We start from the raw sequence: 115,343 nt of genomic DNA on the forward strand, positions 1-115,343 counted from the left end.
CACCGGCTTCTACAAGGAGGTGCATGTCAAATCTCCGGCAGCGCATGGCGTTCGCAGCGTCATCACCGCACGCAGCCATCTGGTGGAAGCGCGTGCACGCGGCGCCCGTGTGTTCGCAACGGCCCGTGGCAGCGACCTCGACTACGTCCGCATGCTCGGCGCCACACCGATCGACGCAGCGAGGGAGCCTGCGGATTACGTGGCCGAACACACCGACGGGCGTGGCTTCGATCTTGTCTATGATACGCTCGGCGGCCTGGTACTTGATGCCTCGTTCCTGGCCGTAAGGCGCTTTGGGCACGTGGTCAGTTGCCTCGGCTGGGGCAACCACAAGCTGGCCCCGCTCTCGTTCAAGCAAGCGACCTATTCGGGCGTTTTCACTCTGCACACATTGCTGGCGAACGAAGCCCGGGCCCACTTCGGCGACATGCTGCGAGAGGCCAGCGCCCTCGTCGAAGCAGGCAAGCTCGTCCCCCGGCTCGATCCCCGTGTCTACTCCATCGAAGCCGTCGGTTCGGCATACGATGCGGTGCTCGGCCGCAACGGCGTTGCACGGCAGCGGGGCAAGATCGCGATCACGATCGATCCCAACTTGTCTGGGGCACTCTGATCCCTGCGCACACCAGCAACATACATCATCAGGAGCAGTTATGAACACGACCTTCGGACGCCAGTCCACCACCGACGACGTGCTGTCAGGCCTCGACCTGACCGGAAAGAGCATTCTTGTAACCGGCGTTTCAGCAGGATTGGGTGTGGAATCAACTCGCGCCCTGGTCAGCCATGGCGCACAGGTGATCGGCACCGCGAGGGACCTGACCAAGGCGCGAAGAGCGCTGGCTGATGCCGAACTTGCGCGCGCTTCGGTCCAGCTCGTCGAGCTTGATCTGGCCGACCTCGAGAGTGTTCGCCGCGCCGCTGACGAATCGCGCTTCGTGGGCCGACCACTCGATCTCGTGATCGCCAACGCAGGAGTGATGGCCACGCCATTCGGTCTCACCGCCGACGGTTTCGAGACGCAGTTCGGGACCAACCACCTCGGGCACTTCGCCTTCGTGAACAGGATCGCAGGGCTTATGCGCGCCGGCTCCAGGCTGGTGATGCTCGCCTCTTCCGGCCACCGTTTTTCCGATGTGGATCTGGTGGACCCCAATTTCGAGACCACGGCCTACGATCCGTTCATCGCCTATGGGCGCTCCAAGACAGCGAATATCCTGTTCGCTGTCGAATTCGACAGGCGTTATCGCTCGCACGGCCTGCGCGCGACTGCGGTGCATCCAGGCGGCATCAGGACCGAACTCGATCGCCACATGGGCGACGGGCAGCTGCAAGCGCTCGTTAGCCAGATCAATGCCGACATGGCCAAGGAGGGCAAACCGCCGCTTGAGTGGAAATCGCCCCGGCAAGGTGCCGCGACGACGCTCTGGGCCGGCCTTGTCGCAGATGCTGACGCCGTAGGCGGCCGTTGCCGCACGCATCAAGGTCCATGCTGGACCAAGGGCAAAGATTGGCTCGACCAGGCTGACCAAATGCTCTGTAACGAGGTACTCGACGAAGGCTGCCTCCTTCGCCTCTTCCATGGCAAGCTCGCTCTTCGCATGCTCCAATTTTTCGACTGCCTCGGCGACACCTTCCTCTGCAGATGACACAGTCGATCGCGCGCGAACGACTCCCGCGCTGACGCGCTCCAGCCCCCGCTTGATGCCCATCGATCCAACCCTGGGGCTGGTCAGATTGCGCTTGGAGAAGGGAGCTTCACCGCCTTGCAACCACCGTTCCCACAGCAGCGGATTGACCTCGCTGGGAATGATGCCAAGCGTGAAATCGCGGAGCAATTCCTTGCGCCCAATCGGCAAGACGGCCCGGAGCGTTCAGGTGCTTCACTCAATTCGCCAGCCAGCGCCTCTGCATCCAATCAGGCCCGGCTCGCTGAGTTGGCCCGGATCTATCCCGATCCTGCAGATGGCAGGATTGCCCAGACGCGTCACTTCATCAAGCTGCTGCGCGAAGATGCGCCCCCTGAAGAGCTCAGGAAGGCGGCCGAAGCGATCTCGGTTGACCCTGTGGCGCGCGAGGATGTCTATCGCCACCGTGTCGAACTGGGCCTGGTCTACGAGCAGGTCATGGAAGACGACTATATCGTCCACATGGCTGACAGGCAGAAAGGTCTAAGCAGATGAAGATTAATTTTGATAGATGGATAAAGGATGAAATATTTTTGAAGTCTATCAGCTTACATTTCGATTGGAGCATAACATGAATATTGATGTGAATTACAAGGTCCCGGTTCAGTCTGCAATGGCTCTGCAGATCGTGACTGCGTATCTGTCCAATACCAACTGCGCACCGCAACAACTGGCCGAGCTTGCGCACCATTCACTTGCGGCAGCGCGCGTCTTGCTTGGTTCTGTCGCATCCTCGAGTGCGACGGTCCAGCCCGTGGCACCGCCGCCGGGGGGCGGGGAGGGGGGTACCTCGCAGCCGATCCGCAAGAAGACCGCGAAAGTCGTTGATCTTCAGCCGATCCCAACCGAAAGTGATCCAGAAGATCGCGAGACTGGCTACGTGAGGTACGGGCGCCAAACGGTATATGATGATCGCATCATTTGTCTTGATGATGGACGTGAAGTGACGTTTTTGTCACGACACTTGAATAGGATGGGTGTTGACCAGAATGATTATTTGAGAAGGCATAATCTTCCAAAAGATTATCCGTTTACCACCCCAGGCTATGTTGCTCGAAGGAAGGAAGCCGCAAAGATTAGCGGCTTTGGCAAGTTGCTACGACCAAAGCGCGAAAACCGCAAACCGGGCGACGACAATAACTGAAAAACCAGCACGCGGCCGAGAGCTACGCAAGCACTCGGCCGTGTTATGGCAGCCCATGACGGCCCACCAGATCATGGTCTAGTTTGCTTGAGAAGCTGAGATGTGACGCAGCATCAGCGTCTCATTGTGCACACGCGACAACGCCAAAGCCGTTGAACGAAGATCGATCGCATCACATCGACTCATGCAAGACCAACACCGCCATGAATCCCCGCTCCTGAATTGCGGGGACCCGCGTCTTGGCCAGGACTTGTGCGAAGGCTTGCCGCGGTCGAAGCCATTAACTTCATCAGCTGCGTTTAACTGGTCCGGCGGCGGCAAGCTCAATTGTCACTGCCAATCGTCCGAATGCGTGTCCCAAGGAGCAGGTCGCCTAAGCACATCGACGAGCGCTGGAACCGCCTCAGCAGGTTGTTCCAGCAACGCGATGAATTCGGCTAAGCTTTCGCCGCTCATCCGCACAAGCCCCTTGTCCATCAGGACATCTTCGGCGGCCCGCACGGCAGCCTCGCGTACAAACTCGGTCCGGGAACGCCCGAGGGCTCTTGCTGCACGGTCAATCAGAGCATCGTCAGATTCTGGCAGTCGCATCGATGCCGGGCGATCTTTGCGTTCAAGCGGCTTGGCCATATTCCATCTCCGCCAAACACAGTATTCTGTGTATTGTAAAACACAATATGCGCGCCGCGCGCCCCGACACATCCTCGAGAAACTTAGCATTCTTAAAGAATTACGGGATCTCGACATATCGTTGGGCATCGGCGGTCAGGACCGCCAAACCCGAACTGATCAATGCCGCAGGGTTCTCGCTGATGGAGTTGCTGCAGCCGCCAAGATCCATATCGCGGCGACGCAATCGCGCTTGCACGAGATGTGCGCGATCATCAACCAGATCATTGCTCGACCGGGCTGCAGGCCTTGGCTAGAGGACCTGTGCATCGTCGAGAGAGCACCTCGATGCACACTTACATGGACCGGCTCAATGATAGCGGCTCCGCTTGAAAATCGAGCGGTGTGCGTCGTGAGATCACACTCATTCGCCACTGACAAAACCCGCAACCGACGGATGCGGTTTAACATAATCTTTCTTGCCAAACTGCTAGTGTGTAAGTGGGTGGATTCTATCTTGAAGTGCGAATTTTGAGGATTTCCGGGCACTTTGTGCCCCACTCAAGAGGACGCACAATGGCTCGAAACTACCGACATCTCAGTCTTGAAGAGCGTGATACGATCATGCGTATGCGCGATCGTTGCATGCCTGTTGGCCGGATCGCCGCCGAACTCCGGCGGCATCCAGCGACAATCTATCGTGAGCTGCGGCGCAACTTCTTCTATGACGAGGACGCCTGGTTCCGTGGCTATTTCGGTCGTGTCGCACACCGGAAAGCTGCTTCGCGCCGGGTCTGTGGTGGCAAGGTCAACCGTGATCGTGAGCTTGCCGCGCGCATCGTAGAACATCTTCAGCAATGCTGGTCACCAGAGCAAATTGCTGGCCGCCTGAGACTCGATAAGGCCAATCCCATCACTGTTTGTCACGAGACGATCTACCAGTTTGTGTATGGCACGGAGGGTCGCCGGCAAGCGGGTCGAGGTCTGCGAGTATCCCGATGGCAGCCTTGAGATCCGGCACGGCGACCATGTCCTGCCTTACCGGATGCACGACAAGATCAGGCAGGTAAATCAGGCGGCGATCGTCGAGAACAAACACCTCGACGCAGCGCTGGCGATGCCCGCCGCGCCTGATTGACAGGTTAGCGATTAAAAGACTCTCACTGGAGATCAAGACGCGGGCACCTTGGGTAATCAGCGCCTCGGCGATCGCGCGGCCGATGCCCCTCGTCGATCCTGTGACGATTGCGGTCTTCCCGGCAAGGTCAAACAAGCCGGTCACTTGTGCTCGGGCCTGTCCTCGGGCAGCGGTTGCCCATTGTGAAGGTAGGCTGGGGCCTCGATCAGCACGAATGCGATCCGGCAGGGCCTGTCAGTCGTATTGCGCCACATATGATTGGTGCCGCGCTGGATGATAATGCCCCCCTGCCCTATGGTCCGCTTTGCTCCTTCATCTAGTTCAAGCTCCACTTCGCCCTCGAGCACGATCCCGTAGTCGATCGAGTTCGTCCGGTGCATGGGGCTTTCCTTGCCCGGCAACATGTCAACCACACGGATTACCGAACCGCCCTCAAGCGTCAGGCCGGCTTCGCGATGCCGACCGTCGGTTTCATCGTTATTGTCAGCCGGGACCGTCGGCGTGGTCCAGATCAGCAGGAACGAAGCATCACCCGATGGGATCATCCTGGTCGGCGTCACATCCTCGGACTTGAACACGGCGCGGCCATTCTCGTCATGGCCGGTGACGACGCGCTGAACGGGAGGAAGGCCGGAATCAGATAGTTGCATCGCGACAGGCTCCGGTAGAATCAAACGAACCGCAAGGGCTCACACAAGAGAAAAGAGGGTATCAGTGCTCGGTTCGAGCTGCAGGATGCCAGCGGCTGCCACCGTACTCCGCAGCTAAATGCTCTCGTCATGCCCGGCAAAAGCATTCGGTCGATAGCCTTGCATCGATACTATGCGTTGGTCGGCACCCACCACCTTCGGCAATGGCGTGAACACTGCTAATGAACCTGCGGGGAGTACAATGGCCATCTGGCTAAAGCGCGGCGTAGCCGCTGCCACAAAGGCGCAAAGCGATCGTAGCGTCCGTGGCACCGTGGAAAGGGCCCTTGCCGACATCGAACAGCGCGGCGATGATGCCTTGCGCGACATGTCGATCAAGTTCGATGGCTGGGATCGCGAAGACTATCAGCTTTCGCAAGCCGAGATCGATGAGGCGGTCGAAAGCCTGACTCCGCAGGAGCGGAAGGACATCGAGTTCGCGCAGGCGCAAGTGCGCAACTTCGCCCAGATCCAGCGCGCCAGCATCACCGATGTAGAGGTTGAGACGATGCCCGGCGTGGTGCTTGGGCACAAGAACCTGCCAATCCAGAATGCAGGCTGCTACGTTCCCGGCGGCAAGTATCCGTTGCTTGCCTCGGCGCACATGAGCGTGATCACCGCCAAGTTTGCAGGCGTGCCGCGCGTCATCACCTGTGCTCCGCCGTTTCAGGGCAAGCCCGCCCGCGCCATAGTTGCGGCGCAGGCTCTTGCCGGTGCTGACGCGATCTATGCGCTTGGCGGCATCCAGGCGATCGGCGCGATGGCCATCGGCACGCAGAGCATCTCGCCCGTCGACATTCTGGTCGGCCCCGGCAACGCCTTCGTAGCCGAGGCCAAACGCCAGTTGTTCGGCCGCGTCGGCATAGACCTGTTCGCTGGCCCTACCGAGACGCTGATCATTGCCGATGAAGTTGGCTGCGACCCGGAACTGGCCGCCACCGACATCCTCGGTCAGGTCGAGCATGGTCCGGACAGCCCGGGTGTGCTGCTGACCAATTCCGAAAAGTTCGCCCGAGCGACGATGGCCGAAATCGAGCGCCTGCTGGAGATCCTACCAACTGCCGATCACGCCCAAAAAGCGTGGGAGACTTATGGCGAAGTGGTCGTGGCTGAAAGCTACGAGGAAATGGTGCGCATCGCCGATGAGATCGCCAGCGAGCACGTGCAGGTGATGACCGCCGATCCCGATTATTTCCTGCAGAAGATGACCAACTATGGCGCGCTGTTCTTGGGAAGCCGCACCAATGTTTCTTACGGAGACAAGGTGATCGGCACCAATCACACGCTGCCGACGATGAAGGCGGCGCGCTATACCGGTGGGCTGTGGGTGGGCAAGTTCCTCAAGACCTGCACATACCAGAAGGTCATGACCGACGAAGCCTCTACGCTGGTCGGGGAATATTGCAGCCGCCTCTGCGCGCTGGAAGGCTTTGCCGGCCACGGCGAGCAGGCGAACATCCGCGTGCGTCGTTTCGGTGGTCGCAACGTGCCCTATGCCGGACAAGCCGAACCCAGCGAACTGACCAGGGCATGATCGTGTTGCCACGCACGCCTTCTTTCCGGCTCGATGGCAAGCGCGCCATCGTGACCGGCGCGGGGCGCGGCATCGGCCTTGCCGCAGCGGCGGCGTTGGCCGAGGCTCGCGCGGCAGTAACCTTGGTTGCACGCTCCACTGCGGAGGTAGAACAGGCTGCTGATGCCATCGGCAACGGCGCGCAAGCCGCAAAGCTCGATGTTTCCGATACGGCGGCGGTCGCAGCGTTCTTTGCCGATCGCGAACCGTTCCATGTTCTGGTCAACAACGCCGGAACCAACCGACCCAAGGCGATGTGGGAGGTGACCGAGGCCGATTACGATGCCGTGCTCGATCTGAACGTGAAGGCGGCGTTCTTCGTGGCCCAGGCCTGTGTGCGCCGCATGATCGAGACCGGCACTCAAGGCTCGCTCATTCACATGGGCAGCCAGATGGGCCATGTCGGAGGCCTCAACCGCAGCCTCTACTGCGCCAGCAAGTGGGCGCTGGAAGGCATGAACAAGGCCTTCGCGCTCGATCTTGCACGACACGGTATCCGGTCAAACACCATTGCGCCAACGTTCATCGAAACCCCGCTGACCCGGCCAATGTTCGAAGACGCCGCCTTCAAGGCCAGCGTCCTTCAAAAGATCAAGCTTGGCCGCATCGGCACGCCCGAGGATCTGATGGGCACCGTCCTGTTTCTCGCCGGCGATGCCTCCTCCCTCATGACCGGCTCCAGCCTCGTCGTCGACGGTGGCTGGACGGCAGAATAGGAACACTCCATGTTCGAACCCTTTCCCGGGAACTACGTCTGGAACCTCGGCATCAACCTCGCGCTGATCGCGGGTGGAAACCATGGCGAATTGGACGAGGTGTGCCGCCCGGTTCGCGAGGCTGCCAAGGCAGGCGCTGATGCAGGTTCGGCGCAGCTGTTCGACAGCTGGATTGCCGTGGCCGATCAGGTGGTCCGAAACGCCGAACGCGATGAGGCGGAGGGCTTCCTCCTCTCGGCCGGCGCGAAGTACCTGCGTGCCTCCGGCTATTACCTTGGTGCCGAGCGCCTCCAGAGCCGTGATTACGCACCGCCCTGGGTGGCCTACGACCGTGGCCTCGAACTCTATCACAAAGGCAGCGCCCTGCGTGGTCTCCACGTCGAGAAGGTCGAGATTCCGTATCAGGGGTCGAGCTACCCGGCCCTGTTCGTGCATGATGGATCCGGCACGCCGCGCCCCACGCTGGTTTCGGTCAACGGCCTCGATTCCATGAAGGAGCAGGTCGACATGGCCGGGCATGGCGCGGTCAATCTGGAGCGGGGGATGAACACCCTGTTCCTCGACCAGCCCGGCACCGGCGAGGCAATCCGCAAGCGCAATCTTCCAGCCATTTACGATGCCGAACGCTGGGGCAGCCCTGCCTTTGATTACCTGCTGACCCGCAGCGACGTTATCCAATCGAAGATCGGTATCTTCGGATTGTCGTTCGGCGGCTATCACGCGCCACGCATTGCCGCCAACGATCCCCGCTATGCCCTGTGCGCGGTGATGGGCGCCAATCACGTCTGGGGCCAGCGCCAGCGCGAGCGCGTCGCGAACGAGGGCGAGAACCCGGTCCCGCATTACTGGGACCACGTCATGTGGGTCTTCGGAATCGACAGTCACCAGGCGTTCCTCGACTATGCCGACCAGATCACGCTTGATGGACAGGTAGAGAAGATCCGCGTGCCGTTCCTGATCACACATGGCGAAAATGATCGCCAGATCCCGGCTTTCAACGCTCGTAGGAGCTACGAGCAGGCCGTGAACAGCCCCAAGCGTACCCTGCGAATCTTTACGAAGGCGGACTTTGAGGTGGAACATTGCGGGGCCGACAACGGCACCGGAATGCGCGATTACATCGCCGACTGGTGCGCGCAGACGTTTGACGAATTGACAAGGAACGAGGGCTGAGGTGCGTGGCGCACTTCACTTTTCATCACCGCGGGGTGTCGGTCCCTTCGCTTGAAGATGCGATCGAATGGTATGACCGGATACTCGGCTTCAAACTGGAGCGGCGCTTCCACATCACCGCGGCACGAAGCCATACGGCGATGATGCGCAAGGGTTCATTACGCTTCGAACTGTTTGAGGTTGAAGGCGCTGCTCCGCTGCCAGAAGATCGCCGCAATCCTGCTGCCGATATCAAGACCCACGGCAATAAGCACCTGGCTTTCCGAATTGCCGACCTCGAAGCTTTTCTCGCGGAGATGGCGGAGCAGCAGGCCGAGGTAGCTCTCGTGGTCCGCGAAAACTTCGGCAAAGGGTGTTTCATCCGCGACCCAGCGGGCAATCTGATCGAGTTCGTGGAAGAGGCCGACGACTGACCTGCAAGCCGCCTAAGAATAGGCAGAAATCCTTTGGAGCGCCCCCTGCTAGGCATGGCGTATGGAACGCACAGCCCTAGATAGCGTGTTCGTCCTCGGCGGTCAGATTGGCCAGATCGCCCTCGATCGGCTGCTTGCCTGGCTTGGCGCGGCGAAAGGGCGCAAAGCTGTTGCGGTCATGGTCGAAGGCCATGTCCCAAGGGATATCGTCGCCACGGAAGATGGCCGGTGCGTTGGCCGACCACAATAGCGATCCGAACTTGAAATCCCACGCGCGCGGCACCCAGCCATCGTCCAGGTAATCGGTGTCGGCGTGATATTCCGCCTCTCCCGCATGGCCGGGAATTTCGCAGTAATAGTAGATCGCGCTGGAAATGCGGTGACGCGAGATGCCACCGCTGGTATTCATCGTCGTGTTCTTCCAGCCCTTTTTGTCCATGATGTTCGCGCCGAGCATGACCTCGTCGATATCGTCGCAGCCAAATGCAATGTGCATGAACTTGAAGTGATCGGGCGCGATCGGCAGGTCACAGTTCACCCAGAAAATTGAATGGTGCTCGAACGTGCCGCCAGCGCGCGCAAAAATGCCGGTGCCGCGCGAGTGGTCGACATACCGGAAGCCCAAGTGCCGTTCATAGAACTCGAAGCTGCCCACATAATCGGTCGAGAAGAACACCACGTGGTTGATTGTCTTGGGCGTCGCGCGCTTGCGCCAGATGCGATGCTGGTTGAAGCGGGGCCAGTTCGCCGGAGTGTTGACCGGACTGGCCTCGGAAACCACGGGCCGCTTGTCCCACACCCTTAAGGCGATCGGCTGGCCGTCGGGACACATGCAGCGCACTGTGCCATCGGCATCCCGTGTTACATGCACTTCGCTGGCGAGGCTGGCCGCAATCTTTTCCAGGTTCGCGGCGGTGTCGACGCCCCAAACCGTCTCCTTCAGGCCATCACCGACAAAAGGATCGGGTGTAGGCAAGCGCGGATCGCCATGCCGCAGCAGGATCACACTGCTGCCGGATTGCAGGCGGAACACGCTTTCGCTGCCGCTCGCCGATTCCAGTGGCAGGCCGAAATCGGTCCAAAAGCGAGTATGCTCCGCGAGGTCTTCTACCCCGAACAGGACGCTCTCGACGCCAAGCACTGCAGGTGTCAAGTGATGCGGCGTAACAGGGTTTGCCATGTAATCTCCGGGCTTTGTCTCGGGAGACCTTCATGCCTGCCACTTGCCAGGTCCGGAAACCGAACTTTTCGGACCCATGCTATTTAGCGAGCCGATGGCTGCGTTCAATTCCTGCAAGCAAGCAGCAGCAACAGGTAAATGTTGGCGTCGCGCTCGCTCCCGTTATGCTATCACCGCTGCGGGTGGTTCATCCGGTACTCGACCTCGATTTCTCCAAGGTCAAGCGACGGGTTGGCTTCGAGTGTAATGACGTTTGCATCTCGAACCGGGTCGGTCGCAAGCGCCGCGACCTGCATCTTTTCCACTACCCAGCGCAGGGCGCGATCATTGTTGTTGGCAATGTTCCACTGCACACTTTCGCGGATGGGGGGTATGGCAAACGGCACTTCACGCATCACGAGCGGCATCGTCCGCACCACCAATTCGGCCATCCGCCGATGCATCGTGGCTATGCGATTGGTCCCTGCGATCAGGCCGGGAAGCGACAGAAACGTTGGTGCCACAACATCAACCCGGCGCTGCTGCTTCTGGCGGCGCACGAACCAGTCCTCGAAAGCCGAGACGCGAGCCTTGCCAAATCTTGCCGAGACGTGCCCAAGCCGAAAATAGACCTCGCGCGTCATCGGTTCGTGCATCGCCGGATTTTCGCGCGCGCCGACTACGACGTAGTCGTCCTCGAAGAGCAACTGGCTCGGATGCTCCGGTGAGATCGCATAGTCGATCGTCAGCAGCAGATCGACATGGCCCCGGTCGATGGCTTCGATCGGGTTGTCGTTCATCGGCTGGATCTCGACCCGGATGTTGGGAGCTTCGGTTTCCAGCGTCGCCAGAACGCGCGTCAGCAGCACTTCGGTAGAATAATCCGAAGCCATGATCCGCACTTGGCGATCTGCGGTAATCGGATCGAATGGAGGCGCCACCGCAACGGTCGTGCGTATCTGTTCAAGCACGGCGCGGACCGGATCTATCAATTCCTCGGCTCGTGCGGTGAGGATCATGTTTCGCCCCTTCACCACGAGCAGTTCGTCACCGAAATAGTCGCGCAGACGGCCCAGCGCACTCGATGTCGCGGATTGAGAAAGGCACAACCGGTCAGCGGCGATGCTCACGCTGCGCTCTGTAAGCAACGCATCGAGCGCCACGAGCAGATTGAGGTCGAGCCTTCCAAATCGCATCGCCATCTCCGCCGCGCCTCAGATCGTCGCAAGGGCGCTTGAGACAAGTGTAGCAAGGTCGCCGTCATGTGCAAAACCGGCATGTTCGGCAGCGGGTGTGGCGAGCGGGGGCTGCGCGGCGAATGCCGCTTCCAACGCCGCGTCAGGCATATAACTCACCAGATCTGCGGCAACCCCGCATTGGCTGGCGATTTCTGCCGCAAGGTCACCCATGGCAATCCGCAGCGCCGGCAGCGTTACCGCCCGCGTCGGCGGAAGCAGCGATGCATCAAGATCGAGAGCATGCATGAAATTGTGAGCACACTGGCGGACTGACTGCGCCCAGATCCGACCGTGCGCCGAAACCGGGCAGGTGAACGTCTCGCCTGCTTTTAGCGCATGGAACATATCCGACATGAATGCCGACTTCATCCCCGATGGTCCCTTGGGCCGGGCGAGGATGCCGGGCAGGCGCACACTCACCCCGTCGATCGTCCCGCGGTTCGAGAACATGGCGATTACGTCTTCCATCATTGCCTTGTGCCCGCCGTAGATCATCTTGGGCGAAAGCGGGGTGGCATCGTCAACCAGCGGCGGAAGGGGATCGCCGAACACGGCGATGGAACTGGCAAAGACAACGCGAAGTCCGCCGTTTAGCGCAGCAGCTTCAAGCAGCAGATCGTACATTGCCTCGACATTGATCCGGCGAGATGCTGCAGGATCTCCTTCTGCCGCGCCGCCCGGAACTGTTGCGAGGTGGATCAGGGCATCGCAACCTCTGCCCAGCGCCTCGGCCCGAACGGCTCGATCGCCGAGGTCCCCTGTTACAACGCGCGCAACTTGGGGAATGCCGCCCTTCGCGTGATCGATGCCCGTCACCGCATGACCGGCGCCCGCGAGCAGGTTGACAAGCTCTCGTCCGACAAACCCGCCGGCACCTGTTACGACAACATTCACTTCAGCGTATCCTTGGAAATTGCCCGGCTACCCTGCCCGATCTTGACGTCCGTGTTCCCCAGGCTCGCAAATAGGTTGGCGGTCACCTGCCTGAATGCGGCATGGCTGTCAGTCTTGTGCCGATGGCTTCATAGCCCCCACTTCTCCAATAATGCTACAGGGTCCGAATAGGCTTTGCGCGCCCTATTCTCCCGACGTTTGTTTCAATGATTACCTATCGACGCTGCAAATTTTGCCTGAAAGCCTCGGTACATTATCGTGACTTTGCTCGGTGCAGTCGCCACCGCCATCCAGCTGTAGAAGAAGCGAGGGAGGAACCATTGGCCAATCTGCGTGCTGGTGCCACCGCCTGTCAGGATGCAAGCATGACAAATTATTTGATGAACACCTGGTATCAGGCCGGCTTCGCAGATGAGATCGCAGTTGGCGACAAGCTTGCACGGACTATCTGCGAGATCCCATTGCTGTTCTATCGCCGATCAGACGGCTGCCTGACCGCCCTCGTCGATCGCTGCCCTCACCGCTTCGCACCGCTTTCGGCAGGCAAGGTTGATGGTGACACTATCTTCTGCGGCTATCACGGCCTCGGCTTTGGCGCAGATGGCAAGTGCAACCACAATCCCCACGGACCAATCGTCTCGGCCCTCGCCGTGCGATCTTTTCCGGTGGCAGAGCGCCACACCATTATCTGGGTGTGGCTGGGTGATCCCGAAAAAGCTGATGCCGCGCTGATTCCGGATCTTTCCTACATTGATGAGACCCCGCCACAGGCGCGAACCTGCGGCTATATGCCTACCGCCGCCAACTACCAGTTGTTAAGCGACAACATCCTAGATCTGAGCCACGCCGATTATCTCCATCCCGACACGCTGGGCGGCATCAACACCACCGCGAAAAGCAACAGTCGCCTGGAAGGTGACACCGTCGTGGTAGATTGGTTGGCCGAGAATTGCGACCCACCTCAAGCATTTCGCGCAACGATCCACGGCGCGAACCGCGCCGACATCTGGACGCAGGTCGTCTGGCAGGCGCCAGCCTTGATGACGCTGGGCGTTGCGGCGGTCCCCGCCAAGCAACCGCGCAAGTGGGAAGACGAGGGCTATACCTTGCACAACATGGTGCCCGAAACCAGGGCACTCTTGCCTTGGCAAAGAGCTTCGTAGAGGCATTTCGGCCAAGGACTAGGGGGTTTGCCCGGCGAGGTCATAAGGCATGGCTATGACCGTATTGGGTATTGATACTTCTCCCATGTCACTTCCGGCCATAAGCCACTCCCGACAAGAATCGGGAGTAGGAGATGTCCTCAGTGCTCATCCGCAATGTGCGAATTTTCGATGGTGAGACGCTGCTGGCTGGCGAGCGTTGGGTACGAATCGAGGGTGATCGCATCGCGGCCATGGGCGAAGGTGCGCCGACCGCGTCGCATGCCGATAGGGTGATTGACGGCGCCGGCCGCACGCTGATGCCGGGCATGGTCGAGGCGCATGCGCATCTGACGTGGGGTTCTTCGGTAGAGAAGATCTACCACCAGTTCATCCTGCCCGAAGACGAGTTGAAGGTGGCGGCCTGGCGCAATGCGCGGATTCTGCTCGATCATGGCTTTACCAGCGCCTATTCGGCAGGCGCGCTGGTCGATGGTATCGAGGTGGAACTGGCGCGCGCGATTAAAGCAGGCGATACGCCGGGGCCACGGCTTGTGCCGTCAACGCTGGAGCGCAGCCCGGAAGGGGCCGAGGGCGTGGAGACCGGTGACGTGTTCAACGGGCGCGGGGCCGAGGCGATCCGCAAGTTTGTGGCCTATTGCAAGGAGCAGGGCATCGGCTCGCTCAAGCTGGTGGTTTCGGGAGAGGATGCGCTGAAGCCGGGGTCTGCAGGCGACGTGCTCTATACCGAGGAAGAGATGGAAGCCGCAGGCGAAGCGGCGCGTGAAGCAGGGCTATGGATCGCCACGCATGCGTACTACCCCGAGGCTATCGCACTGGCGCTCAAGGCCGGGGCACGTATCATCTACCACGCCTCCTACGCCGACGAGGCCGCCGCCGATGCAATGATCGCGGCGAGGGACACCACGTTCTACGCGCCATCGCCGGGCGTTTCGATCGCCGCGCTGGAAGCCACGCCGCCGCCGCACATCGACATGAGCCACATGAAGAAGAGCGCGGCCGAGCGGATGGAGCTGGAAACCAAGCTGGTGCCCGCGCTCAAGGCCCGCGGCATGCGCATCCTGATCGGCGGTGACTATGGCTTTCCGTTCAATCCCAATGGCCGCAACGCCCGCGACCTGCAGATCTTCGTCGACCACTTCGGCTACACGCCTGCCGAGGCGCTGAAGGCCGCAACCGCGCTGGGCGGGGAACTGATGGACCTCGAGATTGGCCGGGTGAAGCAGGGCTGGCTGGCCGACCTGCTGCTGGTCGATGGCGACCCGACGCAGGATGTCTCGATCCTGCAGGACAAGAACCGCATCGCGATGATCATGAAGGGCGGCGCGCTCTACAAGGCGCCCGCAGAGGTTGCCGTCTAATGTCGCCGATGTTTGACGTTGCCGTGATCGGTTGCGGCCCCGTGGGAGCAATGGCCGCCAACCTGCTGGGAAAGCAGGGTCTTTCGGCGATTGTGCTCGAAAAGGAGACCGATCACTACCCCCTGCCCCGCGCGGTCCACCTCGACCACGAGATGATGCGCCTGTTCCAGAGCGCGGGGGTAATCGACCGGGTCGAGCCAGACATGGTGGCGACTGACGGGCACCTCCACGTCGGTGCCGACCACGGCGTGATCCGCTACATGGGCACGGTCGGCAAGCCGCGTCCGTTCGGGTGGGCCAACGACTATTTCTTTTACCAGCCCGAATTCGAGGCGCACCTGCGCGCGGCCTTTGCCGACAAGGGCCGCATAGGGCTGCTGCCGGGCGCAGAGTTCACCTCCCTGTCGCAGGGTGACGATGGCGTAACAGTTGCTTACGCGCAGGATGGCGCGCAGCGCAGCCTGACCGCGCGCTGGGTGATCGCCGCCGACGGTTCGCGCAGCCCTGTGCGCAAGGCGCTGGGCGTGAAGCTCGACGATCTGGGCTTTGAGGAGCCGTGGCTGGTTGTCGATGCCGAGGTCGAAGGGCCAGTGACTTTCCCCGACTTGACCGGCGTGCCCGAAGGCGCGGACTTGCAGCGCCTGTCGGTGATGATGTGCGATCCCAATCGCCCGGCCACGGTGGTCCCTGGCCGTCGCAACCACCGTCGCTGGGAGTTCATGCTCCTGCCGCATGAAGACGATGCCGAGATGATGCGCGAGGAGAATGTCGCGGCCTTGGTTGGCGCGTGGATGAAGGACGTGCCGCACAAGATCGTGCGTGCCGCCACATATCGCTTCCACGGGCTGGTGGCGGAGCAGTGGCAGGTCGGACGGGTTTTCCTCGCCGGAGACGCCGCACACCAGACGCCGCCGTTCTTCGGCCAGGGCATGTGCCACGGCCTGCGCGATGTGGCGAACCTTGCGTGGAAGATGGCGGCGATCGTCAACGATGGCGCGGACGAAGCCATCCTGACGACGTACCAGCCCGAGCGTGACCCACACGTGCGAGGCGTCATCGGAACGGCCGTGGCCGCCGGGCGCTATATCTGCGAACTCGATCCGGCCAAGGCGGCGGAGCGTGACGCCAGCATCCGCGCGCAATCGGCACAGAAACAGGGCGAGACGGCTGCAGACCTGATCCCGGCCATTTCGGCAGGGTTCGTGGCGCAGGGCACGCCTGCAGCGGGCCAGCGCTTCATCCAGCCAATCCTTGCCGATGGTCGCAAGCTCGATGATCTTGTCGGCCAGGGCTGGCGGCTGTTTGTGCGCGAGGGCGGTGATGGCGACGTGATCGCCGCCAGCGAACTGCCCGACAACGGCGCGGTCACGCACTGGCTCGAGGCGCGCGAGGTTGAAGCCGTGCTGGTCCGCCCCGATCACTACGTGTTTGGCACCGGCGCTGCGACAGACCTCATCGCCCTGCGCGATGCGATGCTGCGCCAGAAGCAGCAGATCACCGCATGAGCCTGACCCTCCACGCCGCCCAGACCATCGTCACCGCAGCGCTGGCCGAGGCGCGGTCGCGCAGTGCGAGGCCGCTTGCGGTGATTGTGCTTGATGCAGGAGGCCTCCCTGTCGCCTTTGCGCGCGAGGACGGGGCAAGCCTGTTCCGCCATGATATCGCCCGCGCCAAGGCGATGGGCGCGCTGGGCATGGGCGATGATACCCGCATCCTGGCCGAACGAGCCAAAGGAAATCCCGCCTTCTTCCAGAGCGTAAGCGTGGCGGTGGGTGGCAATATCGCCTTCTCGCCTGGCGGCGTGCTGATCCGCGCGCGCGGCGCGATCATCGGTGCCGTGGGCATCAGCGGCGATACCGGCGAGTGCGACGAGCTTTGCGCCTTTGCCGGTCTGAAGGCTGCAGGCTTCGATCTGGAGAACAACAAGTGAAGTTGAGAAGCATCGAACTGGCCCTGCCCGATCCCGCTGGCGCGGCCGCGTGGATGGTCGACGTCTGGGGCCTCTATCCCGCCGAGGTGCGCGGGAGCGTGCATTACCTGCGCGGCACCGGCACGATGCCCTACCTTGTTGCGTTCGAGCAATCGGATGCCGAGTTCGTGCGCTCGACCACGTTCACCTGCTCCGACGCGGAACTTGCCGCGATCAAGGCCCGCGTGGCCGACAAGGGCTGGGCGGCAAGACCGGTGACCTCAACCGATCCGGGCGATGGCGCTGGCCTGCTCGTCGAACTACCCGAGGGCACGATCCTGCGGTTCCTGGCCGGATCGAGCGAGGTTGATCCCATCGACGGCTTTTCCAAGGCCAGCAAGCGCGTCTCGCCGGTCAAGCTGACGCACGTGGTGTTCAACTCTACCGATGCCGAACTCCTGGGGCATGCCGTGGAGGACGTGCTCGATTTTCGCGTGTCGGACCGGACGAAGGGCATGGTCTTCGTGCGCTGCAACGACAGCCACCATTCCACCGCCTTTGCCCGCGCCGGGTTCGCCAGCCTCAACCACGTGGCTTTCGAAATGGACGATCTCGACGCGGTGATGCGTGGCATTGGCTGGATGCGCGATAACGGCTTTACGCCCGCGTGGGGCCCGGGCCGCCATGGGCCGGGCGACAATGTCTATGCCTACTACATCGCGCCGTTCGGCCCGGTTATCGAATATTCGACCGCAGTCGAGAAGGTGCCGGCAGACTACCGCACCGGCGAGCCCGACGACTGGACCTGGCCCGACAATCGCATCGACCAGTGGGGCGTCTCGGACAAGGACTTTGCTCGCCTGCGCATTGCTGAAGAGCGCTTCCGTTGCCGTCGGGACTGGGACCCTCAACCACTTTGACTGCACCACTTTGAGAATCGACAGACGAGGTTTCGTCGGCGGCGCGGCCGCCCTTGCGCTGGCAGGATCGGCGGTGCAGGCAAAAGGCGTCCTCAGGGGAGACAAGACCATGGCCCGTTACATCAGCTTCCGCCGCCCCGACGGCACCCCCAGCTTCGGCCGCCTCGATGGCGAAACCGTGCATGACCTCGGCACACAAGGCGCAGCGGCGTGGCTCAAGGACGCCGTGGCCGGTGACCTTTCTGCGCTGGCCATTACGGCAACTTATCCTCGCGCCGACGTGCGCCTGCTGCCGCTGATCCCCAATCCGAACAAGATCCTTTGCGTGGGCCTGAACTATGCCACCCACGTCGCCGAGACGGGGCGCGACCAAAAGGAATACCCCGCGATCTTCACCCGCTGGGCCGACAGCCTGATCGCCGATGGCGAACCGCTGGTGCGCCCGCCCGAGACCACCCGCTTCGACTACGAGGGTGAGCTCGCCGTCGTCATCGGCAAAGGCGGCCGACGCATCTCGCGCGAAAATGCGCTGGAGCATGTCGCCGGGTATTCGGTATTCAACGATGGTTCGGTTCGGGACTGGCAGCGCCACAACATCCAGTTCACGCCCGGCAAGAACTTCCCCGGCACCGGCGGCTTCGGCCCGGCGCTCGTCACGTCTGACGAACTGCCCGATCTTGCCGCACAGCGCGTGCAGACCCGCATCAACGGCCAGCTCGTGCAGGACCAGCCTGTGTCGGACATGATCTGGGACATTGCCTTCGTGATCGAATACTGCTCGACTTTCACCACCTTGGAACCGGGCGACGTCATCGCCACTGGCACCCCCGGCGGCGTGGGAGACAAGCGCAACCCGCCGCTCTATATGAAGGCCGGAGACGTCGCAGAGATCTCGATCGGCAAGGTCGGCACACTGACCAATCCTGTCATCGACGAGGCTTGAGGCGAAATGGCGCTTGAACGCCCCATCCGGCGAGAGACACGCGCCAGCACGGTGATCAATGCGGTGCTGAGCGCCGTTTTCTTCCTCGCAGTATTCGGCACCGAGGCGCGCCTGCTTTCCTTTGGCGCGCCGGATCAACTGGCGCGTGATTTTCTGCCGCAAGGCGGCGTAATCGCGCTGATGGCGACCTTGGTGCCGGCATTTCTGATCCGAAAGGCATTGCGCAGGCAAGGCAATGTCGGGCCAGCGACAGGCGCAATCCTGGGCCAAGCGGCACGATCGGTTGCCGCCGGATTGGCGTTAAGTGCGATGTTGATGGCTGTCTGTTTTTACGGGCCGGTAGCAGATGTCGACTGGGTGCGAGCGTTCGGGGCCAAGGTGATGTTCGGCGGCTTGCTGGGTGCTGCGATAACCAGATGGTCGCTGGGGCGACTGTTCGGACAGGAGCAAGGCTGACATGGACTACGCAAGAGCCATTGCCGCCATGGGGACCACGCTCGGGCCGCGAGTCGTCGAGGCCTGTCGCGACCTGTTCGATGCCGAGCAGCGTGATCTGGCCTCCCGCGTGGCGCCTGTGGCGATTGACTGCGTTTATGGGCCACATGAGCGCCACCGGCTTGATCTTTATCGCGCCAGTGACGAGCGCGATCTGCCGGTCGTGCTGTTCGTGCATGGCGGGGGTTTTCGTCACGGCGACAAGGGCGACAATGGCTCCTGGCAGAACGCAGCGGTAGCCCGCACGATGGCGGAAGCCGGGTTTCTGGGTGTGGCGATGAATTACCGCCTGCTGCCGAATGCGCGCTGGCCGGAAGGTGGCGAGGATGTGATTCAGGCCGTGGAGTGGCTGCGCAGCAATGCCGCTCGCCATGGTGGTAATCCGAACAGGATCGTCATCATTGGCACTTCGGCAGGCGCGGTGCACATCGCGACCGCCCTGAAGCTGAACGCCGACCTGCCGGTCGCAGGCGCGGTGCTGCTCTCAGGGCTTTATGGCTACACGCCGCTCGATGAGAAAGACGAGCCTTACTACGGTCCCAACCACGAATATGCCGGCAAGATGCCGCGCGAGGCCTTGGCTTCGACGAACGTGCCTCTGCTCGTTGCCTGCGCGCAGTTCGATCCGCCACGCTTCCAGGCGGAGTTTCTGGGCCTGATGAGAGAGCGCCTTGACAGGCATGGACACATGCCGCGCGCGGTCACGTTATCGGGACACAACCACTATTCGATGGCGATGCACATTGGCACATCCGATCGCCGACTTGCGGACGAAATAATATCTTTTGTCAGAGGCTTGGAAGGGTGACCTCCCAATTTAGCTGAATTTTCGACAAATGCCGTCGCGCCCATTGCCAACCCTTTTCGGAGGGGCCCGCAGACATTATGTCGGCAGGCATGGTAGCGTCCGAACTCGAAATGCTTCTCGTTTCCCGGCTGGTCCGCGAGATCGGCGGCACAGCGCAGTCCTGGCGCAAGGCTGTAGGGACAGTCATCGTCCGTGACCGGAAGACACACGCGCACTGCAACTGGGAAATTCGCCCTGGCGGTACGCAGGCCCAGCGCGCGGCGATCGAACTGTTGCTCGATGACGTGAGGCTTCGCTATCCACTCGTGGCCGAAGGCTGAGGCGATCAAATCTCGACCTGGCTGCCCAGTTCGATGACGCGATTGGTCGGCAGCTTGAAGAATTCCATCGCGCTCTCGGCGTTGCGCACCATCCATGCAAATAGCTTCTCGCGCCAGATCGCCATGCCGGGACGGCTTGACGGAATGAGCGTCTGGCGGGCCAGAAAATAGCTGGTGTCAGACGGGCGCATCGCCCCGCCGGCACGCGTCTCGAGCGCCATCTCAGCGGGCAGATCTGCCTCGTCCATGAAGCCGAAGCGCAGCAGTATGCGATAGAAGCCGTTACTGAGGTCAATGACCTCGCGGCGGCGCGCAGCGGGAACGTGCGGCACGCCTTCGGTCACGACCGTCAGGATGATCACGCGCTCGTGCAATATCTGGTTGTGTTTCAGATTGTGGAGCAGCGCCGGCGGTACGCCTTCAGCACTCGATGTCAGAAAGATCGCATTTCCTGCCACGCGCTTGACCCGCCCGCTCGACGATTTGAGGAACAGTTCGATGTCCATTGCATCCTCGGCAAGCCTGTCGCGCACGAGGTTGCGGCCCGTCGCCCACGTCGTCAGCAGCGTGAATGCGACCGCCGCAACGAGCAGCGGAAACCAGCCGCCGTCAGGAATTTTCGTGACGTTCGAGGCAAAGTAAAGCCCGTCGATGAGGAGAAATCCGCCAGTTATGGTGATCGACGCCAGCGGCGGCCAACGCCACACCTTCCAGGTCAATATCCCCAACATGCAGGCGGTGATGAACATCGTTCCCGTGACGGCGATGCCATAGGCAGCTGCGAGGTTGCTCGAACTTCCGAAGCCGAGGACGAGCAGTATTACCAGCAGCAGCAGGAGCCAATTGACCACCGGGATATAAATCTGGCCCGCCGCACTGGCGCTGGTGTGCAAGATCTTGAGCCGCGGCAGGAATCCCAGTTGCACGGCCTGTTGCGAGACAGAGAATGCTCCCGAGATGACCGCCTGACTGGCGATGATCGTGGCCATGGTGGCCAGTACGACTAGCGGCAGGCGTGCCCATTCGGGGGCGAGAAGGAAGAACGGGTTCTCCACCGCAGCCGGATTGGCGACGAGCAGTGCCGACTGTCCGAGATAGTTGATAAGAAGGCAAGGAAACGCGATGTAAAGCCATGATATCATGATGGCTTTTCGCCCGAAGTGCCCCATGTCGGCATAGAGCGCTTCAGCGCCCGTTACTGCCAGTACCACCGAGCCTAGCGCGAGGAAGGCAAGCTTTGGATCGATGAGGAAGAATTCCACCGCATAGTGCGGGCTCAACGCCCACAAGACCTCGGGCGCCTGCGCGATGTTCATCAGACCGAGCCCCGCTAGCACGATGAAATAGACAATCATCACGGGGCCAAATAGCCGACCGACGACTGCTGTTCCGCGCGACTGGATTGCGAACAGCGCCACGAGGATGCCGATCGACAAGGGTAGTACCCATGCCGAAAAGGCGGGGTTGACCACACTAAGCCCTTCGACCGCCGACAGCACGGAGATCGCGGGCGTGATGATCGCGTCGCCATAGAACAGGGCCGTCGCGATCACGCCGAGCATCGCAACGGCCGGCGTCCATCGACTTGTGCCGAGCTTTCGCCCGATCAGCGCGAGAAGCGCCAGACTGCCGCCCTCGCCCTTGTTGTCGGCGCGCAGGATCACGAAGACGTACTTGACCGTGACGATCAGCATCATCGTCCAGAATATCAGCGACAGCACGCCGAACACGTGCGGACGATCGACCGCCAAGGGATGGTGACCGATGAAGCTCTCTTTCAGCGCATAGAGTGGCGATGTGCCGATGTCGCCGAAGACAACGCCGATTGCCCCCAGTGCCAGCGCTGACAGCTTTTCACCGTGCTGTGCATGTTCGGACGGCACCTCGTCCAGGATAGCTTCGCTCATGACTTGGCAAATAGGCGCGAGCAGCGCGACTGCCCACGAACTTTACGCAATCTTTACGGGGCAGGCGATGTTCCCCGTGGAATCTTAACGGCAACCAGACGCACATGCCGTTCCGCACAGGAATTGCGGGACGCCCTCAATGCTCGAAAAATTACACTTCGCGAGTGCCGGCACGATAGGCTTGGCCAAGGATATCGGCCTTCGCGCTTTCGGCGCACTCCTGCTTGCTGCAAGCTACGGCATGGCGCTGCTCCTGCACCGCCAGCTCGCGACACCGCATCATGGCCAGGCCACGCTCGCGGATCTTGCCATTGTCGCGTCCGCCTTCGCGGCGCTCGTATCTGGCCTTGCCTTTGCCGTCGAGGGCGCTGGGCTGTTCCGCCTCGTGCCGATGCCCCCGCGCAGCTTTCTAACCTGAGAGGCTTCATAATGTCCGACCTTGCCTGGCTGGCCCTGCTCGGCTGCCTTTTCCTGCTCACGCTTGCCTTCGTTCGTCTTTGCGAAAAGGCCTGAGGACACCGCCATGACCACACCCCTGCTTCTTGCAGCCCTTACCGCTGCGGGCCTGCTTCTCTATCTCCTCGCCGCCTTGCTGCGGCCAGAACGTTTCTGAGGGGGCTGCGATGACTATTGCCGGCTGGAGCCTCATACTCCTGTTCACTGCACTTACGGTGGCGCTCGCCAAACCTATCGGGTCATGGCTCTTTGCGCTTTATGAGGGGCGTAGCACTCCCCTCCATCGCGTGCTCGGCCCTCTCGAGCGCGGGTTCTACCGGCTATCCGGTATCCGGCCTGAGACTGAACAGGGCTGGCGCGCCTACGCGCTGCACATGCTGCTGTTCCAATTGGTGCTGACGGCATTCAGCTACGCGATCCTGCGGCTGCAAGCGATACTTCCGCTCAATCCACGAGGACTGGCCGGCGTTTCACCTGATGGCGCTCTGAATACGGCCGTATCGTTCGCCACAAACACCAATTGGCAGTGGTACTCTGGCGAAGCGACGCTCGGCAACCTGGCGCAGATGCTGGGCCTGACGATCCATAACTTCCTCTCGGCCGCTACTGGCATCGCCATCGCCTTTGCCCTGTTCAGGGGCTTTGCGCGCTCGGAAGCCAGGACTGTCGGCAACTTCTGGGCCGATGTCACCCGCGTTACCCTCTACCTGCTGCTGCCGATTTGCGTGGTCTATGCCCTGTTCCTGGTCGGTTCGGGAGTTCCGCAGACTTTCACGTCAACGTTCGACCTGACAACGCTTGAGGGCGTCAAGCAGACGCTGGTTCTTGGCCCCGTGGCAAGCCAGGAGGCCATAAAGATGCTCGGAACCAACGGTGGCGGCTTCTTCAATGCCAATAGCGCCCATCCGTTCGAGAATCCGACCGCGCTGACCAATCTCGTCCAGATGCTCTCGATCTTCGCCATCGGCTCGGGCTTGACCTATTGCTTCGGCAAGGCCGTCGGCAACACGCGCCAGGGCTGGGCAATCCTCACGGCGATGATGGTGCTGTTCCTCGCCGGCGTCAGCGTCACCTACTGGCAGGAAGCAGTCGGCAATCCCGTGCTGCATCAGCTTGGCGTGGCTGGCGGCAACATGGAGGGCAAGGAAGTCCGCTTCGGGATCGCCGCCAGCGCGCTGTTCTCGGTCGTGACGACGGCGGCCTCGTGCGGCGCGGTCAACGCCATGCATGACAGCTTCACCGCATTGGGTGGCATGATCCCGCTGTTCAACATGCAGCTGGGCGAGATCGTCGTCGGTGGCGTGGGTGCCGGCATCTACGGCTTCCTCCTGTTCGCCCTGCTTGCCGTCTTCATCGCCGGCCTCATGGTTGGACGCACGCCCGAGTATGTCGGCAAGAAGATCGAGGCGCGCGAGGTCAAGCTCGCCGTGCTGGCAATCGCCATGCTGCCGCTGTGCATCCTGGGCTTTACAGCGCTAAGCGCGGTCCTGCCTTTGGGCCTGGCTGGTCCGCTCAACAAGGGGCCGCACGGCTTCAGCGAGATACTCTATGCCTTCACCTCGGGCACGGCAAACAATGGTTCGGCCTTCGCCGGGCTGACCGCCGGGACGCCGTGGTACAATGGCCTGCTCACCATTGCGATGTGGATCGGGCGCTTCTTCATCATCGTGCCAGCCTTGGCCATCGCCGGAAGCCTTGCCGCCAAGAAGCACACGCCCGAGACGGCAGGTTCATTCCCGACGACGGGTCCACTGTGGATCGGCCTGCTGGTTGGCATAATCCTTATCGTCGGCGGGCTCACCTTCCTGCCCAGCCTCGCTCTCGGCCCAGTCGCGGATCACCTCGCGATGGTCTCCGGCCAGCTGTTCTGAGGACAACTCCCAATGACAAATGCATCATCCATGTTTTCGGGCGAGCTGGTCGCGCCCGCCATCGGCGGCGCCTTCCGGAAGCTTGATCCGAGGAAACTCGTGCGCAACCCGGTGCTGTGCACCACGGCTGTCGTCGCCGTTCTGCTCACGCTGCTGCTGGCGATCGGGGCCGAGCCGCTGCCATTCGGCTTTCAGGCACAGCTGATTGCCTGGCTGTGGCTGACCGTGCTGTTCGGCACCTTTGCCGAAGCTTTGGCCGAAGGGCGCGGCCGGGCACAGGCCGCCTCGCTGCGCGCCACCAAAAGCGACCTCACCGCACGCCTGCCCGATGGCCGCACCGTGCCGGCATCGCAATTGAGGCGCGGTGACGAGGTGATTGTAGAAACCGGTGACCTGATCCCGGCCGATGGCGAGGTCATCGCTGGCGTCGCCTCGGTCAATGAAGCGGCAATCACCGGGGAGAGCGCTCCGGTAATCCGCGAGGCCGGCGGCGACCGTTCAGCCGTTACCGCCGGCACGCGCGTCATCTCGGACTCGATCCGCGTGCGCGTGACGCAAGAGCCGGGTCAGGGATTCCTCGACCGCATGATCGCGTTGGTCGAAGGCGCCGAGCGCCAGAAGACGCCCAACGAGATCGCGCTGACGATCCTGCTGGTGGGCCTGACGATCATCTTCCTGATCGCCGTTGCCACGATCCCGGCCTTTGCCACTTACGCTGGTGGCAGCATTCCCGTGGCGATCCTCGCCGCGCTGCTGATCACGCTGATCCCGACGACCATCGCCGCGCTGCTTTCGGCAATCGGCATTGCCGGGATGGACCGCCTTGTCCGCTTCAACGTGCTGGCGAAATCGGGGCGTGCGGTGGAGGCCGCGGGCGACGTCGATGTGCTGCTGCTCGACAAGACCGGCACAATTACCATTGGTGACCGCGCCGCCAGTGAATTGCGTCCGGTCAGCGGCGTGGCCGTGGCGACCCTCGCGCATGCGGCAATGCTCGCCAGCCTCGCAGACGAAACGCCCGAAGGCCGCTCAATCGTGGTGCTGGCGCGCGAAAAGTTCGGCCAGCAAGCGGACAGATTGCCAGTCGAAGCTGAAGTCATCCCCTTCACCGCCCAGACTCGCATCTCGGGCGTGCGCACTTCTGCTGGATTGGTGCAGAAGGGCGCGGTCGACGCGATCCTGCGCGCCAATCCGGAAGCGGCGACAGGCACTGCAGCGGCGGAACTGCGCCGTCTATCAGAAGACATCGCCCGCACGGGGCAGACTCCGCTGGCCGTGGCACAGGACGGACGCCTGCTGGGCGTTATCGCGCTAAAGGACGTGATCAAGCACGGCGTGCGCGAGCGCTTCGGCGAACTTCGCCGCATGGGCATCCGCACGGTGATGATCACCGGCGACAACCCGCTGACCGCTGCCGCCATCGCCGCCGAGGCCGGGGTCGACGATTTCCTTGCCGAAGCCACGCCCGAAGACAAGCTGGCGCTGATCCGCAAGGAACAGCAAGGCGGCAAGCTGGTGGCGATGTGTGGCGATGGCACCAACGATGCGCCCGCGCTTGCCCAGGCCGACGTCGGCGTTGCCATGAACACGGGCACGCAGGCCGCACGCGAGGCCGGAAACATGGTCGATCTCGACAGCGATCCGACCAAGCTCATCGAGATCGTCGGCCTCGGCAAGCAGTTGCTGATGACGCGCGGTGCGCTCACCACCTTCTCGGTCGCCAACGACGTTGCCAAGTACTTTGCCATTATTCCGGCGATGTTTGTCGCGCTCTATCCGGGTCTTGGCGTGCTCAATGTCATGGGACTTGCATCGCCCGAAAGCGCAATCCTTTCAGCGATCATCTTCAATGCGCTGATCATCCCTGCGCTCGTGCCGCTGGCGCTCAGGGGCGTGGCCTACAAGCCCATGGGGGCAGGCCCGCTGCTGGCGCGCAACCTTGCGGTCTATGGCCTTGGCGGCCTGATCGCACCCTTCATTGGCATCAAGGCAATCGATCTTGCCATTGCCGGTCTCCACCTCGTTTGAGGAGCACTTTCCATGCTCAAGGATCTTGCCACCGCCCTGCGCCCTGCGCTGGTCATGACCGGCCTTTTTGCCGCCCTGCTTGGGCTTGCCTATCCGCTGGCCATCACCGGCATTGCCCAGACGCTGTTCCCCGCCGCCGCCAATGGCAGCCTGATCGAGCGCAATCGCGCAGTCGTGGGTTCAACCCTGATCGGCCAGGCGTTCACCGGCACGGGCTACTTCCACCCGCGACCGTCCGCCGCAGGCAATGGCTACGACGCCACAGCCTCTTCCGGCTCCAACCTTGGCCCTGCCAGCAAGGTCCTTGCCGACCGCGTCGCGGCCGACAGCGCCACTCTCAAGACATCACCGGGAGTTTCCGTTCCGCCTGACCTGGTGACCACTTCCGCCTCGGGGCTCGATCCCCATATCAGCCCCGAGGCGGCCTTTTTTCAGGTTCGCCGCGTCGCAGGTGCGCGCGCCATGACGGAAGGAAGAGTACGTGAACTGGTGGAGCGCCATGTTGAAATGCCGCTGGCTGGCTTCATAGGAGAGCCGCGCGTGAACGTGCTCGAACTCAATCTCGCACTCGACACGATGGCCCCATTGCGCGCAAACGGGAGCCGATGACCCCGCCACGCCCCGATCCAGACGCCCTGCTGCGTGCCGCCACGCGTGAGGGAAAGGGCCGCCTCAAGGTTTTCCTTGGGGCGGCGCCCGGCGTCGGCAAGACATTCGAGATGCTGCTCGAAGGTACGGCGCGCAAACGCGCGGGGACGGACGTGGTGATCGGCGTCGTCGAAACCCATGGCCGCCGTGAAACCGCAGAGCACGTCCAGGGCTTCGAGATCATCCCGCGCCGCCGCGTGAACTACCAGGGGCATGTGCTCGAAGAGATGGACATCGACGCCATCATCGCCCGGCGCCCTGCCCTCGTGCTGGTCGACGAACTTGCTCATACTAACGCGCCGGGCTGTCGTCATGACAAGCGCTACCAGGATATCGAGGAACTGCTCGATGCCGGCATCGACGTCTATTCGACGCTGAACATCCAGCACCTCGAAAGCCTCAATGATCTGGTTGCCTCTTTCACCAAGGTCCGGGTGCGCGAGACCTTGCCTGACCGCGTGCTGGACGACGCCGAAATCGAGATCGTCGACATTCCGCCCGACGAGTTGATCGAACGGCTTCGGCAAGGCAAGGTCTACGTTCCCGACGAGGCCGCTCGCGCTCTAAGCAGCTTCTTTTCCAAGTCGAACCTTTCGGCCTTGCGCGAACTTGCCTTGCGCCGGGCAGCGCAGGCGATTGACGCGCAGATGCTCGACTACATGCGCGCCAATGCAGTAGGCGGGGTCTGGGCAGTCAACGATCGGCTTGTCGTTGCAATTAGCGAGCAGGCCGGTGCTGCTGAACTGGTCAGGGCCGCCAAGCGCCTGGCCGATGCCTTGCGCGCCCCATGGACTGCCGTCCATATAGAGACCCCGCGCAGCGCCCGCTTCAGCACGGACGATAACACCCGCCTTGCCGAGACCATGCACCTTGCCGCGCAGCTCGGCGCGCAGGTGGCAACGGTACCTGCGACCAGCGTCATCGAGGGGCTGAAGGCGTTCGCCAACGCCTCGCAAGCTACGCAGCTGATCGTCGGAAAGACTGCCCGCTCGCGGTGGTTCGAACTTCGCCACGGCTCGGTGGTTGACCGACTGGTGCGTGAAGCCCCAGGCCTTGCGGTCCATGTACTACCGCTAGAAGCAGGGCTGGCGAGAGCTGGTCTGCCCCAACAGCGCGCGGCAAGACCATGGGGATCTCCCGCTGGTTATGCCGTCTCCATGTTGCTGGTCCTGCTTGTCAGCCTTGTCGGGGCAGCCGTGTTCGAACGCGGCAATATTGCCAATATCGGCTTTCTCTTCCTGATTCCGGTCATGGTCGCGGCTACGCGCTATGGACTTCGCACCGGCATCGTCACGGGCCTTGCTTCGTCGCTCGCCTACAATTTCTTCTTCATTCCGCCCACCCACACCTTCACGATCGAAGACCCGCAGAACATTCTGACGGTACTCGTCCTTCTTAGCGTTGCCACTGTCAGCAGCCAGTTGGCTTCTCGCGTGCGCGAACAGGCGCTGCTTTCGCAGGCAAGCTCTGAACAGAACAGCGCACTTGCAGGATTTGCCGGAAGACTGACCGGGATCAGCACGACGGACGAACTGGCGCAAGTCGTCTGCACCGAAATTGCCCGCATTCTTGACGGCAATACCATCGTGCTGTTTCCCCAAAGCGAGCGCCTCGAAATTCGCGCGGCATGCCCCGCTGGCGCGAAGCTGGAGACGCTCGATGAAGCGGCAGCGCAATGGGCACGAGACAATATCAAGCCCGCCGGGCGCGGATCGGACACGCTTACCGCGTCGGAATGGTTGTTCATGCCCGTGGGCAAGACCGATCAAGTGATGGCAGTGTTCGGCCTGTCACGCTCGGATGCGCAGGCGCCGGTGCGGGCAGACCAGCTTCCTTTGCTGCTGAGTTTGCTCGATCAGGCCGGCCTTGCTCTTGGTCGTATCGCGCTCGAAGATGAAATGGCGGCGCTGTCGCACGTGCGCGAGCGGGACCGCCTGCGGCACGCCCTGCTCTCCTCCGTCAGCCACGATCTGCGCACGCCCTTGACCACGATCCTGGGATCCTTGGGCGAACTGCGCGCCACCTCCCCTGAACAGGAAGCCATGCTTTCGGCAACACGCGCCGAGGCCGATCGCCTGCACCGCTTCGTCGGCAACCTGCTGGACATGGTGCGGATTGAGGCCGGCTCGCTGCGCCAGACTATCGAACCTGTCGACCTGGCTGATGCAGTCGAGAGTGCGCTTTACGATCTGGCTGCGATCCTGCGCGAGAATGTCGTCGTCCGCGACATCGCTTCGGACCTTCCGTTTGTGCTGGTCGATCCGCAACTGTTCCATCACTGCCTGATCAACCTGATCGAGAATGCGGCGAAGTATGGCGGGCCCGGCAGTTCGCTTCGCCTGTCGGCCAGCAGCGGCGAGGACGGCGTTGTCCTGTCGATAGAGGATGAAGGGCCGGGCATTATTGCGGGACAGGAACAACGTGTGTTCGAGACCTTCACGCGGCTCGAGGGCTCGGATCGGCAAGGCGGGACAGGCCTTGGCCTGGCGATCGTCAAGGGTTTTGCAGACGCAATGGGCCTTGCGGTGCGCGCAGCGAACCGGGAGAAAGGCGCAGGCGCGCGTTTCACGATTTCCTTCCGGCCCGACCAGACCAGGGAGTATGTCGAGGCATGAGTGGCCAGCACGCGGTTCTGGTGGTGGATGACGATGCGGCTATCCGCAGACTGCTTCATGCAGCTCTCAGCCGGGCCGGCCACAAGGTGACCGAGGCGGAGAACGGGCGTGCCGCCTTGAACGCCGTCCAGATCGACAAGCCTGACATTGTCCTGCTTGATCTCGGCCTGCCGGACCGGGATGGGCTGGAACTCATCCAGCTTGTCCGCAGTGCCGGTCCTGCGGTGATCGTGGTGTCCGCTCGGGATGCGACCGACCAGAAGGTTGCAGCGCTCGATCTTGGCGCAGATGACTACGTATCAAAGCCGTTCGACAGCGAGGAAGTGCTGGCCCGCATCCGCACGGCCCTTCGTCATCGACTGTCGCGTCATGCCCAGTCGGCCGTGATTTCCATCGGTGATGTCGAGATCAACCTTGCCGACCGCATGGTGACAAAACTCGGAGAGGAGATCCACCTGACCCCGAAGGAATTCGGGCTCCTCGCCGAACTGGCAAAAGCGCCCGGCAAGGTCATAACGCATGCACAACTGCTGCGTGCGGTCTGGGGACCGGGACACGATACCGATGTCGAATACCTGCGCGTTGCAACGCGCGGCATTCGCCGCAAGCTTGAAAGCGATCCGTCCCAGCCCAGTCTCATCCGCAATGAGCCTGGCGTAGGATACCGGTTGACCAACATTTGATGGCGCGCATCTGACATCTGCCGCGATTTAGCGCACGCGGCTTGCACCGGCTTCCCAAGCTGGCCCCTGCAAACAGCGAACCTCTCCGCTCGCCATAAAATGATTTATGGTCGGTGGTTCTTTTGCTTGGCTTTCCTGATCACCTGCCGGGCCTATCTGTCGTTGCATTCGTAGCGTGCGGCAACGCGCCATCGACGCAGGACCTTATCGGCTTGCGCGCCGTATTGGCATCTGCAGCCGCACACTGAAGTCAGATGTCCGGGCAGCCCCCCGCCCGCCTCTCTTATGCAAGGAACAGTTTCATGACCCGCATTCTCATGATTGCCACTTCGGCCGATCGCATGATCCCCGGTACCGAGCCGACCGGCGTATGGCTCGAGGAACTGACCACCCCATACTACGCCTTTATCGATGCCGGGGCCGACGTCACGCTTGCTTCGATCAAGGGTGGGGCAATCCCGGTCGACGAACGCAGCGTCAATTCCGATGGCGAAAACGACGCCTCTGTCGAACGGTATCTCAAGGACGAGACGCTCAAGAGCGCGGTTGCCGACACGCCGTCTTTCGCCAGCCTGGATACGACCTCGTTCGATGCGGTCTTTTTGCCCGGCGGCCATGGCACGATGTTCGACTATCCCGGCAGTGAAGAACTTGCCCGGCTGGTAGAACGCTTCGATCGCGAAGGCCGCATCGTGGCTGCCGTCTGCCATGGGCCTGCCGGCCTCGTCTCTGCGAAGAAGCCCGATGGCACGCCGTTTGTGGAAGGTCGCCGCGTTGCCGCTTTCACGGACAGTGAAGAACGCGCTGTAGGGCTGGATCAGGCTGTTCCGTTCCTGCTCGAAACCCGCATGAAGGACCTGGGTGCAATCCACGAGGCCGGCCCGGACTTCCAGCCCTTCGCCTTGCGCGACGGCAATCTGGTCACCGGTCAGAACCCGGCCTCGGCCACGCGTACCGCCGAACTCGTCCTCGAAGCTCTCGACGCAAAGGGTGCCTGATCATGCATTATCTGCACACTATGCTCCGAGTGACCGATCCCGAGGCGTCGGTCCGCTTCTTCGAACTGCTGGGTCTCAAGGAGACCCGGCGGCTAGAGAGCGAACGCGGGCGCTACACGCTCATCTTCCTGGCCGCCGACAAGGACTTTTGCGGCCAAGGCCAGCCAGGCAAGGCGGAGGTCGAGCTTACGTGGAACTGGCCGCCGGAAGACGGCAGCGCGCCTGAAAACTACACCGGTGGTCGAAACTTCGGCCACCTCGCTTACCGGGTCGAGGATATCTACGAAACCTGCGCCCGGCTGAAGGCCGGCGGCGTGACGATCAATCGCCCGCCGCGCGATGGCCACATGGCGTTCGTGCGCTCACCCGATGGGATCTCGATCGAACTGCTGCAGATGGGCGAACACAAGGCGCCGCAAGAACCGTGGGCCTCGATGCCGAACGTTGGAGAATGGTAATGGCCAAGCTTTTCGAGCAAATCGATGTTGGCGGCCTGTCGCTCGCCAATCGCATCGTCATCGCACCGATGTGCCAATATTCGGCCGAAGACGGCGCAATGACCGACTGGCATCTCATTCATCTCGGCCAGCTCGCCTTGTCCGGCGCAGCGGCACTGACGATCGAAGCCACCGCCGTAAGTCCGGAAGGGCGGATCAGCTATGGTGACGTCGGGCTTTATGACGATCGTACCGAAGCGGCAATGCAACGCGTCATCGACGGCGTGCGGCGCTGGTCGGACATGCCGCTCATCATTCAGCTCGCCCATGCCGGTCGCAAGGCCAGTACGGCCAAGCCGTGGCATGGCGGCGCACAGATCGCTCCCACTGCACCCAATGGGTGGCAAACGGTCGCGCCCAGTGCCCTGCCATTTGAATCCCACGAAAACGCGCCGATCGCGCTGGACCGAGCCGGCCTTGATGACATCCGCAAGGCTTTCGTCGACGCCGCCCGCCGCGCTGATCGGGTCGGGCTAGACGCCATCCAGATTCACGCAGCGCACGGCTATCTTCTTCACGAATTTCTTTCGCCTCTCTCCAACCGGCGCGAGGACGAATACGGGGGCAGCCTTGAAAATCGCATGCGCTTCCCGCTTGAGGTGTTCGATGCCGTTCGCGCGGCTTTTTCACCGGACAAGGCGGTTACCGTCCGCGTTTCGGGCACGGATTGGGTGGAAGGCGGATGGACCGTTGAAGAAACTGCAATCCTTGCGGCAGAGCTGGAAGCACGCGGCTGTGCCGCGATCCACGTTTCCAGCGGGGGGCTCGACCCGCGCCAGACGATCCCGGTTGGCCCTTCCTATCAGGTCCCCTTGGCCAACAAGGTCAAGCAGGCTGTTTCCATTCCGGTCATAGCGGTCGGACTGATAACCGATCCGCATCAGGCAGAAGCGATCCTGCAAGCTGGCGAGGCAGATGCCATTGCCATCGCCCGCGGTGTCCTTTGGAACCCGCACTGGCCCTGGCATGCCGCTGCTGCACTGGGCGCTGCAGTCAAGGCGCCACCGCAGTACTTGCGCTCCGAGCCGCGGGGTGCCGGGCGGGTACTTCAGGAGATGAAGCCATGAGAAAGTGGACAACGCTATTGCTTGCTGCTGCAACCATCTCGCTCGCAGCCTGCGCGACCACGCGCAGCCAGGTTCCGCTTGCCGTTGAACGAGTCGCGACTTTCCAAGGTGCGATGCCAACGGGTGTGACTGTCTCACCAAGCGGGCGCACATTCGTCAATTTCCCGCAGTGGGGCGATAACGCACCCTTTGCTGTTGCAGAACTGATTGATGGCAAGGCGGTCGCCTATCCGGATGCTGCCACGAACCGTCCTGATCCCGCCGATCCCGCAGGCCACTTCATTTCGGTCCAGAGCGTTGTCGCGGACGGAGCCAATCGGTTGTGGGTGCTCGACACCGCCGCTCCCAGCTTTTCCCGTCCACAACCGGGCGGCGCAAAGCTTGTGGCAATCGACTTGGCAACCAACAAGATCGTGAAGACGATTGTCCTGCCCTCATCGGTGGTGCTGCCAACAACTTACCTGAATGACGTTCGCCTCGATCTTCGCCATGGTGAGGAAGGTGTCGCCTATATCACTGACAGCTCCAATGCCGGGGTCGGCGGGATCATAGTCGTCGATATTGCCAGCGGGCGTTCAATCCGCCGTCTGTCCAATCATCCGACCATGAACCCAGAGCCCGGCTTCTCTCCGGTAGTCGATGGCGAAGTCCTCATGAATCGCCCCGCCAGCGGTGCTGCCACGCCGCTTGCGATCGCCAGTGACGCGATCGCGCTCAGCGCTGATGGGAGTCTGCTCTTCTACGGGCCGCTATCCGGCCGCACGCTGCACGCGGTTCCGACTTCACTGCTGCGCGACCCGCAAACATCTGACGCCGAACTCGAGCGGGCTATCCGCGACATGGGGAAAAAGGGTGCATCGGACGGCATCGCCGAGGACGACGCAGGGCGGATCTTTGCCGGTGATTATGAAAACAACGCGATCCGGGTTCTGGACCGCGGCAATTGGTCAACAGTCATAAGCGATCCCCGCATCAGTTGGCCCGACACGCTTTCAGTCGGAAACGACGGGTATCTCTATTTTATCGCCAACCAGCTGCATCGCCAGCCCGGCTTTCATGGCGGTGTCGATCGCCGCCAGAAGCCATACGAATTGCTTCGCATCAAGATCGGCACAAAGCCCGTCCTGCTTACGAAGTGATAACGGACAGGGGTCAACCCAGCACCGAGCGGTCGATCTGCGCGACGCTCGGTGCACCGGTTATTGCCATCACTTCGGCAAGTTCAGCCTGCAGAAGTCTGAGCACGCGCTCGACCCCGCCCGAGCCGCCCGCAGCAAGGCCCCACAGCACCGGTCGTCCGACCAGAACGCTCCTTGCGCCCAGCGCCAGTGCCCGCAGAACGTCGGCACCGCTGCGAATGCCGCTGTCTGCATAGACTTCAATATCCGTGCCCACCGCGTCGACAATCGAGGGCAGCGCATGGGCGACCGGCTGGGAACTGCGCAGCCCTTGCCCCGCATGGTTGGAAACGATCAGCGCGCTCACGCCATGATCGCGCGCGCGGATCGCGTCATCCGCGCGGATCACGCCCTTGAGGATCACGGGCAAGTCAGACAGGCCGCGCAACCACTCAACGTCGGCCCAAGTTGCCTTGGCATCCGGGAAAGTGGCTCCAATCGGACGGTCGCCATAGTCGCGGATCGCATACATCATGTGCTCCGGTTCCTGCCAGCGCTGGAACAGCCCCTGCGCGGCAAGGCGCATCGGGCGCGGGAAAGCGGGCATGACTGGGAGGTCGACGGTGAAGACCAGTGCCGAGGCACCCGCCGCCACGGCGCGGGCGACGACGTCTTCCACAACGCCGCGATCGCGCATGAAGTAGATCTGCAGCCAGTAGCTCCCGCTCGCCACCGCTCCCACCGCCTCGGGCGGGCGCGTCCCCATCATACTTAGCGTGGTGATGGTGCCTGCCGCGACTGCTCCGCGCGCGGTCGCCACCTCACCTTCGGGATCGATCAAGGTCGATCCGACGAACGGCGCGGTCATGACCGGCATTGCGATCTTGTGCCCTAGCACCGTAACCGAGGTATCGATATGAGAGACGTCGACCAGCGCCCGCGGCCGCAGGTGCATCGCCTGCCAAGCCGCGATGTCGTCTTGCAACGTGCGCTCCATACCCACGTTGTTGACGAAGTTGCGGTAGGCTTCGGGCATCAGCGGTTCGGTCGCCGCACGAAATTCGCCAACGTCGAGCAAGTCCTCCTGCTGCGTCACCTGTTCGAAGACCGTTTCTGCCATGATGCCCGTTCCCTTTCAATCAGCCCGGCTTGCGTTCGGTGATGGTAGGCAGGTGTCTGATCGGCTCGATCGTGATCGCGCGGAAGTAGGTCTCAGACCCTTCCGACTGCAGCTGGATCTTACCTGCGGTCAGGGGCACCTTTCGGCCATTGGCGTCCTTCGTGGTAAGGTTGGTCGCCGCCATCACTGGCACGCCGTTGACGACGTGGATCGACTTGTCGCCGAAGACATAGAGGTCGAGCGAATTCCACTCGCCCAGCGGCTTTTCCGCGTCCGTCCCGGCATCGACGTTCCACGTCGGGTAGATGAGAGGCGCGGGCAGGCCGCCATGGAAGTAGCGGCGGCCAGGATAGGGGATCGATGGATCGTTGGCGATCGGCACCGTCGCACCGACTCGCCAGTCGACCGTCTCGAACGAAGGCTTGCCCTTGGAATCCCCCACCGTCAGCAGCATGCCGACCGAGTGCGGCACCACCTCGAACTCGATCGCGCTCATCCACGTGCCGAAGAACGCGCCATAGGCCCCGTGCGAGTGATAGAGCACGCCGTTGTTGCGCGGCATCGGCATCCACGTGTTCGCGCCCCACTTGTAGTCGACGTGGAGGTGGTAGTTGCGGTGGGCCGCTTTGGTGATCAGTCCGCCGAACAGCTTGCCGCTGGAATAGATTGCCGGTGCGCCGTCTTCCTGGACAATCTTGAACACGCCAAAGGTATCTTTATTTAGTCCGATCGGCGCGCTGTTGGGTGTGCCATAAGTTGTGGCCGGCACGCTGTAGCCGAGCCAACTGTCCCATCCTGTCAAGTCACGGCCATTGAAGAGCTTCCGGGGCGCGGCCTTGCTGCGCGGCGCATTGGTCAGCACGAGGTCCTGCCTGCTGTAGGCCGGATCCTTGGCAATCAGCGCCTTCTGTTCGGGCGTCGAACCATCGGGCGGGCCATCGGCAGCAATCGCGCTGGCAGGAACAAGCAGGGCAAGACTGGCGGCAAGATGGGCTGCAAGAAGACGGTGGCGTGCGGACATTTCGGGAAGCTCCATCAAAAGTGAGAAATCAGTGGTCCGAGCTGCTTTCGGTCAAATCGAATGGCGATGCGGTCAAGGCGATCAGCGCCGCGTCTGCTTCAGGATCGATGGTCGCCGGGCGCTCGCAGGTGGAAACGAGATCGATTACCGAGCGCGTGCTCGCCGACTTTACGATGGCTTCCATCACCTCGACCGAATGAACGATGAACTCTGCACCGGTGCGGTGCCTGCTGCCGGTGCGAATGGCGAGTGCGAGATCGACCAGCCCGGCGCCGCGATAATCGGCCACGACGCGCCCGGTATGGTCATGGCGGTTGGGCGTGGCAAAGCCTTGGTCCGCGGTGGCGAGGGTCGCGCGCGGCTCAGGCGGCGCAATCACCGCAGGCTCGCCACCGAAAAACATCGGATCGGCCATGGCCAGGATGCCGCCCGACCCGAACAGTTCCCCCGGCCGCAACGTCGGCACCACCACGTCGAGCGAGATGATGAAGCTGACCGAGGCTGCTTCGAACTCCAGCACCGTGTTGAACGAGGTGTCGACCGTGACCGGAAACACCGTGCCCTGCCGAGGCCCGCGCAGGATCGTGCGCTCAGTCTTCCCTGCGCCAGAGACCGAGAACACCCGCTTCACTGGCCCCAGCAGGTTGATCCACATAGTGGTGTAATAGGGTCCGGCATCGAACGGCGGCTCACCACCGGGGCGGTAGAACGCCTCGGGGTTGGTATGAAACAGCTCGAGCCCCGGCAGGCCGAGGAACGAAGTGCCGAACACAGGCCTGCCGATGGCGCCCGCATCGAGCGCCTTGCGCGCGGCCTGGTGCGCGCTGCCATAGAAGGTGTCGGGGGCCGAGCCGATCAGCAGCCTGCGGCTCTCGGCAAGGTCGGCCAGCCGCCGTGCCGCCGCATGCGACAGGGCGAAGGGCTTTTCCGAATAGACGTGCTTGCCCGCCTCCAGCGCCGCGCCGTTGATGGCCTCGTGCGCCACGCCCGGCGTGAGGTTGACGACAAGCTCGATCGCCTCATCCGCCAGCAGCGCGGCCACCGAAACGGCACGCGCCCCGAACAAGGCGGCCTTTTCGGAAGTCGCCTGAGGGTCGCGCGTGGCGATGGCGCGAAGTTCCACTGCCGGCGAGCGCGTGATCGCGTTGAGATAGACCGTGCTGATATCGCCCGCGCCGACGACGCCGATTTTGACAGGTTCCATCCATCCCTCCCGCGCAGGCGCGGGCCCACCTGAGCCTTTCGCCTGCGATAATTTAATCGTTGATTAGATTATCGCGCGCCGAAGTCAATCGTCCTCCACCGGGATGTGTCGCGCACGGATCCGCAAGCTCGCCTCAAGCGTCTGCCCTTCTGCCAGCATCGCCATGCGTTCGGGCTCGCGATTGATCGCGTCGGTCGGGTGCGTCAGCGGTTCGACGCAGAAGAAGTCGCCATCCTGCCCGACATAGACCCCGGTGCAGGACAACGCATCGGACGGCTCCATCTCGATCTGCAGACCGCTCGCCGGTCGTCGGATCGTAAGCGCTCCTGCGCGCCCCTCCTGGATTGTATCGACGACACGGCTGATGACAGGCGCGCCTTGCCACCAGTCGACCGCCTCGCCCGCATCGACGAGGACCAGCGGCAGGCCATCGGCCGAAGTTTTCCATTCGCTGCGATGCAGGCCATGATACACGGCACTGGCATCGCCCGGAAAGTAGGGGTGAAAGCCCAATCCTGCTGGCATGGCACCGGATCCAAGGTTGGTTACGCTCATGTGCATTCGCACACCGTCCATAGCCACCGAAACGTGCTGTTCAGCGTGATAGCGCCAAGGCCACTCCCCTTCGGCATAGTCGTGGACCAGCCGGATTGACGACGCATCATGCGAGATCAGCTTCCACGGGCGCACCCAGCCATAGCCGTGCAGGGCGTGGGGATGCCAGCCATCGGGGAAGTTGGACGGCAAGCAATGGTCGCCCCCCTCTAAAACAAATCGACCTTGCGCAATGCGGTTGCAGAACGGCACGATGGGAAAGCATGCCGCGTCGAGAATGTGCCCGGTTCGCGCCCTGCGGAACAGCGGCAACCCCTTCCAGTCGAGGCTGCGCAGAGAACCGCCGATGTCCGGCGCTATCACTACTTCGTAATCCGCCGCTACCAGCGTCACCAGGCCGTCTTCATCCATGCCGGTCTTTGATCATTGATCAGATTGACTGACAACCCGCCCGCTACAGTCCGTTGAAATGCCTGCAGTTACCAACCCTAATGAGCAGGAGCGGGCGCTTTCCATCTGGCCAGAAGGCGGTTTGCTGTTAGGGAAGGCATCCGAAAGCCGTCAGGATTGTCCGTTCGCCCGAGAGATTTGATGCCCGCCAAGAAGCCCTATCACCGCGAGAACCTGCGCCGCGACCTCCTCGATGCCGGCCGCGAATACGTGCGGCAGCATGGGCACCACGGGCTGTCGATCCGCACGCTCGCCCAGCAGGTCGGCGTCTCGCCAGGCGCGCCCTACCACCACTTCCCCGATCGCCGCTCGCTCCTGCTGGCGCTGGCCATCGAAGGCTTCGAGGAAATGCTCGACGGTGCCGAGCAGGTCCGCCGCAGCACCGTCGCCCCGGCGGAAAAGCTCAGCCGCATGGGCCTGCTGTTCATCCGCTTTGCCGAAACCAACCCCTTCCTGCTCGATCTCATGTACGAGAGCGAGCTGACTTCCCCGGTGCTCGATCCGGCGCTGCTCGATTACCAGCTCAAGGGGCACTTCAACTTGCGCGACCACCTCCGCGCCGCGCTTCCCGGCTTGACCGATGACGAAGCCGACCTGCGCGTGATCGCCTTCTGGTCGGCGATCTACGGGTTCTCCTCGATGCGCAAGAAGGGCGTCATCCGGCCGAGCGAAAGCGCGGTGCCGACTGTCGACATCGCCGAAGCCATCGTCGCCCGGGCCGCACTGGCCGCTCTGGCGGACTGACCGCCCTAACACGCCGATCCATGGCGCGTTGCCGCGCTCGCATGATGGCGCCCCGTCGCAATCAAAGCAGTGCTTAGATTCCCGCTTGACGCCCCGCCGGCGCCAATTTAATCACCGATCAAATAGACCGGCCGACGAGGTGCCGGCTGTTGATCTCGGGAGGGAGAGCCATGAAGACCACTGCCATTCTGCTTGCCACGTCCGCCCTGTCGCTGGGCACGCCGGCCTTTGCGCAAACTGCCGGACAGGCCGATGAGGCGAACGCCGCCGATCGCGGCGTCGGCGACATCATCGTCACCGCCAACCGTATCGAGACGACGGCGCAGGACACGCCGATCGCGCTCAACGTCTATACCGGCGCTGACCTTGCCGAAAGCGGTATCAATTCAGTGCGCGACTTGTCGTCGATCGACCCCAGCCTCAACGTCTCAAGCTCGAACAGCTCGGCCTATGTCGCGGTGCGCGGCATCGCCTCGACCGACGTCACCGAGCTGGGCGATCCATCCGTGCCCGTCTCGCGCGACGGGTTCTTCACCAACCGCGCCTATTCGATCAACACCTCGATGTACGACGTTGCCCGCGTCGAAGTCCTGAAAGGTCCGCAAGGCACGCTGCAGGGGCGCAATTCGACCGGCGGCCTTGTCAGCATCATCACAAACCGGCCCAAGTTCAAGAACGAGGTTTCCGCCTCGTTCGAATACGGCAACTACGACACGACCAACGCCGACGCCGCCGTCAACCTCGCCCTGTCGGACAACTTCGCGCTGCGCGCCTCGGGCGTGTTTCTCAAGCACGATGGCTACCGCCGCCAGGTCGGCGTGATGAAGTCGGCCGACAACGAGGACTTCAAGTCCGGCCGCATCCAGGCCCGCTTCGCCAAGGACGGGCTCGAACTGTGGGTTTCCTACCAGCGCGACGATCGCGACACCGATGGCGAGGCCGTGCTCAAGAACACGCTGGGCGCGTCCCAGCCGAGCTTCGACCCGCTTCCCGCCTTCCGCAGCGATTCACCGACCCGCACCGTGCTCAAGGGCGAACGCATCCGCTGGGAAGCCAGCTACAGCGGCCTCGGCAACCTCAACCTGATCTACTCGGGCGGATGGGACAAGCAGCAATTTGACCTCACGCTCGACGCCACCGGCCCCAACTACCCGGCCAACCGCCAGTACCTCAACACCCAGGCGCCGACGACGTGGAACCACGAAGTGCGCGTCAGTAACGAGAAGACCGGCAAGCTGTTCATCCAGGCTGGATATTTTCACTTCTCGGAAGACAACGCGCTCAGCGCCGGGCTGTACAACCGCGAGATGACCGGCCTGTTCGCGCCGGGCGGACCGCTCTCCTTCGCGCCCAACGCCGACCAGTCGTTCCGCTACGGCATTGCCTTCGACTTCGCGATCAAGACCAGGTCCGACGCCGTGTTCGCCCAGGCCGATTATGACCTTACCGAACAGCTCCAGCTTTCGGTGGGCGCGCGCTACACCTGGGACAAAAAGTCGCGCACCGGCAATTCCCGTCTGGTCCTGCCCGCGCTCGCATTCCCGCTGTGCGCCAACAGCTTCCCCGCACCCGGTTCTTGCCCGCCGTTCCCCATCGTGAATTCGGGCAATGGCGAGACCAGGGAGAGCAAGCCGACCTGGCACCTCGGCCTCAACTGGCGCCCGGGATCCGGCCGCCTGATCTATGCCAAGTACGATCGCGGCTACAAGTCGGGCGGCTTCAACTCGAACGGTTCGGTCGCCGCCACGCCCTATGGCGCCGAGCAGGTCGACGCGTTCGAGATCGGCACCAAGAACACGCTCATGGGCAATGCCCTGCAGCTCAACTTCGCGGCCTTCTACTTCAACTACAAGGGCTACCAGGCACAGCAGAGCACCTGCCCGACCTGCTCGACCGGCGTGTTCAACGTCGGCAGCGCCCGCGTCCTCGGCCTCGAAGGGCAGGTCAACGCCCGCCTTGCCCAGAACACGAAGCTCTACCTCAACAGCACCCTGCTCAACACGAAGTTCGGCGACAACATCATCGTCACCAACGGCAACAACCAGAACGTCGACATCAGCAAGAACCAGCTGCCCAACGCCCCGCACTTCACCGCCTCGATGGGCTTCGAACAGGGCGTGCCGCTGGGCGATCACCTGCTCACGTTCCGCGCCGACGGCAAGTACTCGTCGAGCTACTACTTCTCGGCCTTCAACCTGTCGCAGATCCGCTCGCCGTCCTACTTCCTCGGCAACCTCTCGGCCTCGATCGAGCCAAACGCGGGTGGCTGGAAGCTGCAGGCCTATGTCCGCAACGTCTTCAACAAGAACGTGCTGTCGTTTGCCGAGCAGAACTTCAACGGCTTCAGCGACAACTACCAGTTCCAGCCGCCCCGCACCTACGGCGTGCGGGCCAGCGTGAACTTCTGATCTGACAAGCATACCGGCGGGAGAGGATGCCCATGGCGCCCTCTCCCGCCATGCAGGAGCAAGACATGCCCGGTTCGTTCAAATACGGTGTTTCAACCTACAGCTACGTCGACGACTACGGTTCCGTGATGACGCTGGAGGACGCGTTCGATCACATCGCAGATACCGGAGCCACCGGCATCGAGATCCTCGGCGAAGGCCAGATCGAAGGCTATCCCAACCCCTCCAGCCAGTTCCTCGACCGCTGGTTCGGCCTGCTCGACAAGTACAAGCTCGAACCCACCAACATGTGCTCGTGGGTCGACATGCGCATCACCCTGCAGCGCAACCTCACCGTCGAGGAAGGCGCCGCAGAGCTCGAACGCGACTTGCGCCTTGCCCACCAATTGGGCTTCAAGTTCCTTCGCCCCAAGTTTGGCGTGCTCTCGCACGACCTGATCCCCGAACCGCAGTGGGAAGCCTATGCCGAGCGCAACCTCGACCTTGCCCACAAGCTCGGCGTGGTGATCTGCCCGGAAATCCACGCGCCCACGCCGATCAAGCATGAAGTGGTCGATGGCTACATCAACTTCATCGAGCGCACCGGCACGAAGAACTTCGGCCTGATGATCGACACCGGCATTTTCCAGGACCGCCCGCTGACGCACTGGGGTTCGCACCAGATCAACGACGAGGCGCGCAAGCACATGGAGTTTCTCAACGGCATCAAGGTTCCGCCCGAACACTTCCTCGACGTCGCGCAGTACGTCGTCTTCATCCAAGCCAAGTTCCACGACATCGACGAGAACCTCGAAGACCAGAACATCCCGTGGCAGCCGGTGATCTCGGCAATCAAGCGCTCGGGCTATTCGGGCTACCTGTCGAGCGAATACGAAGGCTGGCGCGCGCCTTGGCGCTCGATCGACCAGGTCCGCCGCCAGCACGTGCTGCTGCGAAAGCTGGAGCGCGAGTACGATGAGGGCAAATTCGCCTGACACCTTCAGCCCAACAAGATCCTCCGGAGAACACCATGCTCGAACATCAGCTCATCCAGAGCACCGGCTTCCGCAATTTCGGCCCTGTCGGTGCGCGTGAAGGCTTTGCCATCCGCATCCGCATTCCCAACTATCACGGCACCCGCCTCTCGCAATTGGACGGCTTCGACGTCACAGTCGACGGCGTTTTCTATGACCATGAGATCAACCGCTTCGGCATCCGCGACGAAGTCTACACCATGGCCGAAATGCGGGAGGAGATTACCGCACGCTGGGGCCTCACCGAATGGGGCGAAATCCTCGTCGACAAGCCGGGCGGGCTTGAGCCAGGAGTCCACAAGATCGAGGTCGTCGCCCGCATCCGGTATTCCTACTTCCCGCCTGACGTCCACATCTTCCCGATGCACGCCGAACGTTTTGGCACCATCTGCATCGCCTGACGGAGCGCGTCTCCGGCAATCTTAACATCGCGCTATGACCCCATCGAGAACACGAAGGTTTCAGCACAAATGACGCAGCAGTTTGGCCGAAACGGCGACGACTACATCCTCACGCCAGAGGAGATCGCCCAGTTTCATCGCGATGGCTACATCACCCTTCGCGGCGTGATGACCGAGGATGAACTTGCCCCGCTCGAGCCCGAATTCGAGCGCTTCATCCGCGGCGAAGTCAGCGGCATGGGCAAGGATTTCTGCGACATGTCCGGACCCTACGACCGGGAGTTCGAGAACTTCAGCCTCGTCAACGCGGTGCTGCCACGCCATTACGAACCGACGTTGCGCGACAACCTTTACGAGAGGCGAGCCGCTTCGATCTCGCGGCAGCTGCTGGGAGAAACGGCTACGCTGGACTATGATCAGTTCCTGGCAAAGAGGCCCGCAAAGCCCGATGCCGTTTTCACCATGCATCAGGATCTGGGTTACTGGCCAACCGGAACACCCGAGCCGCTCACCGCCACCTGCAGCCTCGCGCTAGACGATGCCGATCTGGAAAACGGTTGCCTCAAGGTCGTGCCAGGATCACAGAAGCAGGGCCTGCGTCCCCACCGTCCGCTGTTGGGAGAGGATCGCAGCAATTCTCATATCCTCAGCGTCGAACTGACCGATGCCGATACTGTGGTCGACCTGCCACTGAAGCGCGGCGACATCACGGTGCATGATGAGTTGATCGTTCACGGTTCGGGTGGGAATACCTCGCCGGACCGCTGGCGGCGCACCTATATCGTCGCGTTCCGATCAAAGGCCTGCGTAGAGTTCGAGCGTTCGATCGGCTTCACGCACTCCCACAACGATACGATCACCTGGGAAACGCACCTCGGCGCGCTCACCGCTTGAACATGGCCAAGGCGGCTGCCTGAAAGCCATTCGACCGCGCAGGGCCTGCACCTGCGCGGTCTGATCATTGGCGTCGGCTGACCCTTAGATGGCTGGGAAATCGACCTCGGTGCCGGCCACATTATTAATCAGGTTGGTGAAGAAGTTTTCGGCTACCACTGCCACGATCTCGATGATCTGGCCCTCGCTGAACCCCGCCTCACGGATGGCTGCAAGGTCATCGGCGGTTACCTTGCCTCGCGTTGCAGCAACCCTGTGGGCAAAGGCCGTTGCCGCTGCGGCTCTTGGCTCGGCGGAAGTGCCCCGCCGTGCCAGATCCACCTCCTCCCGGCTAAGCTTTGCAAACGTGTAGCCGGTAAAGGTGTGGGCGGCATCGCAATATTCGCAGCCATTCACTGCCGCCACGGCCAGGGCGATGCGTTCGCGGGTCTTGAGGTCGAGCGCCTTGCCGAGCCCTTGGTTCAGCGCGGCGTGGGCATTGATCACCGCCGGGCTGTTGGACAGGACGCGGAAAAAGTTTGGAACGCGGCCCAACCTGCCGTTTATTGCCTCGAGCGTTTCCTGCGATCCGGCGGGCGCCGCTGCCGGTTGGGGAATGTTGATGCGTGACATAAGATCATTTCCCTTCGATTTTGGGTCGCTCGCCGCTCAGGCGCCGGTCGGAATGGGGTTTTCGACAAGGCTCTGGTTGAAGGCTTCGAACAAGGCGTGCTCGCCTGCGCCGGGATTGTCGCGCATCGCCTTGATGCCTTCGACGATCACCTCGGGGGCATCGGTTGCCAGCGCCACCAGGGTTTGCTCGATGAAGTCAGGCAGCGGCATCGCGCGCGGATCGCCGCTCTTGTAGATGAGGTCGGTATCGACCCACGGCGGCGCGATTTCCTGCACCCGCACCCCGGTGTCGCGCAGCTGGAACCGCTGCGACAGCGCGTAGGAATGGAGCGCGGCCTTAGTGGCGGAGTAGATTGCGTTGCTGGCGATCGGCACATAGGCAAGCACGCTGCTGGTATAGAGCACCGTCGCTTCCGCCTTGGTCTTCAGATGCTCGATCAGGGCGGAGGTCACCCGAATCGGGCCGAGCAGGTTGGTGGTGATCAGCTCCTGCGCCAGATCGTCATCCACCGGCCCGCTCACATCGTCGAATGGCATGAAGCCTGCGTTGTTGAACACGACGTTGAGGTCAGGGAAGCGTTCGACCAGTTCGCTGGCCGCGCCTTGGATGCTCTCGAGGCTGGTCACGTCCAGCTGGATCGAGGCCATGCCCCGATTGGCTGCGGTCACCTCGTCGAGCAGCGCGGTGCGGCGGCCCGAGATGATCACCTGATTGCCAAGCTTGTGCAGCGCCTCGGCCAAGCCACGGCCGATGCCGCTGGTTCCGCCGGTGATGAAGATGGTGTTGCCGGTGAGTTTCATGGCGAAGTGTCCTTTGTCTGGGGAGAATGGCAGGAGGGAGGGATCAGGCTGCGACGTGGAAGCGCGGGGCGGAACGGGTGGCCGAAAGCTGCGGGCCGAGCGCGGCGCGGGCGGCCTCGAAGGCGTTCCACAGTGCGATATCGCGCAGCGCCGGGATCGTGGCTGTCTCACCCTGATCGAGGCCGGCCAGCGCGGCATCGACCATGTCTTCAGCGTCCATCACGATCTCGCTCGGCAGGTGCTCCACCGGCAAGCCGCCCAGTGCCCAGAAGTCGGTGCGGGTAGCGCCGGGCAGCACGGCTTGAGCGCGGATGCGCTTGTCGGCCAGTTCGTGGTTCAGCGAGGTGGTGAAGGCCTGAACGAAGGCCTTGGTACCACCATAGACGCCGTTGAGCAGTTCGGGGGCGACTGCCACGATCGAGGCAATGTTGATCACCGTGCCGCCGCCGCGCGCCACGAAGCCCGGCACCGCGGCATAAGTCAGCCGCATCAGCGCGGTGACGTTGAGCTGCACCATCGCCGCCATCTTCTCGACATCGCTTTCCAGCAGCGTGGTGTGCGTGCCGACCCCGGCGTTGTTGACCAGCGCGGTCACGCTCGCATCCTCGCGCAGCACCTTCTCGACGCGGGCGAGATCGTCGGCATTGCCGAGGTCGGCAGACAGCACCTCCACCGTGCGGCCGGTCTTGTCCGAGATCTGCGCGGCGAGCGTCTGCAGCTTGTCTTTGTTGCGGGCAACGAGGATGAGGTCATAACCACGGGCGGCAAGGCGATCGGCATAGATTGCGCCAATGCCGGTCGACGCGCCTGTGATCAGAGCGGTTCCCTTGAAATTCGTTGTCATGGTCGTGGTCCTTCCTGATGTCGGGGGGAGCGCCATCGCTCTCGACACGGACCTTATGGACGCGAAGTGCCGTGACTGATATGACGTAGAAAATACGTTTTTCTGCCATTCCATGTTGGAGGCCAAATGCCACACGTTTCGATGGTTCTGACTCCCGGCTTCCAGTTCCTCGCGCTTGGCGTGCAGGCCGCGTTCGAACTCGCCAATGCGGTGAAGGATGAGGCCTATTACACCCTGTCGATCGCCTCGGTCGAAGGCGGGCCGGTCACCTCGTCCAGCGGCTTTGCCGTACCCACCATCCCCCTCGCCGAAGTCGGCCAGGTAGATACCCTGCTGCTTCTCGCCGGTCTCGTGCCCCCGCCCCCTCAAGACGAGGCAACGCTCGGGACCCTGCGCACCATGGCGCGAGAATCGCGCCGCGTGGCAGGGCTGTGCACCGGGGCTTTCCTGTTGGGACAAATGGGCTTGCTCGATGGCCGCCGCGCCACCACGCACTGGTCCTATGCCCGCCAGATGCGCGAGGACTTCCCAAACGTCCGTGTCGAGGACGATCGCATCTTCATCAACGAAGGCGCGGTGTGGACTTCGGCAGGGCTGACGGCTGGCCTCGACCTTGCCATTGCCCTGATCGAAAAGGACCTGGGCCGCGACATGGCCGGTGCCATCGCCCGCCGCCTGGTCATGCATCACCGCCGCGCCGGTGGGCAGTCTCAGCACTCCGAACTGCTCGAACTGGCCCCGAGCAGCGACCGCATCCAGAGGGCGGTGATCTTTGCCAAGGCCCACCTCGCCAATCCGTTGACGGTGGAGGAACTGGCCGAAGTCGCCGCGCTATCCCCCCGCCAGTTCGCCCGCGCCTTCCGCGCCGAAACTGGCCAGACCCCGGCCAAGGCGGTCGAGCAGATGCGCCTGGAGGCCGCGCGGCTGATGATTGAGGAAACCCGCCACCCGATGGACCAGATCGCGCGCGAAGCGGGGTTTGTCGACATCCGCCGCATGCGCGAGGCGTTTATGCGCCAATACGGTCAACCTCCGCAGACCTTGCGCAGGCTGGCAAGGGCGGCCTAGGCATAAGACAACCGCAGCGGTGGGCCAGCCAGGGCGGGAAATCTCGATCAGAACAACAAGATCATGTCGATGAGTCCGCCTGCAACGTTCGCAATATTGTGCCCCACGATCGCTGGCAGGATCGATCCAGTCTTGAGCCGAACCATGGCGAGGACCACCCCGGCGAATGCAGTGTAGCAGAACAGCCCGAGCAGCCTGAAACCGCTCGCTTCCAGACCATGCAGCGCCGCAAACGGCACTGCTTGGAGCAATGCAGCCAGACAGATGATAAATGGCGATCTGGGTCGGGAGCCGAAGGCCGCGAGCAAGCATCCGAAAAGGAGTCCGCGAAAGCCCAGTTCCTCAGCCAATCCCGGCATGGTCGCCTCGTAGACGAAGTATTCGATCCCGTGGCGCTGCGGCTGATCTCCGATGGCAAGGCCCACCACAAGCCCGACGACAGCAATCGCCAGACCTGAAAGGATACTCCAACGAACCCAGGATGGCTCAGGCCGCCGCCATGCCAGGATGGATTTCCAGTTCTTCAGGAACATGGCCAGCACAAGCACGGCAAGTGCGCTCAGGATCTGTTGGCCCCATCCCATGGTCAGGCCAAGTTTCAGCGCGCTTTGCAGCATGCTGCCGCCGATTACGCAGGCAAGATAGAACCCAAAGCCGAGAATTGCCCAGACGAGATAGCGCCTGCTCGACTGCACCTGCAACGCCGGATCAGTATTGAACAGCGCCATCCCATTCGCAGTCGAGGTCATCCATCGTCCTTCGCACTTATCTTCATGGCGATGGGTATTCGTGCAAGGCGCGGCATTGCAATTGCGCGCAAAGCTTTTTCAACAGGACGTCGGTATTGGTGCTCAGCCGAACTTCTTCGCCAGCACCGCAGCCACCGCCTCAGCGTCTCCCGGTTCGACCGGAGCCTTGTAGATGTTGATCATCTTGGCCACCGAATCCTTCCAGAACTGCGCGCCTTTCCCGCGGGGCTGTGTCACGATGTATTCGAGCGAATGGCAGGTGGAGCAGTTGTTCCGCACGACCTCGCTTTCGGCATCGGCCAATTCTGCTGGTGTGGTTTCCTCAGGGGCGGTGAACGTCACCGGCTTTGCCGCAAGCGCGGTGGACAGAAGCGCCGCAGCACTGACGAGAATGATCGGTGCGCGGCGCATCATGCGACCTCCAGCTTGAGCTTTTCTACGACATTGCGCATGTAGCCGGCGGGTTGCCAGCGCTGCTCAAGCGGCTGCGTCTCGCCATCGGCCGTCATCGCGCGGACCATGATTGCATGACTGCCCCTTTGCAGGTCAACGCCCAGCCGCCACTCCCGGAACGAATAGCGCCCGAGGTCCTCGCCCAGCCGTGCTTCCTGCCAGGTCTGCCCGCCATCTGCCGAAACAAGGACGCGCGCGATGTTGGAGCCACCGGCAAACGCTATGCCGCGCAGTTCGACCGGCCGCCCTGCCGCAACCTTTGCGCCATCGGCGTGGCTGGTGACGAACGAGCGCACGTTGAACCGCCCGATCGGCCTGGTCTTTTCCAGCTTTTGGCCGGGCACCAGGCAATTGCAGTCGTTGTCGGGGATGCGATAGGCGGTTTTCATCCAGTACCCGTCGAACTGGGCATCGACCACGGTGATCTCGTTCAGGTGCTTGACCCAGTAGGTGCCATAGTGACCCGGCACGATCAGGCGCAGCGGATAGCCATTGAGGTAGGGCAAGTCCTGCCCGTTCATCTGGAACGCGACCATGACCTCGCCATCACGGGCGTGGTCGAGGTCGAGCGCCTTGACGAAGTCGGGTATGACGTCGAGCGGCGGATTGTCGAGGCCATTGAACGTGACCTGCCGCGCGCCTTCGCGCACGCCAGCCCGGTCGAGCAGCGCCTTGAGCGATACCCCGCGCCAACGCGCATTGCCCATGGCGCCGTTGCCAAGCTGCCCGCCACCAACGCGGGGTTCGACAAAGCCACGGCTGTTGCCCGAACACTGGTTGACCGCAACGATCTCCTGCACTGCAAAGTCGCGCTTGAGAGAGGCCAGCGAAAGTTCGAGCAGCTTGCCGACATGGCCACCGATCTTCAGACGGAACCTTGCGGGGTCGACGGCATCGGGAAGACCGGACAGGTGATACCGCACGAAGAAGGCATCGTTAGGCGTGATCAGGCCCTGATTGAACACCTCGAACGGTGTCTCGAGCTGCGGCGGGCGCGTTGTCAGCAGTATCATCTCCCGCTTCTGCGGAAACTTCACCAGTGGTCGAACGCCATTGGCAAACGGCATCTCCACCGACTTTGCCAAGCCCACCGCCGGCGCTGACGCAAGCGCAAGGCCGGAAGCGGTCAGGAATTCCCGGCGGCCCCAGTTTCGCACGTCCACTTGGTTCATCTGTAATCCTGTCAGTGATTCAATTGCGGAAGTAGCCCAGCCAAGTGACGTTTGCGCACCATCGCCGCACAACGCGAAGACCACTTCGCCGGGTAAGTGGCGCAAAATCAGGTGCCTGCACAAGTCGGGATGCGTTTGATGCCCGATGAAAATTGGCCGGTGGATTGCTCCACCGGCCCAAGGTACCGCATGCGCTGCGGATACGATGTCAGAAGGTCGCCTTGATGGTGCCGCCGAATGTGCGGGGATCGCCTATCTGTCCGGCGATCAGCCCGGTGTTACCGCCGGTGCCCGCAAGCAGCAGTTCGGCGTAGTCCTGATCGAATGCGTTGCGCACCCAGCCGAAGATGTCGAAACGGTCGGTGCGGAAGCCCACGCGGAAGTTATGCAGCGAGTAACCCGGCACATTCGTGTAGATCGATGGCGACGGGTTTGACGACCAGCTCGAGCGATAGCTTGCGTCGTAGCCGAAATAGGCCTGCCCCTCTTCACCGAAAATCGGCGTCGGCAGATTGAACTCGGCTCCCCATGCTGCCGCCCACTTCGAAACGCCCGGCAGCGGCGAGCCCGAGATGTCGACGAACGGTGGGCTTACCGCCCCCGGCGTACCCGGCGCGCCGATCGTGCCGGTGTAAGTGCACTTTCCGGTGACGACGATGCCGGTGCTGGAACCGCCGGAAAGTTCAGGCGGCGGGGGCGCGTCGCAGAACTTCTCGAAGGTGGCGTCGGTGTAGGCGACATTGGCATAAGTGCTGAAGCGGTCGCTGGGGCGCAAGGAAAGGTCGGCCTCGATGCCGCGCGAGCGCACCTTCTCGGCATTGGCGAGATAGCCACGCACCGTGCCAAGCTGGCCATTGCTGACGCTGGCCTGGAAATCCTTGATCTCGGTCCAGAAGCCGGTGACGTTGAACGTGGCCTTGCGATCCCAGAACTGGGTCTTGAAGCCGGCTTCGAAGTGATCGACCTTTTCGGGCTTGATCGTGAAGACCGATGCGATCGGCACGCCATTGGCATCAGCGGGAACGCCGTTGAGGTTGATGCCGCCGGTCTTGAACGAGCGGGCGTAGGTCGCATAGACGTTGATGTCCGGCGTGATCTTGTACCGCACGTTGAGATCGTACGACAGATTCCAGGCGCTGAACGTCGGCTCGAAGAACTGCGATGCCTGGATGCCGCGCAACTGCGTGATCCATGGATCGCTGTAATAGGGCGAACCAGGCACGGGCGAGACAACCTGCCGCGTCCCGTCCGAGGCATTGCCGGTCACCGTCGAATTGTAGAGCCCCTTCTTGCGATCATAGTTCACGCGGATGCCAGGTGAAATCACCAACGCGTCGGTCACGTCCCAGTTGAGCTTGCCGAACAGCGCAGCGCTGGTGTTGTCGAGACGGATGTCGTTGACCGCGACCAGGTTGTTGGCGACGTTGGGATTGTTCGAAAGGGCGTTGGTGGGGTTGAGCAGCCACTTGCTCGCCGCCGAACCGGTCTGCTGGATGCCGCTGGTGCGGATCGACTGGTGGAAGCCGAACAAGCCGATCACGAAATCGTAACCCGAACCCTTGTGGTTCCAGCGCAGCTCCTGCGTGTACTGGTTCTGCTTCGTGGGATTGTTGACCTTGGTATAGACCGGCAGGCCGGTGTAGTCGCGGTCGTTGGCCGGACCCCAGTCCCAGTAGCGCCAGGCCGTGATCGAAGTGATCGTGTTGCTTTCGTCAAGGTCCCACAGCGCCTTGGCCGAAAGGCCGCCATGCTCGTTGCGGGCGGCAAGCTGCGCGTCGACGTCGGTCAGGCGATCGAACGGATCGACGTTGGGCAGCGGATAGTCGGCGCGGGGATAGCCGGGGAAGTAGCTCAGCAGCGCCGGCAACTGGCGGTTCACGGCGCGCTGCGTCTTGCCATAGCTGTAGAACGGCAGCGCGCAGCAGATCGGGTCCTGCAGGTTCCAGTCCCCCGAAAGCGTTACGCTCAGATCGGACTTCGGCTTCCACAGCAGCGCCCCGCGCACGCCGATGTTGTCGATCGACTGGATGTAGGTGTTGGTCGCGACATTGAAGATCGTGCCGCGGCGGCTGGTGGTCGAGGCGCTGATGCGCGCTGCCAGCGTATCGGACAGCGGGCCGGTGATCGTCGCCTTTCCCTGCTTGAAGTTCAGGTTTCCCAGCGTCACCTCGGCCTTGCCGCCAAAGTCGAAACTGGGCGGGGTCGTCGTGATGTTGATCGCGCCCGCCGTGGTGTTCTTGCCATAGAGCGTGCCTTGCGGCCCGCGCAGCGTCTCGATCTGCTGCACATCCACGAAGTCGAGCGTCGCCGAAGCGATGCGGTTGTAATAGACATCGTCGATATAGATGCCGACACCCTGCTCGAAGCCGTCGTTGGTCAGGCCGAACGGCGCACCGATCCCGCGGATGTTGATGAAGGTGTTGCGCGGGTTCTGGGTGTAGAACTGCAGCGTCGGCTGGATCTGCGTGAGGCGGGAGATATTGAAGGTCCCCTGTGCCTCGAGACGACCGGCATCCACGACCGATACCGCAATCGGCACCGACTGCACGTTCTCGGAGCGGCGCCGCGCGGTCACGACGATATCGCCGCCACCCGCCGGTGCCTGATCGGCATCAGCCGGCGCATAGGCAAGCACCTCGGCAGCAGCGGTTTCGGGTCCCGAGCTCTCAGTGGCAAAAGCCGGCATGGCAAATGGGGCGAAGGCGAACGAAGCCGCCCCCGCACGAAGCAGGTTCTTTACACGCATTGCATTGACCTCATGAATTCAGACCAATGCTTCCGGTGGTCCGGTCAGCAATGTTGATTTGCTTTTTTTACCCTGCGACGTGGCGGCCTTGCCTTTGCACAGTAAGGCGGCGCTTTTCCGTCACGTCGATCTGCACGATCCGCCCTTCATGCAGCGTGATATTCACCGAGCCGAACTGGATGCCCGCGATTGCTTCGGAAACGGCATCATATTCGGCAGCAGAGATGGTCCGGGTGGCCGTGGCGGACACGGCTGAAAGCCCTCTGTTCGTCATAGTCCATCCTCATGCAAGGCGACGATTCGCCCGCTACACAAACTCTAGTTATCTTATAGAGATTTGAGATCAAGCCCAATCGACGATAGGTTTTCTATTCGGGCCAAGCTGATGCCATGCAACGTCGCCTCGTCAGAAAACCGAAATTTATCTAATTATGTCAGTCACCTGGATTGTCCTGCGGTTGGTGCTTGGCCGCACAAGAATTTCTATGGAACCGCCAATTTCGCTCACCATGGTGATAATCAAGTATTATAGTAGAGTTTTTCATCGAAGCGGTGCTCATCGGAATTGCCAATGCCGACCAACATGCAAACTGCGCTGCCATCCTCCGCTGTCACAGCGTGCGAACCGCCGCACGCGCATCCTGACACCCGCCGATGAAGCGCGCGCTCATCATCCGGCACGTCCCGCGCGAAGGCGTGGCGGGCTTTCGTGAGCCAATCGAGGCGGCAGGTTACGCCGTCGACCGCATCGACGTGACGGACCCGGAATTCGCTTCGCTCGATCTTTGCAACCATGATCTGCTGATCATGATGGGCGGTCCGATGGGGATCTATGAACAGGATCAATATCCCTGGATCTCCTGCCAGTTGCGTCGGCTTGAGAAGAGGTTAAATGCCGATCTTCCAACACTTGGCGTCTGTTTTGGCGCGCAGATGATGGCCGCCGCAATGGGAGCTAGCGTTTACGCAGGTCGCGTCAAGGAAGTGGGCTTCCACCCGGTAACGGTTCGGGCAGATATACCGGCCAACCCTCTCCATCACCTCGTCGGCGTACCCGTGCTGCATTGGCACGGCGATACCTTTACCTTGCCCGAGGGCGTGGAACTTCTTGCCTCCAGCCATCTTTACCAACATCAGGCATTCCGTCGGGGCCAGAACCTTCTCGCGCTGCAGTTCCACGCCGAGATGGGCGAGGATGAGCGCTTCCATCAGTGGATCGAGACTTGGCCGGAATCCGTGGTGGAAGCCGGCGGCACCGAGGAAGACCTGCGCATCGCACACGATCTGCACGGACCGAGGGCCGTTGCTGCCGGGCGTTCGATGATCGCAGAATGGATCGCGGGATTGCAGCACTGAGCAAATCCCGCGATCGCCTGCGCGCCGAAGCCCGACGATCACCGCGCTGGCAGACCCAGCCAGCGTGCTGTGCCAGGTAATCTGCGCAGGATGGCAAATTCAAGCAGCAACAGAATAACCAACGAGATCGCCAGCATCGGCAGCAGCAAGCTGAGCAACAAGGTTAGCGCCACGACACCGCCCATGCGGACTGGCTGCTTGTTGGGCGTGGGTGCGCCAAGCTTGTCTGCGGGCTTGCGCCGGCGCCACATGACGAACCCTGTCACCGATAGCGCCGTCAGCATCAGTGCGGTGCACACGCCGATCACCTGGTTGATGACACCGAACAGATGGCCTTCATGCCAAGCCACGCCATAGCCCACCACGCGGTCGATCACATGCTTCTCCGCAAAGGTTTCGCGCGAGGTCTGACGGCCGGTCATCGGATCGTAGGTCAGCGACACGCGCAATGGACGATTCTGCGTGTCGGAGCGAACAGACCACGCGCTCGTCGCCTTTCCGCCGAAGCGTTGCGGCCCGCCGGGCGGCGTCACGATGACCGGAAAGGCAAGATGCTGACTCTTCGCTTCCGCAACGATTTCCCCAAGCGTCACCGGTGGCGTGGTCATGATCGATCCATCAGGCATCACGTGGCTGCCCACAGGCATCGTCGAAGTGTGCATGCTCATCGCACGATGACGGTGCTCGGCATGTTCGTCTGCGTCGGCGGGCCGGCCGCCGATTGTCCACTCCTGCTTGCCCTTCACCCAGCCCATCTCGGCCCGGACCATCTTGAACGCACTGCCCCAGACGTCGGCCCAGGGCAGGCCTGTCAGCAACAGGACCATCGCAAGACCCGCAACCCAGAAGCCCGTGACGGCATGAAGATCGCGCCACGCGACTTTCGCCCCCAGACCGAAGCGCGGCCAGACAACGCCGGCAAGACCACGCTGCGAAGGCCACCACAGGTAGAGTCCGCTCAGGATCATCACGATTGCCCAGCTTGCCGCCAGTTCGACAAGCCAGCTCCCGCGCTCGCCCAGAAGCAACTGGCCATGGACGTCATGAACGATCTGCATGATCCGCTGTTCGGGGTCGAGTGAGCCTGCAACCGTGCCTTGAGGTGACACGAACACGTCGCGCATCGGCTTTGCACCGTCCTGCGCGCCTGCCAGTGCGAGATGGACCAGCACGGCGTCGCCCTCCGCTTCCGGCAGGCGATAGGATGCGAAGCTGCTACCGGGAAAGGCCGCAATTGCCGCCGCGACCTGCGCATCGGGCGAAACCGAGCCTGCCACCGGATAGCCGCGCCAGGCGCGTTCCTCCCAGCGTTCGACCTGCGGCTTGAAGAGATAGGCTGCTCCCGTCAGCGAAAGCAGCAGGACCATCGGCATGACAAACAGCCCTGCATAGAAATGCCAGCGCCAGATGGTGCGATAAAGCGTCATCCGGTTCATCGTCACATCCTCCAACCAGCTTCGACAAGAAACGTGCGCTGGGGATATGGATGAAACACCCAGGCACGGTCATTGGTCAGGTTGTCGATCCCTGCTGACACGCGAACTTGCTCGGACATCCTCCAGTTGATGCGGACATCCATCGCGAACAGCTCGGACGTAAACCCGAAAGTGTCGCCGCGCTGCAGCCCGAACAGGTCGGTGTTCGGACGGCTGGCGTAGCGCAGGCCGAGATAGCCTTGCAGGCTCTCCGAGAAATCGTAGCGCATGTTGGCGTTGACGCGCCATTTGGGAATGCGGGGGAATTGCACGCCTTCCGCCGCTGGCGCGGAAGGATTCCGCAAGGTCTTGGCGTCTGTGTAGGCAGCATTGAAATCCGCCTGCAGGCCCTCGACCGGCCAGTCGTGCATCTCGACGATCCCTTCGAAGCCGAACTGGCGCGTGAGGTCGATGTTCTTGAAGTTCGAAGTCAGCACGCCGCTGCGGTTGAACCCGGTAAACGAGAAGATTGCATCGTCGACGCGCTGAAAGAACGCCGAGCCGACAAGTTTGAACCGCTCGAGATCGTGCGCAATCACCAGATTGGCATCCTTGCTCCTCTCTGGCTTGAGCGCCGGATCGAAGCTGTCTGGATTGAAGGCGCCATCGCCGTTCAGGCTGCCCTGGAACAGCTCTCCCACCGTGGGATAACGGGTTGCCATGGCGAGACTGAGCTGGAGGCTTGTCTCTGCGCCAAGACGATATTCGAACGACAGGCTGGGATTGAACGAACCTCTGTGGCGCGTCGCGTAGATGTTCGAAACCGGCTTGCCTGCCAGTGGTCCTGTACCAAGCCGGGCCAGCCCGCCATCATAGGCGCGCCAGTTGTCATAGCGGGCACCAAGCGTCACCGTCAGCGGATCGAGGACGATACGCGCCTCGCCCCAGGCCGAAAGCTGGCGGGTCTTGCCGAAAGTCCGTGTCGCGAAGGACTTGCCGGCCCCGCTCTGCCACGCCGCGAGATTGTAACGCGTCTGGTCCGTGCGGTAGGCGTTCGCCGTCAGTCCTGCGGCCAGTTCGCGCCTCGCAGTCTTGTTCTCGACCGTGATATCCCCGGTCCACCAGCCGGTCGGGCCCTGTTCGGCCAGTGTTCCGGCCGTATTGTTCTTTCCGGCCAGATAGCCGTTGGACGTGAACACATCCGTGCGCGGCACCTGATAGGTTGAAACCACAAGGCGCAGCGTTGTGTCCCCTGAAAGAGGCGCGGCCAGCTTCACGCCTGCGAGAAGCTCGTCGCGAAGTGTTCTCGAAAAGTTGGCTCCTGCGGCAGTATAGGTCTGCGTGCCGATCGTTACCCGCCCCTCGCACACGACATTGCCGGCGCTATCACGCAAATAGCAATCCGGCGCGGTCTGGCTGTCCTCGTTGTGCCAATAGGCGAGCAGGACCTGCGCGGTGATGCTGCCATCGTCGAAACCGACCTTCAGCTTGGCCTGTTCCTGTGTGATCCGGGCTGGCGACTGGGCTGCAAAGTATGGGTTCGTTGCATTGCCGGGGGCTCCGGGAATGCCGGTCCCTGCCGCAGTGGCGCGGACATGTTCCGGGTCGACAACGGCACCAGTAACCACTGTGCCCGTAGCGCCGCGCACCGGTGTGAGACCAAGGTATGTCATCGGCTGCCCGGTGTTGCGGAAATGGCGCCCCGTCAGGCGCAGCGACCACGGACCGTTCTTTTGCCTGAGGCCGATGCCAGCTTCACTGGAGAAGCCGCGGTAATCTTCATGGGTCGAGAACTGGTCATAAGGCTGGATGAAGCCCTGCACCGTGGCAAAGGCTTCGGTTTCGCGCGGATCGCGGGTCGTGATGTTGACGATGCCGCCCATCGCATTGCCGACATAGCGTGACGAGTAAGGGCCATAGACGATATCGAACTGCTCGACCTCGCCAGGGCCGACCACGCCCCACTTGGGCGCGAATGCGAAACTGTTGCCAAGGAAGTTCGACACGACGAAGCCGTCGACCATGGTCAATGTGCGGGCGCTCTGGGTGGAGTGCGTTCCGCGAAAGCCGGGGACGCCGTTGCTGTCTCCTGCATAGCGTTTGCGCACGAAGAAGTTGGGCGCGTACTTGATCAGGTCCTCAGTGTTGAAGGCGTTGACGGCGGCGAATTGCTCGGCACCCAGGCTGATCGCAAGACCGCGCGGGGCAATCTCGATGGGAGCGTCCTTTTGCCCCAAGACCAGGATCGGATTTGCCTCAGCGGCAGCATCGGTGCTGTCGGTTTCGTCGGCAAGTGCGGGCGCGGCAAGGCTCAGCGCCACGCCAAGCGCGATAAGTGAAGTCTTCATGGAAGGGTGTCCGTCCCTCGCCCCAGCGCAGCCAAAGGCGCCGAAGCTGTCTGTCAGAAATGCTCCGCCTGCAGCGAAGCGAGAAAGTCTGTCAGATCAGTGCTGGCGGACCGCGCAAGGGAGGCCGCAGGAACGTGATGCCGGCAAGCCGCGGAATGCGCACCGGCGCAAAGCCCAGCAGCAACATGAACGCGATGGCCAAAGCGACAAAGGGCGCTTCGTCCGCGCCCAGCGATGCTGAAGCCAGCGACGCGAAGGGGCAGGAATCTTTCGACTTCGCGCTGCTGTCCGCCTTCCCGGCGCCCGGGATCGTGATCGCCTTCGTAAGATGCGCACCCGAAGCGTCGGCGCATATCAGCACGGTCAGAACCTTGTCCTGCCTGCCCAGCATGAAGCCCGCGGGCATGACAGCCTTCATCACCAGCGCCGCGGCAACCAACCAGATCGCAAGAAAACGATGCTTTCGAATCAAGGTGGAAAGGCCCGCCATCGCGGGCGCCGTTAGACATCAGTTTGTCCACTGTCACCGACAAAACGGCACGCAGACGAATGAGTATAAGAACAATCGCACGCCGACAACCCATTTGGAATGTTTCCCCGGGGAAACACCGCGCAAACGGTTCACGTTTCTTCGGAGGTCATTTCCAACTGATCTTGGGTCAACCGGCCATCAACGTTTCGCCCACCTCGGTACTACTTTCACAATCCTCAAGTGCTGCTGCAATAGCGCTTGCTCCAAAGGATGAGTTGCCATCGGGTTTCCTGATCCAACGGTCATCCTTGCGCGCAAAGCCTGCGCGGTCGAGACCTGTAGTGCCCTTCCCTGCCGTGATGGCACACCCGCCCGGTCCAAGTGTGAGGCTTGCAACGCCCCGGCGGCGCGCGCAGATGGCCAGTTCCCTTGCAGACAACAGGGCTTCGGCCGCTGGCGGCAGTTCGGCAAAACGGTCGGTCAATTCCTCTCGGAAAGCCTCGATCTCGTCCGGACTCTCGACCCGGGAGAGCCGCAGATAGAGATTCAGCCGGACGGTTTCGTCAGGAATCCAGTCCTTCGGAATGCTGCCGGGGCTATCAAGGCGCATCTCCGGCTCGGGAGGTGGCGCTGCTTCGCCACGGCTGGCAGAAATCGCGCCCTCCAGCAGATGCTGATAGTATTCCAACCCGATCAGTTTCATGTGACCGGATTGTGCATCGCTGACGAGATCGCCACCACCCCGCTGATCCAGATCCGACGCTGCGATGGCAAAACCCGCCCCAAGCTGGCCATGGCGGGCCAAGGTCTCGAGCCGCTTGCGGGAGCGGTCGGTCAGGGAGTCTCCGGGCGAAAGCAGGATGATCGTCCCGCGCCGCCGGCCGCGCCCGACCCTTCCGCGCAACTGGTGGAGCTGCGCCAGCCCGAAACGGTCCGCGTCCCACACCACCATGGTGTTCGCCCGTGGCACATCCAGCCCCGTCTCGATGATGTTCGTTGCCAGGAGGACGTCGCCCTTGCCTTCGGCAAAGTCGATCATCGCCTGATCGAGCTGCGCACCCGGGAGTTTGCCGTGGACCTTGATGATCGACTGATCCGGAACAAGGCGCTGCAACAGTGCTTCCACCTTGTCCAGATCTGCGATCCTCGGAACGACGACGAAACTCTGACCGCCGCGCAGCTTCTCGCGCGTCAGTGCAGTGGCGACACCATTGTCGAAGGCACTCTTCAGCGCCGTCCTGATAGGCTGGCGGCGCGCAGGCGGAGTTGCGATGACCGACATGGCCTGCAGTCCGACGAGCGAGCGATGCAGGGTCCGCGGGATCGGGGTGGCGCTCATGACCAGCAAGTGCGTTTCGGGACGGCCGCGCAATCGTGCCTTGTCCGCCGCCCCAAAGCGCTGCTCCTCGTCGATGATGACCAGGCCAAGCTTCAGATAACGCAGCGTCTTGCCCGCAACTGCAGCCGTGCCGACGACGATCTGCGCTTTTCCTGCAGCGATCTCGGCGGCGATAGCCTTCTTCTGGCTGGCAGGCGTCGAGCCGAAAAGTCCGACGACCGACACGCCAGACTTTGCAAAGCGGCGTTCGAACTCGCGCAGGTGCTGCCGCGCGAGCACGGTGGTTGGCGCGGCTACCATCACCTGGAAACCGGCGAGCGCGGCCATGGCCGCTGCCCGGAGCGCCACTTCGGTCTTCCCGAAGCCAACGTCCCCAATCACGAGCCGCTCCATGGGTTTGCCGCTCGCAAGATCGGCGCGCACCGCCTGAATGGCCCGTGCCTGGTCAGCCGTTTCGCTGAACGGGAAGGTCGCGGCAAAGCGCTCGTATTCAGCGGGATCGGGAACGATGCAGGGCGCTTCGAGCGAGGCACGGGCCTGCGCCAGAGCGACAAGCTCGGTTGCTGTTGCTGCTATGGCATCCAGCACGCCGGACTTGCGACGTTCCCAACTGCTGCCGTTCAGCGTGTCGAGGGAGACCGCATCCCCATCACTGCCATAGCGCCATATCCGCCCGGCTTCTGCCGGCGACACCAAACGCCGGCCTTCCTTGGCGAACTCGAGTGCAATCAATTCACCTCCTGAAGCCGTCGGATCCTCGACCAGCCCAAGCAACCGAGCAACGCCGTGATCCTCATGAATGACGACATCGCCCAGTTCGACTGACAGAAAATCCAGCGCGCCATTCTCGAGGGAGGTAGCCCCGTCGGCGCTGCCCTCTATCTCGGCGCGCGATCCAAGAACGTCGCCCGCCGAGACGAGCGCGATTTGCGCATTTGCGGCCCCGCCATCGAGCGGTCCCCGCAGCAACCCGGCCTGCTTCGGCGCAAGATCCGCCGCTTCGGCCATGGAGGCAAGCGTGCGAACCTCGATGTCTGTCTCGCGCTGCAGGCGCATCGCGATGAACCGAAGATCGCGGGCACTGCCGATGATCACTGTTCTGGAGCCTTCAGCGGAACGCTTGGCGATATAGGTCTTCAGCGCGCGCGTCGGGTTTTTCTGCTCAACGAACCGGGGGGTCGGTTGCAGGGCATCATCATCAGCAGGAAGCGCGCTCCATGCCTTGCAGGCATCGACCCACGCAGCCTCGTCCACGACCTCTCGCGATAGCGTGCTTTGCGCCGCAGCAGCTTCGGATGCCAGGGCGAGGAACCGCTTGCGACGTTCTTCCGCCTCCCTGACGATCAGTATCTGGCCCGGCTCGACATGATCGAGCAAGGTCGCAAGTCGATCGCAGGCAGGTTCGACCGCCTGCGCGACGCCGATCGTCTGCAAGTCCTCGGTGGTAAGCTGCGTCAGCGGGTCATAATGGGCGAGCGAGGTGATGACGCCAGCTTCGAATTCGACCCGGACCGGCGCTCCTGCGTCAGCCGGAAAAATGTCGATGACTGAACCACGCACACAGATTTCGCCGGGTTCGTCGACCACTTCGTCTTCGACGTAACCGATCTGCGCAGCCAGTTCGCGAAAGGCACTGGGGTCGATGGGATCGCCAACCGCCAGCAGCGGCGGCCGTTCGTCGAAAACGGTAGGCGGTGGGTAACGCCGCGCGGCGGCCTCGCCGCTCGCCACGACGATCAGACCAGCGCTTTCACCGGAAACTGCGGCAAGTCGCAGCTGGCGCAGGGCTGACAATCGCTTGCCGATGTTTGCAGGCGAAGCCGGTGCTGTATCTCCCGGCAACTGGTCTGAGGAGGGTACATGGACGACCTTGCGATCATCAAACAGCGACGCGAGCGTGGCCGACAGGTTATGCGCTGCAAGCTCATCTGCGCACAAAATGACAAGAGGGCGATCCTGGGCGCATTCAAGGGCGCGCAGTGCGAGATCGGCACGGGAGGTCAAGCGAAGGACTGCCCGATAAGGTATTCTTTTTTCACGCGTTTGACCCTAGCTGCCATGATCTGGTCAAGCGGCCAACACTGCGTTCGTTCCCGCCCCTAAGGGCATGTGCGCAAATCCTATTTCTTGTTGGCCGCCGTGAAGCGGGAGCCGAGGCCATATTGCTCCGGACGGTAGCTCTTTGGTCTAGTCGGAGGTATCCAACGCGTAGGCCAAGCAATGATCAAGATAGGCCGCCTCGTGCATCGATACGAGTTCTACGACAGACCTCCAGAGCCAGCGCGGTGCGTCAAGATCCGGCCCATGCGAGCCTGCCAACGCGCGTAGCCATGCCGTGCGGGCCCCATCGTCCATCTGTCGCGCGTGCGCCTTGCCAACCACGCTCGCCAGGAAGCGAGCCGAAGCGACGGCCTGGTGGCGGCTGAACTGGTCGATCTCGATCTTCAGATCCTGTGGCATCAGTTCACGGACGAACACCGATTTGCCAAGAAGCGTGCCTGCGACCATGCGATCGCCGAGAAACGGCGAAAGAGCGCGAGCGCCCGCCACGACGCGGTGGGCAGGTTCGGACGGCATGTCAGCTAGCGGCGATGCCGGAGCGACGCTTGCAACAGCCTCCTTGATGTCGACGAGACCGAAGGATTCACGACCGCTACTTGGCGTAATTCCAACCAGAACGGCATAGCGAAGCAATCCCAACGAACTGCATCCCTTGCGCCAGTAGGCTGCGTCGTGAATCGTGAGTTCGCAATCCTCGCTCGATCCATAATTGGTCAACACCAGTCGGCGCACCGCATCGGAAGTGATTAGGCGTTCAATGCCTTGCCGTTCTTCGTCGGTAATCGGCCAGTAGGTCTTGCCGAGCGGAATAGCGGCGCGGCCACCTTCGATGCGCTCATGTGCAAGGTGTTTCCAGCGACGGCCAAACGCCCGCCTTTTGACTGTGCTGACCGCTATGGGTTCATCCTCGGGGGAAGCGAAGTTGCGCGGAAGAAACGCCTTTTCATAAGCATCGGCCATTCCCTCGATCATGCGCGCCGAAACGACGCCCGGCAGATCCGAACCACGTGCCGCCGTCTGAAGACTGAGCGCGAGGCGTATGAAATCAAGCGCCGGGTTCCCGATGACGGTCTGATCGAGATCGCGAATCTGGATCGAGATGCGCCCGTCGGAATCGCCGATGGGTCCCATGTTTCCAAGATGGCAATCGCCGCAGATCCAGACGCCAGGCCCCTGTGGCAAAGCCGCCGCCACTGCAGAACCGGCCAGCCAGTCATAGAATTTGGCAGTATTTCCGCGGACATAAGCGTGGGTTGATTGCGCCATCTTGATGCGGCGCCGCTGCTCAAGAACACCTCGACGCTGCCGCGGTTCGATCAGCTTTCCCATTCTATCGGCCAGCCCTCGTGTGCAACCTTTGGCGATCACGCAACTTTGCGCATCGGACAGTCTATCTTCACATGCGCCTTGCAGCCACTCATACGAAGCGAATGTAGCGAGCTTGCGAACGCGTAAGCGGCGGTGCTCCATCGGCCGTGCGCATCAGTACGTAGCCGTTCTGCTCGGCCAGCGCATCCAGATCGACGCAGGCATCAACATGCCAGCCCGGAGCCGATTGCCGGGCAGCCTGGACTGCCGACTTCCAGTTTGCCGCCTCAATAAAGCGATAGTCGTGCTCCTCGCGCATGGATGCGGACGAATTGCGGCCCAGTTCCGCAACGAAGAATGACGCCTCTCGCGGGCGGCTCTCATTCTGGTGCAGGTCAAGGTCCATCTCGGTCCAGCCATCGAGGTGAGCCGCACTCATGGTCCCGGCAAAACGGTCCGCACATGTCGCAACGAGCTGGCCTTCGTCGGCGGCCACCACGGCGTGCACCTCATGACTCTCGAAAAGACTGCCCTCGCGCATCCCACCGATTTCCACGAGATACAATTTCATGCCCGACCTCTCGTGCAGCAAACGCAAAAAATGCCACACACGCAAAAGTGGGCGATCCGGAACTCGCAACCAAGCCGGGCGTTCCGAGACTGAAGTGGCGTTGCCAAGAAGGCCGGCAATCCAAAAATGGAATTCCTTATCCCTGAACCCGAACATCCTCGCGCTCGCGAGCGCGTCGCCATCGTCGGCGCAGGTGCGACCGGCACCTATTGCCTGCACGCCTTGGTGACAGCCGAAGCGGCTGCCGAAATCGTTGTATTCGAGGCGAGCGACTGCCCAGGGCCGGGGCTTGCCTACTCCCCGGCGCTGAACGAAATCCATGCCCTGTCGAACATTGCCGGTTTCGAGATTCCTCCGTTGATGGAGCCGCTGAATTCCTGGACCGTTCGCCAGACGCCCGAACGCCTTGCGGAGTGGGGCATTGCCGAAAGTGCTGGCGACGACCGAGCGTTCTTCCCGCGCGTGGTGCTTGGCGAGTGGCTTGCCGAACAGTTCCGCGTGATCTGCGCCACCAGCAAGGTGCCGGTCAGTGTCCATTCGCAGGTCGAGGTCACGGACATTGTCACTCTGCCGGACTGTTGCCGCGTCCAGTGGCTCGACCGACACGGTGCAGCGAGTCAGGATGAGTTCGATCGCGTGGTCGTTGCCTCAGGTTATGGTGCAATCACCGGCGGAGATGCCGAGGCTGCCGAAAGCACTGGAAAGTCTGCAGCCATGGCAGCAGAGAATGGCAAGGCTGCACGATTCGGGGTGCTCGGCTCGTCCCTGTCTGGAATTGACGCGGCCGTTTCGATCGCGGTTGCGCGTGGGTCGTTCGTCGAGGACGAGGCAGGCCTTCGCTATGTTGCAGCCAATCCGTTTCAGTGCGTCCTGATGAGCCGCAACGGGCTGTTGCCGGAGGCCGACTTCTGGTTTCCCCATCCCTTGCCAGAGTTGGACGGGTTCACCGAAGAGTTCGCCGCCGAGTGTGTGCGGGGCGAGGACGGTGATCTTGATCGCCTGTTCGCACGGTTTGCCGACGTGCTCCAGGCACGCGCGCCCGATTGGGCCGCTGAAATCGGCCTTGCCGAAGCAAATGCCGATGATTTTGCCGAGCGTTACTTTGCCAGACGCCGCTCCGCCGACGTTTGGGACCATGCCCGCCAGAACCTGGCAGATGTAAAGGCATGGAGCCAGAGCCACCGGACCCCGGCTTGGCGTATCATCATCCTCAAGGCGCACGAGATCTTTGCCACGGTCATTGCCGCGCTTTCACCAAGCGATCTTGCGCGCCTTCATCGCGGGCTGAAGCGCGTGTTCACAGATAACTACGCAGCTGTGCCACACCTCTCGATAGAGCGGCTGCTGGCCATGCACGAAGCCGGAGTGCTAGATGTCATTGCCTTGGGCAATGATTACGAGATAGCGCCGGCTCGAAAGGCGTGGTTGGTGAAGTCGCCGGGATGGTCCGCACGTTTCGACGAACTCGTCGATGCACGCGGCCCGCAAGCCGCCGCGCTGACCCGCTTTCCGTTCCCGACCTTGCGGCTGCAGCTTTGCGCGAGTGCGCTTGAGGACGACCTCGACTGGAAGGACGGGGTCAACCCCGCCAGCGATCTTACAGTCTGCGATCAGGACTCGTCGCTCAAACGCGTCCATCTGTGCGCGCTGCCGTATCTGTTGCGCAACCGCCCATTCGTGCAGGGCCTCGTGGAGTGCGCCGGCATGGCGCGTGCAGTGAGCGAGGCGATTGTTGAATCGCAGAACAGCTCTGCGGACGCGTCGACCTCAGCGCAGGACCTGATAGAGCTGCTGGATCGGCCCGCAGTGATCCTGCCGACAGGCGAAGTCCTGCCGCTTGCCGGCTGAATGCGCTCGCGCTGGCCGTTTGGTTCAGGGCGCGAAGGCAAAGACAGAGTGTTTCGAGAGAGGTCGGGAACCGAATGGACGGCAGACCGCTCCGGTTGCATGCGACAGAAACAGGCAATGACGCTCCTTCGAGACAGCTGGCTCCTCACCGCCGAAGCCTCGATGGTGATGGCAATGCGCATGGCCATATTCATCGTATGGGATGCCAAGGCGCAGAAAGAGGCTGACCTCATGGTTGCCGAAAAGATCGGCGCCGCGCTCGAACTGCAGTTCCGCGCCATGACGGGAGGCCTTGGCACAACCCCATATGCGGCCATGACGAAATCGGTCGCGCACTACAGGCGGGCGGTGACGGCAAACCGAAAGCGGCTGTCACGGCGCACTGCCTCCTGATCGAGACTTTTACCGAGCCATCCGAGTGGCGCAATATTCTGCCTTTCAGGAACGGCTGGCCTCCTTGCGCCGTTCGGCAATCCGAGCACTCGCTTAACCGGAGTACCCATGGAACATCTCGCACCGAACTTCTGGAACCTACGCGGGCAATTCAAGATCGCTCACACGATCGACATCGGCACACATATGTCGCTCGTGCGTCGGCCGAGCGGAACATTCGTGCTGATCGACGCCTATGAGCCAGAGGACGAGGAACGCGAGGAACTACTGGCGCTGACCGGGAACGGTGACCTAATCGAAGCGGTGCTCAACGTGCACGCGTTCCATACGATTCACTGCAAGTTCGTGCACGAGGCCCTTCCGCACGCCCGTCTGATCGGCACGCGCCGGCACCACCTCAAGATGCCACACCTTAATTGGGATCCGTCCCTGATCGAGGACAATGCCACCCACAGCCAATTCGCCGATCTTTTCGATTTCTCGATCCCTGCCGGCGTGGACTTCATTCCTGAAGATGAATCCGTCCACGTCAGTTCAGTCCTTGTTCGTCACCGCGAAAGCCGGATCGTGCATGTCGATGACACGCTTATGTATCTCGACCTGCCGGGGTTCGTGGAAAAGCTTGTGCCGGGCCCCAAGCTGCGCTTCCATCCGAAGCTTGCCGAGGGCCTCGAAAAGCGTCCCGGTGCGGCGGACGATTACATCCGCTGGGCTCGGGATCTGGGTGAGGCATGGGCGGACACGCAAATCGTCTGCGCTGCGCACAAGGGCATCGTTCACCTTGATGAGCAGACATTTGCCGAAGCGATGGCCGATGCTCTTGCGCAGGCATCCAAGACGCTCGACGAGCATCGCGAACGCTACTCCTGACTTCCGTGTCCGCTGTTTACCTTTCCCCCTGCTGAGAGATTTCCCATGTCCGCAAAGACCATCGCGACAGTCAATCCACTGACCGAAGAAGTGCTTCACGTCTATGAACTTATGTCGGATGACGAAGCGACGCAGGTGATCGAGAAATCGCACAGTGCCTTTCTCGATTGGCGATTGCGTTCGCTTGAAGACCGGGCTGCCGTCATGTCCCGCATTGCCGAAGAACTTCGCAGCTCTGCCGAGGAATTTGCACAACTGATGACCAACGAGGTCGGCAAGCTGTTGAGCGACTCGAGGTCGGAGATCGAGTTGTGCGCGGGCATCTGCGACTACACAGCGAAGAATGGCCCGAAAGTTCTTGCCAACGAAAACCGTGAGGTGCCTGAAGGACGGGGCTTGGTCACCCATGCGCCGCTGGGCGTCATCTACGGCATACAGCCGTGGAACTTCCCCTGCTATCGAGCCGTCCGCTATTCGATTTCGAGCCTGATGGCAGGCAACGGCGTCCTCCTGAAGCATTCGGAGAACTGCACTGGCAGCGCACTGATGCTGCGTGACATTTACGAGCGGGCAGGCCTTCCCGAAGGGTTGTTCGGTGTGCTGCTTATCTCGCACGAACAATCCGATGCCGTCATCGAAAACAAGCTGGTGCGTGGCGTGACCCTGACCGGCAGCGACCGGGCCGGACGCTCCGTGGCGCAGAAAGCTGCATCCGTTTCCAAGAAGACGGTGCTCGAGCTTGGATCGAATGACGCCTACATGGTCTTCGACGACGCCGATCTGGAACTGGCAATCAAGGCTTGTGCCAAGGGGCGCCTGTTCAACAATGGCCAGACTTGCGTCAACGCAAAGCGGTTTATCGTCACGGAGAAGAATTACGACGCCTTCGTAGAAGGTTATGTCAAGATCTTCAGATCCGTCGTGATCGGCGACCCGACAGAAACGGGAACCCAGCTAGGCCCGCTGGTATCGCGCCGGCAGCGCGACCAGGTGCATCAGCAGGTCGAGCAGAGCGTCGCGAAGGGGGCACGGGTACTCGTGGGCGGCAGCGTTCCCGACCGGACGGGTTGGTTCTATCCCGCCACGGTGCTTGCCGATGTTGTGCCCGGGCAGCCTGCCTATGATGACGAGATCTTCGGCCCGGTAGCAGCCATCATCAAGGCCCGCGACGACGAGGATGCAATGCGCATCGCTAATGACAGCCGCTATGGTCTGGGCGGCGGGATCTTCAGCCGCGACGTCGACCGGGCCGTGAAGATGGCCTCGGCATTGTTCGATACCGGCATGGTCAACATCAACACTTATACCATCGCCTCGCCCGACATGCCCTTCGGCGGTGTAAAGGATTCAGGGTACGGCCGTGAACATGGCGCAGAAGGCCTGAAGGAGTGGGTCAACGTCAAATCCATCACGGTGGCGAACTGACGTGCCCGACAGCCTGACTTGCGATGTTGCGATCATCGGTGCCGGCACGGCCGGGCTTGCCGCTGAACGTTCGGCACGCTCGAATGGGGCAAGCACTATGCTGATCGATCCGCAATTCGCGGGTACAACCTGCGCAACCATTGGCTGCATGCCCTCGAAGCTGCTGATCGCGGCGGCGAACGGCGCGCAATCGGCGCGCGATGCCAAACGCTTCGGGATTCGTGTACAGGACGTGAAGGTCGACGGGCCTGCCGTGATGGCGCGCGTTCAGGCGGAAAGAGACCGCTTTGTCAGGCACACGCAGGACGATATTACGAAGATACCTGAAGAGATCAGGATCTGCGGCCGAGCCAGTTTCATTTCACCAGACGAGCTGGCCCTCGATGATGGTCGCACGATCCGGGCCGGCGCAATCGTCATCGCCACCGGCGCGTCACCGCACGTGCCTGAAGCCTATGCAGAGCTAGGCAGCAATATCCTGACCAATGAGACGGTCTTCGATCTCGAAGACTTGCCCGCAAGCCTTGCGGTGATCGGATCTGGCGCAATCGGGCTCGAACTCGCCCAGGCCATGGCAAGGCTCGGCGTGGAGGTCACCATATTCGACGAAGGCCGCAGGCTTGGTGGCGTCCGCTGTGACAAGGTTCATGCCGCTCTTGCCAGCGCGATCGGTGAAGAGCTCACGGTGCGGCTGGGCGTAAAGCTGCAGCCAGGTCTGGCCAGTGATGGAATCACCCTTTCGTGGTCTGGCGATAACTCGGGCAAGGGCACTTTCGAGAAGGTACTGGTGGCGACCGGGCGGCGGCCAAATCTGCAGGGCCTCAACCTGTCGGCAAGCGGGCTTGAACTCGATGACCATGGCGTGCCGCGCCATGACCGTGCGACCATGCGTTGCGGGAAGAGCTCGATCTTCATGGCTGGCGACGCAGCGCAGGATCTCCCACTCCTGCACGAGGCCTCCCATGATGGCGCAATTGCCGGGCGCAATGCGGCGGCCTCCCCGGCGTCAGTCGAGAGCGAGCGGTTCGCGCCCCTTGCGATTACCTTCACATCGCCGTCGCTCTGTCGCATCGGACAATCTGAGGATGAGGGCGTAATTACCGCGACCTCGGACTTCAGGGACCAGGGCCGGGCGCGGGTAGAAGGCATCAATCGCGGCGTGCTCACGCTTTATGCCGCTGCACCCGACGGACAGTTGATCGGCGCTGACATGTTTGCCCCGGCCGGCGAACATCTCGCGCATATGCTGGCATGGGCTGTCCAGATGAAGCTGACGGCGACGCAGTTGCTGGAAATGCCTTTCTATCATCCGACGATCGAGGAAGGGCTGAAGCCTGCCTTGCGGACGATTTGCGCGGCGCGCCCGCTGGCGTTGCCGGCTGACCAGGATTCGGGCACGCCTCCGGGCGGCTGAACGCGGCCGCACTTTCGGGCACGGGTCGAGAACCTTTGCGAGTGTCATGCGTATTGAGGCCGATCAATGTTGCACTGCAACACAGGGGGCCACGTGACCAACCGTACGCTTATCCAGTTCTTCCACTGGTACACTCCCGCCGATGGCTCCTTGTGGTCACAGGCGCGCAGGGAGGCGCAGCGCCTGGCAGACATGGGCGTGACCGATGTGTGGTTGCCGCCTGCCTGCAAGGGCGCGTCGGGCGGCCATTCCGTCGGCTACGATGCCTACGACCTTTTTGACCTTGGGGAGTTTGATCAGAAAGGTTCGGTGGCCACGAAATATGGCACGCGCGATGAGCTGATTGCCGCCGCCAAAGCGCTGGCCGACTGTGGCGTCGGCACAATCGTTGACGTGGTGTTCAACCACAAGATGGGCGCCGACGAGCGCGAACAGGTAACCGTGCGTCGCGCAAATGCCGATGACCGGACAGAGATAGAGGACCATGCCTTCGAGGCTCATGCCTGGACGAAGTTTACCTTCCCGGCGCGGGCAGGACAGTATTCCCGGTTCATATGGGATGCGCAGTGCTTTGGTGGGGTCGACCATGTCGAGGACCCCGATGCCGAGGGCGTCTTCAAGATCGAGAACGAACATGATCTGGGCACGTGGAGCGAGGAGGTCGACGATGAGCTTGGCAATTTCGATTACCTGATGGGCGCCGACATCGAGTTCCGCAATCCGGCCGTGCAAGAAGAACTTAAATACTGGGGACGCTGGATAGCAGAGCAGTTGCCTGTCGCCGGCTTTCGTCTTGACGCTGCAAAGCACATCCCGGCCTGGTTTTTCCGCGACTGGGTGGGCCATATGCGTGATGCCGTGAAGAACGATGCTCTCGTCGTCGCCGAATACTGGCACCCTGACGAGGACGTGCTGAAGTCTTACCTCGAGAAGGTGGATCACCAACTCATGCTGTTCGACGTGGCACTTCAGCACAGCTTTCATCACGCTTCGCGGTCCGACTCGAACTTCGATCTGCGGACGATCTTCGACGGCACGCTTGTGGCAGCCATGCCGGACCACGCGGTCACGATCGTCGGCAATCACGACACACAGCCGCTGCAGGCTCTCGAAACGCCCGTGGAGCCTTGGTTCAAACCGATAGCCTATGCGCTCATCTTGCTGCGCGAGCAGGGATTGCCCTGCATCTTCCACGCCGACCTCTATGGTGCAGACTACCGGGACACCGGTGACGACGGCAACGAGCACGACGTAAATCTTCCGGCGATCGGATGCCTGCCGGCGCTTGTCGAGGCAAGAAAGCGCTTTGCCCATGGCCCGCAGACCGACCTCATGGACGAAGATCCGGGCTGCATTGGCCTGGTCCGCCACGGCACTGCAGAACAGCCGGGATGCGTCGTCGTTATTTCGAATGGTGGCGACAATGGCAAGTCTGTCGTCCTCGGTCCTGACCTTGGCTCGAGGACCTTCCGTGACTGGCTCATGCACCGCGACGACATGGTGAAGACCGACGAAGCCGGTTGCGCTCATTTTCCGGTCAACGGTGGCAGCGTCAGCATCTGGGTTCTTGCCGATTGAACCGGATCGTCCAGGGCAGTTGCCTTTCATCGCGAAATGCGGCACTGGTCCGGCATAAAGTAGCGGGTGCGATCTCCCGCCAGGCAAACGAGCGTTAGCGCGCGTCGGGGCCGCGGAATGGGAACTGGGTCCTGTGTCTGCGGCAAGCAAACATTCGGATGATCATGACGTTCGCGTTGCGGAGCGCAGGCCCTCGCCTGCCTCGGCAATGGTGTACGAGGCTTGTCATCTGGTCACGCCTTGGCAGGCTAACCCCGATCCCGTTCTCTATTGGCAGCCCTGTGTCCGCACCGCTGATGGTGTGGCCACGTCGGAGAATGGATGTCCCGCATGAATGCGCAATCAGTCGCGATCAGCCTTGACCTGATCAATCGCCATTATCAGGAGCCGAATAGAAATCGGTTTGAAAGCAAATACTTCTGGGAGGAACTTTACAAGCTTTTTCCAGCAGCCGGGTTTCGATCGATAGAGATACCTTACGAACCGGTCTGGCAATTCGGCGGACGCAGCGGCGTGCCCATGAACCGCTACTGTATCAATACCAAGTATGGCAGTGCTGCCAGCTATCGCGAATTTCTTGCCGGCTGCGGTGTGGAGCAGGTGACGGGCGTGACCTTCGATCCCAACCTGTTCATGCGCAACGACAACATCCACTTCTATTTCGGCGCGACAGGACACTTCGCCGGCGAAGCGCTCGATCATGCAGTTGATCTGGGGGCAGATTACCTCGCAATCAGCCCGTCCCCCTTCTACGGCCGGATCACGCAATATCATCCCGATCTGGAGAACGAGAAGGAGGCCTTCACCGACCGGACGGTTGATCTGCTATCGGGCTTGGCCAGCAAGGCAGAGGAGCGCGGCATCAAGCTGGTGCTGCGCAACGAATACTGGAGTCTGTTCGGCGCAGAACGCCTCGATCCGCTACTGGCGCGGCTTCCTGCGAGCGTCCTGCTTGACCTGGACACGGCCAACCTGTTCGTTGCCGGCATCTCGGCGACGGACTTCCTTGAAGCGTACAGTGGCCGGATTGGGTGCGTCCACCTGACCGACACCAGCTTCAAGGACACGACCGGCATCTGGAAGACCCCGAATCCCGAGTTTCCGCAAGATCATGCGACCCAGGTGTTCCGCGACCCGGGCACCGGATCTGTCGACCTTGTCGGCTTTGCCCAGGCCTTGGACCGGCACGGGTATCAAGGCCCGGTGGTCAGCAGCGCCCGCCAGACCCGCGACCCGTTCCGGGCGCTGCTGCGTACGCGCGCCCTGCTGAACCAGATCGTGAACTGAACCAGATTCAAGACGGACGGAGATTCCGCCATGACCAATATTCGCTACGCCAACATGTGCCACTGGAAGTCGATACCCTACAAGAAGATCGAGAACTTTCGTGACTTCTATTACGAGGACAAGACCAACAGCGCTTACTACTCCGACTGGGACAGCATCCTTAAGTATCAGGCAGCGCTGGGCTTCCACGGCATCGAGATCGCGCCGTGGGATATGGCCGATATCCTGCCGCTGTTCGGCTCACCCGAGAACTTTACGGCCTTTGCTCGCGAGCGCGGCGTCGAGGTTATCGGCATGTTTCATGGTGCCCATGCATCACACGCTGCCGACCACTTTGACGAAGCAGTGAAATCCGGGCGTGAGGCCGTTGACACGATCGTGCGCTTCGGCGGGACCTACATGAATACCTGCCCAACGCAGAACCACTTCGGTTGCGGGCCTCTGACCCGCGAGGAAGTGCAGCAGTGCGCCAAGGTCATGAACGAGATCGGACGCTATGCCACCGACCACGGCGTCAAGCTTGGGCTTCACAACGAATTCTTCTGCGCGATCAATCTGCCAAACCATCGCGAATTGATCGAAAGCACCGACCCACGCCATGTCCATTACTGCATAGATACTGCGCAGATCTCGATCATGGGGGAAGATCTGCTCAAGTTCTATGACGACTACCACGAGCGCATCAGCACGTTCCATCTCAAGGACACGGCGTCGGCTGGCCAGCCTGACAGCGTGCGCTATGCGCAAGACCCTGAAATTACCGATGACGGGACACGTTGGTTCTGGGAGCCCGGCCTCGGGACGCTTGATCTTAAAGGGCTGTATCACCTGCTGAAAAAGCACGGGTTCAAGGGCTGGATGGGCATCGAATATGATGGCTCACCCGATCTGCTCGCCTCGATGGCGCTCACCCGCTATTACCTAGATAACGAGTTGCGACCGATCTACGACTGACGACCGACGCACACTCCTGCTCTTGGCGGCGCTCGTGGAAAAGACAATGCTGCGACGCCGTCATGTTGCTGGCTGACTTTTGCGCGGAACATTCGCGAGACAAGCTGGTTTTCCAGTGGGGGCACCGAATCCTCTGGCGCATGCCGCTCCTCCATGAGCGACCGACGTCGTCCTGTTTGCAGTGCGCGGATTTCGGCCAGCGCAACCGAACTCCGAGGGCAGCTGATGCAACTTCTGACGAGCCTGGACTACTCATCGGCTGAAGAGCAGTTGGACGAAGCAGCCACATCGCGGGAAGAGACCACCTGCGACGACAGCTTCATGGCTGAATTGCTGGCGGGCTTGTCTCGAGCGGATCGCGCGGTGCCGTGTCGCTTCCTTTACGACGCGGCCGGGTCCGCTCTGTTTGACGAGATCTGCGAACTCCCTGAATACTATCCCACGCGCACCGAATGCGGAATCCTGAAGGCGCATGCGTCCGAAATAGCTGCGGCCATTGGCAAAGATGTGCGCTTTATCGAACTGGGTGCAGGATCTGGCGGCAAGGCTGAAATCCTTCTGGACCAGATGCCTGGAGCACGTTCTTACGTCTGTATCGACATTTCCCCCGTGCCGCTCGCAGGAACTGAAGCAGCGGTCAGGCAGCGCTACCCCAGGCTCGAAGTGAGCTCGGTGTGCGGCAATTATCTGGGCGAACTTGAATTGCCCAAGGCGACCGGCCTGCGCGACGTCTGCTTCTTTCCCGGATCGACCATTGGCAACTTCGAGCGGGACGATGCCCGCGCCTTCCTGCAAACATGGCGCGAACGGCTTGGCCCGGGCGGCATGATGCTTGTCGGTGTCGATCTGAAGAAGGACTCAGCCATCCTGGAGCAGGCCTATGACGATGCCCAAGGGGTGACCGCACGCTTCAGCATGAATCTGCTCAGCCGCGCCAATCGCGAACTGGGTGCGGATTTCGACACTGCCCACTTCCGGCACCGCGCACGCTATGTCGCCGACCCGGGACATATCGAGATTACGCTGGTCAGCACGGCAGAGCAGGACGTCCGCGTCGGCGGTCGAACTTTCGCGTTTTCCCCGGGCGAAGCGATTCACGTGGAAAATTCACACAAATATGCCGTCGCTGAATTCGCCGATCTCGCAGGTGATGCTGGGTTTGACGTTACCAGGGTCTGGACAGACGAGGCCAAGTTGTTCAGCGTCCAGTTGCTTACTGCCAAGGCCTGAGACCAGATCAATGGACCTAGGGGGGATCAGGATCAGCAACCGGCCAGAGGCAAGCACCGAGCCCGATGTAGCGCAGATTGCCTCGCTTTACACATCGGTACGCGCGTTGACCCGTGAACTTTGCGCGCCGCTAAGCGACGCGGATGCAACGATACAGTCGATGCTCGATGCATCCCCGGCCAAGTGGCATCTTGCCCATACCACCTGGTTTTTTGAGACTTTCGTCCTGCGTGATCACGTCCCAGGCTATCGGATTTACGATCCAGACTGGCCGTTCCTGTTCAACAGCTATTACGAAGCCGAGGGTGCGCGACTGGCGAGAGCCGCAAGGGGACTTCTTTCGCGTCCGTCGCTTGCACAAGTGATCGACTATCGCGAAGCGGTCGATGCCGCACTGTTGGTGGCGCTAGGGCAACTGGCACCGGATGTTCTGGCCATCGTCGAGCTTGGCTGCCACCACGAACAGCAACATCAGGAACTCCTGCTCACCGACATTCTGCACGCCTTTGCGCAAAACCCACTGCAATGCGAGATCTGGCAACGCGACGCCAACCCATCGATGCCTGCGGCGAAGAAAGCGGGCTGGCTCCCAATGTACGAAGGTCTTGCGGAGGTTGGCTGCGATACAGGCAATGGCCTTGGCTTCGCGTTCGATTGCGAAGGACCGCGCCACCAGGCCTTGTTGCACCCGCACCAGTTGGCCGACCGAACCGTAACCAATGCCGAATGGCTCGCCTTCATGGCTGATGGCGGATACGATGACGCCCGACTGTGGCTTTCCGATGGATGGGCATGGCGTAATTCTGAAGCCGTCCGCGCGCCGATGTATTGGCAGGAAAGCGATGGCGAATGGACGAGCTACAGCCTCTCGGGCGGTCGGCCCATCGATCTGGACGCACCGGTTTGCCACGTAAGCTTTTTCGAGGCCGATGCCTTCGCGACATGGGCAGGAGCGCGGCTTCCTACCGAGTTCGAGTGGGAAGCTTCCGCTGCAACGCACGATCCCCTCGCCGGCAACCTGCTCGATGCAGGCGGAGACATCCGGCCCCGCGGCGCTGGGGATGCGCCAGCATTCTTCGGCAACGTCTGGGAGTGGACGGGTAGCGCCTATCGCCCCTACCCGGGTTTTCGTGCCGCAGACGGCGCCATCGGCGAATACAACGGAAAGTTCATGAACAGCCAGTTCGTACTGCGCGGCGGCAGTTGCGCCACGCCACGAGGTCACGTGCGGGCAAGCTACCGCAACTTCTTCTACCCTCACCAGCGCTGGCAGTTCATGGGATTGCGGCTCGCTCGCGATTGCGCATGAACGACCGGTCGCCTCGCGCACCGCGACGGGCAATGATTGCCGTCGGCCTCTCGACCGTGGTTGAATGGTACGATTTTACCCTGTGCCTCTACTTTGCGCCCACGCTTTCGCGCGTTTTCTTCGGCAGCGACGGCGAAAGCCTTGGCAAGACCCTGGCCGGGTTCGCTATTGCCTATGTGATGCGACCGGTCGGTGCAATTTTCTTCGGTCAGTTCGGTGATAGGCGCGGTCGCAAGCCGACGCTGCTGCTTTCAATGTCCTTGATGACGATTGCCATGCTGGGATTGGCGCTGCTGCCAACCTACCAGCAAGTCGGTCCTGTGGCGGGATTGCTGCTGATCGCCATGCGATGCGTGATGGGTTTCAGCATCGGCGGCGAATATCCGGCGGTCGTTGCCTATCTTTTCGAAACCGCTCGGCCGCACCGGCGCGGATTGGTGACATCGCTTGCCGCCGCAGCCAGCGAAGTGGGTGGACTGATCGCCGTCGGCCTGTGTTCGTGGCTGACAGTCAATCTCGACGCCCCTGCACTTGAAAGTTGGGGTTGGCGCATTCCGTTTCTGATCGGCGCGCTGCTGGCTGCGGCGATCTGGCTGGTGCGTGCCATCGTGCCCGAGCCGCCTGCCTTTGTCGCCGCGCGCAACAGTGGGACTATCACCGGCTCGCCGCTCGCTCGGTCCCTGAGCGGGGCTCGGAAGAGCATCGCTATCGGCTTTGCAATTTCCGCGCTCGGATCGATCACCTATTACGTCGGCATCACGTACGTTCCGTCGTTCATCAAGCTGACCAACGCGGCTAACGATGCCACCGCGCTGCACCTTTCGACCATGGCTGCATTTTGCGTGATCGTTGTAACGCCGCTGGTGGGTTGGCTTTCCGACCTCACCGGGCGAAAGCGGGTCCTGCTTGCTCTGAGTGGGCTGTGCATCTTGTTACCACCCATCCTGTTCAACCTCGTTCTGTCGGAATGGGCAGGGATTGCAGTTCTTTTGCTGGCGGCCTTGGCGGGGGGTGTCTCTGCGGTAGGTGCAGTTGCGACGGCGGAACAATTTCCGGCAAGCATCCGGTTGTCAGGGCTTGCCCTGGGGGCGACCACCGCGACCGCGATTTTCGGAGGGGCGGCACCATTTGTCGCTTACGAGTTGCAGCGCTGGTCCAATTCCCCGGCGACGCCTGGCTTTATGATCGCTGCCGTGGCATTAGTTTCCGGCGCAATCCTATACGCCATCATGCCCGCCAGGCATTCGTCGGTTGCGGTCGCCGCCGACACCTGAAGCAGATTGGACGTCCGTTCTGCCGATCTAAGAGAACTGGCAAGCGGCCTACTCGCTGCACATGAAAATTGCATCCTTACGTACAAAAGGATGTGCTTTGCGTCACATAGGCGAAACATCCGCCCCCTAATTGCCCTACAGCATCAAAGGCGGGGCAAAATGCGGCATCTTCTTTTCATCACTTCGGCGCTTACATCTTGCGTTCTTCTTCCAAGCCATTCGCTGGCTCAGCAGGGTTATCTTCCGGAAAATGAAGAAAACAACACAGATACCATTGTTGTTACTGCCCAGAAGTTCGAACAAAAGCTTGTTGACGTTCCTATTACTATCTCAGCCGTTACGGGTGACCGTATCCGCGAGCTTGGCGTATCGGATCTCGACGAGCTTTCCGCCTACGTCCCCGGCCTGAACATTCAGGAGCAGAGCGCGAACAATCCGGGCGTTGTGATCCGCGGTATTACTTCGGATTCCGGCTCTGCCCAGCAGGGTCCGCGCGTGACGCTATATTACAACGGCGTGGATATTTCCCGCTCGCGCGGGTCGTATCAGGCGATCTACGATCTCGAACGCGTCGAGGTGATCAAGGGGCCACAAGCCACCCTGTTCGGCACGGCTTCTGCAGTCGGCGCAATCAGCATGGTCTCCAAGCGGCCCGAGCCCGGCTCTTCGGCCTCCATCACTGCAGGTTACGGCAACTATGACCAGACCCTGCTTGGCGGGTCCTTCAATGCAGGCTCCGAAAAGGCCGCCCTGCGCGTTGCCTTCGAATGGCGGACCCGCGATGGCTATGTCGAGAACCTCAGCCCACGGCAGGACAAGGAACTCTACGCGCAGGACCAGTTCGGCCTGCGCGCCTCGGTCAGGCTCAAGCCGACTGATCGAGTGACCGTGGATTTCATCGGGACTTACGATGGCCAACGCAACGGCGGCACGCCATTCATCTCGGGCACTTACGCAACCTCCGCCGGGCCAGCCAATCCGTTCGGAAAGGCCAATCTTGGCGGATCGCCTCTCTCGGCCACAGTGCTCGGCAATGCACAGCTCGGCCTTACGCGTGACGTGTATGACGCAAACTTGACGATCGCGGCAGAGCTTTCGGACTCACTGACCTTCACCACCGTCAATGGCTATCGCGAATTCGACAGCCGCGAAGTCTTTGACGCCGATGGCAGCGCCGCCTGGTATCTGGAATTTGCCGAGAATGCCAAGGGCTGGCAGGCAAGCCACGAGGGCCGTTTCAGCGTGGACACCGAAAGGCTCCGCGCCTCGGCCGGCTGGAACGTGTTCAAGGAAGACAGCACGCAGGCGGTGCCGTTCAGTTCCGAGGAAGGCACATTCCTGCAGTGTGCCGCCAACATCATTCCGGGCCTGGGTTGCGTGAATGCGGCTGGCGTTGTGACTGCCGCGCAGGCAACGGCGCTGGCCTCGCGGGGACTGCTCACGCAGGTGCCCTACTCGTCTGAATTCATCAACGGCGGCATCAATACCGCGTACTCCCTCTTTGCCGATGCCACATTCATCGCTTCACCAGCGCTGGAGCTCACCGCTGGCGGGCGCTATGTCTGGGAGGACCGCAGATCGACTTATTTTGCCCGCGTTCCCCGTCCGGCGCTTAACCCCGCCGCAACGTCGCTCATTCCGGGCCAGGTCGACACTGGTGGGAAGACTTTCACGGCCACAGGAAAGTCCGAAGCTTTCCTGCCGCGCTTCAACATACTGTACCGCCTGTCCGGCAGCGCCAACGTCTTTGCAACAATATCGAAGGGACGGCGATCGCCGGTGGTCCAGCTTTCTGCGGCGCGCGTTGCAGGCGTGCCGCAGCCCAACCTTCAGAACGTGCCGCAGGAAACGGTCTGGAACTACGAAGTTGGTCTGAAGGGTGCGGCAGGCGCGGTCTCCGGTTCGCTTGGCGTCTATTACCAGAAGTACGATGGTTTTCAGGTCAGCGTCCAGCAAGGCAACGGGACCACTGTGACGCAGAGCGCCGGCAAGGCAAGCAACCTTGGCGTCGAAGCCGAAATCGCAATCAAGGCCTCGAACTGGCTGCGCCTGTTCGGAAACATCGGCTACATCGACGGCGGGATCGACAAGAACAACAGCTTCGCGCCGGCATTTTCGGGCGCACGCTTCCGCCTGCAGCCAGAATGGCAGGCAGCGGGCGGCTTCACCATCGATGCCCCGGTGGGCGATGGCGCCAAGCTGTTCGTCACGCCCTCGGTCACCTATCGCAGCAAGATCTTCTTCGAACTGCCCAACCGAGATCTGCTTTCGCAGGGACCGGTCACGCTTGTCAACGTGCGCGGGGGCGTCTCGTTTGCGGATGGCAGGTACGAACTTTCCGCCTTCATGCGCAACGTGACTGGCAAGGACTACCTGCTTGATGCCGGTAACACCGGTGGCGCATTCGGCATTCCCACATTCATTCCGGGCGAACCGCGCTTTTATGGTGCAGCCCTCACCGCCCGCTTCTAAGCCAACGTGAACGATGACAAGGATGCCAAGCCGATGACCTTCTCGATCAACCGCCGGGGCCTGCTCGCCGCTTTTGGATCGGGTGCCGGCATCGGTCTGGCTCCGGTTGCCGGTGCCGCGCCCTTGGTGACGAGTGCTGCGTTCCTGCACGGCGTGGCCAGTGGTGATCCGTCTGCCGATGGCGCCATTATCTGGACGCGTGCGACCGTGCCCGTCGGCAAGAGCGGCGATGTGCCGTTGACATGGCACGTGGCGCGCTCGGCATCTGGCAAACCGGTCAAGTCCGGCACGGTCACTGCGACGGCCGCCGCCGATAACACGGCGAAAGTCGACGTCTCCGGCCTCTCCCCGGCGACCGAATACTGGTACTGGTTCCAGTCAGGTGACGGCAAGACCACCCCAAAGGGGCGCTTCCGGACGCTGCCGACCGGCAAGACCGACCAGCTCGTCATCGCCTTGGCGACATGCCAGTTGTATCCGGGCGGCTTCTTCAACGCCTATGAGGACATGGCGAAGCTGAAGAGGCTCGATGCCGTCGTGCATCTGGGCGACTATATCTACGAATATGGTGCCGATGGTTACGGGGCCGAGACCGGCAAGAAGACGGGCCGCTTGCCCGACCCATCTCACGAGATTGTCACCCTCGATGATTATCGGCGGCGGCATGCCCAGGTGAAGGCCGACCCGCAGATGCAGATGGCCCACGCCCGGGCCGCGTTCATCTGCGTGTGGGACGATCACGAAGTTGCCAATGACTCATGGATTGGCGGCGCTGAAAACCACGACCCTGCTCGCGAAGGCGACTGGCGCGCACGCAAGGCGGCGGCATTGCAGGCCTATTTCGAATGGATGCCGATCCGCGCCCCCCGGAACGCAGATGAACCGGCAGCGATCTACCGCAGCTTCGAGTTCGGTGATCTTGCCACCCTGGCGATGGTCGAAACGCGGTTGCTGGCCCGATCGCCGCAGATTGCATCCAAGGGGACGGCACCAGACGCGGCCGAAGTGGCGGAAATGCTTGCCGCGCGGCAGGATCCGTCGCGCGAATTGCTTGGCGCGCAGCAGATGAAATGGCTCGAAGGCGTGCTTGCCGGTTCGGTGAAGGCGGGCAAGCCGTGGCAGATGCTTGGCAATCAGGTGGTCATGGCCCGCGTCCCCGGTCCGGATCTGCGCAAGGCTGTGGGCGATGAAGCCTACGAAGCGATGGTCGCGCGGCTACCCGAAAGCTACCGCACGCTTATTGCAAAGGCCCAGATTGCCTACGCGCAGGGTTTGCCATTCAATCTCGATGCCTGGGACGGCTACCCGGTAGCGCGTGAGCGGCTCTATGCCATGCTGCGTCGTGTCGGTGCCAATCCCCTCGCCTTCGCCGGCGACAGCCACGCTGCCTGGGCCAACAATCTTCACGATGACAGCGGGCTGCGCATCGGTACAGAATTCGGCACCACGGCGATCACCAGCCCGTCCTATGGTTCGCTGCTGCCAGGGCTGGGCAAGATCATCGCCCAGCAAAGCCCCGAAGTTGCCTTCTGCGATCAGGACCTGAAGGGCTACACGATCGTTACCCTGAGCCCGGAGACAGCAACGGCAGAGTTCGTGACCGTTTCGACGGTCACGTCACGCCAGTTCACCCGGGGCATCGCCGCAAGGTACGAGGCACGCAAGGGAACTCTGCGCGCAATCGCGTAGGGTTCGCACCAAATGCGCCCCTGCCTCAAGCTTCGCCAATCGCGGGGCCAGCGTCCCGGTTGGCCGAATAGGCAAGCTTTGCCGGGAGCGTGAGACGGATCTCGGTGCCGAAGCCCTTGGCACTTTCCACGCGGAGCTTCCCGCCGACGGAAACCATGCGCTCGCGCATTCCGAGAATCCCGAAGTGCCCCTTGGGCGACCCACTGGCCAGGGTCTCGGCATCCATCCCGATGCCGTTGTCCCGGACGAAGGCATCGAATTCCCAGCGACCGTAACGCACGCCCACTTCTATGCGGCTCGCCTGCGAATGGCAGGCCGCATTGTTCAACGCCTCACCCACCACGGCAAGGATATCGTCCATGATGCCCGATGCGATCGGGCGCGGTGGGCGTTGCACGACAAGCGGGGCAATCAGATCCTGCGGATATATCTCATTGTGCATGAGCCTTGCGAGTTCCTTGTGAAAATCGCGGACGCGGGTACGGCGCAAACCGGTGACGCGTTCACGGCCTTCGACCAGCATCTCCTCGGCCCGGTCCAGTGCCGGCAAAAGCACCGCTTGCGCTGAAGGATCGTCGGCATAGCGATCGGCCACAGCCTGGAAGCGCAGGACCAGACCCTGGACCCCCTGAATCATCGTGTCGTGCAATTCTCGGGCTATGCGCTCGCGTTCGGCCGTGCGGGCCATCATGCTGGTGCGGATGCGAGCCGCGACCTGTCGCAGGCGCATTTCGTAAAGCCCATAAAGGGCTGCGGCGACGGCCAGCACGGCAGTGACGCGAAACCACCAGGTCTGGTGGAAGGCCCGCTCGATATGGAACTTTGCAGCCGCCGGGACTGTGCTCCAGACCCCGTCCTCGTTGGCTGCCATCACTTCGAAACGATATTCCCCCGGCCCAAGGTTGGCAAAGGCGGCTGTGCGCTGCGAGGATTCCAGCCACGGACCGGTCCCCCCGACCAGACGTTACCGGAATCGCACACGCTCGGGCACGGCGAGCGAGGTTGCCGTGTAGTCGATCTCGACGCGCGATGTGCCCTCCGGCAGGCTGGCCCCGGCGGCGAAGCGTTGGTCGGGGCCCGTGCGAATGCGCAATACCTCGACGGTGGGCGGCAGGGTGTTGAGGCTGATTTTGCCTGGATCGATGCTGGATATATTGCCGCGCGTGGCAAACCATATTCGACCATCGCCGCCGGCCACGATCTGCGCGCCTGACGATTTCTGGGCGAAGCTAGCCAGTCCGTCGCGGAAATCGAAAAGCCGGTAGGGTACACTCACGCCCGGGTGCGCCAGTGCGCGCTTCAACTGCGGCAATGGCATGCTGACCAGACCAGTATCGCCTATCATCCAGACGGTCCCGGCAGCGCTTTGGGTCATGCCATTTATCGAACCGGCCCAGGGATAGCGTGCCGGTTCGAGCAAGGGCTGCCCAGCGAGAAAAGGCGCAGCAAGACCGGCAGCGCCGCTCAACAGGACCGTGCCATCCACGGCTAGTATGCCCTCGACGATGCCGCGCGGCATTTGCCTGTCGGTCAGCGCAACGAATTGGGTATCCGCCAGCGGGGGCGCTGAGCCCCGAAACTGGATCGCCGCGCGTCCGTCAGCGAGGATGACGACATTGCCGGGGAGCGCGCCCGGACCCGTCGAGCCGGCGACGACATGCGCCTTCCCCCCATGCAAGACCCACAGACCTTTCTGCAGCGCCGGCAGCCACAGGCGCCCACTCCGATCCTCGCCGCACGAATTTGGCGCGAAGCTATCGGGCACAGGATAAGGCCGACTGCGACCGTCGCTGGTCATCAGGATTGCCCGCCCACGTTCGACGATCCACAGGCCTCCGCTATTGGCCGCGCAGATTGCCTCGATCAGGCCTGCGCCATGCGCGACGCGGACAGGATCTTTCCCGCTTGCGACGCGGAAGAGATCATGATCATCGGCAATGAAGACCGTCCCATCACGTGTTGCGGCAAGCATGTGATTTGCCGAGGCGTTAGCCACTATTCCCGGCGCAGCGATAATAGGAACGCGGCGGAGCATGTTGAGGCCCATCTCGCCCCCGATCCAGATGTTGCCTTCGCGGTCCTCGAACAAGGCTCGAACCGGGTTGGACAACAGACCCCCGCGCGTATCCAGCCCAAGCACCGTCGCCCGCCCAGTCTTACTGAGGCTTGGGACGCGAACGACGCCGTTGCTCCAGGTCGCGCCCCAGAAGTCTCCATGCCTGTCGAACAGCGTACGGATCGCAAACGGGGTGGCGAATTCGGTTCCTCCCCTTATCAGAACATCGTCCCGGGCAATCAGGCGGGTTCTCGTCTTCTCGGTAAGCCAGATCGCTCCATCGGAGGCCTGCGCGAGCGTCGCGCGGGGCACGGTGGGGATGCCGGTCGGTTCGAACCGCTGCGCGTGCGGCCTTTTGCGATAGACCCCGCTTTCGGTGGTCAGCCAAATGGTACCGTCCTTGGCGAACAGCGGATTCCACGCTGGCTCCTGCGGAAGGCCGGATGTCTCGTCAAATTCGGTCCATCGCCCTGCGGACCATCGTGCCAGCGAACGTGTTCCACGCCCCCCGCGCGTAACCCAGATGGCACCATCCGGGCCTTGCGCTAGATCGTTCACCTCGCGCGAGGGGTTGGGCATGCCCGCATCGCGCAGGCGTCCGGCGCGCCAGATCATCACGCCCCTGCTGCGGGCAAGGCCAATCCACATCGTGCCATCGCGTGCCGCGAGCAAGCGGGCGACGACCAGACGGTCAGGTCTGCTTGGGCCTGGGCCGATTCGCTCGAAGGTGCGTCCGTCAAACCGGGTCAGACCTTCCACACCCCCGATCCACAAGAAGCCATCGGCTGACTGGGCGATGGCATTTATGCGGCTGGGCGCGCCTTCTTCAAGCGACCAGTGCCGGAGTTTGAAACCACGCAGCGCCCGCCCGCCATCTTCCGCGTCGACCGTGGCAAGGGCGGGCAGGAAAGACGTGGGGGCAAGCGCCAGGATGAGGGCTGCCGCAGCTACGAGGCGCGCGACATATCTTCTGATCAGGTCAAAGTTCAATGATGCCCCGCTTTGCAGCGGTGGTAACGGCATGGGTACGGTCGCTTACGCGCAGCTTGCCGAAGATGCTCTTGATATTGGACTTGATCGTCTCTTCGGCGACGCCAAGCTTCCAAGCGACCTGCTTGTTGGAATGACCGCCGGCAATCATCTGCAGCACCTCAACCTCACGCGGGGACAACGAATCCTCGATGGCATGCAGCGCGATGTCCTGGGCCACATCGGGGTGGAGATGCCGCTGTCCGCGATGTACGGCGCGAATCGCGTCAAGCAGTTCGCGGCGCAGACTGGACTTCAGCAGGAAGCCTGCGGCACCCGCGCGCATCGCTTCGAGCGCCTTGGCGTCACCCGAATAGGTGGTCAGCACGATGATGTGCGCGTCCGGGTGTGCAGCCCGGATCTTCTCGATCGCCTCGACGCCGTTCATTTCGGGCATGCGCAAATCCATCAGCACGACATCGGGGCGGAGCGCTTCGTAAAGGGCGATTGCCTGAAGGCCTGTTGCGGCTTCTCCGGCCACTTCCATGTCCTTCTGCATCGAGATGATCGCGCTGACGCCTTCACGCAGGATGGGATGATCGTCCGCAACGAGGATGCGGATCAGGTCAGCGTTCCCCGCCGGCATTTTGAATGTAATCCCCAATCAGTGTTGCCCGATGCCTTCCGACGCTCGGGAAAGTGCTTGCCACGCTCTGCAGAATACCACGAACCGGTGGGGGTTTACAGCCACCCGAAAGCGGGCCGGAGGTTCCCTCGACCGGGTGTATCGTGAAGGTCCGATGCGGATCATCCTTGTGGCGTAACAGGGGGAACGGACATGGCCGCAGACGCCGCGCATCCACGCATTACATTGGAACGACGCGATTTTCTTGCCGCGGGTTCGCTGGCAGCGGCATTGGCAACCATGCCCTCGCTTGCACTTTCCAAGGACACTCTTGCTTCAGGAGAACGCCGGATGGCTACGATCACCACCAAGGACGGGACGCAGATCTTCTACAAGGACTGGGGGCCGAAGGACGCGCCGGCCATCATGTTCCACCACGGCTGGCCGCTGACGGCGGACGACTGGGACAACCAGATGATGTTCTTCCTGCAAGCCGGTTATCGCGTGATCGCGCACGACCGTCGCGGGCATGGTCGTTCGACACAGACCTTTTCCGGCAACGAGATGGACACCTATGCAGCCGACGTCGCCGAGCTGACCGATCATCTTGATCTTCGCGGCGCGATTCATATCGGCCATTCCACGGGCGGCGGCGAGGTAGCGCGCTACGTCGCTCGGGCGCGTCCGGGGCGGGTCTCCAAGGCCGTCCTGATCGGCTCGGTTACTCCGCTGATGCTGAAGACGGCCGCCAATCCCGATGGTCTGCCGATCGAATTCTTCGACGGGTTCCGGGCCGCACACATTGCCAACCGCTCGCAGCTTTATCGCGATGTCCCGAGCGGACCGTTTTACGGCTTCAATCGGCCCGATGTGAAAATCAGCCAAGGCTTGATCGACAACTGGTTTCGCCAGGGAATGGCGGGCGGTGCCAAACCGCTTTACGACTGCATCAAGGCTTTCTCGGAGACCGACTTCTCCGACGATCTCAAGGCGATCACCGTGCCGGTGCTGCTGCAACACGGCGAGGATGACCAGGTTGTCCCGATCGGCCCTTCTGCCCATGCGGCAATCAAGCTGCTCAAGAAGGGGACGCTCAAGACCTACCCAGGACTGTCGCACGGCATGGCATCTACCCACCCTGAGGTGATCAACGCCGACATCCTGGCTTTCATCAAGGCTTGAGGCAATGAGCTTCACCAGCCGCATCGATCTTTCGGAAAACGTACGCAAGCAGGCCTGCGGATTGCTGCAGGCCCGCCTGTCGGATGCTCTCGATCTGGAAGCGCAGGCCAAGCAAGCGCACTGGAACGTCAAGGGACCGCATTTCCTGCAACTACACCAGTTGTTCGACGCCGTGCACGACGAGATCGAGCAGTTCGTCGATCTGCTGGCCGAGCGCATCACCACTCTGGGGCATGTCGCCGATGGGCGCGTGGCAACCACCGCCGCAGCGACCACGCTCTATGGCTATCCTCTGGAGGCCGCTGGCGGCGAGGCGCACCTCAAGGCGCTGGCCGCCAGCCTCGGCGCGTTCGGCAAGGCCGTGCGCGAGGCAATCGATCAAGCGAGCGTGATTGGCGATGCCGACACGGCGGACCTGTTCACACAGGTCTCGCGCGAGACCGACAAGCAGCTCTGGTTCCTCGAAGCGCACCTGCTGGCGCACTGATCCCGCAAATACCCTCAGGAGAAATTCCATGTCCTTCCGATCCCAGAAGCTGATCAACGCCGACGACACGCTGTTCATCTTCATCGATCACCAGCCGCAGATGGCGTTTGGTGTGACGAGCATCGACCGCCAGTCCCTCAAGAATAACACCGTGGCATTGGCCAAGGCCGCCAAGCTGTTTGGCGTGCCGATCATCTTGACAGCGGTGGAGACCGAAAGCTTCTCGGGCTACATCTGGCCAGAACTGCTCGACGTGGTTCAGCAGAAGCCGATCGAGCGCACCTCGATGAATTCGTGGGATTCAGAGGAACTCGTCGCGCAGGTGAAGGCGAGCGGCAAGAAGAAGCTCGTCATCGCCGCGTTGTGGACCGAGGCCTGCCTGCTGTTCCCCACGCTTTGCGCGATCGAGGAAGGGTTTGAGATCTACTTCGTTACCGATGCTTTAGGCGGCACTTCGCTAGAAGCGCACGAAGCAGCGATCCGGCGCATGGAACAGGCCGGTGCCCATCCCCTGACCACGATCAATGCCTTGCTCGAACTCCAGCGCGACTGGGCGCATCGCGATACATACAACGGCGTGATGGATATCGTGCGGGAGCACTTCGGCGCTTACGGCATGGGCGTCGACTATGCCTATACCATGGTCCACAAGGCCCCGCAGCGTGGCACTTTCCCGCACGAGGCACCGCAGCCTGAAGGCCAATGATCTCCTGTTGGCCAAATCGGAAGCCTCCTGCCCATGAAACCCTATCTCGCCGCTCTTGGCATCGGACTGCTGGTCGGTGCCCTCTACAGCCTGCTTGGTACGCGATCGCCCGCCCCTCCCGCGGTCGCGCTACTCGGCTTGCTTGGCATGCTGCTGGGCGAACAGGCCGTGCCGCTGGCGAAACGGGTGATCCATGGACAGGAGGTCGCCTCGTTCTGGAAAAGCAGCTGTGCCGAGCGGGTAACGGGCCTGCCCCCCGTCCCGGATGACGCGACATGAACGCGAACCGCCGCGAGACTCTGGTCGGCGCGCTGGGTGCCTCGGCCTTATCCCTGCTCCCCGGCCTTGCCCGCGCCGCCGACAGAAAGCCCAAGTCAATGCGCGACGACCTGATCATCGTGAACGCCCTCGTCACCACGCTCGACCGCGAGAACCCCCGTGCCGCAGCCGTGGCGATCCGTCACGGGCGCTTTCTAACGGTAGGTTCCGAACAGGAAGTGCGCGCAGCGTCGCCTGATGCGACTGTGATCGACGCCGGGGGCCGGCGTATGATCCCCGGACTTATCGACAGCCATATGCACATCATCCGCGGCGGGCTGAACTTCAACATGGAACTGCGCTGGGACGGCGTCCCGACCCTGGCCGACGCGATGGCGATGCTGAAAGCGCAGGTGGACCGGACGCCAGCACCGCAATGGGTGCGCGTAGTCGGAGGCTTTACCGAACACCAGTTCGCCGAGAAGCGCCTGCCCACGCTCGCAGAACTGAATGCGGTTGCGCCCGATACGCCGGTGTTCATCCTCCACCTTTACGACCGTGCATTACTCAATGCCGCGGCGCTGCGCGTGGTGGGATATGGCAAGGACACGCCCAATCCTCCCGGCGGAGAGATCGTCCGCGATTCAGCCGGCAACCCCACGGGGTTGCTGCTGGCGCAACCCAACGCGACCATCCTCTATTCGACGCTGGCCAAGGGGCCGAAGCTGCCCGAGGATTACCAGATCAACTCCACCCGCCACTTCATGCGCGAGGTCAATTCGCTGGGCGTGACCAGCGTGATCGATGCCGGCGGCGGTTTCCAGAACTATCCTGACGATTACCACGTGATCGAGAAGCTGCACGATGATGGTCAACTGACCGTGCGCATCAGCTACAACCTATTCACCCAAAAGCCGAAAGAGGAACTTGCCGACTTTGCGGGCTGGGTGAAGCAGGTCACGCCGGGGCAGGGCGACGACAGCTATCGCCACAACGGGGCGGGCGAAATGCTGGTCTATTCGGCGGCCGACTTCGAGGATTTTCGCGTGGCGCGGCCCGACATGCCGCCGTCGATGGAAGGTGATCTCGAGCCGGTGATCCGCCTGCTGGCCGAGAACCGCTGGCCGTGGCGCCTGCACGCGACCTATGACGAGACGATCGGGCGAGCGCTCGACGTCTACGAGACGGTCAACCGCGACGTGCCGCTGGCCGGCATCAACTGGTTCTTCGACCACGCCGAGACCATCAGCGAACGCAATATCGACCGCATCGCCGCTTTGGGTGGAGGCATCGCGGTACAGCACCGCATGGCCTATCAGGGCGAATACTTCGTCGAGCGATATGGTGCTCGCGCCGCCGAACGCACCCCGCCGATCGCGCGTATGCTCGCGGCGGGCATTCCGGTCGGAGCAGGCACGGATGCCACCCGCGTGGCGAGCTACAATCCCTGGGTATCGCTCTCTTGGCTCGTCACTGGACGCACGATCGGCGGCCTTTCGCTCTACCCCGGCGCGAACCGGGTGAGCCGCGAGAAGGCGCTGGCGATGTGGACGCACGAGAATACCTGGTTTTCCAGCGAGGTTGGCAAGAAGGGGCAGATCAAGGCCGGGCAACTGGCCGACTGTGCATTGCTCTCGGCCGATTACTTCGCCGTGCCAGAGCACGACATCCCGCATATTCGTCCGTGCTTACTTTGCTCGGCGGCGAGGTCGTGCATGGGGAAGGCGATTTCGGCCCGATTGCCCCCGCACTTCCGGCGCCCATGCCTGATTGGTCCCCGGTGCGCATGTTCGGCGGCTATTACCGTGAACCGGAAACGGCGGCGAAGATGGCCAGCGCCTGCGGCTGCGCTTCGGCTTGCGGGGTTCACGGCCATGACCACGCCTCCGCCCTGGGTGCGAGCGTTTCAGCAGGCGACGTCCAGAGCTTCTGGGGTGCGCTTGGTTGCGGTTGCTGGGCAGTCTGATGCGATGAGAGATGCCGAGCCACGCCTTGTCCATGTGGTGCTCGATTGGCCGCCGACGTGGTTTCTTGCCCGTCTCCTGCTGGTCGGCGCCTACATGATCGGCGGCCTTGCAAAGCTGACCGACTGGAACGCTGCGGTGGCCGAGCAGGCGCACTTCGCGATGAGCCCTCCTGCGCTGTGGGCCGGACTGACCATCGCGGTAGAGATCATCGGTCCAATGCTGATCCTGCTGGGGCGGTTGGTCTGGCTTGGCGCAGGTATGCTTGGGGTATTCACCCTGCTCGCCGCGTTCGTCGCAAATCCTTTCTGGCAGATGGCCGGACAAGCGCGGTTCGCTGCGACCAACGCCTTCTTTGAACATGTCGGGCTTGTCGGCGGCTTCATCCTCGCGGCCTTGGTGGCCGAACATGCGCGAAGAACCGGACGGCCCTGATCGGCCTCGACAATCGCACTTCGGGCCCGCCGTGGAGAGATTATGGAGCAAGGCGTACCACTGAAGACTCCGGCGCCGCTGTTCCGGTTGCTTCTGATCCTTTCTGCCACCACCGGAATGGTCGATGCTGCCAGCATCCTTGGCATGGACAAGGTTTTTACAGCCAACATGACCGGCAATGTCGTGTTCCTCGCCTTCGCAGTGAGCGGTGCAGCGGGCTTTCACCCGCTTCATTACATCGTGGCACTGGCAGCGTTCATGGCCGGCGCAGCGATTGCCGGTCGTCTGTGGCGAAGCGATAGCGCGCCACGGCTCAATCACTGGCTGGTACGTGCAGCCGCGATCGAAAGCGGCCTGTTGTTCCTCGGCGGGATTATCTCCATCCTGGCATGGCAGTCCGGCATCGCGCCCGCCGATGTGATCTTGCTTACCATCGCCCTGACTGCCGGTGCCATGGGCTTTCGCAATGCGGTGGTCCGCGCTCTAAAGGTCCCGGACCTGACGACGACCGTGCTGACGCTGACGATCACCGGTATCGCAGCCGACTCCCAGATGGCGTCACGAACGGGTATGAACCTCCCCGCGCGACTGGGTGCTGTTGGCGCAATCTTCAGCGGGGCCGTCGTGGGGGCATTGATCTTCGGCTGGCTAGGCCTTGGCGCAACGCTGCTGTCCACCGGGGCGCTGGTGCTGGTGGCTACGCTGGTCTTCGTGCGACACCCGCAGATTGCAGAAATGCAGCGCAAGTGATCCGATGCGCAGCCCTCTTGACGGCAAGCTTGGGGATGGCGCTTCCCGCGCTTGCACAAGAGCCGGCCCGCACGAACCTGCGCTATGACGAGAATTGGTCGGCCCAGCCAGCCGGGCCAAAAAACCTGCCGGTCGATAGCAAAGGACACGTTCGCCTGACCATCGGCGTGGAATTGCGGGCCAGACGGGAAAGCTACGCCGATCCGTTGTGGGGTGATGCCGCCGACGATGGCTACCTGTGGCTACGTGCGATGCCGTTTGCCGATCTCCACGCCGGCCCGGTGCGTGCCTTCATCCAGCCGATATTCGCCATTGCGCGGGGTGTCGGCGGTGGCAACGGTCCTGCTGACCAGACAGGCCTGGATCTCATGCAGGGCTTTGCGGACGCTCGGCTCGTGTCTGGTGAACGCGACGATCTGACCTTGCGTGCCGGTCGCGCACTGGTGGCGTTGGGATCGGAGCGGTTGGTCGGCCTGCGTTATGGGCCAAATGTCCCGCAACCGTTCGATGGATTACGTCTTGTCTGGAAGCATGGACCATTCAAGGCTGACCTGCTCGACCTGCGCGCTGTGAACACGAAGCCGGGCGACTTCAACGATCGCAGTTCAGATCGGCGGCGGTTGCGCGCCGTCTATGCAACGATTGCAACCCGGAAAGCCGGATCGTTCGATCTGTACTGGATCGGTTTCCGCAATCGCACTGCCCGCTTCGGCGGCCTCGGTGGCGACGAGCGGCGCGAGACGTTCGGGTTTCGCATATTCGGCGAAAAAACGGTAGGCCGCAGTGCACGCATGAATTGGAACTGGGAAACCATGATCCAGCGCGGAAGCTTTGCGGGCCAGTCGGTCAGGGCATGGTCGCAGGCAACCGAGACATCACTGGCGTTTACCGACACAGCGCTGTCGCCCCGTGTGCGTCTTCGCGCAAATTACGCCAGCGGCGATGCCGATAACCGCGATGACAAGGTCGGTACTTTCAATGCGCTGTTTCCGAAAGGCCGCTATTTCGGCGAACTCACACCCTTGGGGCCGCGTAACATCATCAACCTGCATCCCAGTATCGACATCGCACCTTCGAAATCGGTCAATGTCGAGCTGTCCGTCACCGCGTTCTGGCGCGCGTCGACCGGCGACGGAATATATGACGTGCCGGGCCAACTTATACGTTCGGCGGGGAACTCCCGCGCCAGGCATATCGGAAATCAAGTGGAACTGGGCGTGTCGTGGCAGGCAACACAAACGATCGCCCTGTCCGGCTCTATCGCCAGGTTCGGCAGCGGGCGCTTCCTGCGCGAGACCGGGAGCACGGATCCGATCTACATGGCCGGATTGGAAGCCGCCTACAAGTTCTGACACCACGATACTCTTGCGCTCGGCTCGACCTGCGCCCTAGAGGGTGCAGATGAACGCATTCGTAGCGCTGCAGCACATCCTCCCGCAACACGCATTGTCCCGTTTGGCCGGTTCATTCGCGGCCAGTCGCAAACCCTGGTTGCGCGACATGCTGATCAGCAGGTTCATCAAGGCTTTCGACGTCGACATGAGGGATGCGGCAAGGGGCGAAGGCGACTTTGCCAGCTTCAACGACTTCTTCACGCGCGAACTGCGTCCCGGCGCCCGTCCGCTGGCCGACGCCGGACAGTTCATCCTCAGCCCGGCAGACGGCACGATCAGCCAGCTTGGAGAGATTACCGGAGGGCGCATGCTTCAGGCCAAGGGCCGCGACTATACCGTGGCCGAACTGCTAGGCGACGGTGGAGAAGAGTGGCGGCGCTTCGATGGCGGCCACTTCATGACCATCTATCTCAGCCCCCGCGATTACCACCGCGTGCACATGCCCGCCGCCGGCGTTCTCAAGTCGACGACCTACGTCCCGGGCAAGCTCTATTCGGTGAACCTTGCCACCGCAGCGGGTGTCGACCGCCTGTTCGCCCGCAACGAGAGGCTGGCTTGCCTGTTCGACGGCGAAGATGGCGCGTTCGCCAGCGTGATGGTCGGCGCAATGATCGTGGCCGGCATCGACACGGTCTGGCCCAACCGCTTCCACACCCACATGAAGCAGCCAGTGAGAGACGATTTCGAAACGGCAGGTCCCTCTCTGAAGGCAGGGGATGAGATGGGCCGATTCTACCTCGGCTCGACTGTGGTCTTGCTCTTCGAACCTGGCCGGATCGCATGGCTGGAAAATCTGAAGGCCGGCGACACGCTGCGCATGGGCCAGGCGATCGCTACTAGGTTGCGGGCCTAGAAAGCGATTTTCCTCAAGGGAAGGCTCAGCGTCACGCGCAGTCCCTTGCCACCTGGGCCATCACCCAGAATAACAGTGCCGCCATGGAGGTGCGCGACGGCCCGGACCAGCGCCAGGCCAAGTCCTGCGCCCCAACCTCCTCTTGCCTCGTCCAGTCTTCCAAACCGGCTGAGCGCCTTTTCGCGAAGGTCGGGGGCAATACCACTACCTTGGTCACTCACCGCAAGAAGCACGGCTTCGGACGCGTGTTGCAGCGACAGCACGATAGGCCCTTCACCATACTTGATGGTATTGTCGAGAAGGTTGCCGATGGCTTGGTTGATCAGCTGGCGATGGATCGGCAGAAGCAGGCTTCGTGGGGCCTCAATCGACAGTGTGCGCCCCTGTTCTTCCAGCACCGGCTCGTAGATCTCACCGATCGTCTCGAGAAGGTGGACGAGATCGGTTTCACGGAAGCTTTCACGCCCCAGCCCCGCCTCTGCCCGCGAAATGCTCAAGGCGGTATCGACCATCGCGAGGACGCGCGCGCTTTCTGCCCTTGCCCTTGCAATCGCATCGGCAGCGTCCTGATCCTCGACAAGCGCCTCGGCCCGGTCGAGCGCTGCAGACAAGCGGGTCAGAGGCGATTTCAGATCATGCGCGAGAAGGTCGGTCGCAATCTTGAGTTCGGCATTGAGTGCCGCCACGCGGTCCAGCGCCTGGTTCACTTCCATGCCGAGAATGGCGAAGGCATCGCCGGAGTCATCAGGCGGAACCCTACGGCCAAGATTGCCGTCTCCGACGCCTCCAAGGGTGATGATCGTGGCCTGCAGCCGGCTTGCGATCTGGCGTGCAGCGACGACCGCAGCAAAAGCTGCAAGCACCACGGCCATTGCTAGCGCTGCGAGGCTGGCGCGCTCTACGATCGCCAGAAACTGCCGGTCGCTTTCCACTACGGTGCCGGCCAGCAGCACGTCTCCGCCTGCAAGCGCTGTCGGCATCACAAGCGTTGCTTCGGCGTGGGCGTGGCCGCGTCTTACCATGTCGAGCGTGCGCGGTGCTCTTCCGGACGTCAGTGGCACCAAAGGGGATTCGATGTTGCCGGCAATGATCTGTCCACGGCTATTGACCAGAGCGAGCACGATGCCGCGCGACAGGCGACGCGACAGGCGTTCGTCTATCGCCTTGGCCAATGTGGACCTGGGATCTGTGGGCGACGCTATCGCAAGAAGGTCATCGCGCAGATTTTCGGCAAGGTTGACGGCCTCGGCGTGATTCTGCTGGCGGACGAGCGCGCCCAGGCCAAGCAGCAGCGCGGCTGCTGCGACCAATTGCAGGAGAAAGACCAGCAGGGCCAACCGGAACGTCGTCGAACGCAGCGGGATCAGGCGCGGCAGCGGAATGGGTCGCAACGCGGCCTTTAGTGCCGAATTCAACGTTCCGCACCGAGGCGATAGCCGGCACCACGCACTGTGTGGAGCAATGGCCGGTCATGCCCTTCGTCGATCTTCTTGCGGAGCCGGCTGACGTGGACATCAATCACGTTGGTCCCGGGATCGAAATGGTAGTCCCACACGCCTTCTAGCAACATCGTCCGCGTGACCACCTGATCGACATGGTGCAGCAGAAATTCGAGGAGGCGGAATTCGCGCGGCTGCAGGTCGATCGTCTGCCCGGCTCGGCGGACCCTGCGGGCGAGCAGGTCCATGTCAAGGTCCGCGCAGGACAGGGTGGTCTGTTGTGCCGGCACGTTCTGGCTGCGCCGGATCAGTAGCCGGATGCGTGCCAGAAGTTCGGCAAACGCGAAGGGCTTTGCGAGATAATCGTCCGATCCGCCAGTCAACCCAGCGATGCGATCCTCTGCAGCCCCAAGGGCTGACAATACGATGACGGGTGTGTGGACGCCCGCTCCGCGCAGGGCCGCCAGTACCGCCATGCCGTCGAGCCCTGGAAGCATGCGATCAAGCACTATGCACTGGTAATCGGCGTCGGTTCCAAGGAAGAGACCGTCTCGACCGTTCGTGGCACGATCGACAAGGAAGCCTTCCTGCTCAAGGCCGCTGGCGATGAAGTCGGCAGTGGACTGGTCGTCCTCGACCAGCAGTATCTTGCTGCTCATGGCCACCGTTATGACAGCCTCTTTGCGGCGCGGCGAGAGGGCGCGCCAAACATTGCCAATATTTCACCTTGCCGCCAGCAGCCTGCAATCGCCCGCGCAATAGCCGTCATTCTGCCGATTTTACGCAGGGAGACTTTCGTTCATGGCCCGACTGCCAGCCATCCTCGCTATCGTGGTGTCCTTGCTTGTGCAGCTGACCCCCGCAAATGCAGCGCCTGCTTTGGGCAACGAATCCATTACCGGCATGTGGATCAACCCGCATCGCTCAGTAGCAGTGCAGAACCAGTTTTGCGGCAATGCCCTGTGCGGCCATGTCGTCTGGGCGAGCCCCGACGCCAAAGCCGATGCGCGTGACAGCGGCATCACCAATCTGGTCGGCACCGACCTGCTGCAGGATTACCGCCCGAGCGGACTTGGCAGCTGGAAAGGGACCGTTTTCGTGCCCGACCTTGGGCGGCTTTTCTCATCCAAAATCGATGTCCTAGCGGCCGACCGCATCAAGATCAGCGGCTGCATCTTCCATGGCCTGATCTGCAAGTCGCAGATCTGGACCCGCATCGGCGCGCTTCCGCAGTGAAAGGGGCAACAATCATGCGCTTCCGTTTTGCGCCCACGGACCGCCTGCGGCGGCTGGGCACCATCGCTGTCGTGATCGCGCTGACGGTGCTGGGTTTTTTCGCACTCGACCGCCTGACGGGCGAGGTGCGATATGCCGACGTGCGCGCATCGGTGCATGATCTGCAGCCCTGGCGGATCGGTGTGGCTTTGTGTCTCACAGCAGCAAGCTACCTTGCGCTCACTTTCTATGATTACATCGCGCTCAATGTCATCGGACGGCCCCTGCCCTGGCGCACAGCTGCCCTCGCATCATTCTCCAGCTACACGCTCAGCCACAACCTCGGGTTCGGACTGCTGACGGGGAGTTCGGCGCGGTATCGCATCTATGTTGCCGCAGGGCTGGATGGGCCGGACGTGGCGCGTGTCGTGGTTCTGGCCGGAGCTACGTTCTGGGCTGCGGTCAGCCTCGTTGCTGCGCTGGCGATGATGCTCGGTCACAGATCCATCCAGGTTGGCCCGCTGATGCTGAGCGGCAATATTCTCCAGTACTCCGGGCTTGCGACGCTTGCTGCCATCGTTCTGCTTGTAATCCTCACCGTCCGGCATTCACGGCCTCTGACATTGTTCGGGATCAGTCTTCCCCTGCCGGGTGCCTCGGCGATTGCATCGCAATTCGCGACCGGGCTCTTCGATCTGGCCTGCGCCAGCGCGGCACTGTTCGTCCTCTTTCCCGGTGCGGACCACCATCTGTTGCCCGTGTTCGTCCTGGCATGGTCGCTCGGCATCGTGGCGGCCCTGATCAGTCATGTTCCCGGCGGTCTCGGGGTGTTCGAGGCGACCGTTCTTGCCGTACTTCCGCAGCAGGACCGCACCAGCGTCTTTGCCGCCCTGATCGCCTACAGGGTGATATATTACCTTCTGCCGCTCGTGCTGGGCGTGTTTCTTCTGGCTTGGCATGAACTCAGCCGGTCGCCACGCCTCGCGAAGGCTTTCGGCGGCCTGCGCGCGGTCATTGCCGATCTCTTGCCCGTGCTGCTGGGAACGGCCACCTTCCTTGCCGGCGCGATGCTGCTGCTTTCTGGCGCCCTGCCGCCAATTGGCTGGCGCATCGGCGCACTGGGCGACGTTTTGCCGCTGGCGGCGATAGAAACCAGTCACGTTGCGGCAAGCATGGTCGGGACGGCGCTGATGCTGGTCGCGCCGGGGCTCTATCGCAGGCTCGATGGTGCATCGGTACTGGCGCGCGTGCTTCTTGTCGGCGGCGTCCTGTTCTCGCTGGGCAAGGGGCTTGACTACGAGGAAGCCGCTGCTTGCGCAGTCGTCGCATTCCTACTGCAACGCGGCCGCCGCCGCTTCGATCGCCGCACCGCGCTGACGGCGCAACCCGTCGGTGCTGGCTGGATCGTGGCTATCGCCATGGCTGCCATCCTCGCCGGGTGGGCAGGCCTGTTTGCCTATCGCCACGTGCCTTACAGCGACGCACTGTGGTGGCGTTTTACGCTGACCGCCGAGGCTCCGCGCTACCTTCGGGCGATGTTGGGCTGCGTCGTCCTGCTCCTGGGCTATGCGACCTGGCGTATGCTCTCGCCCGCTGCCCCTTTGCCGGCGGCACTGCCCCGCGCCGAGGAATGGGAGAAAATCCAGCGCATCCTCGCCCGCGCCGACCGCACCGAGGCGATGCTCGCGATGACCGGAGACAAGCGTTTCCTGATCTCCGAAAGCGGGAAAGCGTTCCTGATGTACCAGGTGGAAGGTGCGACGTGGGTGGTGATGGGTGACCCGGTAGGTGCGACCGAGGATTGGGAAGGTCTGCTGTGGCGCATCCGCGACATGTCACATCGCCAGCAAGGCCGTGTGCTACTATACGAGGCGACCGCGGCTGCCCTGGATATTGCCATCAGCCTTGGCCTCCAGATCGTGAAATATGGAGAAGAAGCGGTCATCGACCTTGCCGACTTCACCATCGACACGCCTGCTCTGCGGTCAGTCCGCAAGTCCGAGCGGGTTGCTGCCCGCGACGGTGCCAGCTTCCGCATAGTCCCGGCCGAGGCCGTCCCTGTGATCCTTGACGATCTGGAGAAGATTTCAAACGAATGGCTCGCCGCGCGCGATGGGCGGGAGAAGAGTTTCAGCCTGGGCTGGTTTGACCGGGTCTACATTCAAAAGACTGATGTAGCCGTGGTCATGTACGAGGGTCGCATCGTCGCCTTTGCGAACCTCTGGCTCACCAAAAGCAGAAGCGAAGCTTCGGTAGACCTGATGCGCCATGCCGAAGATGCACCGCGCGGCACGATGGATTTCCTGTTCGTGAACTTGCTGGATTGGGCGCAACGGCAGGACTATCGCCGCTTCAGCCTGGGCATGGTTCCACTTTCGGGCATCGAGGGACGACGCCTTGCGCCTGCATGGGCACGTGCTGCCGCACTCGTGTTTCGGCATGGCGAACGATTCTACGGCTTTCGCGGCCTGCGCGCCTACAAGGACAAGTTCGCTCCCCAATGGCAGCCGCGCTATCTGGCCGGGCCACAGGGCGTCGCCTTGTTGCAATCGCTGCGTGACGCCTCGCGGCTCATCGGAAAGCACCCGGCCAAGGCCGCGATCATCCCGATACCTGTTTCTGGCAACGTCCCGCCACTCGTCGAGCAAGCGGCATGACGGGGACAATCGTCGCCAAGCGCAGTTCCGGCAGGCGCAGATCTGGCCGGCGCTGGACTACCATTGTGCTGGCGGCTGTCGGCTTTCTGCTCGGCGTTGTTGCCACGGCCCCCCGGCTTGGTTTGCTCGGTTGGCAAGAGCGAGTTGCTTATGCGCCGGATGGGCAGCCCAAGGCGGACGCGATGGTGTTCCTGTCAGGGGACATGGGACTGCATCTGGGCATGAGCGGGAGCATTGCCCGCGGCCTTGCCGCCCAAGGCTATCGCGTTACCGGCGTAAGTTCCCCCGTGGCATTCGCCAGCCGCAAGACCCCCGATCAGGCGCGGCAAATCGTGATCGACGCCATCAGCGCGGCATTGAGCGGCCACGCGCAAAAGGTAGTTCTCGCAGGTCAATCGTTCGGTGCAGACGTGATTGCCTCGGTTCTGCCGCAGCTTCCCGCACAGGTGCGCCAGCACATCGCCGCCGCGATCCTTGTCGTGCCGTCAGACAACGTCCACCTGCGAGCCGATCCGAGCGGTCTTGCCTATCTCGGCCAGCCGGATGCCCGGCCTGCAGCGGCGCTAGGCCGGCTTATCGATCTGCCCCTGACCTGCATCCAGGGCGAGAAGGAGGGTTCCAGTCTGTGCCCGCTCCTGCATGGACCGTCCCAGCGCAGTATCGTGCTGCCCGGCGATCATTACCTCGATCACGATGCGGCAAGGGTCATCGAAACGATGACCGCAGCCATCGCTGCAACGGCACCTGCCCCGCACGTCAATGACAGAAGTGCGGCCCCTGACGGCCGGTCATGACACAGAGTTCATGAAACGCCCACCGCCGGGGAATGTGCGCAAGGGCATGACATCCGAACCTCTCGGAGCATCTGACACACCATGACTCGCCCGATCTTCTTCGATCCCACCGGACGTCGCAGCGTCCTGGCCAAGCGTTCTCTTGCCCTTCTGTTTCTGGCCATCGTGCTGGGCGCCATTGCCTTTGCCACGACGCTCGTCATGGTGCCACGCCAGCGTGAACTTGAGTTGCCCCAGCCGCGCTACGCGTCAGCCGCACTTCATGGCGCGCATGGGCTGCAAGGACTGAAATCCTGGCTGCCGCGGCTGCACCACCACGCAAACACGACCAGCTTGAGCATCGGTTTCTATCAGCCCGGCAGCGACGGCAGCTTCTTCTCGCTGTCACGCCACGCCGACCAGCTTGACTGGGTGGTGCCGGCCACCATCAACGTGACCGGCGCTGACAGGACCATTGCGGTCACCAACGACAGCCGGCTCGATGCGTTTGCTGCCAAAAGCCCGCATCGCTTCCATGTTCTGCCCATGGTCCAGAACGTGAGCGAGGACGGTTGGGATGGCCAGGGAATCGCCCACCTTCTGGAATCGCGGCCAAGGCGCGCGATGCTCGTGCGCCAGCTTGTCGATTACAGTGCCCAGCATGGCGGCGCCGGCCTTGTCATGGATTTCGAGAATCTGCCGGCAAGTTCAATGCCAGCCTACCTGCATTTCCTGCACGAGCTTAACACTGCCCTGCCAACCGATGCGCAGCTTGCTGTGACTGCGCCGGCGGGCGATCCGGCATGGCCGCTCGAAGCCATGGCCAAGGCAACCGACAAGGTCATCGTCATGGCCTACGACGAACACTGGCAGAGCGGGAGTGCAGGTCCGATCGCGTCGCAAGGCTGGTACCTGTCGCAGGTGGAAGACGCGGCGCGGCGCATCGCCCCCGACCGGCTGGTCATTGCACTGGGCAGCTACGCCTATGACTGGCACGGCAAGGAAGCCGATGCCTTGGCGATCAACGAAGCCTGGCTGGCAGCGCACGACAGCGATGCAAAGCCAACCTTCGACAAGGCCAGCGGCAATACCGGCTTCGCCTATTCCATCGATGGTTCGCAACACACCGTATGGATGCTGGATGCGGCAACGAACTGGAACGAGATGCTTGCTCTCGGGCGCCTCGGCGTCGGCAACATCGCGCTGTGGCGTCTCGGCACCGAGGACCCGGGCTACTGGAGCGACCTTGCGGCATTGCGTTCGGGCAAGACGCCCGATCTTTCTCGGCTGGCCTCGGAAAGTGGCAATGATGTTGAAGGCAACGGCGAGATCCTGCGCATTACCGCGACGCCTGTTGCTGGAGCGCGCACCTTGCGCTTTGACAGCCAGCACCTCATCCGTGAAGAGACTTATTCCGCCCTGCCCACCCCCTTCGTGGTGCGGCGCAGCGGCGGGGCTGATCCCAAGCTGCTGGCGCTGACGTTTGACGACGGGCCCGATCCGCAATGGACGCCAAAGGTGCTGTCAACGCTCGAAGGTGCGCATGTCCCTGCCACATTCTTCGTGATTGGCGAGAACGCGCTCGTTCGTCCGGAATTGCTGCGCCGGATGGTGGCCGATGGCGATGAAATCGGCAATCACACCTATACGCATCCCAACCTGGCCAACGCTTCCGACCGCGGCACTTCGCTGGAGCTGAATGCCACGCAGCGCCTGGTCGAAGCTTTCACCGGCCACAGCATGACGCTGTTTCGTGCCCCCTATTTCGGGGACGCGGAACCGACCACGGCCGATGAATTGCAGCCAGCTCTCAATGCGCAAAAGGCAGGCTACACCATCGTCGGCCTGCACGTTGATCCCAACGACTGGCAGAACCCCGGGGCGGACGCTATTGTAAAGCAGGTGATCGATCAGGTTCACGGGGCCAGCGAAGAGTCGAGCCGCAACGTGATCCTTCTGCACGATGGTGGCGGCAATCGCGCGCAGACCGTCGCCGCCCTTCCCCGCATTATCTCCGCCCTGAAAGGCGAAGGCTATCACTTCGTCACCGCGTCGCAGTTGGTCGGCGTTCCGCCGGCTCAAGCCATGCCAAAACTGGCGCCGTCTGACCTGACGGCAGTGCGGATCGACGTGGCGGCATTCGTCGTGCTGCACTTCCTGGGCCTGGGGGTGACCTGGCTGTTCTTCCTCGCCATTTCCCTCGGGATAGCACGCGCGGTGATGATGGCTGGCCTGGCCTGGTGGCAAAGCCGCAGTCTGCGCGAGGCACCGCCGGAATACAGACCAACCGTGTCCGTCATCATCCCTGCGTGGAACGAGGAGCGCGTCATTGCTGCATCGGTCGAGCGTGTGCTGGCGAGCGACTACCCCGCCTTGCAGGTCATCGTGGCTGATGACGGTTCAACCGATGGCACCAGCCGCGTGATCCGCGAACGCTTCGGGGACAATTCCGCCGTAACCCTTCTGACCTTGCGCAACGGTGGCAAGGCCTCTGCGCTCAACCGTGCGCTCGAGCACGCCTCGGGCGAAGTGGTGATCGCGCTGGATGCCGATACCCAATTCGAGCCGCTGACCATCCGCCGCCTGGCACGATGGTTTGCCGACTCCCAGATCGGCGCAGTGGCTGGCGACGCGCGCGTGGGCAACCGCGTCAATCTGGTCACCCGGTGGCAGGCGGTGGAGTACATCACCGCGCAAAACCTCGAACGGCGCGCGCTTGCCGGATTCGAGGCGATGACCGTGGTTCCGGGCGCCGTCGGCGCGTGGCGGCGCGCGGCGCTGGATTCGGTGGGCGGCTATCCTGAAAACACCCTTGCCGAGGATCAGGACCTGACGATCGCGATCCAGCGCAAGGGCTGGCGCGTCACCTACGATCCGCGCGCCGTGGCGTGGACCGAAGCGCCCGAGAGCTTCCGCTCGCTGGCAAAGCAACGCTATCGCTGGGCCTTCGGCACGCTGCAATGCCTCTGGAAGCACCGCGCAGTCATCACGTCGCGCCAGCCGGCAGGACTTGGACTCATCGGCCTGCCCCAGGCGTGGCTGTTCCAGATCGTGTTCGCTGCGATCTCACCCTTGATCGACGCGGCACTGGTCATTTCCATCATCTCGACGGTGGCGCGTGTGGTGCAGCACGGCTGGGCGCAGACGCAAGGCGATCTCGGGACAATGGCCCTGCACTGGAGCGCGTTCTGCGCCATTGACGTGGCCTGCGGCTGGATTGCCTACCGGCTTGACGACAAGCGGCCGACCTACCCGGCAGGACTGCTGATCGCGCAGCGGCTGGTTTATCGCCAGATCATGTATTGGGTGGTGTTGCGTGCGCTCGCTTCTGCCATCGGTGGTTGGGTGGTCGGCTGGGGCAAGCTTGATCGCAGCGGCAGCGTGGATGCCACTGTTGCCGGAGCGCGCAGTTGACCCGTGTCGCCATGTGACCGACACTCCACCCCGTTGATCAAATGGTTCGGAGTAAATCGATTTTGTTGATTTGTCTGACGCGAAATAGTCATTTCTGCGATCAATGATCTTGCCATAGGTTGCCTCCAAACGATCAAGGAGCAAAAGCGATGGACATGAAAACAGGCGAAATGCGTGGCAATTGCCCCTTCCATGCCAAGGACGGCGGGGTTCGCGCGCTGTTGGGACGAACCAACCGCGACTGGTGGCCCGACGCACTGCAGCTCGACATCCTGACGCAGAACGGTGCATCGCCCGACCCGATGGGTGCCGACTTCAACTACGCAGAGGCATTCAACACGCTCGACTATGCCGCGCTGAAGGCAGACCTGCGTGCCCTGATGACGGACTCGCAAAGCTGGTGGCCGGCCGATTATGGCCACTACGGTCCGTTTTTCATCCGCATGGCGTGGCACTCGGCCGGGACGTACCGCACAGCCGACGGACGCGGTGGTTCGGGCAGCGGACAGCAGCGCTTCGCCCCGCTCAACTCCTGGCCCGACAACGGCAATCTCGACAAGGCCCGCCGGTTGCTCTGGCCGATCAAGCGCAAGTACGGCAAGCACATCAGTTGGGCCGACTTGTTCATCCTGACCGGGAACGTCGCCATTGAATCGATGGGCGGCCCCGTGTTCGGATTTGGCGGTGGCCGGCCAGACAGCTTCGAGCCAGAGCGTGATGTCTACTGGGGTACCGAAGAAGCCTGGGTCGATACAGGCGCGCAAACCCGCATCCAGCCCGACAAGGAATGGGAACTGGAAACCCCGCTTGCGGCAATCCAGATGGGTCTGATCTACGTAAATCCGGAAGGCCCCGGCGGGTGCCCGATCCCTTGCAGTCGGCCCGGGACATGCGCGTCACCTTCGAACGCATGGGCATGAACGACGAGGAAACCGTCGCCTTGACGGCCGGCGGCCATGCTTTCGGCAAGGCCCATGGTGCGGTTCCCGCCGAGCAGCTGAGCGGCGCCCCTGAGTCCGAGGCCATGGAACTGATGGGCTTTGGCTGGGCCACAGATGCCGACCAGATCGAAAAGGGCCACATCACCACCTCCGGCATCGAAGGGGCTTGGACGCCCAATCCGACGCAATGGGGCGGTGACTACTTCCGCCTGCTGTTCAAGTACGATTTCGAACTGGTGCGCAGCCCGGCCGGTGCCCAGCAGTGGCAGCCGATCAACCCCGATCCCGCAGACATGGCGCCGGATGCCCGCGACCTGTCGAAGCGCGTGCCGACCATGATGACCACTGCCGACATGGCGCTGAAGATGGACCCGGACTATCGCAAGATTTCGGAACGCTTCCGCGACGATCAGGCTGCGCTCGACGATGCATTCGCAAGGGCCTGGTTCAAGCTTTGCCACCGCGACATGGGACCCAAGGTCCGATACCTCGGGCCCGAGGTGCCGGCCGAAGACCTGATCTGGCAAGACCCGATCCCGCGCGGCACCACGCCATCGGACGCCGCCGCGAATGCGTTCAAGGCATCGGTCCTTGCCAGCGGCCTCAGCACCGCCGAATTGGTCAAGGCGGCCTGGGCCTCGGCTTCGACCTATCGGCGGTCTGATCATCGTGGTGGCGCCAATGGCGCACGCATCCGCCTTTCCCCGCAGAAGGAGTGGGCGGTGAACGATCCGCAGGAACTGGCGCGGGTGCTTTCGACAATCGAGCGACTGCGCGGTGAAATCTCGATGGCGGACGCGATTGTGCTGGCTGGCACAGCGGCGGTCGAGAAGGCCGCGCATGATGCCGGGTTCGACGTGGCCGTTCCATTCAGCGGTGGCCGCGGCGATGCCAGCGAAGAGCAGACCGACGCAGACAGCTTCGCCGTGCTCGAACCTCGAGCCGACGCGTTCCGGAACTACCTTGCCACGAAGCAGACGGTGAAAACCGAGGAGATCATGCTTGACCGCGCGCATCTGCTTGGACTTTCAATCCCGCAGATGGCCGTGCTGGTGGCGGGCCTGCGCGTTCTTGGTGCCACGACCGGTAATACGAAGCTGGGCGTCCTTACCGACCGACCGGGGCTTCTGACCAATGACTTCTTCGTCAACTTGCTGGACATGGGCACGAAGTGGAAAACGGTGGACACCAGCGGTGACGAGGAATTCGTCGGCACCGACCGGGCAACCGGCGAGGAGCGCTGGCGCGCCACGCGCACCGACCTTGTCTTCGGCTCGAACTCGCAATTGCGCGCGGTGGCTGAAGTCTATGCCGAGATCGGCAACGAGAAGAAGTTCGTCGAGGATTTCATCGCGGCCTGGACGAAAGTCATGAACGCCGACCGCTTCGATCTGGCCTGAGTGTAATCGACGGCTCCGTAGCGTGCTGCGGAGCCGTCATCGTTTTCAAACCGATGCCTTGGCTGCCATGACTTGCCGTCCGTCTCCGGCAAAGGCCGCCAGTTCCATCGCTTGTTCCGCGCCCCGCATCGCCAGATGAAGCGGCTCGCCGCAGATTGCCGGAGAAAGCCCGCGAAAGGAAAAGGACTTGAGCGCATTGTCGCCGAGTTCTGCCTGCGCAAGGTCAAGCAACAAGGTTGCGGTCAGGGGGCCGTGAACGACAAGACCGCGATAGCCCTCCACTCGGGTGGCGTAGGGCAGATCGTAGTGAATGCGATGACTGTTGAACGTCAGCGCGGAAAATCGAAACAACAGGGTCTCGGACGGCACTACCATTTTGCTGGTGCGCCAATCCGAAAGATCCAAGTGCGCGTTGCCTGCCGGCGGAGGGACTATCGGGGCTCCTGCTGCCAGAGCAGCGCGATAGACCACCGTCTGGGTTTCGCGCACGGCAACCTCCCCGTCGCACGAAGTCTCGTGGCCAATGTCGACGAAAACGAGATGACCGCTACTTCCGGTCTTTTCGCTGACCGAGACGATCGTGGACTTGCGCGACACTCCGGCGCCGATCAACATTGGCCGGGCAAATTCCACCTTGCTGCTGGCCCACATCCTGCGCGGCAATGGAACAGGCGGAAGAAACCCTTCTGCGCTCTCGTCCCGCAAGGGATGGCCATCGAGGCCCAGCGCCGAAGTTGCTGAATCGGGCACACACAGGCACCAATGCAACCCTTGTGGAATGGTCCCGTCAGCCGGACCCTCACGATCCAGCGTGGCAAGCCATCGCGCGCAAAGCCCGGCATCGACGCGGTCATGGCTCTGCTGAGTCCGGCCGATCCAGCTTTGCCATGCCGACATCAGTTACGCCCTTCAAGAAGGCCGCGAGCGATTACCTGCGCCTGGATCTCTGCTGCGCCTTCGAAGATGTTCAGGATGCGCGCATCGCAAAGTACCCGGCTGATCTCGTATTCAAGCGCGTAGCCGTTTCCGCCGTGAACCTGCAACGCAGCGTCAGCGTTCGACCATGCCGTTCGCGCTGCAAGAAGCTTGGCCATCCCTGCCTCGATATCGCACCGTTTGCCGGAATCCTTGGCCCGGGCAGCGGCATACGTAAGCTCGCGCGCCAGCACCATGTCCACGGCGCTCATCGCCAGCTTGTCGGCCACGCGGGGGAACTGCGCGATCGCCTTGCCGAACTGCTTGCGGGCACGCGCATAGTCGAGCCCGAGTTCTAGCGCCCGGCGGGCGACGCCGACTGCGCGGGCGGCCGTCTGGATCCGGGCGCCCTCGAAAGTGCGCATCAACTGCTTGAAACCTTGCCCCTGCACCCCGCCAAGCAGCGCGTCAGCCGGTGCGACAAGGCCATCGAACTGAAGCGCATATTCGCGCATGCCGCGATAGCCGAGCACCTCGATCTCGCTCCCGCTCATTCCTTCGGCAGGGAAGAGGTCATCGTCGCGGCCACGGGGCTTTGGCACGAGCAGCATCGAAAGGCCGGCATAGCCCTGCGCGTCCGGCAGCGTTCTTGCCAGCAAGGTCATGAGATCGGAACGGGCAGCGTGGGTGATCCAGGTCTTGGCGCCAGTGATCTCCCATTGCCCAGCAGCATTCTGGCGAGCGCGGGTCTGCAGCGAGCCCAGGTCCGACCCGGTATCGGGTTCGGTAAAGACAGCGGTCGGCAGGACCTCGCCGCGCGCAATACGGGGCAGCCATTGCGCCTTCTGCTCGGCGGTGCCTGCCAGAACAATCAACTCGCCGGCAATTTCGGACCGGGTGCCCAGAGATCCCGCACCGATCCACCCGCGCGAAAGCTCCTCCGTAACGAGGCACATGACCAGCTTGCCCAGCCCAAGCCCGCCAAAATCTTCAGGAATGCAGACACCGAAAGTGCCAAGATCGGCCATCTGGCGGATCGTTGCTTCGGGAATGAGCGCATTGGCCAGGTGCCACTTGTGCGCATGGGGCAGGATTTCGGCATCGGTAAATCGGCGAAACTGATCGCGGATCGCATCAAGCTCCGGATCACCGAGGTTCTCGGACGGCCATTGCCCATCGACAAGTGCCTTGGCCACGCGCGCACGGGTCTCGGAATGATCGACATCGACCACATCCGCGCAGGCGGCGGCAAGATCACGTGCTTCGCGCCCAAGTCCAAGATCGGCAGGACGGAACAGCTCATTCTGGCCCATCGGCAGGCCACCGGCCATCTGCGCAAGCGTTTCGGCAAGGGCGAGCCTTGCGATGTCCAGGTCCAGGTCCGAATTTGCCGCGCGGGCCCAGTTGGAAACGGCGTCAAGGGCTGCGATGCTTGTAGCCAGCCATGCCACGCCATGCGCGGCCCGTTGCTCGGTATCGATCCGCGTTTTTTCGAGCCGGATCGCCAGCGCCCGCTGGGCTGCCGCGAGATAGGCTCGCGCAGGCTCAAGCAGCATCACGAACTGTTCGTCCATTCGCCCTACAGATCCTCTTCCACCTCTCGTCCTGCGCTATCATCCCGTGGCGGACCGTTTCCAGTCCCCTGAGGCCGATTGACAAGATTGCGGCGTGGCCTCCGGCGCTGTGACCTGCGCGGGAGGCATGAACACGCGCTCAAACCGCATCGTGCGGTGCAGGCTTGTCTCAGAAAGCGGCGATACCGGTTATGGCGCGGCCAAGGATCAAGGCATGAACGTCATGAGTGCCTTCGTAGGTGTTCACCGTCTCCAGGTTTACCATGTGGCGGATTACCTGGTATTCCCCGGAAATGCCGTTGCCGCCGTGCATGTCACGTGCCATCCGCGCGATGTCGAGCGCCTTGCCGACGTTGTTGCGCTTGACGATCGAAATCATCTCGGGCGCGAACTTGCCCGCATCCATCAGACGCCCGACCTGCAGCGAGGCGTGAAGACCCAGCGTAATCTCGGTCAACATGTCGGCCAGTTTCTTCTGGTACAGCTGGGTGCCAGCCAGCGGCCGTCCGAACTGGTGCCGGTCAAGGCCATACTGCCGCGCAGCGTGATAGCAGAACTCGGCGGCGCCTAGCGAACCCCATGAAATGCCGTAGCGCGCGCGATTGAGGCAGCCGAAAGGACCCTTGAGCCCCTGCACGTTGGGCAGGAGGGCTTCGTCAGGCACAAACACCTCGTCCATCACGATCATGCCCGTGATCGACGCCCGCAGGCTGATCTTGTTGTCGATCTTGGGCGCGGAAAGGCCCGCCATATCCTTTTCGAGAACAAATCCGCGAATTCCGCCGCCATGCGCGTCGCTCTTGGCCCAAACGACAAACACGTCTGCGATGGGCGCGTTGGAAATCCATGTCTTGGCACCGTTTAGCACGTATCCACCATCGACCTTGCGGGCGAGCGTGCGCATGCCGCCGGGATCGGACCCTGCGTCGGGCTCGGTCAGGCCGAAGCACCCGATCCATTCACCTGTAGCGAGCTTTGGCAGGTACTTGCGACGCTGCTCTTCCGAACCGTACTCATAGATCGGGAACATCACGAGGCTCGACTGCACGCTCATCATCGAGCGATAGCCGGAATCGATCCGTTCAACCTCGCGCGCGACAAGCCCGTACGAGACGTAACCGGCATTTGCGCAGCCGTACTCCTCGGGCAAGGTCACGCCGAGCAGGCCCTGCTCACCCATTTCGCGGAAGATTTCCGGGTCGGTGTACTCGTCCGCAAATGCCCTGATCACGCGCGGGGCGAGGCGATCCTGCGCAAAGGCGCGCGCGGCATCGCGGATCATCCGCTCGTCATCGGTGAGCAGGCCATCAAGCGCCAACGCATCTTCCCAATCGAACGGAACCATACCTACCATCTCAAACTCTCCTTTGCGGCAGGTGATTGCACGTGAAATCAGATGACTTCAACCACCCAAGTGTGCGGCGCCTTCGCGCGGAAGGCTCGCTTCGTAATTGCCTTGTAAACGGTCCGGCCGCACGAAAAGGTATTTGTCATCGCTTTGCCGTGCGCATACGGCAAAGCGATGATGCATGTCGCATGGGGAAATCGCGATGCCGACGATGATAAAGGTGAACGGCAAGCCTAGGGAAGTGGACGTCCCTGACGAGAAGCCGCTTTTGTGGGTGCTTCGCGAGGACCTTGGCTATCTTGGCCCCAAGTTCGGATGCGGTGCTGGCCTGTGCGGAGCGTGCACCGTGCACCTTGATGGCCAGGCGGTCCGTTCGTGCATCACGCCTATCAATGCTGTCGGCTCGGGCCAGGTCACGACGATCGAGGGCGTGTCGGCCAACCCGGTCGGCAAACGCGTCAGCGAGGCCTGGACCGAGATCGACGTGCCCCAGTGCGGTTACTGCCAGGCCGGACAGATAATGAGCGCCGTGGCCCTGCTCGAAAGCAACCCAAGCCCGACTGACGAAGACATCGACAGCGCGATGGCAGGCAACCTTTGCCGCTGCGGCACATACCACCGAATCCGCGACGCTATCCGCAAGGCTGCATCGCAGAAAACGGCAGGAGGCGCAGATGTCCGTTGATACCCGTGCTCTTGCAGCCGACCGCCGCCTTGTCATCAAGGCCATGCTGGCAACAGGCGGCGCGCTTGCTTTCGATATCGAAATCGCGATGGCGCAGGCATCACAACCTGCGGCTGCCCGCTCGGCCGGAATTGCTGCATCCCGCATCAGCGCCTATGTCGCCATCGCGGCGGACAACACCGTGACCATCACGGCAAAGAATCCGGAAATCGGCCAGGGCGTGAAGGCCATGTTGCCGATGCTCATCGCCGAGGAACTCGACGTGGCCTGGGATGCGGTCAAGGTGGAGCAGGCCGTCGCTGACCAATCAAGGTTTGGCGAACAGTTCGCCGGTGGATCGATGTCGACCCCGATGAACTGGATGCCGATGCGGCAGGCGGGCGCGACCGCGCGCGCCATGATCGTGGCCGCGGCAGCGCGGCAGTGGAGCGTCCCGGCGACAGAGATCACGACCGCGAAGGGCGAGATCTTCCATGCCAGAACGAACAGGCGCGCACCTTATGCCTCCCTGGCCGCAACCGCTGCCAAGGAAGCCGTTCCTGCCGAAGCTTCGCTGAAGCTGAAGGATCCGGCGACCTTCTCGATCATTGGCAGGCCAGTGCCGGGGCCTGACACCCCCGCCATCGTTGCGGGCAAACCGCTGTTTGGCGTCGACACGGTGCTGCCGGGCTTGGTCCATGCGGCACTGCTGACCGCACCGGTGCGCGGCGCGACGCTGAAAAGCCACGATCCCAAGCAAGCGCTGGCCATGGCGGGTGTTCGCAAGGTCGTGGTGCTGCGCCAGCTTGGGCATGACGATGCCCCGGTAGATGCGCTCGCCGTGGTGGCCGACAGCTGGTGGACAGCGAGCGAGGCACGCAAGGCGCTCGTGGCCGAATGGGACAATGCCGGACGGGACAAGCATTCCGATGCGACGTTTGCCGCTGCTGCCTCGGCAGCGTTTGCAGCGAAGCCGGCAACCTCGGTGCGCAAGGAAGGTGATGTCGATGCCGCGCTTGCCAAGGCGGCAAAGACCGTCTCGGCGCAATACAGCTACCCGTTCCTCTCGCACGCCACGCTCGAGCCGCAGAATTGCACCGCGCAGTTCAAGGACGGCAAGATCGAGTTGTGGGCACCAAGCCAGATGCCCAACGAGGGCAAGGAACTAGTAGCCAAGGCGATGGGCCTTCCCGTCGGGGCTGTGACCGTCAACCTCACCCGGATCGGCGGAGGCTTCGGCCGCCGTCTGCAGAGCGATTTCATGATCCTGGCTGCCGCCATCGCCCGTGAAGTGCCGGGATTGCCAGTCAAGCTGATCCTCGAACGCGAGGAGGACTTCAAGCTCGATTTCTTCCGCCCTGCGGGTTTCCAGAAGCTTGAGGCCGGTCTTGATGCGCAGGGGCGCCTCACGGCTTTCCGGACGCACTTGGTGGGCTTTGGCGCGAAGGGTGAACCAGGCCGGGGAAGCGAGCTTCCCAATGATCTGGTGCCCGCCAATCTCGTGCCCGACGCGGAGCTCGGGCTGACGCTGCTGGAAAGCAACATTCCGCTAGGCTGGCTGCGCGCGCCGGGATCGAACGCGCTGGCCTTCGCAACGCAGGGGTTCCTTGACGAGGTGGCGGCTGCTGCTGGCAAGCCGCTTCCGGAGTTCATGCTCGAGACCCTGGGCGAGTCCCGCCTTGTGCAACCGCCAAAGCTACCCGGCGTCCCCGACATCTGGCAGCCCCCCGCCTTCCACACGGGACGTGCCGCAGGCGTAATTCGCGAAGTGATGGCGCGCTCCGGCTGGCGGGGTGCTGCGCCGAAGGGGCGCGGATTCGGCTTCTACTTCAGCCATCTTGGCTATTTTGCCGTGGTGGCAGATTGCGTGAAGTCCGGTGACACGGTGAAGGTTGCAAAGATGTGGGTAGCGGCCGACATCGGCAGCACTGTGATCAATCCGATGAATGCCGAGCAGCAGATCCGTGGATCAATGATCGAAGGAATCGGCCAGGTCATCAGCGGCCTGAAGGTTCCGATTGCCGCAGGGCAGGTTCAGGTCGCCAACTTCGACGCCTATACCCTGCCCCGCATCGATGTTGTCCCGCCGATCGAGATCACGATGGTCCGTACCGATTTCCCACCGACCGGTCTTGGAGAACCGGCGCTGCCACCTGCGGTCGCAGCCGTGGCCAACGCCATCTCAAGCCTGACCGGAAGGCGGGTACGATCCCTGCCCTACGAGGCCTGACATGGTCATTACATGGGCGAAAGGCCGTCTATCGGCCATGGCGAGCGCAGCCTAACCCGCTCGTCCTGCGGCATTGTGCCGCATGACAGGCGTGGGACAAGCGATTGGCGCTGGAAATCTCGAAGCCAGGCTTGCGGGCACAGCAAAGGGGCGTGACCGTCTGGTACGATGGCGCGTGCCCCTTATGCCGTCGCGAGATCGCGGCAATGCGGTGGCTTGATCGCCGCAACGCTCTGGTTTTCATTGATATTTCAAACGAAAGCGCGACGTGCCCGGTTGACCGTCGCGCTGCGCTTGCGAGGTTTCACGCAATGGAGGGCGAGCGCATCCTGTCCGGCGCCGCAGCCTTTGCAGCAATGTGGCGCGCGATACCGGCTTTGCGCTGGCTCGGTGTGCTGGCGCGGTTTGGCGTGGTCGAGCGTTTGCTGGAAAGGGCATATCTGGGTTTCCTGTCGGTCCGCCCCCGACTGCAAAGGCTTCTGAAGTGAGCGGATCACGTTATCGCAAGGTTCCCCAAGCCCGGATTTCGAGGCTGGCAGCATTTGGCCAGCTTGCCGGTGGCGTTGCCGGCGGCGTGCTTGCCGAAGGGGCGCGCCGTCTCGCGCGCGGCGAGGCACCGCGTCTTTCGGACATGCTCCTCACGCCTGGCAATGCGAGGCGGGTGGCTGACCAGCTTTCGCGCCTGCGTGGCGCGGCCATGAAACTCGGGCAGATGATCTCAATGGATGCGGGTGATGTCCTGCCTCGCGAACTGACCGAAATTCTCTCTCGCTTGCGTGAATCGGCCCATTTCATGCCGCCTGCGCAATTGGAGAAGGTTCTCGCCGCCGAATGGGGTGCGGGCTGGCGTGCACAATTCCGTAGCTTTGGCGCTCAACCGATCGCGGCGGCCTCGATCGGACAGGTGCACCGTGCCGTCCTGCCCGACGGAAGAGTGCTTGCGGTCAAGGTTCAGTACCCCGGCATTGCACGAAGCATAGATGCCGATGTCGACAACGTGGCAACCTTGCTGCGCGTGTCCGGCCTACTGCCCCAGACCCTGGACGTGACGCCGCTGCTGGCCGAAGCAAAGCGCCAGCTTCACGAAGAGTCGGACTATGTTCGCGAGGCCGAGATGATGATCCGGTATGGCGAACTGCTGGCAGATGACAGCCGCTTCGTGGTGCCGCGGCCCTATGCGCCTCTCTCAGGGGCCACGGTCTTGGCGATGGACTATATCGAAGCTCGTCCGATCGACACTCTGGCCAGCGCGCCGCAAGCTGTGCGTGACAACGCGATGGAGGCGCTGCTCGGCTTGGTGCTGCGCGAACTGTTCGGGTTCGGGTTCATGCAGACCGATCCCAATTTCGCAAACTTTCGCTGGCGCCCTGACGACGGGCGCCTGGTCCTGCTCGATTTCGGTGCCGCGCGGCCAGTTCCACCGGCCACCACGCAGGCCTATCGCCGGTTGATGGCAGCCGGGCTGTCCGAGGACAAGGACGCGCTGCGGGCAGCGCTGATCGAAGTAGGCTTCGTGTCCGAACAACAGATCGCCCGCCATCACGATCCGTTTGACCGCGCGATTGATGTGCTGATCGACCACCTGGGCAAACCTGGTCTGTTCGATTTTGCCGACCGCTCGTTCGTCGAACGTGTGCGGGCCGAAGCCGAGAAGATCGCCTCGGACCGCTCATCGTGGCACATTCCTCCGATCGATACACTATTCGTGCAGCGCAAGGTCAGCGGGACAGCGCTGCTGGCCATACGGATGAAAGCCCGTTTGCCGTTGCGAGACATGGTAGCCCAAGCCATCGGCGCAAACTTGACGCAAGTGATTGCAGCCGGACAATAAGTGCATATGGCGGAACAGGGCTGATCACAATCCGTTGTGATTTCATGGAGATAGCCAGCCAGCCCCGCCCGATCGAAGCACAGCGCTTTGCCAGCGACAAGATCCAGCAAATGCTGGCGCATTGGAACCGCACCCGATTGTCACCGGGCTATCCGGTAGCCGACTGGGCCGATCATTTCGAACACGAAGCGCGCATGCGATATCTCGAGGCGCAGTTTCTCGAAGACTTGCGCGCCGAGGTGCAAGGATGGGCGGCTTCTGCGCCAACTCACGTCGACGGCTTCGTACAATGGTTCGAGGATCTCAAGGATGTCGGCCCCGGGCAAGGCGATCCTCTGTTCCCCTGGCTTGCGGGCGATGCGAACCGCGAGCAACTTTGCTGGTTCTTCGAACAGGAAGCCGCCGGAGAAGCCGGGTTCGACGATCTCGTTGCCTTCACGCAGATCAAGCTTCCCGAGTCTGCGAAACTCGAACTGGCACGAAATTACTGGGATGAAATGGGACGTGGCAATCCCCGCGGGATGCATGGCCCCATGCTGGCCGCACTGGCAGATACGCTGTGCGTCCGGCCCACCATCGAGGGGACCGTCTGGGAAAGTCTCGCCCTTGCCAATGCAATGACGGCGATGGCCACCAACCGCGCCTTCGCATGGCATTCGGTCGGTGCGCTGGGGGTGATCGAACTCACTGCACCGGGACGCTCGGCCATGGTTGCACAGGGTCTGCGACGCATTGGACTGAGCGATCGGGAGCGACGATATTTCGACCTTCATGCCGTCCTTGATGTCAAGCACAGCGAAGACTGGAACAGGGAGGCTTTCCGTCCGCTTGTCGCCGAAGACCCCCGCCGGGCAACGGCCATGGCCGAAGGTGCGCTGATGCGGCTGGTTTGCGGGGAACGCTGCTTTGCGCGATACCGCAAGCATCTGTGGGCGACAGTGTCGCACGCGCCCGGGGCTTGACCCATGCCAGGCAAAAAAAGGGGCCGACTCGCGCCGGCCCTTTTGAAGTTTGGGAGAGGATGCCTGAAAGGCCCGTCCGATATGCGGACGATCAGTCGAGGCCGCAAATGAGAATAGCGCTTCTATATTTGCGTTTCATGCAACTGCTGCGCGTTTGGCAGCAAGAACCGTATTGCTGAGTAGGCAGGCGATCGTCATCGGCCCCACGCCGCCGGGGACCGGTGTAACAGCCTTGGCATGGTCCAGTTCATGAGTCGCGCAATCGCCGACGATGCGGGTGTTGCCATCGTGATCGGCAACCCGCGTAATGCCGACATCGATGACGACCGCACCCGGCTTGACCCAGTAACCGCGAACCAGTTGCGGCGCGCCGGCAGCGGCAACGATCACGTCGGCCTTGCGTGCGATATCGGGCAGATCGCGCGTTTCGATGTGCGTGACCGTCACGGTCGCTTCCCGCTCAAGCAGCAACATCGACACTGGCTTGCCGACAATGTTCGACTTGCCGATGACCACGACGTTCAGGCCACGGTAGTCATCGATTACGCTATCGAGCAGGAGCATCACGCCGAGCGGCGTGCAGGGCACAAGTCCGCCCGTTCCGGTAGACAGGCGCCCGACGTTGACGGGATGGAAGCCGTCGACGTCTTTGGCAGGATCGATCCGATCAAGCACGCGTGCAGCGTCGATGTGCCTGGGCAGCGGCAACTGGACGAGAATGCCGTGAACCAGCGGGTCGGCATTGAGTTCGTCGATCAAGGCGAGGACGACTTCCTGCTCGGTCTCTGCTGGCAGGCGGTGTTCGATCGACCGAATACCGGCCTTGCGGCACTGCGCGATCTTCCGGCCCACGTAGACTTCGCTGGCGGGATCTTTTCCAACCAGGATCACCGCAAGGCCCGGTGCGTCACCGCCGGCCGACACGATTGCGCGAACCTCTTCCGCCGTTCCTGCCAGCACCTTTGCAGCCAGCGCCTTGCCGTCGATGATTTCTGCCATTGCCTCACCCCGCGATTATTGCGGAGCTTTCCCTAGCCAACCATGGCGCAACTGACAATATTGTATGTGTTGCATACAATCACGATGCAGCCTTTGCTTCGGGCACGATCTCTTCCAGCACGTGAGAGAGGGCCGCATGGTTTAGCGCGCGTGCCCGCTGCTCGCTTTCCGCTTCGGTATAGCAACGCAATTCGGG

At 62.2% G+C, this 115,343-nt stretch carries 100 protein-coding genes and 3 pseudogenes (1 of these 103 running past the window's edge); 68 read left to right on the plus strand and 35 right to left on the minus strand.

What is annotated here, in order from left to right:
• The 4 genes from B9A23_RS03650 to B9A23_RS03665 all read left to right on the plus strand — a co-directional run.
• Window positions 1-610 (plus strand): zinc-binding dehydrogenase (locus B9A23_RS03650; protein ID WP_139797312.1); only part of this gene is annotated, 610 nt, incomplete at its 5' end.
• Between the two features lie 40 nt (window positions 611-650).
• Entirely contained in the window at window positions 651-1,646 is a 996-nt protein-coding gene (locus B9A23_RS03655; RefSeq protein WP_084277528.1) for an SDR family NAD(P)-dependent oxidoreductase, read from the plus strand.
• 117 nt (window positions 1,647-1,763) lie between these two features.
• A complete protein-coding gene (locus B9A23_RS03660; protein ID WP_084277529.1) occupies window positions 1,764-2,180 on the plus strand; it encodes a hypothetical protein in 417 nt (138 codons plus the stop codon).
• 76 nt (window positions 2,181-2,256) lie between these two features.
• On the plus strand, window positions 2,257-2,829 hold the full coding sequence (locus B9A23_RS03665; protein WP_084277530.1) for a MucR family transcriptional regulator: 573 nt from the start codon (window positions 2,257-2,259) through the stop codon (window positions 2,827-2,829).
• Between the two features lie 330 nt (window positions 2,830-3,159).
• On the opposite strand, the gene B9A23_RS03670 is transcribed toward B9A23_RS03665, so the two are convergent.
• Window positions 3,160-3,459: a type II toxin-antitoxin system TacA family antitoxin gene (locus B9A23_RS03670; protein ID WP_084277531.1), complete on the minus strand. Its 300-nt coding sequence runs from the start codon at window positions 3,457-3,459 to the stop codon at window positions 3,160-3,162.
• Window positions 3,460-4,083: 624 nt separating this feature from the next.
• Here B9A23_RS03670 and B9A23_RS23490 point away from each other — a divergent pair.
• Window positions 4,084-4,449 (plus strand): transposase, encoded by a 366-nt coding sequence (locus B9A23_RS23490; protein ID WP_368655928.1) that lies wholly within the window; start codon window positions 4,084-4,086, stop codon window positions 4,447-4,449.
• A gap of 151 nt (window positions 4,450-4,600) precedes the next feature.
• On the opposite strand, the pseudogene B9A23_RS03685 reads toward B9A23_RS23490, so the two are convergent.
• Window positions 4,601-4,720 (minus strand): annotated as a pseudogene (locus B9A23_RS03685) (SDR family NAD(P)-dependent oxidoreductase); the annotation flags it as partial.
• Entirely contained in the window at window positions 4,717-5,226 is a 510-nt protein-coding gene (locus tag B9A23_RS03690; protein ID WP_084277534.1) for a cupin domain-containing protein, read from the minus strand. The pseudogene B9A23_RS03685 and the gene B9A23_RS03690, both read right to left, overlap by 4 nt.
• A gap of 241 nt (window positions 5,227-5,467) precedes the next feature.
• On the opposite strand from B9A23_RS03690, the gene hisD reads away from it, so the two are divergent.
• Genes hisD through B9A23_RS03710 form a run of 4 tightly spaced genes read left to right on the plus strand, consistent with a single transcriptional unit; the run spans window position 5,468 to window position 9,140 of the window.
• Window positions 5,468-6,799, plus strand: coding sequence for a histidinol dehydrogenase (gene hisD, locus B9A23_RS03695; protein ID WP_084277535.1), 1,332 nt, complete (start codon window positions 5,468-5,470; stop codon window positions 6,797-6,799).
• Window positions 6,799-7,554 (plus strand): SDR family NAD(P)-dependent oxidoreductase, encoded by a 756-nt coding sequence (locus B9A23_RS03700; protein ID WP_217806586.1) that lies wholly within the window; start codon window positions 6,799-6,801, stop codon window positions 7,552-7,554. The genes hisD and B9A23_RS03700 overlap by 1 nt, the downstream gene beginning before the upstream one ends.
• 9 nt (window positions 7,555-7,563) lie before the next feature.
• Window positions 7,564-8,727, plus strand: coding sequence for an alpha/beta hydrolase (locus B9A23_RS03705; protein WP_084277537.1), 1,164 nt, complete (start codon window positions 7,564-7,566; stop codon window positions 8,725-8,727).
• 5 nt (window positions 8,728-8,732) lie between these two features.
• Window positions 8,733-9,140, plus strand: a complete 408-nt coding sequence (locus B9A23_RS03710) for a VOC family protein (protein ID WP_084277538.1) — start codon at window positions 8,733-8,735, stop codon at window positions 9,138-9,140.
• 76 nt (window positions 9,141-9,216) lie between these two features.
• On the opposite strand, the gene B9A23_RS03715 is transcribed toward B9A23_RS03710, so the two are convergent.
• From B9A23_RS03715 to B9A23_RS03725, 3 genes are all read right to left on the minus strand, one after another.
• On the minus strand, window positions 9,217-10,320 hold the full coding sequence (locus B9A23_RS03715; protein ID WP_084277539.1) for a VOC family protein: 1,104 nt from the start codon (window positions 10,318-10,320) through the stop codon (window positions 9,217-9,219).
• 170 nt (window positions 10,321-10,490) lie between these two features.
• On the minus strand, window positions 10,491-11,501 hold the full coding sequence (locus tag B9A23_RS03720) for a LysR family transcriptional regulator (protein WP_254894968.1): 1,011 nt from the start codon (window positions 11,499-11,501) through the stop codon (window positions 10,491-10,493).
• A gap of 12 nt (window positions 11,502-11,513) precedes the next feature.
• The gene (locus tag B9A23_RS03725) at window positions 11,514-12,431 is read right to left on the minus strand and encodes an NAD-dependent epimerase/dehydratase family protein (protein WP_084277540.1); all 918 of its coding nucleotides are present in this window, start codon (window positions 12,429-12,431) and stop codon (window positions 11,514-11,516) included.
• A gap of 206 nt (window positions 12,432-12,637) precedes the next feature.
• Between B9A23_RS03725 and B9A23_RS03730 the strand changes: the two genes are divergently transcribed.
• From B9A23_RS03730 to B9A23_RS03770, 9 genes are all read left to right on the plus strand, one after another.
• On the plus strand, window positions 12,638-13,594 hold the full coding sequence (locus tag B9A23_RS03730) for a Rieske 2Fe-2S domain-containing protein (RefSeq protein WP_084277541.1): 957 nt from the start codon (window positions 12,638-12,640) through the stop codon (window positions 13,592-13,594).
• Between the two features lie 134 nt (window positions 13,595-13,728).
• Window positions 13,729-14,955, plus strand: a complete 1,227-nt coding sequence (locus B9A23_RS03735; RefSeq protein WP_084277542.1) for an amidohydrolase family protein — start codon at window positions 13,729-13,731, stop codon at window positions 14,953-14,955.
• Window positions 14,956-14,963: 8 nt separating this feature from the next.
• The gene (locus B9A23_RS03740) at window positions 14,964-16,460 is read left to right on the plus strand and encodes a bifunctional 3-(3-hydroxy-phenyl)propionate/3-hydroxycinnamic acid hydroxylase (RefSeq protein WP_084277868.1); all 1,497 of its coding nucleotides are present in this window, start codon (window positions 14,964-14,966) and stop codon (window positions 16,458-16,460) included.
• Window positions 16,457-16,885 carry a GlcG/HbpS family heme-binding protein gene (locus B9A23_RS03745; protein ID WP_084277543.1) on the plus strand — a complete coding sequence of 143 codons (429 nt, stop codon included), beginning with the start codon at window positions 16,457-16,459 and terminating at the stop codon, window positions 16,883-16,885. Before B9A23_RS03740 ends, B9A23_RS03745 begins: the two co-directional genes overlap by 4 nt.
• Complete coding sequence (locus B9A23_RS03750; protein WP_084277544.1) at window positions 16,882-17,784, plus strand: VOC family protein; 903 nt, start codon at window positions 16,882-16,884, stop codon at window positions 17,782-17,784. Before B9A23_RS03745 ends, B9A23_RS03750 begins: the two co-directional genes overlap by 4 nt.
• A 109-nt stretch (window positions 17,785-17,893) precedes the next feature.
• Complete coding sequence (locus tag B9A23_RS03755) at window positions 17,894-18,727, plus strand: fumarylacetoacetate hydrolase family protein (RefSeq protein ID WP_084277869.1); 834 nt, start codon at window positions 17,894-17,896, stop codon at window positions 18,725-18,727.
• 6 nt (window positions 18,728-18,733) lie between these two features.
• Window positions 18,734-19,183 carry a hypothetical protein gene (locus B9A23_RS03760; protein ID WP_084277545.1) on the plus strand — a complete coding sequence of 150 codons (450 nt, stop codon included), beginning with the start codon at window positions 18,734-18,736 and terminating at the stop codon, window positions 19,181-19,183.
• Window position 19,184: 1 nt separating this feature from the next.
• Entirely contained in the window at window positions 19,185-20,030 is an 846-nt protein-coding gene (locus tag B9A23_RS03765; RefSeq protein WP_084277546.1) for an alpha/beta hydrolase, read from the plus strand.
• A 77-nt stretch (window positions 20,031-20,107) separates the two neighbouring features.
• Window positions 20,108-20,350: a hypothetical protein gene (locus tag B9A23_RS03770; RefSeq protein WP_084277547.1), complete on the plus strand. Its 243-nt coding sequence runs from the start codon at window positions 20,108-20,110 to the stop codon at window positions 20,348-20,350.
• A 5-nt stretch (window positions 20,351-20,355) separates the two neighbouring features.
• On the opposite strand, the gene B9A23_RS03775 is transcribed toward B9A23_RS03770, so the two are convergent.
• Entirely contained in the window at window positions 20,356-22,257 is a 1,902-nt protein-coding gene (locus B9A23_RS03775; RefSeq protein ID WP_084277548.1) for a potassium transporter Kup, read from the minus strand.
• Window positions 22,258-22,396: 139 nt separating this feature from the next.
• Between B9A23_RS03775 and B9A23_RS03780 the strand changes: the two genes are divergently transcribed.
• The 11 genes from B9A23_RS03780 to B9A23_RS03830 all read left to right on the plus strand — a co-directional run bounded on the left by B9A23_RS03780 (window position 22,397) and on the right by B9A23_RS03830 (window position 34,259).
• Window positions 22,397-22,675, plus strand: a complete 279-nt coding sequence (locus tag B9A23_RS03780; protein ID WP_084277549.1) for a hypothetical protein — start codon at window positions 22,397-22,399, stop codon at window positions 22,673-22,675.
• 105 nt (window positions 22,676-22,780) lie between these two features.
• The gene (gene kdpF / locus B9A23_RS03785; protein WP_084277550.1) at window positions 22,781-22,870 is read left to right on the plus strand and encodes a K(+)-transporting ATPase subunit F; all 90 of its coding nucleotides are present in this window, start codon (window positions 22,781-22,783) and stop codon (window positions 22,868-22,870) included.
• A gap of 10 nt (window positions 22,871-22,880) precedes the next feature.
• A complete protein-coding gene (gene kdpA / locus B9A23_RS03790; RefSeq protein WP_084277551.1) occupies window positions 22,881-24,584 on the plus strand; it encodes a potassium-transporting ATPase subunit KdpA in 1,704 nt (567 codons plus the stop codon).
• A gap of 12 nt (window positions 24,585-24,596) precedes the next feature.
• Entirely contained in the window at window positions 24,597-26,612 is a 2,016-nt protein-coding gene (kdpB, locus tag B9A23_RS03795) for a potassium-transporting ATPase subunit KdpB (RefSeq protein ID WP_176217875.1), read from the plus strand.
• 12 nt (window positions 26,613-26,624) lie between these two features.
• Window positions 26,625-27,221 (plus strand): potassium-transporting ATPase subunit KdpC, encoded by a 597-nt coding sequence (gene kdpC / locus B9A23_RS03800; RefSeq protein WP_084277553.1) that lies wholly within the window; start codon window positions 26,625-26,627, stop codon window positions 27,219-27,221.
• Entirely contained in the window at window positions 27,218-29,875 is a 2,658-nt protein-coding gene (locus tag B9A23_RS03805) for a sensor histidine kinase (protein ID WP_084277554.1), read from the plus strand. Before kdpC ends, B9A23_RS03805 begins: the two co-directional genes overlap by 4 nt.
• Window positions 29,872-30,558, plus strand: a complete 687-nt coding sequence (locus B9A23_RS03810; protein ID WP_084277555.1) for a response regulator — start codon at window positions 29,872-29,874, stop codon at window positions 30,556-30,558. The genes B9A23_RS03805 and B9A23_RS03810 overlap by 4 nt, the downstream gene beginning before the upstream one ends.
• 302 nt (window positions 30,559-30,860) lie before the next feature.
• The gene (locus tag B9A23_RS03815; RefSeq protein ID WP_084277556.1) at window positions 30,861-31,556 is read left to right on the plus strand and encodes a type 1 glutamine amidotransferase domain-containing protein; all 696 of its coding nucleotides are present in this window, start codon (window positions 30,861-30,863) and stop codon (window positions 31,554-31,556) included.
• On the plus strand, window positions 31,556-32,014 hold the full coding sequence (locus B9A23_RS03820) for a VOC family protein (protein WP_176217894.1): 459 nt from the start codon (window positions 31,556-31,558) through the stop codon (window positions 32,012-32,014). Before B9A23_RS03815 ends, B9A23_RS03820 begins: the two co-directional genes overlap by 1 nt.
• Window positions 32,008-33,120 carry an NADH:flavin oxidoreductase/NADH oxidase gene (locus B9A23_RS03825; RefSeq protein WP_084277558.1) on the plus strand — a complete coding sequence of 371 codons (1,113 nt, stop codon included), beginning with the start codon at window positions 32,008-32,010 and terminating at the stop codon, window positions 33,118-33,120. The genes B9A23_RS03820 and B9A23_RS03825 overlap by 7 nt, the downstream gene beginning before the upstream one ends.
• The gene (locus B9A23_RS03830; protein WP_084277559.1) at window positions 33,117-34,259 is read left to right on the plus strand and encodes an L-dopachrome tautomerase-related protein; all 1,143 of its coding nucleotides are present in this window, start codon (window positions 33,117-33,119) and stop codon (window positions 34,257-34,259) included. Before B9A23_RS03825 ends, B9A23_RS03830 begins: the two co-directional genes overlap by 4 nt.
• 13 nt (window positions 34,260-34,272) lie before the next feature.
• Here the strand turns inward: B9A23_RS03830 and B9A23_RS03835 are convergent, their stop codons facing one another.
• The 4 genes from B9A23_RS03835 to B9A23_RS03850 form a co-directional block, all read right to left on the minus strand.
• Window positions 34,273-35,358, minus strand: a complete 1,086-nt coding sequence (locus tag B9A23_RS03835) for an alpha-hydroxy acid oxidase (protein ID WP_084277560.1) — start codon at window positions 35,356-35,358, stop codon at window positions 34,273-34,275.
• Window positions 35,359-35,377: 19 nt separating this feature from the next.
• Window positions 35,378-36,379 carry a 3-keto-disaccharide hydrolase gene (locus B9A23_RS03840; protein WP_084277870.1) on the minus strand — a complete coding sequence of 334 codons (1,002 nt, stop codon included), beginning with the start codon at window positions 36,377-36,379 and terminating at the stop codon, window positions 35,378-35,380.
• A 28-nt stretch (window positions 36,380-36,407) separates the two neighbouring features.
• On the minus strand, window positions 36,408-37,583 hold the full coding sequence (locus B9A23_RS03845; protein WP_084277561.1) for a Gfo/Idh/MocA family protein: 1,176 nt from the start codon (window positions 37,581-37,583) through the stop codon (window positions 36,408-36,410).
• A gap of 84 nt (window positions 37,584-37,667) precedes the next feature.
• The gene (locus B9A23_RS03850; RefSeq protein ID WP_084277562.1) at window positions 37,668-38,549 is read right to left on the minus strand and encodes an aldose 1-epimerase; all 882 of its coding nucleotides are present in this window, start codon (window positions 38,547-38,549) and stop codon (window positions 37,668-37,670) included.
• A 180-nt stretch (window positions 38,550-38,729) separates the two neighbouring features.
• Between B9A23_RS03850 and B9A23_RS03855 the strand changes: the two genes are divergently transcribed.
• The 5 genes from B9A23_RS03855 to B9A23_RS03875 all read left to right on the plus strand — a co-directional run bounded on the left by B9A23_RS03855 (window position 38,730) and on the right by B9A23_RS03875 (window position 44,048).
• Window positions 38,730-39,332 (plus strand): TetR/AcrR family transcriptional regulator, encoded by a 603-nt coding sequence (locus tag B9A23_RS03855; RefSeq protein ID WP_084277563.1) that lies wholly within the window; start codon window positions 38,730-38,732, stop codon window positions 39,330-39,332.
• Window positions 39,333-39,502: 170 nt separating this feature from the next.
• Window positions 39,503-41,740, plus strand: coding sequence for a TonB-dependent receptor (locus tag B9A23_RS03860; RefSeq protein ID WP_084277564.1), 2,238 nt, complete (start codon window positions 39,503-39,505; stop codon window positions 41,738-41,740).
• Window positions 41,741-41,805: 65 nt separating this feature from the next.
• Window positions 41,806-42,714 (plus strand): sugar phosphate isomerase/epimerase family protein, encoded by a 909-nt coding sequence (locus tag B9A23_RS03865; protein ID WP_084277871.1) that lies wholly within the window; start codon window positions 41,806-41,808, stop codon window positions 42,712-42,714.
• A 35-nt stretch (window positions 42,715-42,749) separates the two neighbouring features.
• Complete coding sequence (locus B9A23_RS03870) at window positions 42,750-43,154, plus strand: C-glycoside deglycosidase beta subunit domain-containing protein (RefSeq protein ID WP_084277565.1); 405 nt, start codon at window positions 42,750-42,752, stop codon at window positions 43,152-43,154.
• Window positions 43,155-43,223: 69 nt separating this feature from the next.
• On the plus strand, window positions 43,224-44,048 hold the full coding sequence (locus B9A23_RS03875; protein WP_084277566.1) for a phytanoyl-CoA dioxygenase family protein: 825 nt from the start codon (window positions 43,224-43,226) through the stop codon (window positions 44,046-44,048).
• A gap of 84 nt (window positions 44,049-44,132) precedes the next feature.
• Here B9A23_RS03875 and B9A23_RS03880 read toward each other — a convergent pair whose 3' ends face one another.
• Genes B9A23_RS03880 through B9A23_RS03890 form a run of 3 tightly spaced genes read right to left on the minus strand, consistent with a single transcriptional unit; the run spans window position 44,133 to window position 46,305 of the window.
• Window positions 44,133-44,660, minus strand: a complete 528-nt coding sequence (locus B9A23_RS03880; protein ID WP_084277567.1) for a carboxymuconolactone decarboxylase family protein — start codon at window positions 44,658-44,660, stop codon at window positions 44,133-44,135.
• 36 nt (window positions 44,661-44,696) lie between these two features.
• A complete protein-coding gene (locus B9A23_RS03885; RefSeq protein WP_084277568.1) occupies window positions 44,697-45,461 on the minus strand; it encodes an SDR family oxidoreductase in 765 nt (254 codons plus the stop codon).
• Window positions 45,462-45,504: 43 nt separating this feature from the next.
• Window positions 45,505-46,305, minus strand: a complete 801-nt coding sequence (locus tag B9A23_RS03890) for an SDR family NAD(P)-dependent oxidoreductase (protein ID WP_084277569.1) — start codon at window positions 46,303-46,305, stop codon at window positions 45,505-45,507.
• Between the two features lie 126 nt (window positions 46,306-46,431).
• Here B9A23_RS03890 and B9A23_RS03895 point away from each other — a divergent pair, with 126 nt between their 5' ends.
• A complete protein-coding gene (locus B9A23_RS03895) occupies window positions 46,432-47,373 on the plus strand; it encodes a GlxA family transcriptional regulator (RefSeq protein ID WP_254894969.1) in 942 nt (313 codons plus the stop codon).
• A gap of 47 nt (window positions 47,374-47,420) precedes the next feature.
• On the opposite strand, the gene B9A23_RS03900 is transcribed toward B9A23_RS03895, so the two are convergent.
• From B9A23_RS03900 to B9A23_RS03920, 5 genes are all read right to left on the minus strand, one after another.
• Complete coding sequence (locus tag B9A23_RS03900) at window positions 47,421-48,122, minus strand: CPBP family intramembrane glutamic endopeptidase (RefSeq protein ID WP_084277571.1); 702 nt, start codon at window positions 48,120-48,122, stop codon at window positions 47,421-47,423.
• 102 nt (window positions 48,123-48,224) lie between these two features.
• Window positions 48,225-48,536: a SorB family sulfite dehydrogenase c-type cytochrome subunit gene (locus B9A23_RS03905; protein ID WP_084277572.1), complete on the minus strand. Its 312-nt coding sequence runs from the start codon at window positions 48,534-48,536 to the stop codon at window positions 48,225-48,227.
• A complete protein-coding gene (locus tag B9A23_RS03910) occupies window positions 48,533-49,747 on the minus strand; it encodes a SorA family sulfite dehydrogenase catalytic subunit (RefSeq protein WP_084277573.1) in 1,215 nt (404 codons plus the stop codon). The genes B9A23_RS03905 and B9A23_RS03910 overlap by 4 nt, the downstream gene beginning before the upstream one ends.
• 208 nt (window positions 49,748-49,955) lie before the next feature.
• Window positions 49,956-52,493, minus strand: a complete 2,538-nt coding sequence (locus B9A23_RS03915) for a TonB-dependent receptor (RefSeq protein ID WP_084277574.1) — start codon at window positions 52,491-52,493, stop codon at window positions 49,956-49,958.
• A 67-nt stretch (window positions 52,494-52,560) separates the two neighbouring features.
• Window positions 52,561-52,767, minus strand: a complete 207-nt coding sequence (locus B9A23_RS03920; RefSeq protein ID WP_084277575.1) for a YezD family protein — start codon at window positions 52,765-52,767, stop codon at window positions 52,561-52,563.
• 380 nt (window positions 52,768-53,147) lie between these two features.
• Here B9A23_RS03920 and B9A23_RS03925 point away from each other — a divergent pair, with 380 nt between their 5' ends.
• Entirely contained in the window at window positions 53,148-53,849 is a 702-nt protein-coding gene (locus tag B9A23_RS03925; protein WP_084277576.1) for a glutamine amidotransferase, read from the plus strand.
• Window positions 53,850-53,887: 38 nt separating this feature from the next.
• On the opposite strand, the gene B9A23_RS03930 is transcribed toward B9A23_RS03925, so the two are convergent.
• The 6 genes from B9A23_RS03930 to B9A23_RS03955 all read right to left on the minus strand — a co-directional run bounded on the left by B9A23_RS03930 (window position 53,888) and on the right by B9A23_RS03955 (window position 63,363).
• Window positions 53,888-55,285 (minus strand): PepSY-associated TM helix domain-containing protein, encoded by a 1,398-nt coding sequence (locus B9A23_RS03930; RefSeq protein ID WP_084277577.1) that lies wholly within the window; start codon window positions 55,283-55,285, stop codon window positions 53,888-53,890.
• A gap of 2 nt (window positions 55,286-55,287) precedes the next feature.
• Entirely contained in the window at window positions 55,288-57,612 is a 2,325-nt protein-coding gene (locus B9A23_RS03935) for a TonB-dependent receptor (RefSeq protein ID WP_084277578.1), read from the minus strand.
• Window positions 57,613-57,703: 91 nt separating this feature from the next.
• On the minus strand, window positions 57,704-58,102 hold the full coding sequence (locus B9A23_RS03940; protein WP_084277579.1) for a DUF2946 family protein: 399 nt from the start codon (window positions 58,100-58,102) through the stop codon (window positions 57,704-57,706).
• Window positions 58,103-58,271: 169 nt separating this feature from the next.
• Window positions 58,272-61,427 (minus strand): helicase-related protein, encoded by a 3,156-nt coding sequence (locus B9A23_RS03945; protein WP_084277580.1) that lies wholly within the window; start codon window positions 61,425-61,427, stop codon window positions 58,272-58,274.
• Between the two features lie 183 nt (window positions 61,428-61,610).
• Window positions 61,611-62,813 (minus strand): DUF2252 family protein, encoded by a 1,203-nt coding sequence (locus B9A23_RS03950; protein ID WP_084277581.1) that lies wholly within the window; start codon window positions 62,811-62,813, stop codon window positions 61,611-61,613.
• A gap of 88 nt (window positions 62,814-62,901) precedes the next feature.
• Window positions 62,902-63,363, minus strand: a complete 462-nt coding sequence (locus B9A23_RS03955; RefSeq protein WP_084277582.1) for a hypothetical protein — start codon at window positions 63,361-63,363, stop codon at window positions 62,902-62,904.
• A gap of 126 nt (window positions 63,364-63,489) precedes the next feature.
• Between B9A23_RS03955 and B9A23_RS03960 the strand changes: the two genes are divergently transcribed.
• From B9A23_RS03960 to B9A23_RS04020, 13 genes are all read left to right on the plus strand, one after another.
• The gene (locus tag B9A23_RS03960) at window positions 63,490-65,211 is read left to right on the plus strand and encodes an FAD/NAD(P)-binding protein (RefSeq protein ID WP_084277583.1); all 1,722 of its coding nucleotides are present in this window, start codon (window positions 63,490-63,492) and stop codon (window positions 65,209-65,211) included.
• Window positions 65,212-65,328: 117 nt separating this feature from the next.
• Window positions 65,329-65,604 carry a hypothetical protein gene (locus B9A23_RS03965; protein ID WP_254894971.1) on the plus strand — a complete coding sequence of 92 codons (276 nt, stop codon included), beginning with the start codon at window positions 65,329-65,331 and terminating at the stop codon, window positions 65,602-65,604.
• A 108-nt stretch (window positions 65,605-65,712) separates the two neighbouring features.
• On the plus strand, window positions 65,713-66,474 hold the full coding sequence (locus B9A23_RS03970; RefSeq protein WP_084277585.1) for a hypothetical protein: 762 nt from the start codon (window positions 65,713-65,715) through the stop codon (window positions 66,472-66,474).
• Between the two features lie 45 nt (window positions 66,475-66,519).
• Window positions 66,520-67,899 (plus strand): NAD-dependent succinate-semialdehyde dehydrogenase, encoded by a 1,380-nt coding sequence (locus B9A23_RS03975; protein ID WP_084277586.1) that lies wholly within the window; start codon window positions 66,520-66,522, stop codon window positions 67,897-67,899.
• A 1-nt stretch (window position 67,900) separates the two neighbouring features.
• On the plus strand, window positions 67,901-69,313 hold the full coding sequence (locus B9A23_RS03980) for a dihydrolipoyl dehydrogenase (protein WP_084277587.1): 1,413 nt from the start codon (window positions 67,901-67,903) through the stop codon (window positions 69,311-69,313).
• A 93-nt stretch (window positions 69,314-69,406) separates the two neighbouring features.
• Complete coding sequence (gene amyA / locus B9A23_RS03985; RefSeq protein WP_139797313.1) at window positions 69,407-70,891, plus strand: alpha-amylase; 1,485 nt, start codon at window positions 69,407-69,409, stop codon at window positions 70,889-70,891.
• Window positions 70,892-71,221: 330 nt separating this feature from the next.
• Window positions 71,222-72,178, plus strand: a complete 957-nt coding sequence (locus tag B9A23_RS03990; RefSeq protein WP_084277589.1) for a sugar phosphate isomerase/epimerase family protein — start codon at window positions 71,222-71,224, stop codon at window positions 72,176-72,178.
• A 30-nt stretch (window positions 72,179-72,208) separates the two neighbouring features.
• Complete coding sequence (locus tag B9A23_RS03995) at window positions 72,209-73,132, plus strand: sugar phosphate isomerase/epimerase family protein (RefSeq protein ID WP_084277590.1); 924 nt, start codon at window positions 72,209-72,211, stop codon at window positions 73,130-73,132.
• Between the two features lie 225 nt (window positions 73,133-73,357).
• Complete coding sequence (egtD, locus tag B9A23_RS04000; RefSeq protein ID WP_176217876.1) at window positions 73,358-74,362, plus strand: L-histidine N(alpha)-methyltransferase; 1,005 nt, start codon at window positions 73,358-73,360, stop codon at window positions 74,360-74,362.
• Between the two features lie 31 nt (window positions 74,363-74,393).
• Window positions 74,394-75,671: an ergothioneine biosynthesis protein EgtB gene (gene egtB / locus B9A23_RS04005; RefSeq protein ID WP_254895010.1), complete on the plus strand. Its 1,278-nt coding sequence runs from the start codon at window positions 74,394-74,396 to the stop codon at window positions 75,669-75,671.
• 32 nt (window positions 75,672-75,703) lie between these two features.
• A complete protein-coding gene (locus B9A23_RS04010) occupies window positions 75,704-76,945 on the plus strand; it encodes an MFS transporter (protein WP_139797338.1) in 1,242 nt (413 codons plus the stop codon).
• A 159-nt stretch (window positions 76,946-77,104) separates the two neighbouring features.
• Window positions 77,105-79,417: a TonB-dependent receptor gene (locus B9A23_RS04015; protein WP_084277593.1), complete on the plus strand. Its 2,313-nt coding sequence runs from the start codon at window positions 77,105-77,107 to the stop codon at window positions 79,415-79,417.
• Between the two features lie 6 nt (window positions 79,418-79,423).
• Window positions 79,424-81,106 (plus strand): alkaline phosphatase D family protein, encoded by a 1,683-nt coding sequence (locus B9A23_RS04020; protein WP_254894972.1) that lies wholly within the window; start codon window positions 79,424-79,426, stop codon window positions 81,104-81,106.
• Between the two features lie 25 nt (window positions 81,107-81,131).
• Here B9A23_RS04020 and B9A23_RS04025 read toward each other — a convergent pair whose 3' ends face one another.
• The 3 genes from B9A23_RS04025 to B9A23_RS04035 are packed head-to-tail and all read right to left on the minus strand — an operon-like array spanning window position 81,132 to window position 84,777.
• A complete protein-coding gene (locus tag B9A23_RS04025; RefSeq protein WP_303245899.1) occupies window positions 81,132-82,067 on the minus strand; it encodes an ATP-binding protein in 936 nt (311 codons plus the stop codon).
• 3 nt (window positions 82,068-82,070) lie between these two features.
• On the minus strand, window positions 82,071-84,152 hold the full coding sequence (locus B9A23_RS04030; RefSeq protein WP_176217877.1) for a ligand-binding sensor domain-containing protein: 2,082 nt from the start codon (window positions 84,150-84,152) through the stop codon (window positions 82,071-82,073).
• A complete protein-coding gene (locus B9A23_RS04035) occupies window positions 84,142-84,777 on the minus strand; it encodes a response regulator transcription factor (RefSeq protein ID WP_084277596.1) in 636 nt (211 codons plus the stop codon). The genes B9A23_RS04030 and B9A23_RS04035 overlap by 11 nt, the downstream gene beginning before the upstream one ends.
• Before the next feature lie 330 nt (window positions 84,778-85,107).
• Between B9A23_RS04035 and B9A23_RS04040 the strand changes: the two genes are divergently transcribed.
• The 9 genes and pseudogenes from B9A23_RS04040 to asd all read left to right on the plus strand — a co-directional run bounded on the left by B9A23_RS04040 (window position 85,108) and on the right by asd (window position 92,785).
• Window positions 85,108-85,938 (plus strand): alpha/beta fold hydrolase, encoded by an 831-nt coding sequence (locus B9A23_RS04040; RefSeq protein ID WP_217806588.1) that lies wholly within the window; start codon window positions 85,108-85,110, stop codon window positions 85,936-85,938.
• Window positions 85,939-85,942: 4 nt separating this feature from the next.
• A complete protein-coding gene (gene dps / locus B9A23_RS04045) occupies window positions 85,943-86,425 on the plus strand; it encodes a DNA starvation/stationary phase protection protein Dps (protein WP_084277598.1) in 483 nt (160 codons plus the stop codon).
• Between the two features lie 28 nt (window positions 86,426-86,453).
• Window positions 86,454-87,131: a hydrolase gene (locus B9A23_RS04050; RefSeq protein WP_084277599.1), complete on the plus strand. Its 678-nt coding sequence runs from the start codon at window positions 86,454-86,456 to the stop codon at window positions 87,129-87,131.
• Between the two features lie 33 nt (window positions 87,132-87,164).
• On the plus strand, window positions 87,165-87,410 hold the full coding sequence (locus B9A23_RS04055; RefSeq protein WP_084277600.1) for a DUF1427 family protein: 246 nt from the start codon (window positions 87,165-87,167) through the stop codon (window positions 87,408-87,410).
• Window positions 87,411-87,508: 98 nt separating this feature from the next.
• Window positions 87,509-89,355 (plus strand): annotated as a pseudogene (locus B9A23_RS04060) (amidohydrolase).
• Between the two features lie 4 nt (window positions 89,356-89,359).
• The gene (locus B9A23_RS04065; protein WP_176217878.1) at window positions 89,360-89,788 is read left to right on the plus strand and encodes a DoxX family protein; all 429 of its coding nucleotides are present in this window, start codon (window positions 89,360-89,362) and stop codon (window positions 89,786-89,788) included.
• Between the two features lie 42 nt (window positions 89,789-89,830).
• The gene (locus B9A23_RS04070) at window positions 89,831-90,538 is read left to right on the plus strand and encodes a YoaK family protein (RefSeq protein WP_084277602.1); all 708 of its coding nucleotides are present in this window, start codon (window positions 89,831-89,833) and stop codon (window positions 90,536-90,538) included.
• A gap of 35 nt (window positions 90,539-90,573) precedes the next feature.
• Entirely contained in the window at window positions 90,574-91,890 is a 1,317-nt protein-coding gene (locus tag B9A23_RS04075; RefSeq protein WP_084277603.1) for an alginate export family protein, read from the plus strand.
• 49 nt (window positions 91,891-91,939) lie between these two features.
• A complete protein-coding gene (gene asd, locus B9A23_RS04080) occupies window positions 91,940-92,785 on the plus strand; it encodes an archaetidylserine decarboxylase (RefSeq protein WP_084277604.1) in 846 nt (281 codons plus the stop codon).
• Here asd and B9A23_RS04085 read toward each other — a convergent pair.
• Together B9A23_RS04085 and B9A23_RS04090 are read right to left on the minus strand one after the other, a co-directional pair.
• Window positions 92,782-94,200, minus strand: coding sequence for a sensor histidine kinase (locus tag B9A23_RS04085; RefSeq protein ID WP_254894973.1), 1,419 nt, complete (start codon window positions 94,198-94,200; stop codon window positions 92,782-92,784). The genes asd and B9A23_RS04085 overlap by 4 nt on opposite strands.
• Window positions 94,197-94,883: a winged helix-turn-helix domain-containing protein gene (locus B9A23_RS04090; RefSeq protein ID WP_084277605.1), complete on the minus strand. Its 687-nt coding sequence runs from the start codon at window positions 94,881-94,883 to the stop codon at window positions 94,197-94,199. Before B9A23_RS04090 ends, B9A23_RS04085 begins: the two co-directional genes overlap by 4 nt.
• A gap of 142 nt (window positions 94,884-95,025) precedes the next feature.
• Between B9A23_RS04090 and B9A23_RS04095 the strand changes: the two genes are divergently transcribed.
• From B9A23_RS04095 to katG, 5 genes and pseudogenes are all read left to right on the plus strand, one after another.
• Window positions 95,026-95,460, plus strand: a complete 435-nt coding sequence (locus B9A23_RS04095) for a DUF2147 domain-containing protein (protein WP_084277606.1) — start codon at window positions 95,026-95,028, stop codon at window positions 95,458-95,460.
• 14 nt (window positions 95,461-95,474) lie between these two features.
• On the plus strand, window positions 95,475-98,096 hold the full coding sequence (gene mprF / locus B9A23_RS04100) for a bifunctional lysylphosphatidylglycerol flippase/synthetase MprF (protein ID WP_084277607.1): 2,622 nt from the start codon (window positions 95,475-95,477) through the stop codon (window positions 98,094-98,096).
• Window positions 98,093-98,890 (plus strand): AcvB/VirJ family lysyl-phosphatidylglycerol hydrolase, encoded by a 798-nt coding sequence (locus B9A23_RS04105; RefSeq protein WP_084277608.1) that lies wholly within the window; start codon window positions 98,093-98,095, stop codon window positions 98,888-98,890. Before mprF ends, B9A23_RS04105 begins: the two co-directional genes overlap by 4 nt.
• An 81-nt stretch (window positions 98,891-98,971) precedes the next feature.
• Window positions 98,972-102,283, plus strand: coding sequence for a glycosyltransferase (locus tag B9A23_RS04110; protein WP_084277609.1), 3,312 nt, complete (start codon window positions 98,972-98,974; stop codon window positions 102,281-102,283).
• Window positions 102,284-102,432: 149 nt separating this feature from the next.
• Window positions 102,433-104,624, plus strand: a pseudogene (katG, locus tag B9A23_RS04115) (catalase/peroxidase HPI).
• 45 nt (window positions 104,625-104,669) lie between these two features.
• Here katG and B9A23_RS04120 read toward each other — a convergent pair.
• The 3 genes from B9A23_RS04120 to B9A23_RS04130 all read right to left on the minus strand — a co-directional run bounded on the left by B9A23_RS04120 (window position 104,670) and on the right by B9A23_RS04130 (window position 108,467).
• Window positions 104,670-105,521 (minus strand): HTD2 family dehydratase, encoded by an 852-nt coding sequence (locus B9A23_RS04120; protein ID WP_084277610.1) that lies wholly within the window; start codon window positions 105,519-105,521, stop codon window positions 104,670-104,672.
• Window positions 105,521-107,113: an acyl-CoA dehydrogenase family protein gene (locus B9A23_RS04125; protein WP_084277611.1), complete on the minus strand. Its 1,593-nt coding sequence runs from the start codon at window positions 107,111-107,113 to the stop codon at window positions 105,521-105,523. The genes B9A23_RS04120 and B9A23_RS04125 overlap by 1 nt, the downstream gene beginning before the upstream one ends.
• A gap of 169 nt (window positions 107,114-107,282) precedes the next feature.
• Window positions 107,283-108,467 (minus strand): acyl-CoA dehydrogenase, encoded by a 1,185-nt coding sequence (locus tag B9A23_RS04130; protein WP_084277612.1) that lies wholly within the window; start codon window positions 108,465-108,467, stop codon window positions 107,283-107,285.
• Window positions 108,468-108,663: 196 nt separating this feature from the next.
• Here B9A23_RS04130 and B9A23_RS04135 point away from each other — a divergent pair, with 196 nt between their 5' ends.
• The 5 genes from B9A23_RS04135 to B9A23_RS04155 all read left to right on the plus strand — a co-directional run bounded on the left by B9A23_RS04135 (window position 108,664) and on the right by B9A23_RS04155 (window position 114,148).
• Window positions 108,664-109,146 carry a (2Fe-2S)-binding protein gene (locus tag B9A23_RS04135; protein ID WP_084277875.1) on the plus strand — a complete coding sequence of 161 codons (483 nt, stop codon included), beginning with the start codon at window positions 108,664-108,666 and terminating at the stop codon, window positions 109,144-109,146.
• On the plus strand, window positions 109,136-111,355 hold the full coding sequence (locus B9A23_RS04140) for a xanthine dehydrogenase family protein molybdopterin-binding subunit (protein ID WP_084277613.1): 2,220 nt from the start codon (window positions 109,136-109,138) through the stop codon (window positions 111,353-111,355). Before B9A23_RS04135 ends, B9A23_RS04140 begins: the two co-directional genes overlap by 11 nt.
• 152 nt (window positions 111,356-111,507) lie before the next feature.
• Window positions 111,508-111,843, plus strand: coding sequence for a thiol-disulfide oxidoreductase DCC family protein (locus B9A23_RS04145; protein WP_254894974.1), 336 nt, complete (start codon window positions 111,508-111,510; stop codon window positions 111,841-111,843).
• Window positions 111,840-113,186: an ABC1 kinase family protein gene (locus B9A23_RS04150; RefSeq protein ID WP_084277614.1), complete on the plus strand. Its 1,347-nt coding sequence runs from the start codon at window positions 111,840-111,842 to the stop codon at window positions 113,184-113,186. The genes B9A23_RS04145 and B9A23_RS04150 overlap by 4 nt, the downstream gene beginning before the upstream one ends.
• A gap of 44 nt (window positions 113,187-113,230) precedes the next feature.
• Window positions 113,231-114,148: an iron-containing redox enzyme family protein gene (locus B9A23_RS04155; RefSeq protein WP_084277615.1), complete on the plus strand. Its 918-nt coding sequence runs from the start codon at window positions 113,231-113,233 to the stop codon at window positions 114,146-114,148.
• Between the two features lie 135 nt (window positions 114,149-114,283).
• On the opposite strand, the gene B9A23_RS04160 is transcribed toward B9A23_RS04155, so the two are convergent.
• Both B9A23_RS04160 and B9A23_RS04165 read right to left on the minus strand, forming a co-directional pair.
• On the minus strand, window positions 114,284-115,147 hold the full coding sequence (locus B9A23_RS04160) for a bifunctional 5,10-methylenetetrahydrofolate dehydrogenase/5,10-methenyltetrahydrofolate cyclohydrolase (protein ID WP_084277616.1): 864 nt from the start codon (window positions 115,145-115,147) through the stop codon (window positions 114,284-114,286).
• Window positions 115,148-115,226: 79 nt separating this feature from the next.
• On the minus strand, window positions 115,227-115,343 hold the end of the coding sequence (locus tag B9A23_RS04165; protein WP_368655925.1) for a phosphomannomutase. The gene runs 1,404 nt beyond the window's last position; the window shows 117 of its 1,521 coding nt (coding positions 1,405-1,521); its start codon lies beyond the right edge, outside the window; the stop codon is at window positions 115,227-115,229.

It is taken from the genome of Novosphingobium sp. B1 (genome assembly GCF_900176395.1).
Taxonomy (GTDB): Bacteria; Pseudomonadota; Alphaproteobacteria; order Sphingomonadales; family Sphingomonadaceae; genus Novosphingobium.

What these genes read in the sequence shown, in the direction of transcription:
- B9A23_RS03655 (WP_084277528.1), top strand. Translation starts at nt 651, where the DNA reads ATGAACACGACCTTCGGACGCCAGTCCACCACCGACGACGTGCTGTCA.
- B9A23_RS03665 (WP_084277530.1), top strand. Translation starts at nt 2,257, where the DNA reads ATGAATATTGATGTGAATTACAAGGTCCCGGTTCAGTCTGCAATGGCT.
- B9A23_RS03670 (WP_084277531.1), bottom strand. Translation starts at nt 3,459, where the DNA reads ATGGCCAAGCCGCTTGAACGCAAAGATCGCCCGGCATCGATGCGACTG.
- B9A23_RS23490 (WP_368655928.1), top strand. Translation starts at nt 4,084, where the DNA reads ATGCCTGTTGGCCGGATCGCCGCCGAACTCCGGCGGCATCCAGCGACA.
- B9A23_RS03690 (WP_084277534.1), bottom strand. Translation starts at nt 5,226, where the DNA reads ATGCAACTATCTGATTCCGGCCTTCCTCCCGTTCAGCGCGTCGTCACC.
- hisD (WP_084277535.1), top strand. Translation starts at nt 5,468, where the DNA reads ATGGCCATCTGGCTAAAGCGCGGCGTAGCCGCTGCCACAAAGGCGCAA.
- B9A23_RS03705 (WP_084277537.1), top strand. Translation starts at nt 7,564, where the DNA reads ATGTTCGAACCCTTTCCCGGGAACTACGTCTGGAACCTCGGCATCAAC.
- B9A23_RS03715 (WP_084277539.1), bottom strand. Translation starts at nt 10,320, where the DNA reads ATGGCAAACCCTGTTACGCCGCATCACTTGACACCTGCAGTGCTTGGC.
- B9A23_RS03720 (WP_254894968.1), bottom strand. Translation starts at nt 11,501, where the DNA reads ATGGCGATGCGATTTGGAAGGCTCGACCTCAATCTGCTCGTGGCGCTC.
- B9A23_RS03730 (WP_084277541.1), top strand. Translation starts at nt 12,638, where the DNA reads ATGATTACCTATCGACGCTGCAAATTTTGCCTGAAAGCCTCGGTACAT.
- B9A23_RS03735 (WP_084277542.1), top strand. Translation starts at nt 13,729, where the DNA reads ATGTCCTCAGTGCTCATCCGCAATGTGCGAATTTTCGATGGTGAGACG.
- B9A23_RS03740 (WP_084277868.1), top strand. Translation starts at nt 14,964, where the DNA reads ATGTTTGACGTTGCCGTGATCGGTTGCGGCCCCGTGGGAGCAATGGCC.
- B9A23_RS03745 (WP_084277543.1), top strand. Translation starts at nt 16,457, where the DNA reads ATGAGCCTGACCCTCCACGCCGCCCAGACCATCGTCACCGCAGCGCTG.
- B9A23_RS03755 (WP_084277869.1), top strand. Translation starts at nt 17,894, where the DNA reads ATGGCCCGTTACATCAGCTTCCGCCGCCCCGACGGCACCCCCAGCTTC.
- B9A23_RS03760 (WP_084277545.1), top strand. Translation starts at nt 18,734, where the DNA reads ATGGCGCTTGAACGCCCCATCCGGCGAGAGACACGCGCCAGCACGGTG.
- B9A23_RS03765 (WP_084277546.1), top strand. Translation starts at nt 19,185, where the DNA reads ATGGACTACGCAAGAGCCATTGCCGCCATGGGGACCACGCTCGGGCCG.
- B9A23_RS03770 (WP_084277547.1), top strand. Translation starts at nt 20,108, where the DNA reads ATGTCGGCAGGCATGGTAGCGTCCGAACTCGAAATGCTTCTCGTTTCC.
- B9A23_RS03775 (WP_084277548.1), bottom strand. Translation starts at nt 22,257, where the DNA reads ATGAGCGAAGCTATCCTGGACGAGGTGCCGTCCGAACATGCACAGCAC.
- B9A23_RS03780 (WP_084277549.1), top strand. Translation starts at nt 22,397, where the DNA reads ATGCTCGAAAAATTACACTTCGCGAGTGCCGGCACGATAGGCTTGGCC.
- kdpF (WP_084277550.1), top strand. Translation starts at nt 22,781, where the DNA reads ATGACCACACCCCTGCTTCTTGCAGCCCTTACCGCTGCGGGCCTGCTT.
- kdpA (WP_084277551.1), top strand. Translation starts at nt 22,881, where the DNA reads ATGACTATTGCCGGCTGGAGCCTCATACTCCTGTTCACTGCACTTACG.
- kdpB (WP_176217875.1), top strand. Translation starts at nt 24,597, where the DNA reads ATGACAAATGCATCATCCATGTTTTCGGGCGAGCTGGTCGCGCCCGCC.
- kdpC (WP_084277553.1), top strand. Translation starts at nt 26,625, where the DNA reads ATGCTCAAGGATCTTGCCACCGCCCTGCGCCCTGCGCTGGTCATGACC.
- B9A23_RS03805 (WP_084277554.1), top strand. Translation starts at nt 27,218, where the DNA reads ATGACCCCGCCACGCCCCGATCCAGACGCCCTGCTGCGTGCCGCCACG.
- B9A23_RS03810 (WP_084277555.1), top strand. Translation starts at nt 29,872, where the DNA reads ATGAGTGGCCAGCACGCGGTTCTGGTGGTGGATGACGATGCGGCTATC.
- B9A23_RS03815 (WP_084277556.1), top strand. Translation starts at nt 30,861, where the DNA reads ATGACCCGCATTCTCATGATTGCCACTTCGGCCGATCGCATGATCCCC.
- B9A23_RS03825 (WP_084277558.1), top strand. Translation starts at nt 32,008, where the DNA reads ATGGTAATGGCCAAGCTTTTCGAGCAAATCGATGTTGGCGGCCTGTCG.
- B9A23_RS03830 (WP_084277559.1), top strand. Translation starts at nt 33,117, where the DNA reads ATGAGAAAGTGGACAACGCTATTGCTTGCTGCTGCAACCATCTCGCTC.
- B9A23_RS03835 (WP_084277560.1), bottom strand. Translation starts at nt 35,358, where the DNA reads ATGGCAGAAACGGTCTTCGAACAGGTGACGCAGCAGGAGGACTTGCTC.
- B9A23_RS03840 (WP_084277870.1), bottom strand. Translation starts at nt 36,379, where the DNA reads ATGTCCGCACGCCACCGTCTTCTTGCAGCCCATCTTGCCGCCAGTCTT.
- B9A23_RS03845 (WP_084277561.1), bottom strand. Translation starts at nt 37,583, where the DNA reads ATGGAACCTGTCAAAATCGGCGTCGTCGGCGCGGGCGATATCAGCACG.
- B9A23_RS03850 (WP_084277562.1), bottom strand. Translation starts at nt 38,549, where the DNA reads ATGGATGAAGACGGCCTGGTGACGCTGGTAGCGGCGGATTACGAAGTA.
- B9A23_RS03855 (WP_084277563.1), top strand. Translation starts at nt 38,730, where the DNA reads ATGCCCGCCAAGAAGCCCTATCACCGCGAGAACCTGCGCCGCGACCTC.
- B9A23_RS03860 (WP_084277564.1), top strand. Translation starts at nt 39,503, where the DNA reads ATGAAGACCACTGCCATTCTGCTTGCCACGTCCGCCCTGTCGCTGGGC.
- B9A23_RS03865 (WP_084277871.1), top strand. Translation starts at nt 41,806, where the DNA reads ATGCCCGGTTCGTTCAAATACGGTGTTTCAACCTACAGCTACGTCGAC.
- B9A23_RS03870 (WP_084277565.1), top strand. Translation starts at nt 42,750, where the DNA reads ATGCTCGAACATCAGCTCATCCAGAGCACCGGCTTCCGCAATTTCGGC.
- B9A23_RS03875 (WP_084277566.1), top strand. Translation starts at nt 43,224, where the DNA reads ATGACGCAGCAGTTTGGCCGAAACGGCGACGACTACATCCTCACGCCA.
- B9A23_RS03880 (WP_084277567.1), bottom strand. Translation starts at nt 44,660, where the DNA reads ATGTCACGCATCAACATTCCCCAACCGGCAGCGGCGCCCGCCGGATCG.
- B9A23_RS03885 (WP_084277568.1), bottom strand. Translation starts at nt 45,461, where the DNA reads ATGAAACTCACCGGCAACACCATCTTCATCACCGGCGGAACCAGCGGC.
- B9A23_RS03890 (WP_084277569.1), bottom strand. Translation starts at nt 46,305, where the DNA reads ATGACAACGAATTTCAAGGGAACCGCTCTGATCACAGGCGCGTCGACC.
- B9A23_RS03895 (WP_254894969.1), top strand. Translation starts at nt 46,432, where the DNA reads ATGCCACACGTTTCGATGGTTCTGACTCCCGGCTTCCAGTTCCTCGCG.
- B9A23_RS03900 (WP_084277571.1), bottom strand. Translation starts at nt 48,122, where the DNA reads ATGACCTCGACTGCGAATGGGATGGCGCTGTTCAATACTGATCCGGCG.
- B9A23_RS03905 (WP_084277572.1), bottom strand. Translation starts at nt 48,536, where the DNA reads ATGATGCGCCGCGCACCGATCATTCTCGTCAGTGCTGCGGCGCTTCTG.
- B9A23_RS03910 (WP_084277573.1), bottom strand. Translation starts at nt 49,747, where the DNA reads ATGAACCAAGTGGACGTGCGAAACTGGGGCCGCCGGGAATTCCTGACC.
- B9A23_RS03915 (WP_084277574.1), bottom strand. Translation starts at nt 52,493, where the DNA reads ATGCGTGTAAAGAACCTGCTTCGTGCGGGGGCGGCTTCGTTCGCCTTC.
- B9A23_RS03920 (WP_084277575.1), bottom strand. Translation starts at nt 52,767, where the DNA reads ATGACGAACAGAGGGCTTTCAGCCGTGTCCGCCACGGCCACCCGGACC.
- B9A23_RS03925 (WP_084277576.1), top strand. Translation starts at nt 53,148, where the DNA reads ATGAAGCGCGCGCTCATCATCCGGCACGTCCCGCGCGAAGGCGTGGCG.
- B9A23_RS03930 (WP_084277577.1), bottom strand. Translation starts at nt 55,285, where the DNA reads ATGAACCGGATGACGCTTTATCGCACCATCTGGCGCTGGCATTTCTAT.
- B9A23_RS03935 (WP_084277578.1), bottom strand. Translation starts at nt 57,612, where the DNA reads ATGAAGACTTCACTTATCGCGCTTGGCGTGGCGCTGAGCCTTGCCGCG.
- B9A23_RS03940 (WP_084277579.1), bottom strand. Translation starts at nt 58,102, where the DNA reads ATGGCGGGCCTTTCCACCTTGATTCGAAAGCATCGTTTTCTTGCGATC.
- B9A23_RS03950 (WP_084277581.1), bottom strand. Translation starts at nt 62,813, where the DNA reads ATGGGAAAGCTGATCGAACCGCGGCAGCGTCGAGGTGTTCTTGAGCAG.
- B9A23_RS03955 (WP_084277582.1), bottom strand. Translation starts at nt 63,363, where the DNA reads ATGAAATTGTATCTCGTGGAAATCGGTGGGATGCGCGAGGGCAGTCTT.
- B9A23_RS03960 (WP_084277583.1), top strand. Translation starts at nt 63,490, where the DNA reads ATGGAATTCCTTATCCCTGAACCCGAACATCCTCGCGCTCGCGAGCGC.
- B9A23_RS03965 (WP_254894971.1), top strand. Translation starts at nt 65,329, where the DNA reads ATGACGCTCCTTCGAGACAGCTGGCTCCTCACCGCCGAAGCCTCGATG.
- B9A23_RS03970 (WP_084277585.1), top strand. Translation starts at nt 65,713, where the DNA reads ATGGAACATCTCGCACCGAACTTCTGGAACCTACGCGGGCAATTCAAG.
- B9A23_RS03975 (WP_084277586.1), top strand. Translation starts at nt 66,520, where the DNA reads ATGTCCGCAAAGACCATCGCGACAGTCAATCCACTGACCGAAGAAGTG.
- B9A23_RS03990 (WP_084277589.1), top strand. Translation starts at nt 71,222, where the DNA reads ATGAATGCGCAATCAGTCGCGATCAGCCTTGACCTGATCAATCGCCAT.
- B9A23_RS03995 (WP_084277590.1), top strand. Translation starts at nt 72,209, where the DNA reads ATGACCAATATTCGCTACGCCAACATGTGCCACTGGAAGTCGATACCC.
- egtD (WP_176217876.1), top strand. Translation starts at nt 73,358, where the DNA reads ATGCAACTTCTGACGAGCCTGGACTACTCATCGGCTGAAGAGCAGTTG.
- B9A23_RS04010 (WP_139797338.1), top strand. Translation starts at nt 75,704, where the DNA reads ATGATTGCCGTCGGCCTCTCGACCGTGGTTGAATGGTACGATTTTACC.
- B9A23_RS04015 (WP_084277593.1), top strand. Translation starts at nt 77,105, where the DNA reads ATGCGGCATCTTCTTTTCATCACTTCGGCGCTTACATCTTGCGTTCTT.
- B9A23_RS04035 (WP_084277596.1), bottom strand. Translation starts at nt 84,777, where the DNA reads ATGCCGGCGGGGAACGCTGACCTGATCCGCATCCTCGTTGCGGACGAT.
- B9A23_RS04040 (WP_217806588.1), top strand. Translation starts at nt 85,108, where the DNA reads ATGGCTACGATCACCACCAAGGACGGGACGCAGATCTTCTACAAGGAC.
- dps (WP_084277598.1), top strand. Translation starts at nt 85,943, where the DNA reads ATGAGCTTCACCAGCCGCATCGATCTTTCGGAAAACGTACGCAAGCAG.
- B9A23_RS04050 (WP_084277599.1), top strand. Translation starts at nt 86,454, where the DNA reads ATGTCCTTCCGATCCCAGAAGCTGATCAACGCCGACGACACGCTGTTC.
- B9A23_RS04055 (WP_084277600.1), top strand. Translation starts at nt 87,165, where the DNA reads ATGAAACCCTATCTCGCCGCTCTTGGCATCGGACTGCTGGTCGGTGCC.
- B9A23_RS04065 (WP_176217878.1), top strand. Translation starts at nt 89,360, where the DNA reads ATGAGAGATGCCGAGCCACGCCTTGTCCATGTGGTGCTCGATTGGCCG.
- B9A23_RS04070 (WP_084277602.1), top strand. Translation starts at nt 89,831, where the DNA reads ATGGAGCAAGGCGTACCACTGAAGACTCCGGCGCCGCTGTTCCGGTTG.
- B9A23_RS04075 (WP_084277603.1), top strand. Translation starts at nt 90,574, where the DNA reads ATGGCGCTTCCCGCGCTTGCACAAGAGCCGGCCCGCACGAACCTGCGC.
- asd (WP_084277604.1), top strand. Translation starts at nt 91,940, where the DNA reads ATGAACGCATTCGTAGCGCTGCAGCACATCCTCCCGCAACACGCATTG.
- B9A23_RS04090 (WP_084277605.1), bottom strand. Translation starts at nt 94,883, where the DNA reads ATGAGCAGCAAGATACTGCTGGTCGAGGACGACCAGTCCACTGCCGAC.
- B9A23_RS04095 (WP_084277606.1), top strand. Translation starts at nt 95,026, where the DNA reads ATGGCCCGACTGCCAGCCATCCTCGCTATCGTGGTGTCCTTGCTTGTG.
- mprF (WP_084277607.1), top strand. Translation starts at nt 95,475, where the DNA reads ATGCGCTTCCGTTTTGCGCCCACGGACCGCCTGCGGCGGCTGGGCACC.
- B9A23_RS04105 (WP_084277608.1), top strand. Translation starts at nt 98,093, where the DNA reads ATGACGGGGACAATCGTCGCCAAGCGCAGTTCCGGCAGGCGCAGATCT.
- B9A23_RS04110 (WP_084277609.1), top strand. Translation starts at nt 98,972, where the DNA reads ATGACTCGCCCGATCTTCTTCGATCCCACCGGACGTCGCAGCGTCCTG.
- B9A23_RS04120 (WP_084277610.1), bottom strand. Translation starts at nt 105,521, where the DNA reads ATGTCGGCATGGCAAAGCTGGATCGGCCGGACTCAGCAGAGCCATGAC.
- B9A23_RS04125 (WP_084277611.1), bottom strand. Translation starts at nt 107,113, where the DNA reads ATGGACGAACAGTTCGTGATGCTGCTTGAGCCTGCGCGAGCCTATCTC.
- B9A23_RS04130 (WP_084277612.1), bottom strand. Translation starts at nt 108,467, where the DNA reads ATGGTAGGTATGGTTCCGTTCGATTGGGAAGATGCGTTGGCGCTTGAT.
- B9A23_RS04135 (WP_084277875.1), top strand. Translation starts at nt 108,664, where the DNA reads ATGCCGACGATGATAAAGGTGAACGGCAAGCCTAGGGAAGTGGACGTC.
- B9A23_RS04140 (WP_084277613.1), top strand. Translation starts at nt 109,136, where the DNA reads ATGTCCGTTGATACCCGTGCTCTTGCAGCCGACCGCCGCCTTGTCATC.
- B9A23_RS04155 (WP_084277615.1), top strand. Translation starts at nt 113,231, where the DNA reads ATGGAGATAGCCAGCCAGCCCCGCCCGATCGAAGCACAGCGCTTTGCC.
- B9A23_RS04160 (WP_084277616.1), bottom strand. Translation starts at nt 115,147, where the DNA reads ATGGCAGAAATCATCGACGGCAAGGCGCTGGCTGCAAAGGTGCTGGCA.